This window comes from Embleya hyalina (assembly GCF_003967355.1).
Taxonomy (GTDB): Bacteria; Actinomycetota; Actinomycetes; order Streptomycetales; family Streptomycetaceae; genus Embleya; species Embleya hyalina.
This window is the reverse complement of the sequence record NZ_BIFH01000023.1, coordinates 1-114,725: the sequence shown is the minus strand read 5'-3', so window position 1 is coordinate 114,725 and position 114,725 is coordinate 1. Positions and strand designations below refer to the sequence as shown.

Below are 114,725 nucleotides of genomic sequence, written 5' to 3'. Positions count from 1 at the left end.
TTCTCTCTCCATCGTCGTCGGCTGCGACCGTGCCCGATCGGGCAGGGCCGTACTGCGGGATTCGTATTCACATTGCGGTCGACCTGTGGCGGAGCGTGACCGGTGGTCGGCCCCGCGTGTCAAACCGGCGCTGCTCGGCTTGCGTCGCGGAGTCGTCCCGGCGCGGCTGTCCGTCCGGACGGTCCCCCCGGATCCGGCGATTACTCCGACGGCCGGGTCCCACGCCCCTCGAACGGTAACGCGCGCATCGCGGTTCCCGCCTCCCGACCCCGTTGGTTCGCGGCCGAGCGTGGTTCGCGGCCGAGTCGGGAGCCGCCGCCTCCATACAACACATTTTCTTGGCAACGGCAAGGAGCATCCGGTGGGGACAACACCTGCGACTGTACAGGCGTGTCGGCCCGGATCACGGTGCACCGGGCCAAGCCGCGCTCAGTCGGCGGTGCGCGACTGCGCCGACGGAGCGTCGCCGGCCTCGGGAAACAGCAGGAATCCGTCGGCCACCAGACCGCGCAGTTCACCGGGCACCGCGTCGCGCAGGGCGACCGGGTCCTCCTCCAGCAACTGGGCGATCGCGTCCACGATGACGCCGGCCGGAAGCCGCCCGTCGCTGGCCCCGGCGAGGGCCGCGCCGACCGTATCCACCCGATCCGCCCGGCACATCCCGCGCCGCTGACGCAGCACCACGCTCTCCGGGTCCTCCGCGCCGGGCGCGCCGGTCTGCTCCTGGACCACGTGGTCCGCGAGCCGGAAGGCGACGTCGAGCAGCCCGTCGTCGTCCGTCCGGGCGAGCCGGTCCTGCCGGTCGAACCAGGCGTGCACCTCCGCGCCGAGCGGTTGTTCGATCGCGTGCGGCCAGTCCTCGATGTGCACCGTCGGCGTGTCGGCGCCCGACGCGCGCAGTGTGATCCAGCCGAAGCCGATCCCCTCCACGCCGTCGCGCTCGAACGCCGCCAGCCACGCGTCGTAACGCTGCGCGTACGCCTCGCCGCGGTGGTCGCCCGAGTCGCGCAACCACAGCTCGGCGTACTGCGCCGGGTCCTGGACGTCGCGCTGGACCACCCACGCGTCGCACCCGGTCGGCGCCAGCCAGGCGGCCAGCCGGTCCCGCCAGTCCTGTCCGCGCAGGTGCTGCCAGTTGGCCAGCAGCTGGCAGTAGCCGCCGTCGGCGAGGTGGCGGGGCGCCTGCGCGACCAGCAGCCGGCACACCTCGTCGCCGGGCAGGCCCGCGTCGCGGTAGGTGTACCGCTCACCCACCGGAGTGATCACGAACGGCGGGTTGGACACGATCAGGTCGAACCGCTCGCCCTCGACCGGCTCGAACAGGCTGCCCTCGGCGAGGCCGACATTGCCCACCCCGGACAGCGCCATGGTCAGCCGGGTCAGGTCGAGCGCCCGCTTGTTCACGTCGGTGGCCAGCACCGACTCGGCGTGGCGCGACGCGTGCAGGGCCTGGACGCCGCACCCGGTGCCCAGGTCGAGCGCGCGGCCCACCGGCTCGCGCACGGTGATCCCGGCGAGCGTGGTGGAGGCGCCGCCGATGCCGAGCACGTGGTCGGCGCGTACCGGACCGTTGACCCCGCCGATGCCCGCGCCGAGGTCCGAGACGACCCACCAGTCGGTGTCCGCCTCGCCGTAGGGCCGGATGTCCACCAGCGGCCGCACCGCGTCACCGTCCCGCGCCAAAAGGCCGCCGGCGAGTGCCTCCTCGAGCGGCAGGGCGCGCCGCACGTGTGCCTCGGGCGCCGAGGTCTGGAGCAGGAACAGCCGGATCAGCACCGCGAGCGGGCTCGCCGCGTCGGCCCGCAGCGCGCGCAGCGCCGGCACGGTCTCACCGCGCGACAGCGCCGCGTACGCCTGCGGGCCGAGCGCGTCGAGGCAGCCGTCGACGGTGTAGCCGGCCGCGATCAGGGCCTCGCGGAGGCGGGCCACCTGTGAGGTGTCGTTCATGGTCACGCGCACCATCCTGCCCGCTGCCGGTCGGCCCGAACGTCAGCCCGTCGCCGGCGGGGCGCTCGTGGTGCCGCTCGGCGGCGGCGACGAGGAGTCCGCGCCGGCACTCGACGGCGGCGGGCCGCTCGGCGCGGTGGATCCGGACGGGGCGGGCGAACTCGGCGCCGTGGACCCCTTCGGCGTGCTGCTCGGGGACGCGCCGGTCGTGGGCGCCGAGGTCGCCGGCGCGGTCGGGATCACGTCGGCCTTGCCCGCCGCGCAACCCGGCACCGACGCGAGCGCCTTGCCCGCCTCGCCGCGGTGCAGCTTGTTCAGCGCGGTGTTCGAGGACGCCCGCAGCGCGTCGATCTCCGGTCCCAGCGAGCGCAGCCCGTCGGCGAACACGTTCTGCTGCTCGGCCGCCAGGCCCTCGATCCGGTGCTGGATCCCGGCCCAGCCCTTGGCCGCGTTGCGCAGTTCGTCGACCACGGACATGCGCAGCGTGGCGCCGTCGGGCACCGCCGGTATGGACGCCTTGTCGATCGCGTCGGCCAGCGCGTTGTCCGCGTCCGCGAGCCGGGACACGTCCACCGCGAGCCGGGTGCGCAGGGTCGTGGGCGACTCGTTGGGGACCACCTTGTCCACGTCGGCAAGCGCCGCCCGGGCCTCGTCGATCCGCGCCGTGACCTCCGTCGCGCAGACCTTGGCGGCCCACGCCTTCAGGTCGGCCTGCTTCTTCTTGTCCTCGTCGCTCTTGCCGTCGCCGCCGCCGCACGCGGTCAGGGCCGACGCCAGGACCAGCGCGGAGACCACCAGGAACTTCCTCGACACGCTTCCACCTTCGTTCGGACTTCCCTCGGAGCCGGACGCAGACTCGCACAGCGTGAAGGTGTCCGGTCAAACCGCGGGCCCGAACGCGGCACGGGCGCGGTCCCGGTTTCTCCGGTTCCGCGCCCGTACGTACCTCGGATCGTCGGGGATCAGGCCGCCGCCTTGGTCGGCTGCTCCTCGCGGTCCTGATCGCCGTCGCCGACGACCACCGACTTGCGTTTGCTGTACCAGACCGCGCCCACGATCACCACGACCGAGAAGGCCGCCGCGAGGGCCCGCAGGGCGCCGTTCTCGTCCGCGCCGATGCTCAGTTTGACCACCGCCGGGGCGATCAGCAGGGACACCAGGTTCATCACCTTGAGCAGCGGGTTGATCGCCGGTCCGGCGGTGTCCTTGAACGGGTCGCCGACCGTGTCGCCGATGATGGTGGCCTCGTGCGCGGCCGAGCCCTTGCCGCCGTAGTCGCCGTCCTCGACCATCTTCTTGGCGTTGTCCCAGGCCCCGCCGGAGTTGGCCAGGAAGACCGCCATCAGGGTGCCGGTGCCGATCGCCCCGGCGAGGAACGCGGCCAGCGGGCCGATGCCCAGGGTGAAGCCGACCGCGATCGGAGCCATCACCGCGAGCAGTCCGGGCGTGGCCAACTCGCGCAGCGAGTCGCGGGTGCAGATGTCCACCACCCGGCCGTACTCGGGCAACTCGCTGCCGTCCATGATCCCGGGTCGGGTGCGGAACTGGTTGCGCACCTCGAAGACCACCGCGCCCGCCGCGCGCGAGACCGCGTTGATCGCCAGGCCGCTGAACAGGAACACCACGGCCGCGCCGAGGATCAGCCCGACCAGGTTGTTCGGCTGGGTGATGTCGGTGGCGAACGAGAGCGAGGTGAGCTTGGACGCCGCGTCCAGTCCGCCCGCCTCGTCCACGGCGGTGCGCACCGCGTCCCGGTAGGACCCGTACAGCGCGGTCGCCGCGAGCACGGCGGTCGCGATGGCGATGCCCTTGGTGATCGCCTTGGTGGTGTTGCCGACCGCGTCGAGCTCGGTGAGCACCCGCGCGCCCTCGCCCTCGACGTCGCCGGACATCTCCGCGATGCCCTGCGCGTTGTCGGAGACCGGCCCGAAGGTGTCCATGGCCACGATCACCCCGACCGTGGTCAACAGACCGGTGCCCGCCAGCGCGACGGCGAACAGCGCGAGCATGACGATGCCGGCGCCGAGCAGATACGCGCCGAGCACCGCGACCGAGATCAGCACCGCCGCGTACACCGCCGACTCCAGACCGAGCGCGATGCCGGAGAGGATCACCGTCGCCGGACCGGTCAGCGAGGTCTTGGTGACGTCGCGCACCGGTCGCCTGCTGGTCTCGGTGAAGTAGCCGGTCAGCTGCTGGATGACCGCGGCGAGCACGATCCCGATCAGCACCGCCACCAGCGCGAACACGCGCGGGTCGGCGTCGTGCGCCAGGATCTCCTGGTCGGTCAGCCCGTCCAGGTCCGAGAACTTGCTCGGCAGGTACAGGAACGCGGCGCCCGCGACCAGGACGAGCGAGATGACCGCCGAGACGAAGAAGCCCCGGTTGATCGCGCTCATCCCGCTGCGGTCGCCCGCGCGGGGGGCGACCGTGTAGATGCCCACCACCGCGGTCAGCACCCCGATCGCGGGCACGATCAGCGGGAAGACCAGGCCCGCGTCGCCGAACGCCGCCTTGCCCAGGATCAGCGCGGCGACCAGGGTGACCGCGTACGACTCGAACAGGTCGGCGGCCATGCCCGCGCAGTCGCCCACGTTGTCCCCGACGTTGTCGGCGATCGTCGCGGCGTTGCGCGGGTCGTCCTCGGGGATGCCCTGCTCGACCTTGCCGACCAGGTCGGCGCCGACGTCGGCGGCCTTGGTGAAGATGCCGCCGCCGACACGCATGAACATCGCGAGCAGCGCGGCGCCGAAGCCGAAGCCCTCCAGCACCTTGGGAGCGTTCTCCCGGTACAGGATCACCACGAGCGCGGCGCCGAACAGGCCCAGACCGACGGTGAACATGCCGGCGACCCCGCCGGTGCGGAAGGCGATCCGCATCGCGGTGTCCCGGCTGCCGGCGCCGGCTCGGGCGGCCGCGGCCACGCGCACGTTGCTGCGCACCGCGAGCCACATGCCGACGTACCCGGTGACCGCCGAGAAGACCGCGCCCACCAGGAAGAACAGCGAGCGGCCGATCCGCTGGTTCCAGTCGTCGGCCGGCAACAGCATGAGCAGGAAGAAGACACCCGCCGCGAACACGGCCAGGGTGCGGAACTGCCGGGTGAGGTAGGCCGCCGCGCCTTCCTGGATCGCGACGGCGATCCGGCGCATCGAATCGGTGCCCTCGTCGGCGCCGAGCACTTGACGCACGAGTCCGGCGGCGACGCCCAGGGCACCGAGGGCGATCACCGCGACGATCACGACATAGGTGATATTGCCGCCGGACACGGACACGTCCGAGGCGAGTTGGAGTTCGGAGGGGTGGATCCCGGACATTCGTCCTCCTTGGCTAGGAGCACTTTCAGATCGGGACTTCTCAATGCGAAAGGAGTGTATGCAAATGATCAAGATCAGACCATGGGAATCGCCATGATCGGATCAAATTACCGATGAAATCCGGGCGCGATTCCCAAAATCGGCGTATCGATCCGGAATCAGGTTTTACGACCCGGAAATCGGGATACACGGGAACGCCGAAAATCGCCCCCGGGTGTCCCGGAGGCGATGCGGTGGAGCGTGATGGCGTGGTGGAGCGGGGTGGGGCCGGACGGACCCCGGGTCAGCCCACGGTCTCGGCGGACTTGGCGCCGGAGGGCCACGACATGCGGATCACGCCGCCCTCGGCGCCGGCCCGCACGTCGAGATCGTCGACGAGGCCGAGAATCACGGCCAGACCCATCTCGTTCTCGATCAGGTCGAGGCCGGAGCCGTTCGCGGACAGGTCGGGCACCAGCCCGGCCCCCTCCGCGACGCCCGCCTCGGTCAACGCCGGCTGCGGCACGCCGTCGTTGACCTCGATACAGAAGCGGCCGTTGCCGTCGTCCAGGGTGACCGTGACCGGGCGGTCGTCGTCCGCCCGGCTCCGGTGCATCCCGACGGCTCGGGAACACGCCTCGCCGACGGCGAGGCGCACCTCGTCGAGCACCGTCTCAGCAACCCCCGCTCGCCGCGCCACGGCGGCGGCGACGAGCCGCGCCGTGCGGACGTGTTCGGGCAGCGCGCTGAAGCGCAGCTCGACGATGGCCATGGTTCGTTCCCCCAGCCGTGCGTGCACCCGCCCGGATCCGCGCGGGTGCGATGTGCGTCCGGTCAGGACGTACGGTCGGTCAGTCGGACGCCTCGATGGCCGTGGCCACCGACGGATGAATCGGGAAGACCTTGGTCAGGCCGGTGATGCGGAAGATCTTCAGGATGCGCTCCTGAGTGCACACCAACTGCAACGACCCTTCGTGGGCACGCACCCGCTTCAGGCCGCCCACCAGCACACCGAGCCCGGTCGAGTCCAGGAAGTCGACTGCTTCCATGTCGACGATCAGGTGGAACTGGCCTTCGTTGACGAGTTCCACCAGTTGCTCGCGCAGCTTGGGTGCGGTGTATACATCGATCTCGCCGCCCACCTCGACGATCGTACGACCGCCCTCGGTTCGGGTCGACAGGGACAAGTCCACGGATCCTCCAGCACCTTGCTCTTGAGCGGTCGCCCCCCATGGATCGGCAGCCGCCAAGGCATTCAACCACTTATGGGCACTAGGGGACGATGAATCCCGCGACATTGGATGTAACACTGGTGCCCGATGCAGCCCAGTACACGCCCCCCGGAAGGTCTTCTCGGCCGCCTTATGGCGGGTCGGGATCGACCCGAACGAGTGACGCACGTCCGGCGCATACCCGCTCGCGAAGGCATCACCTCGGCCTGGCCCGACTGGGTTCGGCCGGAGGTGGGCGACGCGTTTCGCGGCGCGGGTATCGAACTGCCTTGGGAACATCAGGCCCGCGCCGCCTCTGTTGCGGCATCGGGCCGCTCGGTCGTGATCGCCACCGGCACCGCCTCGGGCAAGTCCCTCGCCTATCTGTTGCCGGTTCTCACGACCCTGGTCGAGGGCGCGGGCGCGCCCAGCGGGCGCGGTGCGACCGCACTCTACCTCTCTCCGACGAAGGCGCTGGCCTCGGATCAGGCGCGCGCCGTCGAGGAGTTGCGCGCCGCGCACCCCGCGCTCGGGTGTGTCCGCACCGCCACGTACGACGGTGACACCCCGGTCGAGATCCGCCAATGGGTGCGCGCGCACGCGTCGTACGTCCTGACGAATCCCGACATGGCGCACCGCGCGCTGCTGCCCGGACACCGCTCGTGGGGCGCGTTCCTGCGCACGCTGCGCTACGTGGTGATCGACGAATGCCACACCTATCGCGGCGTTTTCGGCTCCCATGTGGCCCAGTTGATCCGTCGGTTGCGTCGGGTGTGTCGCCGGTACGGATCGGACCCGGTGTTCATCCTGGCGTCGGCCACGGTGTCCGATCCGGCCGTCGCGGCCGAGCGGCTGATCGGCGCGCCGGTGGTCGCGGTGACCGAGGACGCCTCGCCGCACGGCGAACTGGTGTTCGCCCTCTGGGAGCCGCCGCTGACCGGCCACGAGGGTGAACACGGTGCGCCCGTACGGCGTACCGCGACGGCCGAGACCGCCGATCTGCTCACCGACCTGGTGCTCGACGGGGTGCGTACGGTGGCGTTCGTGCGCTCGCGGCGTGGCGCGGAGGTGGTCCGGGTGATCGCCCGGGACCACCTGGCCCGGGTGGACGAGGGGTTGGCCGACCGGGTGGCCACCTATCGCGCGGGCTATCTGCCCCAGGAGCGGCGGGCGATCGAGCGGGCGCTGCACGACGGCAGCCTGCTGGGGGTGGCCGCGACCACCGCGCTCGAGTTGGGCGTGGACATCTCCGGGCTGGACGCGGTGCTGATCGCGGGCTATCCCGGCACCCGGGCCTCGCTGTGGCAGCAGGCCGGACGCGCGGGACGGGCCGGGCGGGAGGCGCTGGCCGTGCTGGTGGCGCGGGACGATCCGCTGGACACGTTTCTGGTGCATCATCCCGAGGCGCTGTTCGATCGGCCGGTCGAGGCGACGGTGCTCGATCCGGACAACCCGTACGTGCTGGCCCCGCACCTGTGCGCGGCCGCGGCCGAGTTCGCGCTGACCGACGAGGACCTGGAGCTGTTCGGACCGGTTGCCGCCGAGTTGTTGCCGGGTCTGGAACGGCGCGGGCTGCTGCGCAGGCGGTCCACCGGCTGGTACTGGACCAGCCGGGAGCGGGCCACCGACCTGACCGACATCCGCGGCGCGGGCGGGCCGGCGGTGCGGGTGGTGGAGCAGGACACCGGCCGCATCCTGGGCACGGTCGACGCGCCCGCCGCGCACTCGGCGGTGCACCCCGGGGCGGTACACCTGCACCAGGGCGACACCTACCTGGTCCGCGAGCTCGACCTCGGCGAGGGTGTGGCGCTGGTGCGGCCGGCGAATCCGGACTGGACCACCAGCGCGCGCGAGGTCACCGAGATCCGGATCCTGGAGACGGTGCGCAGCCGGGAGTGGGGCGCGGCCCGCCTGCACTTCGGCTCGGTCGAGGTCACCGGCCGGGTGGTCTCCTTCCAGCGCAAGCGGATCGCCACCGGCGAGGTGCTGGGCGAGCACAAGCTGGACCTGCCCGAGCGCAGCCTGCGCACGCGGGCCGTGTGGTGGACGGTGACGCCCGAACAGGTCGCCGAGGCGGGCATCGACCCGACCGACCTGCCCGGCGCCGCACACGCCGCCGAGCACGCCTCGATCGGCCTGCTGCCGCTGTTCGCCACCTGCGACCGCTGGGACATCGGCGGGGTGTCCACCTCGCTGCACCCGGACACCCGCCTGCCGACCGTGTTCGTCTACGACGGCCACCCGGGCGGCGCCGGCTTCGCGGAACGCGCATACGTCACCGCCGACACCTGGCTGACCGCGACCAGGGAGGCCATCGCCTCCTGCGAATGCGACCACGGCTGCCCGAGCTGCATCCAGTCCCCCAAATGCGGCAACGGCAACCAGCCCCTGAACAAGCCGGCAGCAATCGCCCTGCTGGACGCACTCCTCCAGGAAGCACGAAAGCCGGCCGAGCAGCAGGACTGAACCACCGAGCCCGAAACCTGAGCCGGGGCCGGGCCGAGGCCGGCCAAGGCCGTGAGCCGAGTAGCGGGGATGGACGGCCGAGGCCGGGCGGGGCCGGGGCGGGCGGGGCCAGGGCGTGAGCCGAGGCCCGAGGTCGGGGCGGTGAGCTGGAGCCCATGACCGGGAGCCGCAGAGCGAGGCCAAGGTTGGGTGCGGGGCCGTGACCGGTGGGCGGCCCTCCGAACCGCAACCCGCGACAGGCTCGCAGCCCGTGCCCCTGCCCCGACCACCGCACCCCGGGACCGACCAGCCAACCAAGAGCCGGGACCGGCGGACCGAGCCCGAGGCCGGACCTGGGGCCGAGGCCGGGCCTGTGAACCGCGACCCGAGACCCGCCGGCCAAGAACCGGGGCCGGGTGGTGTGGCCGGGGCCGGAGGCGGGGGCGGGGGCGGAGCGGGCCCGTGAACCGCAACCCGAGACCCGCCCGCCGGCCAAGAACCGGGACCGGCGGACCGAGCCCGAGGCCGGACCTGGGGCCGAAGCCGGGCCTGTGAACCGCGACCCGAGACCCGCCGGCCAAGAACCGGGGCCGGGTGGCGTGGCCAGGGCCGGAGGCGGGGGCAGAGCGGGCCCTGTGAACCGCAACCCGGGATCCGCCCGCCGGCCGAGAACCGGGACCGGCGGACCGGGCCCGAGGCCGGGCCTGGAGCCGAAGCCGGGTCTGTGAACCGCAACCCGAGACCCGCCCGCCGGCCAAGAGCCGGGGCCGGGTGGCGTGGCCAGGGCCGGAGGCGGGGGCAGAGCGGGCCCTGTGAACCGCAACCCGAGATCCGCCCGCCGGCCGAGAGCCGGGACCGGTGGACCGGGCCGGAGGCCGGGACCGTGAACCGCAATCCGAGACCCGCACGCCGGCCAAGAGCCGGGGGTGGTGGACCCAGGTCGGGGGCCGCAGTTGTGAATCGCGGCCCGGGGACGGCGTGACGGTCGGGGCGGGTGGACTGGGGTTCGGGGGTTGTGGGCCGGGGGTGTGGGCCGAGAGGTGGAGTGGGGGTCGGGCTCTATCGGGTGGTGGCCGCCGGCTTGGAGCCGGCGGCGGGTCGGCGGAGGCTTTCGGGTGGGCGGAGTCCGGTGTGGTTGGGCCGGACGGGGTTGCCCGGGTTGGTGGCCGGGGTGGGGTCTACGGGGGGCGGGGGTCGGGTGGCAGGTCGGGGGTCGCCGGGCCGGCTCGGGCGGTGGCCCGGGCCGTGCCCGTCGGGGCGGGCGCCGATACCCGGACCTCGGCGAAGCCGTCGGTGAGGTGGCAGCTCGTCAGGTCCACGTGCTGGGCTCGGGCCACTCGGCGGGCCAGGGCACAGGCCTCGTCGGGGCCGGATCCGGCGGCGAATCGGGCCGCCGCGGCCAGCGCGGCCAGGTCGGCGGCGGCGCCCGCGCGGTGGCGGGCCGCGACCGCTCCGGCGAAGGCGAAGACGAACGCCGCCGCGCACATCGGGATCAACGCGAACGCGAGCACCCACAGGGTGGCCGAGCCATCCTGACCCGAGCGGCCTCCCCTCACGGCGGCGCCTCCGCCTCGACGGCCGCCACCGCCGTATGTTCCACGTGGAACGTGACCCCGGCCCAGGCCGCACCCGGCACGCCGACCTCGGCGGACACCCGGAAGCGCACCAGACCGTCCCCACCGGACACCCCCGTCCGCGCACCGACCGGCCCCGCGGCGGAGGCCCGCGCCACCGCGACCTCGGTCGGCTCGCCCCGCGCCAGCGCCCGCGCCCCCGCCTGCGCCGCGTCCACACAGCGGATCTGCGCTGCGGCGGCCCCGATCCCGGCCGTCAGCACGGCGGTCAACACCACCAGTACCGGCAACACCACGGCGGTCTCCGCGGTCACGAATCCGTCCGCCCCACGAAGCCCCCGCACCGCCGCGCGGCCCGCACCCGCACCCGCCTCGTCACGGGCCTCAGAACGAGACATCGAGCGCCTTGGTGATCACCTTGGTGAGCGCCGCAGCGACTCCCGGACTCGTCACGATCTTGAACAACACCGCGCCGAACGCCACCGCGGCGACCGTGCCGACCGCGTATTCCGCGGTGGTCATCCCGGTGTCGACACGCAACCACGACCACACTCGACGTGCGCTCGGAATCGAGATGCGCATGAGTCTCCCCCTCATCGATACAAAACCGCATGAAACATTCATGAACATGTGCATTCCGCACCCGACCCCGCCGACTCACCTCGACCTCAGCAGCGCCGTGCCCAGCCCGATCACGATCGGGACCACCCCGACCAGCAGGAAAGCAGGCAGGAAGCACAACCCGAGCGGGACCGTGGCGCGCACCCCCACCCGGCGGGCGGCCGAGGTCGCGGCCCGGCGCTGCTCGGCCCGTTGCTCGTCGGCCATCCCGGCGACCAGGACCGCCGCCGGCACGCCACCGGTCGCCGCCCGGGCCAACACCCGCCCCAGGGGCGCAAGCACGGGATCGTCGGTCAGCCCGAGCCAGCACCGCCCGGGGTCGCCGCCGAGCCGCAACGAGGCCACGATCGGCCGCAGTCGGCCCGCCAGCGGCCCGCCGACCGCGTGCGCCACCGCCTCGGCCGCGTCCGCCGGCGTGCTGCCCGCCACCAGGCACGCCGCGAACAGGTCGGCCGCGGGCGGCAGATCGGCCCGCAGCCGATCCCGCAGAGCCCGCCCCGACCGCGACTCCAGGCCGGTCAGCCGTCGATCCAAAACGACCGCCACCACGAGCCCGGCCGCACCCCCGAGCCAGCCGCCGAACAGCGCGAACACCGCCACCCCGCCGAGCCCCGCCGCAGCCCGCCGACCGAGCGCCGGATCCCGCCCCCTCGCCGACCGTGGGCGGAGCTCCGGGCCCCGCCCCCGCACCGCACCGGCCGCGGCGCCCGCCGCCGCGACGACCGTCACCAGCACCGCCGCCGCGCTCATCCCGGCACCGGCCCGGCTCGGGCAACCAGGCGATCGGTCCACTCCAGACCGACCGCCACCAGGGTCAGCCCCGCGCACAGACACCCGATCCCGGCCGGCGTACGCAACAGCACCTCCACCGGCCGAGCCCCCAGCGCGCCGCCCAGGAACAGACCGAACACCGGCAGCCCGGCCAGGACCTGCGCGGTCGAGCGGGCCCCGGCGAGTTCGGCGATCACCTCCTCGTGCGCGTCCTCCTCGGCCCGCAGACCCGCCGCGATCCGCTCCAGGGCCGGCGCGAACCCGGCGCCGCGCCCGGTCGCGATCCGCCAGCAGGCGGCGATCCGACGCAGCCCGGCCGCCCCGGGCACGGCCGCCGCGCGATCCAGCGCGTCCGGCACGTCGCCACCCACCCGGGCGGTCCCGATCGCCTCGCCCACCACCGCGGCGATCGGTCCGTCCACCGCGTGCGCCGCGGCGGCCAACGCCTGTGCCGGCGTGCGCCCGGCCCGCGACTCCCCCGCCAGCGCCGCACACAGCCGCACCACGCCGCGACGCACCGCTCCGGCATCCCGCTCCGCCCGGACCCGATCCCGCCGCCGCCGCACCACCCAGGCTCCCGGCAAAGCCACGAGCACAGGCACCACCGACCCCGACACCAAGGCCGCCAAGCCCCCGGCGGCCAACACCGCCGCGACCACCCGGCGCCGCCGAACCACCCCCACCCAGGCCGACCGCCCACCCCACCCGCCGCCCGAAACCCCCAACACCCCGGGCAACCGCCCAGGCCCCACCCGAGCCATCGACCACCAAACCAGCCCACCAACCCCAAACGCCCCCACCATCACCGAAATCACCCACACCACCCCCACCCAACCGCCACAACCACCCGGGAACCCGCCGCCCACCCGAGCCTCCGAGAACGCGCACCGCGGAAACCCGGAAGCCCCCACCCGAATCCGGCCCGTCCGGCGCGTGAGGACAACCACCGCAGGCACCCGAGAACCGCCACCCGAACCCGCGAGCACAACCCCACCCGGCCCGTCCGGCGCGTGATGTCAACCACCGCAAGCTCCCGCGAACCGCCACCCGAACCGGCCGGCACAACCCGACCCGGCCCATCCGTCGCTCGAGGACACCCGAGCCGAGCCGACCCGCCGGCCCCCGACGCCGTCGTCATCCGCGCCACCACCCGGCCAGCAGCGCGGCCAACCTGCCGTGGCCCGGGCCCGGCCGACAGCCACCGGCACGTTCGAAGCTCACCGCCGGGACCGGTCGCACCCAGCCCGCCGTGTCCCGTTCCAGGACATGGACCTCGGCCGCCCGCCGCAACCCGTCGCGCTCGCGCACCACATGCACGACCAGATCGAGCGCGGCCGCCACCTGGCTGTGCACCGCGCCCCGGCCGAGCCCGGCCAGCGCCCCCAACGCCTCCAACCGCGCAGGCACATCGGCCGCCGAGTTCGCGTGCACCGTGCCGCAACCGCCCTCGTGCCCGGTGTTCAGGGCCGCGAGCAACTCCACCACCTCGGCGCCCCGCACCTCGCCGACCACGAGCCGGTCCGGCCGCATCCGCAGGGCCTGGCGGACCAGGTCGCGCAGGGTGACCTCGCCCGCGCCCTCGACATTGGCCGGCCGCGACTCCAGCCGCACCACATGCGGGTGACGCGGCGTCAATTCGGCCGAATCCTCGGCGAGCAGCAACCGTTCGGCCGGATGCGCACAACCCAGCAGCGCCCCCAACAGCGTGGTCTTGCCCGAACCCGTGCCGCCCGAGACCAGGAACGCGGCCCGCGCCGAGACCACCGCACACAGCAGTTCGGCCGCGGCCGGCGACAACGAGCCGGCCCGCACCAGGTCGGCCACCCCGAGCGAGGTACGCCGAGGCACCCGCAACGACAGGCACGTACCCCGCACCGCGACCGGCCGCAACACCGCGTGCAGCCGCACACCGTCGGCGAGCGTGGCGTCCACATACGGCGAGGCGTCGTCCAACCGCCGCCCGACCCCGCTCGCCAACCGCTGGGCCAACCGCCGCACCGCCGCGTCGTCGGCGAAGGTCACCGCCGTGCGCTGCGGACCCGCGCCCCGATCGATCCACACCTCGTCGGGCGCGTTGACCAGCACGTCGGTCACCTCCGGGTCGCGCAGCAGCACGTCCAACGGCCCGGCCCCGGCAATCTCCGACCGCAGCGCCCGGACCAGGTCCGGCAACGCCGCCTCGCCGAGCACCCGCCCCTCGGCCCGCAACGCCGCGGCCACCGCCGCGGGCGTCGGCTCGTGCCCCCCGGCGGCCAACCGCGCCCGCACCGCCTCGACCAACGCCGGATCCGGCGGCGGAGCGATCACCGGACCGGCCGACACGACCGGCACCGCGACCGGCACCGCGACGGGTCGCGGCTGCGGCGCGGAGAAGACCCCGGTGCCCCCGACCGGCGGCGCCGGCACCGGCCACGGCGGCGGCTGCGGCACCCGGTCCGACCGCACGCCCCTCGACGGCAGCGGCGGCGCACCAGGCGGCGGGAACGGCGGCATCGGTGGCACCTCGCGCGCGCTCACGCCGCCTCCCGCGCCACGCCGGCCGGATTGCCCGCGAGGTAGTCCCGACAGAACCGGGCCAACGGCCCCCGCGTGCGCAGCCCCGGCGGATCACCCCGTTCGGTGGCCGCCGCCAACCCCGCCTCCGGCCGCAACTCCCCCGCGAGCGCCAGCCCCAGGCCCCGCGCGACCGCCTCGGAGGTCAGCCCCGACGAACTCGGCTGCCGCACCACCGCCCGCAGATCGCGCACCATCGACCCCACCCGGCCCGCCACCTGCGCCGCCGCGGCCAGCGCCCGCACCTCGGCCGGCACCACCAACAGCCCCGTATCGCACAGCCGCAGCGCCTCCGCCGCGACCGGGTCGGTATGCCGGGGCACGTCGAGCACCGCCACGTCGTGGCGCCTGCGCACCGCCCGCACCACCGAGCGGACCGTCTCCGGCGGGATCGCGGGCGGCCGGTCCCGGTCCCAGGACAACACGGTCAACCCGTGCAGGTGCGGCAGCGCATCGGAGAGTGCGCCTCCGTCGATCCGCCCGCGCGCGCTCGCCAGATCGGACCAGCGCAGCCCGCTCTCGTCCTCGCCGCCGAGCAGCACGTCGAGGCCGCCGCCCAGCGGGTCCACGTCCACCAGCGCGGTGGCCAGTCCGGTCCGCACCGCCGCCACCCCGAGCGCACAGGCCAGCGTGCTGGCCCCGCTGCCGCCGCACCCACCGAGCACCGCGATGGTGTGCGCGTCGGGCCCGGTGCCCTCGGCGACATCGCCCAACCGATCGACGATCCAGTGCTCCGCGTCGGGCAGGAACACCACGTGATCCGCGCCGACGTCCACCGCCCGCCGCCACACGTCGCCGTCGTCCAGGTCGTCGCCGATCAGCACCACGTCCTCGCGACGCGGCAGCCCGCACCGGGCCAACCCCGGGGTCACGTCGTCGCCGACGATCACCAGCGGCGCCCCCGGCCAGGCGGCCCGCGCCGCGCCCGCGTCCGGTTGCACCTCGGGCTCGATCCCGGCCACCGCGCACAGCCGCAGGAGTTCGTCGAGCAGGGCCGGATCGCCGGTCACCAGGAGCGGACGAGCCGGCCGAGGTGGGGAAAGCGCTGCCACGGAACCTCCAGGGGTCGGGGAGGTCCGGCCGAACCGGCCCTCCCGGGAACTGACCCCAACCGTCGCGGCAATCGCGCGTTCCGCCGAGCGGGTGGTTCCCACCTGTGGACAAGCCCGCGACTGTGGATTACGGATTCACTCGCGCGAGGTACAAACCGGGCCGTTCCGACGCCGCCACTGCCCCGACCTCCACCCCCGAACGCAAGGCCCACACCCCCGCGGGCCCTCGCTCCCCACCCACCTCCGCGACCCCGCTCACCCGCAACTCCGAAATCCCCACCCGATTCCCCACGACAAGCGCAACGCCGACAACCGCCGACAACCGCCGACAACCGCCGACAACCGCCGACAACCGCCGACAACCGCCGACAATCACGAGGGAACCGACCCGCATCGGGGATTACCACCCCGGCGATCACCCGAACAAAACCCCGCGCCCACCCGCATCGGGACGCAAAAAAGCCCCCCGGACAAGCGACGACCCCCGCCGGGGGGGAGAGCGGGGGTCGTCTCCGCGGCCGACTCGGGGGGGGGAGGAGTCGGACCGGGTTAGCACGGTCGCGAACGATCCGTGACTTCCAGGATGTACCCGAGGGGGTTCTCTAGCAAACCCACGACGCGGAGTTTACGCCGAATGGCTGCCCTTATCCTCGTGAACTGTGGAAACCCAGGCGCCGAAGCGGACAGCAGCCTTCTTCGACCTCGACAAGACCATCATCGCCAGGTCCAGTGCGCTGGCGTTCAGCAGATCCTTCTACCACGGCGGACTCATCAATCGCCGCTCCGTCCTCAAGAGCGCCTACGCCCAGTTCGTCTTCCTCGTCGGCGGCGCGGATCACGACCAGATGGAGCGCATGCGCGAATACCTGTCCGCGCTGTGCCGCGGCTGGGACGTGCAGCAGGTGCGCGAGATCGTCGCGGAGACCCTGCACGACATGATCGACCCGATCATCTACGACGAGGCCGCGTCCCTGATCGAGGAACACCACGCGGCCGGCCGAGACGTGGTCATCGTCAGCTCCTCCGGGGCCGAAGTGGTCGAGCCCATCGGTGACATGCTCGGCGCGGACCGCGTGGTGGCCACCCGGATGGTGGTCGAGGACGGCCGCTACTCCGGCGAGATCGACTTCTACGCGTACGGGCCCAACAAGGCCGCGGCGGTCAAGGAGTTGGCCCGCACCGAGGGCTACGACCTCACCTCCTGCTACGCGTACAGCGATTCGATCACCGACCTGCCGATGCTCCTGGAGGTCGGCCACCCGTACGCGGTCAACCCGGATCGCGGCCTGCGTCGCGAGGCGACCGCCCGCGGGTGGCCCGTACTGGTCTTCAGCCGCCCCGTGGCGCTGCGCCAGCGGGTGCCCACCCTCTCGGTACCCTCGCGCCCCGTGCTCGCCGCGACCGCGATCGGCGCGGGCGCCACCGCGGCCGGCTTCGTCTGGTACCTCGCCAGGAAGCGCCGCTGAGCGGGAAGCACCGGGAGGCACCGGGAAACACCGCGACCCGCCACCCCGGCCGGAGAGCCCGTGTCGGGGCATCGCGGTCGACCGCGGCGACGCCCGACGATCATCGACGGCGGAGCAAATCCGACAAAGGCCGAAAGTAAAGATCTTGGGCCAGGGGTTCCCCTCCTCTCGGCAACCCACTAGAAAAGGGACCAACGGCCCGTACGGCCCCCGCTCACCCGGGTGGCCGGGACGGATCGAGCACGACCGCCGGGAACCCACGTGCGACCGACCCTCGTAGGGGCCGAACGCGTCGGACAACCTGCATGTTCTTCCCCCCGTGGATGCGCATGCCGGGGCCGATCGTCATAACGGGTACACGCCTGATACCTCGGCGGGAGTGACAAAGCGGCGGCGTCCTCAGGGGCGCCGCCGTCTCGTACGTCCGGACCCGAAGCAACCTGCGGCGAACCGCGCCGAGCCCGGCCGCGCCCACCCGAGACGCCTCCAGCCGAAGCGCCCCGCCACCCCGCCGGGCGTCAGATCCCGCGCATCACCGCTTCGCACACCGCGACGCTCTCGCGCGCACCCAGAGTCATCGCCTCCGCGCAGTGCCGGATCCAGGTCGCCACACCCTCGGCGGTGCCGCTCTCGTACGCCCGCAGCGCCTCGGCGTAGGCGTCCACGCCCAGTTCCAGGTGGCCGACCTCCGGCACCGCCGCGCCCTTCGGGTCCAGGCCCCGGGTGATCAGCACGATCCGCTGCGCGGCGCGGGCGATCAGCCCGTTGCCCCAGCCGAACGGGGCCAGGCTCAGGATCTCCCCGTGGGTGACCGCGGCGACCACGATCGCGGGCGCGGCGGACGGCGCGAGCAACAGCCGGGACAACCCGTCGAGGCGAGCCGCCACCTCGTCCGCCGGGAGCTGCCCGGCCGACGACTCGTCGTCCCGGCGCGGCCGGCCCAGCGCCTCGGCGGGCACCGCGTCGGCCGCGGCGACCACGTGCAATCTGGCCAGCACCTGGAGCGGACTGTGCCCCCAGGTGCCGAGGAGCGTGCCGATCTCGGCGGACAGCCGCAACGCGCCCGCGACCACCGCACCGCCGTCGTCGAGCGAGGACGAGTAGTCGGTCCGCCGGCGAATCTCCTCCAGCGACCAGTCGACGCCCTCCAGCGCGGCACTGGCCCGCGCGCCGCGGAGCGCGGATTCGGCACTGATGTCCATGCTGCGGCGGCGCATCGTGCGGTGGCCGAGCAGCCGGTCCACCGCCGTGCGGGTGTCCTCGACGGACTCCGGCACGCCGGGCAGGAGCGCGAGGGCGGCGAGGGGATCGGTTGCGGTGCTCACCCGAGCGACCCTACGCCGGGCCGCGAATCACCCGCGACACGGGCCCGCGCCGAGCCCGACCGTGCCCGCGCGCGGTCGACGTCCCCCCGACCGACGGTTCGACTACTTTCCGACTTGACGTGATCACGGTCCGCAACGGATGATCCTATCGAAAACGATTGTCAAACTCATATATCAAGGGAGGGGCCGTGAAAATCGCCTTCGTCGGCAAGGGCGGCAGCGGCAAGACCACGCTCTCGTCGTTGTTCATCCGGCATCTGGTGGCCACCGGCCGGCCGGTGGTCGCCGTGGACGCGGACATCAACCAACACCTCGGCGCCGCGCTCGGCCTCGACGAGCAGGCCGCGGCGGCGATGCCCGCGATGGGCGCCCGACTGCCCACGATCAAGGACTGGTTGCGCGGCGACAACCCGCGGATCGGCTCGACCGAGCAGATGGTCAAGACCACCCCGCCGGGCCGGGGGTCGCGGCTGATCCGACTCACCGAGGACAACCCGATCCACGCGGCGTGCGCGCGCGAGGTTCCCGGCCTGCCCGGGCTGCGGCTGATGGCGACGGGGCCGTTCGCCGAGTCCGATCTCGGCGTCGCGTGCTACCACTCGAAGGTCGGCGCGGTGGAGTTGTACCTCAACCACCTCGTCGACGGCGCGGGCGAATATCTGGTGGTCGACATGACCGCCGGCTCGGACTCGTTCGCCTCCGGGCTGTTCACCCGGTTCGACCTGACCTTCCTGGTCGCCGAGCCGACCCGCAAGGGCGTCGGCGTCTACCGGCAATACCGCGACTACGCCCGCGACTGGGGCGTCTCGCTCGCGGTGGTCGGCAACAAGGTCCAGGGCCCCGACGACGTCGAGTTCCTGCGCGAGCACGTCGGCGACGACCTGCTCACCTGGACCGTGCAGTCCGACTACGTACGGGCCCTGGAGAAGGGCCACTCCCCCGACTTCGACAGCCTGGAGCCGGTCAACCGGGCCGCGCTGGAGGAGTTGACGCTCGCCGCCGACGCCGGTTTCGAGCGCCGCGACTGGGGGCGGTACACCGCGCAGATGGTCGAGTTCCACCTGCGGAACGCACGCGGCTGGGCCAACGCGAAGACCGGCGTCGACCTGGCCGAGCAGGTCGACTCGACGTTCGTGCTCGGCCCGCAGGCAATCTCCGCGCCGGTCTAGACGCCGACCCGGGACACCCGCCCGAAGCGCCGGTCGAAATCGTCCACCCGCGACGCCCGTCCGAACAAGCGCCGGTTCGAAACGCCCCGTCCGAAGCGCGACCCGAAGCCCGGGACGAGAGCCCCGATCACGACGACGCGGGGCGGCCCGCTCACCAGAGCCGGACCGCCCCGCGTCCACTCCGTCCCGCTCAGTCCTCCGTCGGGGCCGACGGCAGCTGCGACGAGATCAGGTCCATCACCGACGAGTCGGTCAGCGTGGTGACGTCGCCGAGCGTGCGGTTCTCCGCCACGTCGCGCAACAGCCGGCGCATGATCTTGCCGGAGCGGGTCTTGGGCAGCTCGGCCACCGGCAGGATCCGCTTGGGCTTGGCGATCGGGCCGAGCACCTTGCCGACGTGCTCGCGCAGTTCGGCGACCAGTTCGGCCGACTCGGAGGCGCTGCCGCGCAGGATCACGAACGCCACGATCGCCTGGCCGGTGGTCGCGTCGCTCGCGCCGACCACCGCCGACTCGGCGACCTTGGGGTGCGACACCAGGGCCGACTCGACCTCGGTGGTGGAGATGTTGTGGCCCGACACGAGCATCACGTCGTCGACCCGGCCGAGCAGCCAGATGTCGCCGTCGTCGTCCTTCTTCGCACCGTCGCCGGCGAAGTACAGGCCCTCGAAGCGCGACCAGTAGGTGTCCTCGAACCGCTGGTCGTCGCCCCAGATGGTGCGCAGCATCGACGGCCACGGCCGGTCCAGGACCAGGTAGCCACCGCCGCCGTTGCCGACCTCGGTCGCGGTGTCGTCGACGACCTTGGCCGAGATGCCCGGCAGCGCGCGCTGCGCGGAGCCCGGCTTGGTCGAGGTGACGCCCGGCAGCGGGCTGATCATGATCGCGCCGGTCTCGGTCTGCCACCAGGTGTCCACGATCGGGGTCTTCCCGGCGCCGATGTGCTCGCGGTACCAGATCCACGCCTCGGGGTTGATCGGCTCGCCGACGCTGCCCAGGATGCGCAGCGAGGACAGGTCGAACTTGGCGGGGATGTCGTCGCCCCACTTCATGCAGGTGCGGATCGCGGTGGGCGCGGTGTACAGGATGGTGACCCCGTACTTCGCCACGATCTCCCACCAGCGGCCCTGGTGCGGGGTGTCGGGCGTGCCCTCGTACATGACCTGGGTGGCGCCGTTGGAGAGCGGGCCGTAGGTGATGTAGGAGTGCCCGGTGACCCAGCCGATGTCGGCGGTGCACCAGTACACGTCGGTCTCGGGCTTGAGGTCGAAGACCGCGTGGTGGGTGTAGCTCGCCTGGGTCAGGTAGCCGCCGGAGGTGTGCAGGATGCCCTTCGGCTTACCGGTGGTGCCCGACGTGTACAGGATGAACAGCGGGTGCTCGGCGTCGAACGGCTGCGGCTCGTGCTCCTCCGACTGCGCGTCGACCAGGTCGTGCCACCAGACGTCGCGACCCTCGGTCCACGCGACGTCGCCGCCGGTGCGCCGCACGACCAGCACGTTGCGCACGTCCGGACAGGACGTCAGCGCCTCGTCGATGGCGGGCTTGAGCGCCGACGGCTTGCCGCGCCGGTAGCCGCCGTCGGCGGTGATCACGATCCGCGCGTCGTTGTCGGTGACACGTGACGAGACCGCGTCCGCGGAGAAGCCGCCGAAGACCACCGAGTGCGGGGCGCCGATGCGCGCGCACGCGAGCATCGAGATCACCGCCTCCGGGATCATCGGCAGGTAGATGGCCACCCGGTCGCCCGCCTCGACGCCCAGCGAGGTCAGCGCGTTGGCCGCCTTGGAGACCTCGCGCTTGAGGTCGGCGTAGGTGAGCGTGCGGGTGTCGCCCGGCTCGCCCTCGAAGTGGATCGCGACCCGATCGCCGTGGCCCGCCTCGACGTGCCGGTCGACACAGTTGTAGGCCACGTTCAGCTTGCCGTCGGCGAACCACTTCGCGAACGGCGGCGTCGACCAGTCCAGCGTCTCCTGCGGCTCGACCGCCCAGTCGAGCCGCCGGGCCTGCTCGGCCCAGAAGCCGAGCCGATCGGCCTCCGCCCGCTCGTACGCGTCGGCCTTGACGTTGGCGTCGGCCGCGAGCGCGGGCGGAGGTGCGAAGCGGCGCTCCTCGCGCAGCAGGTTCGACAGTGCCTCGCCGGCCTTGTCTCCCGTGTTCCGGTCTGCGTTGCTCACGCGTACTCCTCCGTGCGGCTGCGGTCTCTTCTCTGCCGTAGCTCATCAGGGACCGGCCCGAGCCGGCAAGAGGAGCGTGGAGATTGGTTTAGACCACTTCGAGGCACAGTGCGCATCGTGGCCGACCGCGCGAGGGTGCGGGCCGGCTATCCGGGATTGAGCGCCGGAAAAGTGTGATCTTCGGCGCTCGGCGGGACGACCTGCGGGAGGGCCCCGGACTCGGCCCGCTCCGCGTCCACCGGACCGAAGTCGCCGCGCACCGCGTCGTAGAGGTACATCTGCGCGGACGCGAGGTCGAAGTAGAGCCCGAACAACCGCAGTCGACCCGCCGCCACCGCCTGCGCGACCACCGTGTGGTCGAGCAGGTTGTGCAATTGCTGGACCACGTTGGTCAGGCACAACTGCTCCACCGGCGGCACGGCGTGACCGGTCACGGTCGGCGCGGGGTCGGCCGTGAAGCGGGCCAGCGACGCGTCGCCGTGGCGCAGCCAACGATCCAGGTGCGGCGTGGCGCCGGGCCCCGATCCGGCGTCGGGCTCCGTGCCGACCTTGTCGAGCAGCGCCTTCATCGCCCCGCACCCGGAGTGCCCGCACACGGTGATGCTGCGCACCCCGAGCACCGACACCGCGTACTCGATCGCCGCGCCCACCGACGCGTCGCCCGTGCCCGGGTCGACCCGGGCGGTGTCGCCGGGTGGCACCAGGTTGCCGACGTTGCGCACGGTGAACAGGTCGCCGGGACCGCTCGCGGTGATCAGGTTCGGCACGATGCGCGAGTCGGCGCAGGTGATGAACAGTTGCGCCGGCTTCTGCCCCTCCAGCGCGAGTCGTTCCAGGAACGGCTGGACCAGGGGCGCGGTGCGCTGCCGGAACTCGCGGGCACCGGCCACCAGGGCCTGGGACGCGGTGCCGTCCTCGCGCGGGCACGCGCGCTGCCAGTGCCACCACGGCGCGAACCAGCGCGGCGACGGGGTCAGTCGGGACCGCCGGGGCCCCGGGGTGCCGCCTGCGGCCCGCTCGTAACAACCGTCGTGGATCTCCTCGATGTCCACCCGGCCGCCGCTCGCGAGGTAGCCGGCGCGCCACGAGTGCACGGTCTCGAACGCGGCCTGGTCGAGGTAGTCCACCGTCATGTCCACCACCACGTGCTCCCCGGGCGGCAACTTGGCGAGCACGCGCGACAGTCGCGGCACCGACAGGAAGGTGAGCGAGCCGTGCACCTCCACGTGCAGCACCCCGTCGCCGGGGTAGACCCGCACGGTGCTGCGGCTGAGCCGGTACAGCGCGGTGCACACCGCGACCACCACGCCGAGCAGCACGCCCTGGAGCACCCCGGCCAGGATCACCCCCGCGATCGTCGCGGCGTAGGCCGGGAATTCGCGGTGGCGGTGTACGTGCCGGATGTGCGCGAGACTGACCATCTGGAGGCCGACCGCCATCACCAGGGCGGCCAGCACCGCGAGCGGGATGCGCTCGACGAGCGCGCCGCACAGGGCCACGAACACCATCACCCAGACCCCGTGCAGGATCGTCGCGGCCCGGGTGGCCGCGCCGGCCCGCACGTTGGTCACCGAGCGGATCGCCACGCCGGTGACGGGGTAGCCGCCGATCGCGCCGGAGACCACGTTGCCCACGCCCTGGCCGATCAGTTCGCGATCGAGTGCGGCGCGCGGCCCGTCGTGCAGCCGATCGACCGCGGCGGCCGACAGCAGCGACTCCATCCCGGAGACCAGCGCCACGCTGACCACACCGACCAGGATCGCGCCCCACACGTTCGACGGGGGCAGCACCGGGGTGGTGAACACGACCGAGGACAGGTCCACCCGCGCCACGTCCAGGTGCAGCACGCCCGCGCACGCGGTGGCCAGGGAGACCGCGACCAGCGGTGCCGGCACCCGGTGCAACGCCGCGCCGCGACCGGGCAGTCGGCCGAGCAGCGGCCAACCGAGCAGCAGGGCCAGGGTGATCACCCCGACGGCGACCGCGGAGGTGTGCAGACCGGCGATCTGACGGGGCAGTTCGCGCAGGTTCTCCCAGGCCGAACGTTGCGGCGCGCCGCCCAGGACCACGTGCAACTGGGCCAGCGCGATCACCACGCCGATACCGGCCACGACGCCGTGTACGACGGCCGGCGACAGGGCGAGGGTGGCCCGGGCCACCTTGGCCACGCCGAGCAGGATCTGCAGCAGGCCGGCGCCGACGGTGACCAGGCAGGTCACCCGCCAGCCGTAGTTCTGTACGAGACCGGCCACGATCACCGTCAGACCCGCGGTGGGGCCGCTCACCTGGAGTGGCGCGCCGCCGAGCAGGCCGACCACGATGCCGCCGACCACGGCCGAGATGATGCCGGCGCCGAGCGGGGCGCCGGCCGCGAGCGCGATGCCGAGGGAGAGCGGCACGGCGACCAGGAAAACCACCAGTGAGGCGCCGAAATCGGCCCGCGCGGACGCGGCCCTGGAAACCGGCGCGGGCGTGGTGACAGGGGCAACGGGCATGTCCGTGTCCTCCGGGGTCAGTCATGTCAGTCATGTCATGGCGGGCATGGCTGCCGCAGGGGTGGCGGCGCGCGGTCGTAACCAGAGTGTTCGGGCCGGATAGGCCAACTTAACTCTACGTATTTATCTCATCACAGTAAGGCTATCCTTTTCAGAACGTAAAATGTGCACCCATATGGGTGAAACACATGTTTCACACCAGACACCTTCCACACTGTGTGTGATGGCCCGTAATCTCCCCGGAGTGGGGGTGGTGCCGTGCAGGTGCTCACGCTGTTCGCGACCGGGCTCGGCGCGGGGTTCGCCGCGGGTGGCGCGTCCTGCGCGGCGGTCCAGGGCGGCCTTCTGGTCGGCGCGGTCCGCCCGTGCGGGCCGGCCTCGGCCGCCGGGCCCACCGATCGCGCCGACACCGCCGAGGCCGCCGACTGCGCCGGGTCCCCCGTGCGCCGCCCGCTCCCCCGCGCGCTGGCCGCCTTCCTGGGCGCGAAGCTCGTCGCCCACGCCGTCCTGGGCGCGCTGCTCGGCCTGGTCGGCGGCGCGCTGCAACCGGCGCCGAGCACGCGAGCGGTCCTGATGCTCCTCGCCGCCGCGCTGATGGTGCTGTTCGGGCTGGCCATGCTCGGTGTGCCCGGCGTGGGTCGGCTGTTGCCGCGCGGCTCGGTCCGCGGCGCCGGGCGCGGACCGCTGCTCCTGGGCGCGGCCACCGTGTTCGTCCCGTGCGGGGTGACGCTGGGCGCCGAACTGGTCGCCGTCACCTCGCGGAACGCGCTCGGCGGGGCGGCGGTGCTGACCGGTTTCGTACTCGGCACCATCCCGCTGTTCACGGTCCTGGGTCTGCTGGTCGGCGCCTCGGGTCGGGTCCTGCGCGGCCGACTGACCGCCGCCCTGGGCGTGTTGGTGCTGGCGGTGGCCGTGTGGACGGTCGGCTCGGGGCTGCGTCTGGCCGGCTGGTGGACCCCGACGGCCCGCGGCGCGGTCGACCACGCGGCGGCGAGCACGGGGCCCGACGGCGTGCAGCGGGTCACCGTCCGGGTGGCCGACAAGGGTTACCACCCGGCCCGCGCGCTGGCCCGGGCCGGCGTACCCACCGTCCTGGTGTTGCGCACCGACCACACCACCGGCTGCACCCGCGGCTTCGTGCTGCCCGCGCGCGACCGGCAACAGGTGCTGCCGGTGTCCGGCGAGACCACGATCGACCTGGGCGTACCGCGCCCCGGGACGGTCGACTGGACCTGTGCGATGGGCATGTACGGCGGGCGGATCGAGTTCCGCGCCGACCCGTGACGGGAGGGTGACGCCGGATCGCTTCCGAGGCCGACGCCCCGTACGGTGATGTGTCCGCGCTCACGCGCTCCGGACGATCCGATGGATCCCGGCCCGGGTACGCGGGGAAGCGGACCGGCGACGCACGCAACCGGGTGACCCCGGCGTGCGTATGTATCGATAGGGAATACAGCCCGGTCCGGCATGTCCATGGGAAGAGGTGAACTGTGCGAACTGTCCGCGGCGCTGCGGTGCTCGTCGTTGTCGCAGTCCTGGCCGCTATCGGTTTCGTGGTTTTCGCAAAGGACGGGAAAGATTCCGGCAACTCCTCTGCAAAGAACCCTGGCAGCGGAAATCCGAGCGATCCGGGTAAGGAATCGGACAAACCGAGGGGTCCGGTCAAACCGATCGGTGACGGCTCGACCGCCGACACCGGTCCCCAGCCGAACCAGCCCAAGGTGGAGAAGCTCAAGCCGGGGGAGAAACCGCCGCAGTTCGTCGTGTTCTCGTGGGATGGCGCGGCCGAGGACGGCAACAAGCTGGTTTCGCAATTCCTGAAGCTGTCCGAGGCGAACAAGGCCCAGATGACGTACTTCCTGAGCGGTATCTACATGCTCCCGAAGACGAAGAAGGCCATGTACACCGGGCCGAAGCACACGGCGGGCGCGTCCGACATCCCCTACATGTCCGACGAAACCGTGCGCAACACGATCATCCAGATGCGCGAGGTCTGGCTCAAGGGCAACGAGGTCGGCACGCACTTCAACGGCCACTTCTGCAACACCGCCACGAGCGGCAAGAGTTGGAGTCCGGCCGACTGGAAGAACGAAACCGAGCAGGCGGTGAAATTCGTCCAGAACTGGAAGACCAACACCGGCTACGCCGACCTCCCGCCGCTGCCCTTCGACTACTCGATGGGCAAGGAGCTCATCGGTGGTCGCGCGCCGTGCCTGGAGGGTCAGGCGAACCTGATGCGGGCGGCCAAGGAGATGGGATTCCGCTACGACGCGAGTTCGCCCGGCGGTCTTCAGGTGTGGCCCAAGCGCGGCAAGGAGACCGGAATCTGGGACTTCCCGCTGCAGTCGCTGCCGTGGCCGGGTGACCCGAACAAGTCGCAGCTCTCCATGGACTACAACATCATGTTCGAGCAGGAGCAGCGGCACGGTAAATACGACCCGTCCAAGAAGGACGCGTGGGAGAAAGAGGCCCACGAGTTCTACATGAACGGATTCCAGCGCGCCTACACCACCAACCGCGCTCCACTGTTCATCGGGAATCACTTCGAGGACTGGAGCGGCGGCATCTACATGAACGCCGTCCGGGACACGGTGACCTCGGTCTGCACCAAGGCCGACGTGCGCTGCGTGACCTTCCGTCAGATGACCGACTGGCTCGAGGGGCAGGACCCCGCGGTGATCACCAAGCTCCAGGGACTGGGCGTCGGCCAGGCCCCGTCGGACTGGAACTCGATCGTTTCCGCCGGAGGCCCGAACAAGCCCGCCGCGAACCGGGCACTGTCCGTCGAGGAGAACGCGCTGCCGACGCGCCGACAGGACTGACCGACCGGCGACCCACCGCTCCACCAGGGCCCCGTACCGAGCGCAACCTCGGTGCGGGGCCCTCGTGTTGCCGTTCGCGGCGGGCCATGATGCGCGCCGTGTCCCGGATCGGGTCGGCGGAATCGAAAATCTTGTCGATACACTGACGGGGACCGGGTCCGGGTCGGACCGCTCCCGCGTCGTGGGTCTCCCCCGTCGGGAGACATGCCGGGAAGTCTGGTCGGCGCTGTTTTGTCGTTTTCGCAGGGCGGTATACGCCCGCGAACCGCCGCCGACCTGGAGGTCCCGTGGGTGCCGAGTCCGCGCCACGCAACAAGTTCTTTCGGCGTCCGTCCACCCTGGCCGAGCGGAATTTCATCGCCGACGCGCTGCGCACCGAAACGGTCGGCGGCGCGCTGCTGCTGATCGCGGCGGTGGTCGCGGTGGTCTGGGCGAACACCGGATGGAGCGACGCCTACCAGGACCTGCGCGACGTCCGGTTCGGCCCGGCGGCGCTGCACCTCGACCTGTCGCTGAGCACCTGGGCCGCCGACGGGCTGCTCGCGATCTTCTTCTTCGTCGCCGGCATCGAACTCAAGCGCGAGCTGGTGGTCGGCGACCTGCGCAATCCGGCCCAGGCGATCCTGCCGGTGGTCGCGGCCGGGTGCGGAATGCTCACCCCCGCGCTGTTCTATTTCGCGGTGAACACCGGCGGCGGCTCGCCGGACGGCTGGGCCATCCCCACCGCGACCGACATCGCGTTCGCGCTGGCCGTGCTGGCGGTGATCGGCACCAGCCTGCCGTCCGCGCTGCGCTCGTTCCTGCTCACCCTGGCCGTGGTGGACGACCTGGGCGCGATCCTGATCATCGCGATCTTCTTCACCGATTCGGTGAACTTCCTCGCCCTGGCCGGAGCGTTCGCGCTGCTCGCGGTCTTTTGGCTGCTCCAGCGCCGGCGGGTGCGCGGCTGGTGGTTCTACGTACCGCTCGCGCTGGTGATCTGGGCGCTGATGCACGAGAGCGGGGTGCACGCGACGGTCGCCGGCGTGGCGATGGGCCTGCTGATGCGGGTGGTCCCGGACCGGGGCGAGCGCACCTCGCCGGCCGAGCACGTCGAGCACCTGGTCCGGCCGGTCTCCGCCGGTCTGGCGGTGCCGATCTTCGCGCTGCTGTCCGCGGGTGTCGCGATCTCCGGGCCGGTGCTCGGCGACGTGTTCACCCACCGGCCCACGCTCGGCGTCCTGCTCGGCCTGATCGCGGGCAAGGTGGTCGGCATCTTCGTCGGCACCTGGCTGGTCGCCCGGTTCACCCGGGCCCAACTCAGCGACGACCTGGCCTGGCCGGACGTGTTCGGCATGTCCATGCTGGCCGGCATCGGCTTCACGGTGTCGCTGCTGATCAGCGAACTCGCCTTCACCGACGACCCGGTGCTGACCGAACAGGCGAAGGCCGCGGTCCTGGTCGGCTCGGTGCTCTCCGCCGCGGCGGCCACGGTCGTGTTGCGGATACGGAACAACACCTACGCCCGGCTGTGCGCCGAGGAGAACCGCGACGACGACGGCGACGGTATCCCCGACGTGTATCGCACGGACGCCGATCGGCTGCGCCGGGACAAGCTCGCGTAGTCCGGATTGCTTCGTTTCCCATCCGAAACACTCGTACGACGTGCCCCGGTGGATACGTATCGCCGCAGCAGGGCATGATCGGGGTTCGGATTATCCACACCGGTACGAGGAGTGACCATGGCAGGCACCGACAGGTCCCCGGCCCAGGACGTGCCCGTCGACGCACAACGATCCCTGGGCGAGCTGTTCTCGTCCGCCAGCAAGGACATGTCCACCCTGGTCCGCAGCGAGATCGCGCTCGCCAAGAGCGAGGTCAAGGTCAGCGTGGTCAACGTCGCGAAGGGCGGCGGCGCGTTCGGCGCGGCGGCCTTCGTCGGCGTGTTCGCGTTCGTCTTCCTGAGCTTCGCGGTCGTGTACGGAATCCACGCCCTCGGTCTCGGTGTGGCGTGGAGCTTCCTGATCGTCGGCGGCTTCTACCTGCTGCTCGCGGGCGCGCTCGGCTACTACGGGATCGCGTCGTTCAAGAAGGTGCGGCCGCCGGAGCGCACGATCACCACCACCCAGGACACGATCACCACGCTCAAGAACGTCGGCTGACCCCGCGGCGCGCCCGGGCCGGGGAAACCGGGCGCGGAAACAGGAGTGCGATCGCGAGTGTGCAACCCTGCTCGGCATGACGGTTCCCGAGAGCACCGTGGTCAACGTGGCCGGGCCCTGGACGCACCGCGACATCGCCGCCAACGGCGCGCGGTTCCACATCGCCGAGACGGGCGAGGGACCGGTCGTGCTGCTGCTGCACGGATTCCCGCAGTTCTGGTGGACCTGGCGGTACCAGATGCAGGCGTTGGCCCGGGCGGGTTACCGCGCGGTGGCGATGGACCTGCGCGGCTACGGCGGCAGTGACCGCACCCCGCGCGGCTACGACCCGATCACCCTGGCCCTGGACGTGACCGGGGTGATCCGCTCGCTCGGCGAGCCGGACGCGATCGTGGTCGGCCACGACCTGGGCGCCTATCTGGGGTGGACCGCCGCGGTGTTGCGGCCCAAGGTGGTCCGCCGACTGGTCGCGGTGTCGATGCCGCACCCCCGGCAACTGCGCGGCGCGCTGCTGACGGACCGTCATCAGATGGCGGCGAGTTCGCACATCTTCGGCTTCCAGCGGCCGTGGGTGCCCGAGCGGCAGCTGATCCGCGACGACGCGGCGATGGTGGGCGACATGCTGCGCGCGTGGTCGGCGCCGGGCCGGCCGGTCGACGAGTCGTTCACCCGCTACCGCCAGGCGATGCTGGTGCCGGGCACCGCGCACTGCGCGGCCGAGCACTACCGGTGGCTGATCCGCTCCATCCCGCGCCCGGACGGCATCCAGTACTCGGCCCGGATGAAGGCACCCGTCGAGGTGCCCACGCTGCATCTGCACGGCGCCCTCGACCCGGTGATCCTGCCGCGCACCGCGGCCGGTTCCGGGCGCTACGTGGAGGCGCCGTACCGCTGGCGACTGCTGGACGGCGTCGGGCACTTCCCGCACGAGGAACAACCCGCGATGTTCACCGAGGAACTGCTGGGCTGGCTGAAGGATCCGGAACCCGAGCGTTGAAGTTCGACAGCGCTTCCGGGCTTTCGTTGTGTGATCTCGATGGGTATATCCGACACTTCCGTACAGATCGCCCCGAGTGGGCTCGGGAATCGTTTCCGGCCCGGCGGGCGGCGCGATTACGCCGTCGGTGGCCCGGGTAGGCGCCCCCGTATGAGCCGGACGTACAACGCTCCGAGCATGGCGGCGGGGGCCGGGGACACCCGGTCGGAGACGGCAGAGACCCTCATGGTTGAGATCCACACCACCGGTACCCAAGGGTTCGAGCACGAGCGAGGGGCGCCGGCCGGCGCGGTTGCCGACCGGGGGGATCATTTCCCGGGGCTGATGGGGATATTGCGCCGGCGAGCGCGCTGGTTGACGTTGCGCCTGCGCTTCCCGCGCTGACCCGTCACGGGCCGTCGCGCACCGGCGGCCCGTCGGTTCGACGTCACATCGCGCAACTCTGGGTGTCCACGGGGCGGTCGGCGACCGCGCCCGCCTCGGCGTCCGCGCGGACCTCCTCGACGGTGAGCGCGTATCCGGTGGACTCGTCGTCGAGCGACTTGGCGAAGATCACCCCGGCGACCTTGCCGTTCGGCGAGATCAGCGGTCCGCCGGAGTTGCCCTGGCGGACCTTCGCGTAGAGCGAGTAGACGTCGCGACTGACCGTGCCGCGCTTGTAGATGTCCGGACCGCCGGCCTGGATCCGGGCCCGCACGCGCGCGGCCTCGACGTGGAAGGCGCCGTTCTCCGGGAAGCCCGCCACGATCGCGTCCGCGCCGCTCTCCACCTTGGGCTCGAACAGCAGTGGGGTGGCCTTGAGCCCGGGCACCTTGAGCACCGCGATGTCGCGCTTCCAGTCGTAGAGCACGACCTCCGCCTGGTACTCCCGGCCCTCGCCGCCGATCTGCACGGTCGGCTTGCGCACGCCGCCGACCACGTGGGCGTTGGTCATCACCCGCTGCGGCGCGTAGACGAAGCCGGAGCCCTCGATCACCTTGCCGCAACTCTTCGCGGTGCCGACGATCTTGACGATCTTGTCCTGGCTGTCCCGGACCGCGGGCATCGACAACAACTTGGGGTCCGGCGGCGGCACCTGCGGGATGTCCTCGCGCACGAACGGACTGAACACCTGCGGGAAGCCGTTGCGGTCGAGCAGGTTGCCGAACGAGGAGAACCAGGTGTCCGCCCCCCGGGGCAGCACCTTCTGCACGCCGCCGAGCACCTGGGACGAGCGCACCTCGCGCGAGACGGTGGGCATCGACGCGCCCGCGACGGAGGAGCCGATCAGCCACACCACGATCAACAGCGCGCACACGCTCACGATCGCGCCGCCCGCCGCGTCCACCAGGCGCGCCGGTCGCCAGGTGAGGTGGCGGCGCAGCCGGTTGCCGGCCGCGGTGGTCAACGCCTGGAGCGCGGTGGCCAGCACGAGCACGACGCAGATCGCCGCGATCGAGGGCCCGAGCCCGGGCTCGAACCGGTTCAGCAGCGAGGGCACCAGCCACATGCCGAACACGCCGCCGCCGATGAAGCCCAGGAACGAGAGCACGCCGACGATGAAGCCCTGCCGGTATCCGGAGATGGCGAAGGCCACCGCGGCGGCGAGCAGCAACAGGTCCAGGACATTCACGCGCTCACGTTCTCACGTGCGAGCCCGCGCTGTCCGCAGCCGTGCCGGTTCGTCGAACACCGGTGACACAGCCGTACACGGCCCTGTCGACGCATCGCCGGCGCGGTCTCGCGCCCGGGCCGGCGACGCGTCGGCGCGGTGCCGCCGCAGCCTCGCCGGGATCCGTCGGACGAAGTCCGGATCAGTCCCGGACCTCGGGTTCGGAGGCGGTCTCCTCGTAGGGGTCGAAGCCGCGCCGGGCCAGTCGGGCCTCGGTGTCGGACAGGGTGATCTCCCGCCGGGGATCCCACGGCCGCTCCCAGCCGGTGTGGTGCAGCACCCGGTCGATCAGCCCCGCGGTGAAGCCCCAGACCACCAGGTCCTGCACCTCGAACGCCGGTCCCAGGTGGCCGCCGGGATGCCGCAGCCGGACCCGGTTGGCCGGGTCGGCGAGTTCGGCGATGGACACCCGCAACACCCGCGCGACCTCCTCCGGCGCGCCCGGGGCCACCTCGCTCTCCCGGTGCCACCAGGCGAGCACGGGCGTGACCACGAAGTCGCTGACCGGGATGTACAGGTCGGGCAGTCGGCCGAAGACCCGCACCCCGGCGGGGTCGAGCCCGACCTCCTCCTGCGCCTCGCGCAGCGCGGTGCCCTCCGGCCCGTCGTCGCCGGGATCCACCGAGCCGCCGGGAAAGGCGGCCTGGCCCGCGTGCGAGCGCAGCGTCGCGGCACGCTGGAGCAGCAGCAGGTCGGGGCCCTCGGGGCCCTCGCCGAACAACACCAGTACGGCGGAGCGCCGGCCGCCCTCCGCGGGCGGCAGGAAGCGGCTGAGTTGTTCGGGGCGGACCGACCGGGCGGCGCGCGCCACCGGGCGCAGCCACTCCGGCAGGTCGGCCTCGGCCCACGTCTGGATCCCGGTTCCGGTCTGCGTCACCCGGCGTCCCCCTCGTCTTTCGGTGCTTTCGGTGCGTCCCGCGTCGGCTCGGCCGGCCGGCCCAGCACCGGTTCGGCCGGCGGCTTGAGCCGTTGGCCGGGTTGTCCGGCCATCTCGTACTTGAGCAGGGCCCGGGCCTTGATCGGGTCCGTCTCGCCCTCGCCGTAGGCCGGGCACAGCGGCGCGATCGCGCACGCCCCGCAGGCGGGACGGCGGGCGTGGCACACCCGGCGGCCGTGGAAGATCACCCGGTGCGAGAGCAGGGTCAGGTCGCGGCGCGGGAAGAGCGCGCCGACCTCCTTCTCGATCCGGACCGGATCGTCGTCGGTGGTCCACCCGAAGCGGCGGGCCAGTCGACCGAAGTGGGTGTCGACGGTGATCCCGGGGACGTCGAAGACCTCGCCGAGCACCACGTTGGCGGTCTTGCGGCCGACCCCCGGCAGGGTGACGAGGTCGGCGAGCCGGCCCGGCACCTCGCCGGCGTAGCGGTCCAGGATCGCCTGGGCCAGGCCCTGTACCGAGCGGGTCTTGGCCCGGAAGAACCCGGTCGGCTGAATGATCGACTCCAGCTCGGCCGATTCCGCGGCGGCGATCGCGGCGGCGTCGGGGAAGCGGGCGAACAGCGCCGGGGTGACCGTGTTGACCCGGCGGTCGGTGGTCTGCGCGGACAGCACCACGGCGACCAGCAACTGGAACGCGTCGCCGTAGTCGAGTTCGCAGTGCGCGCCGGGGTATATCTCGCCCAGTTCGCGGTTGATCCGGCGCGCACGGCGCACCAGCGCCAGGCGGGACTCGCCCTTCCCGGCTTTCGCGGCTTTCACGACCTTCGCGGTACCCCGCGACCTGCGCGGTGCGGGCTCCGTCACGTTGCTCGACACCCGGCCAGAGTACGCAGATGCGCGGGCACTACGGTCGAGCAGTCCGCACACGCTCGATCACAGGAGCGACATGTCCGGTTACTGTGGATCCGCCCGTTCGTGATCCAGGCCACCCCGCGTGATGATTGCGGGTACCGGTGCGTCAGACTGTGACCGATCGCACTGTTTGACCGTCCGGCTTCATTGGTGTCGACCAGGCCGGCCTAGGAGGAACCTCGTGGACGACGTTTTGCAGCGGGCTCCGCTGTTCGCGGCGCTCGAAGATGAGGACGCCGCCGAGCTGCGGGCCTCCATGACGGAGGTCGGGCTCGAGCGTGGGGACTCGCTCTTCCACGAAGGTGACCCGGGCGACCGGCTTTACGTGGTGATCGAGGGCAAGATCAAGCTGCACCGCAGCTCCAACGACGGCCGGGAGAACATGCTCGCGGTGCTCGGCCCGGGCGAGATGTTCGGCGAGTTGTCGCTGTTCGACCCCGGACCGCGGACGGCGACCGCGACCGCGCTGACCGACGTGCGGCTGCTCGGCCTGGGCCACTCCGACCTGCAGCCGTGGCTGACCGGTCGGCCCAAGGTCGCCGCGGCACTGCTGCGCGCGATAGCCCGTCGGCTCCGGCGGACCAACGAGAGCCTGGGCGACCTGGTCTTCTCCGACGTGCCCGGCCGGGTGGCCAAGGCGCTGCTCGACCTGTCCCGCCGGTTCGGCGTGCCGGCCGACGAGGGCATCCACGTGGCGCACGACCTCACCCAGGAGGAGCTGGCCCAGCTGGTCGGCGCCTCGCGGGAGACGGTCAACAAGGCGCTGGCCGACTTCGCGAGCCGGGGTTGGCTGCGGCTGGAGGCGCGTGCGGTGGTCCTGATGGACGTCGAGCGGTTGTCGCGCCGCTCGCGGTAGCGCTTCGACGCATCGAACCGTGGGCCCGCCATCGGCGGGCCCACGGGCGTGTTCGGACGGCGGTGCGCTCAGGCGTCGGCGCGCTCGGCCAGATACTCCAGTTGGGCGCGGACCGACAGCTCGGCGGCCCACCACACGTCCCGGTCCACGTCGGCGTAGACCCGCCGGACGACCTCCTCGGCGGTGGTGTCGCCCGCGGCGACCGCGGCCTCGACCTGGGCCAGCCGGGCCGCCCGGTGCGCCAGGTAGAAGTCGAGCACGCCGGCCGCGTCGTCCAGGATCGGCCCGTGCGCGGGCAGTACGGCGGTGATCTCGCCGGATTCGACCAGCGCGCGCAGGCGGCGCAGCGAGTCCAGGTAGTCGCCCAGGCGGCCGTCGGGATGCGCGACCACCGTGGTGCCGCGGCCGAGCACGGTGTCGCCGGTGATCACGAAGCGGTCCTCGGCCACCACGAAGCACACCGAGTCACCCGAATGGCCGGGGGTGACCAGCACCTGCAGATCGAGCCCGCCGTCGTCGATCACCTGCCCGTCGGTCAGGCCCTCGCCGCCGAGGCGCCACTGTGGGTCGACCGAGTGCACCACCGCGTTGGTGAGCGCCTTCAGGCCCGCCACGCCCGCCGAGTGGTCGAGGTGACCGTGGGTGAGCAGGATCCGGCCCACCCGGCGGCCCTCCGCCTCGACCGCGGCGACGATCGCGCGCAGATGGCCCTCGTCGTCGGGGCCCGGATCGATCACCACGGCGGTGTCCGCGCCGGGCTCGGCCACGATCCAGGTGTTGGTGCCGTCGAGCGACATCACGCTCGGGTTGGGCGCGAGTAGACAGGTCACGCGCGCGCTCGCGGGTCCGCCGATGCCGGCGCGGGGGTTTCCGGGCAGGGGCTGTGCGTTCATGGTCGCCATCCTGTACCTCGGGTGCCCGGGACCGAACGGTGGATCGTTGCGTATCGGCCCCCGGGGCGCCGACGCGGGGTCAGCGCAGACCGAACGGGTCCGCGATGCCGGGCCATTCGAGCACGAGGCGGTCCCCGTCGAAGCGGCCTTGGGCCATGATCGGGCTGATCTCGCGTTCCGCGGCGGCGGCCAGCGCCGCGGCGGGGTCGGCGAGTTCGGCCAGGTGGCGCAGCGTGTCGATGGTCGGCGGCAACATCGCCATCTCCTGCGCGCGATGTTGGGCCAGCGCGTCGGCGGGGCGGGCCCAGGTGACCCGGTCCGCCTCGCCCGAGACGTCGCGGGTGCGCTGGCCGGCGGGCAGCGCCGCGACGAAGAACCACGTGTCGTAGCGTCGGTCCTCGAATTCCGGGGTGATCCAGCGTGCCCACGCGCCGAGCAGGTCGGAGCGCAGCACCAGGTCGCGACCGGCCAGGAACTCGGTGAAGGTGCGCTCGCGGGCCACCAGCGCGGCGCGGTCGGCCTCCCAGTCCGCGCCGGTGGTGTCCGAGACGACGGTGGTCGGATCGGGCCCGGCGAGCAGCACGCCGGATTCCTCGAAGGTCTCCCGGACCGCCGCGCAGACGATCGCGCGGGCCTCGGCGACCGTGGTGCCCAGCCGTTCGGCCCACTCGGCGGGTTCGGGTCCGGCCCAGGCCACGGAGTGGTCCGCGTCGCGGGGGTCGACCCCGCCGCCGGGGAAGGCGTACATCCCGGCCGCGAACTTCATCGTGGTGTGCCGCCGCAGCAGGTACGCCTCGGCCCCTCGGGGGCGCTCGCGCAGCAGCACCACGGTCGCCGCGCGGCGCGGGGGCACCGGTTCGGCCTCGCCGGCGATGATCGCGCGGGCCCGCTCGGCCCAGGACGCGGGCATGCCCGCCCGGGCGTTTCCGGCTTGCGTACTCCCCGTTTCGGCCATGCGCCGGATCGTACGCCTGACCGAGTCAAGTTCCATCCCTGACCCCCCGAAACCGAGCGGACCCGCCCCTTTCGGGTGCGGGTCCGCTCGGCGCGTACCTCGACGTGGACGAGCGCCGTCGGGGTCAGACCACCTCGACGAGGATCTCCACCTCGACCGGGGCGTCGAGCGGCAGCACCGCCACGCCGACCGCGCTGCGCGCGTGCCGACCGGCCTCGCCGAAGACCTCGCCGAGCAGTTCGCTGGCGCCGTTGATCACGCCGGGCTGGCCGGTGAAGTCGGGCGCGCTGGCCACGAAGCCGACCACCTTGACCACCCGGCGCACCAGCGCGAGGTCGCCGAGTTCGGCCTTGACCGCCGCGAGCGCGTTGAGCGCGCACCGGCGCGCGAGCTCCTTCGCCTCCTCGGCGGTGACCTCGGCACCGACCTTGCCGGTCGCGGGCAGCTTGCCCTCGATCATCGGCAGCTGGCCGGAGGTGTGGATGTGGTTGCCGGTGCGGATCGCGGGCACGTAGGCCGCGACCGGGGGCACCACGCCGGGCAGGGTCAGACCCAGCTCGGCGATGCGCTGTTCGGGGTGTACCTCGCTCACGCCGCCACCTGCTTCGCCCGCTTCATGTAGGCCACCAGGCTCTCCGGGTTCGGACCCGGCACCACCTGGACGAGTTCCCAGCCGTCGTCGCCCCAGTTGTCCAGAATCTGCTTGGTCGCGTGCACCAGCAGGGGGACGGTCACGTATTCCCACTTCGTCATGGGTCCAGACTTTAGACCGACGCGTCCGGCGGTTCGACGGGGCGCCACGCCACCGGCGAGGACAACACCATCGTGCTGGAGGGTTTGCCGTGCTCGGCGAGCCGGTCGATGAGCACCTGGAAGTCGGCCATGGTGGCGACCGCGACCATCAGCAGGCAACACGCGTCGCCGGTGACCCGGTGCACCTGGAGCACCTCGGGCCATTCGCGCACCGTGTCCGCGTCGCGGCGCAGCAGACAGCCCGGGCCGTAGCAGTTCATCCGGACCAGGGCGACCACGCCGCGGCCGGCCGCGGCCGGGTCCACGTGCGCGTGGTAGCCGGTGATCACGCCGCTGTGTTCGAGCCGACGCACCCGGGTGGCCACCGCCGGCGCGGAGAGGTTGATCCGCCGGGACAGTTCGTTGAGCGAGGTCCGGGCGTCGCGTTGCAGTTCGGCGAGCAGTCTGCGGTCGATCGCGTCCATGTTCGCCCTCCGTTCACGATCGTGAGGGTATGTCGTCCGACACGTTGCGAGCGTAAACCGAACCGGCCGTTCCGAGGTTCGACGCCCATTCCCAACCGATCCGTCGCACGATTGCATGTGGGCACTCCCCGACCGGCCCCCGGCGGGCCCGGCGCGAGAGGCGGACGCGATGACGGTCGGCACACCGACGCCCCGGAGCGAACCGACGCACGGCGTGCGCCCGCCGGACCCGCGGCCGGCCGGCGCGGTGCCCTACGCGGACTACGTGCGGCTCGACACCCTGCTGTCCCTCCAGCGCACCCGCACCGACGTGCCCGCCGAGATGTCGTTCCTGATCGCGTCCCAGGTGATGGAGTTGTTGTTCGCGCTGCTCCGGCACGAGTGGACGATCGCGGGCGAGCGGCTCGACGCCGACGACGTGGTGGGCGCGACCGACACGCTGCGGCGCAGCGTGCGCGAGTTGGACGTGCTGGTGTCCGCGTGGGACCTGCTCGCCACGCTCACCCCCGGCGAGTTCGGCGCGTTCCGCGAGGAGTTGGGCGAGGCCTCCGGCTTCCAGTCGCACCTGTACCGGCACCTGGAGTTCCTGCTCGGGATCAAGCGCGCGGGAGTGCTGCGGGGCTACGTGGGCGCCCCGGACGTGCACGCGGAGTTGGAGCGGGCGTTGCGGGCACCGAGCCTGTACGACCGCGCGCTCGACCTGCTCGCCCGACGAGGCCTGCGCGAGACGGAGAGCGGGCGGCCCGACCCGAGCCGGCCCTACGAGCCGACGGAGGACGTCGAGCGCGCGTGGGCGGGCACCTACACCGACGGGACGCACGACCTGGTCGCCCTCGGCGAGGTGTTGACCGACATCTCCGAGCGCTGGACCCGCTGGCGCGAGCGACACCTGGCCGCCACACTGCGAGCGCTGGGGAACCGACCGGGAACGGGCGGTTCCGCCGGTGCTTCTTGGTTGGAACAGACCGTACGTGTGCGCGTTTTTCCCGAGTTGTGGACCATGCGCACCTTGGTCGAACCATCGAAGTCCTGATTCATCGAAAGCTGGTGGAGCATGTCGGATTCCTCGTTGAACACGGTCGCCGACGATTCGTCGGACCCACGCTCGACCGCCGGCCTCGCGGCCGGGCGGAGCACCACCGCGGCCGCGCTCGACGCCGCCGATCCGCTGGCGCACGTGCGCGAGCGGTTCCTGCTGCCGGACGGCGTGATCTACCTCGACGGCAACTCGCTCGGCGCACTGCCCGCCGGCGTACCCGAGGCGCTGCGGGACGCGGTGCACCGGCAGTGGGGCACGGACCTGATCCGTTCCTGGAACGCCAACGACTGGTGGGGCGCGCCCGCGCGGATCGGCGACCGGATCGGCGCGCTGATCGGCGCCGCGCCCGGCCGGGTGGTGTGCGGCGACTCGACGTCGATACAGATCTTCAACGCGATCGCGGGCGCGTTGCGGCTGCGCCCGGGACGCGGCGTGGTGCTGGCCGACCCGGACAGCTTCCCGACCGACCTCTACCTGGCCGACTCGATCGCCGGGCTGCTCGGTGCCGAGGTGCGCCGGGTGCCGGTCGGCGAGGCGGCCGAGGTGCTGCGCGCGGACGGCGACTCGATCGCGGTGATCGCGTACAACCACGTCGACTACCGCAGCGGCGAACTGCGCGATCTGCCCGGCCTGACCGCCGCCGCGCACGCCGCCGGCGCGTTGGCCCTGTGGGACCTGTGCCACTCCGCGGGCGCCTTCCCGATCGACCTGGACGCGCACGACGTGGACCTCGCGGTGGGCTGCGGCTACAAGTACCTGTCCGGCGGGCCCGGCGCGCCGGCGTTCGTCTACGTCGCCGAGCGGCACATCGCCGCGTTCGAGCCCGCGCTGACCGGCTGGCACGGGCACGCGAACCCGTTCGGCATGGAGGCCGGCTACACCCCGGCGCCCGGCATCGAGCGGGCCCGGATCGGCACGCCCCCGCTGCTGTCCATGCTCGCCCTGGAGGCCGCCCTCGACGCCTACGACGGGGTGTCCATGGCCGAGGTGCGGGCCAAGGGCCTGGCGCTGACCGACCTGTTCATCGCGTGCGTGGGCGACCTGGGCCTGGAGACGCTGACCCCGATCGAGCACGCCCGGCGCGGCAGCCAGGTCGCGGTGCGCCACCCCGAGGCGCACGCGGTGATGGCGGCGCTGATCGACCGGGGGGTGATCGGCGACGTGCGACCGCCGGACGTGCTGCGCTTCGGCTTCAACCCGCTCTACATCGGACACGCCGACGTGGTCGAGGCCGCGCGGGTGCTCGGGGACATCCTGGAGACGGGGGCGTACAAGGAAGCGCGCTACGCCGTTCGGTCGACGGTGACGTGACGCGGGTCACCCCGGGGGGATCACCTCCGACCCGGCGGGGAGCGGGTGGTTAGGCTCGACTCGTGAGTTTGGGTGCGAGGTCACACGGGTCCGGTGGTCGTACGTGTGCGGCCGAATGGCGCAAGCCTTCGAGGGCAGGGATCCGGGCATGCCGCCGCCCCGAGCCGAGCGCGCCGCCCCGTCCCGCCGGGCGGCTGCCGTGACGACGTGGCCGGCGGGCGCACGCACGACCGACGGCGACGCCGATTGGGAGGGTGTGCGCCTGCACGTGGTCAGCGGCAAGGGCGGCACGGGCAAGACCACCGTGGCCGCCGCCCTCGCCCTGGCGCTGGCCACCGGTGGGCGGCGCACGCTGCTGGTCGAGGTCGAGGGACGGCAGGGCATCGCGCAGCTCTTCGACTGTCCGCATCTGCCCTACGAGGACCGCAGGATCGCGGTCGCCCCGGGTGGTGGCGAGGTGTACGCGCTCGCGATCGACCCGGAGGAGGCGTTGCTCGAATACCTCGACATGTTCTACCACCTGGGCCGGGCCGGTAAGGGCCTGAAGAAGCTGGGCGCGATCGACTTCGCCACCACCATCGCGCCGGGTCTGCGCGACGTGTTGCTGACCGGCAAGGCGTGCGAGTCGGCCCGGCGGCGGGTGCAGGGGGCGTTCGCCTACGACGCGGTGGTGATGGACGCGCCGCCGACCGGGCGGATAGCGCGATTCCTCAACGTCAACACCGAGGTGGCCGGGCTGGCCCGGTTCGGTCCGATCCACACCCAGGCCGAGGCGGTGATGGGGGTGATCCGCTCGGCGCAGACCGCGGTGCACCTGGTCACCCTGCTCGAGGAGATGCCGGTCCAGGAGACCGTGGACGGTGTCGCCGAACTGCGCGCGTCGGGCCTGCCCACCGGCGGTGTGGTGATCAATATGGCCCGTCCGCCGCTCCAGGCCGAGGACGAGAGCGACACCGGCCGGCGGCTGACGCCCGAGCTGCTGGAGGCCGGGCTGCTCGCCGGCGGGATCAAGCCCACCCGGCCGCTGGTCGCCGCGCTGCTCGGCGAGGCCGACGAGCACGCGAGCCGGATCGAGTTGGAGAGCACCGGCCGGGCCCTGGTCCGCGGGCTGGATCTGCCGGTCTACGAACTGCCGCTGCTGGCCGACGGGATGGATCTGGGCGGTCTGTACCGCCTCGCCGAAGCGCTGCGCGAGCAGGGGATGGCATGAACAGGCTGGAGATCGACGCGCTGCTCGACGACCCGGGCACCCGCATCCTGGTGTGCTGCGGCTCCGGCGGCGTGGGCAAGACCACCACGGCCGCGGCGCTCGGGCTGCGCGCGGCCGAACGTGGTCGCGACGTGGTGGTGTTGACCATCGACCCGGCGCGCCGACTCGCCCAGTCGATGGGGCTGACCGAGTTGGACAACACGCCCCGCCGGGTCGTCGACGTCGACGAGACCAAGGGCGGCAGCCTGCACGCGATGATGCTCGACATGAAGCGCACGTTCGACGAGATCGTCGAACAACACGCCGATCCCGAGCGCGCGCAGCAGATCCTCGACAACCCCTTCTACCAGTCGTTGTCCGCCGGCTTCGCCGGCACGCAGGAATACATGGCGATGGAGAAGCTGGGCCAGTTGCACGCGACCGGCGAGTGGGACCTGATCGTGGTGGACACCCCGCCGAGTCGTTCCGCCCTCGACTTCCTGGACGCCCCCCAGCGGCTGGGCTCGTTCCTGGACGGCCGGCTGATCCGGATACTGTCCGCCCCCGCCAAGGTCGGCGGACGCGGCGCGCTCAAGTTCCTGTCGGCGGGCATGGGGATGATGACCGGCGCGCTGAGCAAGGTGGTCGGCACCCACCTGCTGACCGACATCCAGACCTTCGTGGCCGCCCTCGACACCACCTTCGGCGGCTTCCGCAAGCGGGCCGACGCGACGTACAAGCTGCTCCAGGCCCGGGGCACCTCGTTCCTGGTGGTCGCCGCGCCGGAGAAGGACGCGCTGCGCGAGGCCGCGTACTTCGTCGACCGGCTCGGCACCGAGCGCATGCCGCTGGCCGGCCTGGTGCTCAACCGGGTGCACGCGACGAGCGCGGGGCGGCTGTCCGCGGAGCGGAGCCTGGCGGCGGCCGAGTCGCTGACCGAGCGGGCCGACGATCTCGACGACCCCGGCGACGGGGAATCGGCCGACGACGCGCCGCGGCCCGCCGATCTGCGGCTGGTCGCGGGACTGCTCACGCTGCACGCCGAGCGGCTGCGGATGATCGATCGCGAGGAGCGCACGCGGACCCGCTTCACGTCGATCCACCCCGAGGTACGGGTGACCGAGGTCCCGGCGCTGCCCGGGGACGTGCACGACCTGGCGGGCCTGCGCGTCATCGGCGAGAGCCTGGGCTCCGGCTGACCTCGCGGCCGGGCCGGGCCCGCCGGCCCGGGCGATCCGGACCGCGGTGACCCACCGCCCGACGTCTCGTCACCACCGCGCCGGGACCCGGGCCTGACTCCCGGCCCCGGCGGGCGGTGACGTTCGCGCGCGATGGCGTTGCGGATGCGGCGGTGTTCGAAGGTGCCGGCCTCGGGTCGTCCACACGTGTTGCGCCACGTGTGCCGACACGTGTTCAGCCGGCGACCCGGAACTCCTCGTCTCCGTGGATGTCGCGCTCGTACTCCTCGCGCGCGGTCTCGAGGAGCCGACGCCACGAGGTGATCATCGGCCGGCGGCGCAGCAGCGCGCGCCGCTCCCGCTCGGTCATGCCGCCCCAGACGCCGAACTCCACCCGGTTGTCCAGCGCGTCGGCCAGGCACTCGGTGCGGACCGGGCATCCGGTGCACACTGCCTTGGCGCGGTTCTGCGCCGCCCCCTGCACGAACAGCTCATCCGGATCGGTACTCCGGCAGGCGGCCTGCGTGCTCCAGTCGGTAACCCAGCTCATGCTGGTGCCGTCCTCTCCCGATTTTCGAGGCTCCCCCAACGGCGGCGCCGGGAATTCCCGATGCCAAGCAGGACGGTACGAAACCCTGGGCACGCGCAACAGCCCCTGCGCGGGCAGTCATCGATGGCCCGGAAGGACTATGCGCAAATATGGACCCACCCGTCCGGGTGAATGCTCTTGCGCTTTGGGTCCGGGCTTCACTCAGAAGAGGGCACGTCGGAGGCACGAGAGACGGCAGCAGGACCCGACATCCGGCCTCTTTCACTCCAAAGAGTGAAATGCGTGATGACACGAATCCCCCGGCTGCTCCGCCAGCTTAGGCGAAGTACCTTCGCCGCGTAGGGTGTTTCGGCACGTAGGCTGTCGCCCATGGCCCGAACTTCCTCCGGCTCGGCCCGCCCGAAACGCGGTTCGTACCGTCCACGATCCCCGCTGGGCTTCGTGGGACGGTTCGCCGCGTTCGTGGGCGCGAGCATCCTCGCCGGCGCCCTGGTCGCGGGAGTCGCGCTGCCGTTCGTGGGCGGCCTCGGCCTGTCCGCGAAGGCGGCGTCGGAAAACTTCGACGACCTGCCCGGCGATCTGGATCAGCCGTTCCTCTCGCAGCCGTCGTACATCCTCGACTCCGAGGGCAACCAGCTCGCGATGGTCTACGACCGGTATCGCATCCTGGTGAACTTCGACCAGATCTCGCCGATCATGCGTCAGGCGATCGTGGCGATCGAGGACTCGCGTTACTACGAGCACGGTCCGATCGACCTCAAGGGCACCCTGCGTGCCCTGATGCGCAACCAGCAGTCGGGTGGCACGGGATCCAAGCAGGGCGGATCCAGTCTCACCCAGCAGTACGTGAAGAACATCTTCGTGGAGGAGGCCGGCAACGACCCGGCCAAGGTGGCCAAGGCCCAGGCCCAGGAGGTCTCCCGCAAGATCAAGGAGCTGAAGTACGCGATCGGCCTGGAGCAACGGCTGTCGAAGGACGAGATCCTCAACCGGTATCTCAACATCACCTTCTTCGGCCGCCAGGCGTACGGCGTCGAGGCCGCGTCGCAGCGCTACTTCAGCAAGCACGCCGCCGACCTGACCCTGACCGAGGCGGCCACCCTGGCCGGCGTGGTGCAGGCGCCGTCGGCGTACGACCCGATCGGCTATCCGAACGCCGCGCGGGACCGGCGCAACATCGTGTTGCAGCGCATGGCCGAGGTGAAGGTCATCACCCAGGCCGAGGCCGACACCGCCAAGGCGACCGAACTCAACCTGAAGACCCAGCCGCTGCCCAACGGCTGCATCACCGCCGACCAGATCGACGGTGCCGCGTTCTTCTGCGACTACGTCGAACGGGTGGTCAAGAACGACCCGGCGTTCGGTGCGAACAAGGGCGAACGCGACAAGATGTGGCGCGAGGGCGGCCTGCGGATCACCACCACGTTGGACCGAAAGGCCCAGAAGGCGGCCTACACCGCCGCAACCAAGGGCGTACTCCAAAAGGACCCGGTCGCCGACGCGGTCGTCATGGTCGAACCGGGCACCGGGAAGATCAAGGCGATGGCGCAGAGTCGGCCGTACGGGTTCGGCGACTACGAGACCACGCTCAACTACTCGGTCGACCACTCCATGGGCGGCTCGACGTACGGCTTCCAGACCGGGTCGACGTTCAAGCCGATCACCGCCGCGGCGGCGCTGGAGAACGGGATGAAGGTCGACCAGGAATACTCCACCGGCTACGACATCGACATGCGGAAGGAGAAGTTCCGCACCTGCGGCGAGCCGGCCCGCGACGCCAAGTACCAACCGCAGAACGAGAGCCGCAGCGAGACCGGCACCTGGAACATGCAGACCGCGCTGGAGAAGTCGATCAACACCTACTTCGTCCTGTTGTCCAAGGACGTGGGGCTGTGTCCGATCGCGACGCTGGCCGATCAGATGGGTGTGCACCAGGGCAACGGCGAGGCACTGAAGCAGGTGCCCAGCATGACGCTCGGCGCCAACACCATCGCGCCGATGAACATGGCGGCGGCGTACGCGGCGTTCGCCAGCCGCGGGGTCTACTGCACGCCGATCGCGGTCACCGAGGTGGCCAAGCTCGACGGCACCAAGTTGTCCGTCCCCCAGGCGGGCTGCAAGCAGGTGATGAAGCAGTCCACTGCGGACACCATCAACACCCTGCTCAAGGGTGTGGTCGAGGACGGCACCGGCACCCAGGCCGGCCTCAAGGACCGCGACAACGCGGGCAAGACCGGCACCACCAACGAGCGCAAGGCGGCCTGGTTCGTCGGCTACACGCCGAACCTGTCCACCGCGGTGTGGATCGGTGGCGCCAAGAACGATGTCGAGATGGTCGACATCAAGATCGCCGGGACCACGTACGAGAAGGTCTACGGCGGACAGGTCCCCGGACCGATCTGGAAGAGCGCGATGTCGGGCGCGCTCAAGGGTGTGGACGCGCCGGACTTCGCCGCCCCGCCCCCGGGCGCGATCCCGCCGAAGCCCGATCCCAACAAGAAGCCGGACGACGGCAAGCCCAACCCGCGCGACCAGAACCGGCCGCCGGGCGGCGGGAACACCCGGCCGCCGTGGACGCCGTGGACTCCGCCGGTGACGCTGCCGACCTCGCCGACCACCGGCGGGGGCGGTGCCACCAAGCCTCCGGAGACGCAGCGGCCGCCGGGGCACACTCGGCCGCCGAGCACGGGCGATGTCGGGGGTGGGGACTTCGGGGGGTTCTGAGCGGGGGTGATCGCGGCAGTCGTCCGTGATCGCTCGTGGAAATGTCGATGGTGGTGCTCCCGATGTGTTCGGGGGCACCACCATCGGCGTGTGGAGCGGGGTCGGGCGGGTGTGCCGGGGGCGGCCGCGCGGCGACCGGCCTGGTGGGGTCGGCCCTGTCGGGTCGGCTCCGTGGGGTCGGCTCCGTGGGGTCGGCCCTGTGGGGTCGGCCCTGTGGGGTCGGCCCTGTGGGGTCAGCCGGCCAGCTGGCTCTTGATCTCGGCGGCGATCCGGCCGCCCTCCGCCCGGTCGCCGACCTTGGGGCGGACCACCTTCATGACCTGACCCATCGCCTGCGGGCCGGCGGCGCCGCTCTGCGCGATGGCGTCGGCGACGATCGCGCGGAGGTCGTCGTCCGACAGCTGCGCCGGCAGGTAGGCCGCCAGGACCTCGCCCTCGGCACGCTCGCGGGCGGCGGACTCGGTACGGCCGCCGTTCGCGAAGGCCTCGGCGGCCTCGCGGCGCTTCTTGGCCTCGCGCACGATGACCTTCAGCACCTCGTCGTCGGACAGCTCGCGGGCGGTCTTGCCCGCGACCTCCTCGTTGGTGATCGCGGTCAGGGTGAGGCGCAGCGTCGAGGAGACCAGTTCGTCACGGGACCGGATGGCCGCGGTCAGGTCGCTCTGCAAACGGCTCTTGAGGGTGCTCATGGGGTCAAGTGTCGCAGCCGTGGCCGGTGTGGCCGTACCGAATTACCGCGCCCGGAGTGCGTCCCGACCACTCTCACCCGGGCCCGGCCCGCCGTCCCACGACGTCGGGTGCGCCGCCGAGACTGCCGAGCAAGGGCCGGCTCTGCCAGCATGGAGGGATGCGACCGCGTTCAGCCTTCCCCCTAGCCGTAGCCGCCACCGGGGCCGCCTGCCTCACCTACGCGGCGGCCTACGAGGCCCGTTCGTTCCGTCTGCGCCGGGTCGAGGTGCCCGTGTTGCCGCGCGGCGCCCGGCCGGTACGGATCCTGCAGGTGTCCGACATCCACATGGTGTCCGGGCAGCGCCGCAAGCAGGAGTGGCTGCGCCGGCTCGACGCGCTGCACCCCGACATGGTGCTGAACACCGGCGACAACCTGTCCGACCCGGAGGCGGTGCCGGAGACGCTGGACGCGCTGGGCCCGCTGCTCGGTCGGCCCGGGGCGTACGTGTTCGGGTCCAACGACTACTACGGCCCGCGCCCCAAGGACCCCACGGGCTACCTGCGTCGCGACGACGGCACCCGGCGGCTCGGCCGCGAGAACCCGTGGACCGACCTGCGCGACGGCTTCGACGCGGCGGGCTGGGCGAACCTCAACAACGCGCGCGGCCGGCTCAAGGTGGACGGCCTGGACATCGAATTGGTCGGCCTGGACGACCCGCACATCGACCGGGACCGCTACGAGCAGGTGGCCGGCGGCCCCGACGGGAGCGCCGACATCTCGCTGGCCGTGGTGCACGCGCCGTACCTGCGCGCCCTCGACGCCTTCACCGCCGAGGGCTACCCGCTGGTGATCGCCGGCCACACCCACGGCGGCCAGGTCTGCGTCCCCTTCTACGGCGCCCTGACCACCAACTGCGACCTCGACCGCAAACGCGCCAAGGGCCTCTCGAAGCACCTCTCCGCCGACCGCGAGGCGTACCTCCACGTCTCGGCCGGCTGCGGCACCTCCCGCTACGCCCGCTTCCGCTTCGCCTGCCCCCCGGAGGCCACCCTCCTCACCCTGACCCCCCGTCAGTCCACCGCCGGCACCCCCTCCGCGCCCCCGCGCTAAACCGGATTTCGCCTCAGCCCCCCGACCCGCTAAGCTGAACGCGCAACATCGGGGTGTGGCGCAGCTTGGTAGCGCGCTTCGTTCGGGACGAAGAGGCCGTGGGTTCAAATCCCGCCACCCCGACTTCGTAGTAGCAGGTCAGGGCCGGTTTTCCTTCAAGGAGACCGGCCCTGACGGCGTTTCAGGGGGCGTTGGGTGTCGCCTGGGTGTGATCTTGAACGGTCGGTCACACTTCGGCGGCACTCTCCTGCAAAAGTCGGTCGAGGACCGGCACCGGCCGCCGACCCAGGCTGCGCTCAAGTGGCTCGTGGACCATCTGTGGCCCCACTGGGCACCTGCCAAGCGGCTGCGCAGGTCCGCGACAAGGTCGGATCCCAGCGCCGACCGGTGACATCGAACGTATGGCGAAGCGGACGGGTCTCAGTGGCCGACCGCCCCCAATCCACGACTCGGCGGGCCCGGCATGCGTGTGGCCCGAGGAGGGACGTACGTATAGACCACCATGCGGCGAACAACCCGACCTCCTCAGGAGTCCTCGGGTGGTGCGGCGTTTCCCGGGCCCAGCGCCGTGGCCGTGTCATGGCCCTCCCATCCGGATGGTGTTCGCCACAGGAGGTGGACACCGAAGGCGCCCTTGATGGTGTCGGCGGCCCAGTCCTGGGCGGGGGGTTCGGAGAGGACCAGGTAGAGGCGGTCGGCCCTGCGCGGCAGCGAGTAGTCGATCTCCAGGAGCCGCGTGGCGCCGGCTCGAAGGTCGGCGTACGCGCAAAGCCCGGCGCCGAGGACCTCGTACACGAAGTGTCCGTCGCCACCGACCCGACTGACATCGACCGTGGGCGAATCGGATGGCTTCAGTCCCGCCCACAGCAGAGCCGCCTTCAACTCGTGGCGCACTGCCTCGTGCGTATTGCAGTTGCGGTCGGAATCGGACGCGGCTGCCAGTCCAAAAGGGTGGTGTTCACCGGCGCCTGCCGAGGGTGAGGGATGTGCTGATCATGGTCGGTTTCGACGCCCTTCGGTGCGATCTCGGCTTGTGGTTCGGCTGTCGGTGTCCCCGCGTCGGGTGACATACCGTCTCGGGTCTCGTCGGCGCCGCGCTCACGCAAGGTGATGTCGAGCCTGCCGTTCCCGGCCTCGTCGTACAGGTCGGTGATCTCGTCCGCGTCGACGACCGACGCCGCGGGCCTCCGCCCGGTAGAGCCGCGGTCGACGTCCGAGCCGTGCACGGATCCGGTGGGCGGGAATCAAACGGCCCGTGTCGATGGTTTGGTCGATTGGTCCGCTCCGCCGGGGTCGGTGCGCGCAGCCACTGTCATCTTGAGAACGAGGTAGTACAGCGATGCCGTCAGCCCGTGCGAAGGAGCGTCCTGATCTCGTCACCGAGTCGGTGCCGAGTGAGCGGGCCGAGCGGGCGCCCGGGGCCGTGCTGACGTTGGTCGCGCTGTTCCTGGTGGCGATCAATCTGCGTGGGGCGATCACGAATGTGCCGCCGCTGCTTACCTCGATTCGGGAGGATCTCGGGCTGTCGGGGGCCGCGGCCGGGGTGTTGACGGCTATTCCGGTCGTGTCGATGGGGGTGTTCGCGCCGCTCGCGCATCGGGGGGCGGCTCGGTACGGGTACGAGCGGACCGTGGCGGCGTCGGTGGTTGTGCTGCTGCTGGGGGTGCTGATCCGACTGGGCGGGGCCTCCGTCGTACTGCTCTTTCTGGGCACGCTGGTCGCCGGCGGCGGGATCGCGGTTCTGGGTGCGGCGCTGCCGGGTGTGGTCAAGACGCACTTCGCCGAGCACGCGGGGGCGGTTACCGGGTTGTACAGCGCGGCGGTCGGAGTCGGCGCGGCGGGTGCGAGCGCGCTCGCGGTACCGCTGTCCGACGGCTTCGGGTCCTGGCAGCTCTCACTCGGCGTAGTCGCCGTCCCCGCTGTGCTGGGGCTGTTCGCCTGGCTTCCGGTGATCCGACGCACGAAGCCGGTACGGATCGACCCGAGCCGCACCGGCACCGACGAGACCGCGGCCCGGCCCACCAGGCCCGCAGCCGCCCTCGGCACCGCAGCGCCCGACCGCTCCCCTTGGCGACGCCCCGTGGCCTGGATCCTCGCCGTCTTCCTGGTCATGCAGACCACCGCCTACTACGGCGTGGTCGGTTGGGTACCCGCCGCCTACGAGGAGCAGGGCTGGAGTGCCGAGCGCGCGGGGCTGCTGCTGTCCGTGTTCGGCCTCACCGGAATCGTCTCCGGCCTGGTGATCCCGGTGCTCGCGGACCGCTTCACCGACCCCCGGCCGCTGTTCGCGGTCACCGTCGCGGGAGCCGTGGCCGGCATGGGCCTGCTCGCATTCGCGCCGAATCTGGCACCGTGGCCCACCATCGCGCTGCTCGGCCTGACGCTCGGCGGCGCGTTCCCGTTGATGCTGGTGATGCTCGTCCGCTTCGCGCCCAACCCGGCGGCGGCCGGCCGGCTGTCCGCGATGACGTTCCTGATCGGCTACCCGATCGCCGCCGCGCTTCAGATCGTGTTCGGCACCATTCACGATCTGACCGGCGACTACACCGCGGTGTTCGCGGTGCTGTTCGCGATGACGCTGGTGGAACTCGCGGTCTCGCTCGGGTTGGATCCCAAGCATGCCCGACACCCCTGACCGTTCGTCACCAGCCGTCCCCCTGTCACTGTCCGCCCTCCCGCCCCGCTTTCGGGACGTGCCGTACGTCTACGCCCGACACCCGCAGACCGTCGCCGACGGTGACCTGAGCGCCGGCGCCAATTGCCAGCTGTACGCGTACGCCTTCCTCGCCCACCACGGCCTGCGCGTCCCGCCGCTGCGCTCGTCCGAGTTGTGGGCCGACGACACCGCGACCGTGCGGGTCACCGAACCCGCGCCGCTGGACCTGCTCCTGTTCGACGCCGGCCCGCGCCCGGGTCGGGATCCCGGCTACGCCGCGCACGTTGGGGTGTATCTGGGCCCGGATCGGGTGCTGCACCTGTGTCGGGAGGTCGGAAGGCCGGCCATCTGGTCGTACACCGAGTTTGCCGCACGCCCCGAATACGCACGTCTGTTCGGAGTCAAACGGTGCCTGTCGGTGACGGAACACAACCGGGCCCGCTCGTAGTTGAATTGCCACATGCCCGCTCCCGAGAACACCGCCGCCGACACCGTCGAGACCACACCGTCCATCGCCGAGCCCGCGCCGACCGTCCCCGCCTGGGAACGTCGCTACCGGGCGGCTCGGATCAGCCTGCCGCGCTGGGCCGACCACGCGCCCGCGAAGTCCGTCTTCGTCTCCAACGCCTCCGGCACCTTCGAGGTGTACGCGTGGGACCGCGTCACCGGCGAACAGCGCCGGGTGACCGACCGGCCCAACGGCACCGCGTCGGCCCGGATCAGCCCCGACGGGCGCTGGATCTGGTGGTTCGCGGACACCGACGGCGACGAGTTCGGGATCTGGATGCGCCAGCCGTTCGACGGCGGTGCGGACGAGCCGGCCGTGCCCGGCCTGGCGCCGTCCTACCCGGGCGGGCTCGGGCTCGCCATGGACGGCACCGTGGTGGTCGGCCGGATGAGCGACGACGAGGGCTCCTCGATCCACGTCGTACGCCCCGGCGCCGAGCCGGTGACCGTATACCGGCACGCCGAGTCGGCCTGGTTGTCGGGGCTGTCCGAGGACGGCACGCACCTGGTCGTCGCCCACAACGAGCACGGCGACGCGATGCGCTCGTCGCTGCGCGTGTTGCGTCTGGACGGCACGCCGGTGGCCGACCTGCACGACGGCCCCGAGGGGGGCCGGCCGGACTTCGACCTGTCCTCGATGGGCTTCTCCCCCGTCGCCGGCGACCAGCGCCTGCTGGTCGTGCACCAGCGGCGCGGCCGGGACGAGGTGCTGCTGTGGGAGCCGCTGACCGGTACCGAGACCGAACTCGACCTCGGGCTGCCCGGCGACCTGTCCGCCGACTGGTATCCCGACGGCCGCGCGCTGCTGGTCGACCACGAGCAACACGGGCGTTCCGAGTTGTACCGCTACGACCTCGAAAGCGGCGAACTCGCCCGGATCGACACCCCGCCCGGCACCATCGGCGGCTCCGGCGCGCGGCCCGACGGCAGCGTCGAGTACCACTGGTCCAGCGGCTCGACCCCCGCCGAACTGCGCTCGACCGCGGGCGGCGCGCTGCTCACCCCGCCCGGCGAACGCCCGCCCGGGTCGGTCCCGGTCACCGACGCGTGGGTCGAGGGCCCCGGCGGCCGTGTGCACGCGCTGGTGTCCAAGCCGGTGGGCGAGGGTCCGTTCCCGACCGTGTTCAACATCCACGGCGGGCCCACCGCGCACGACGGCGACCACTTCGCCGCCGACGTCGCGGCCTGGGTCGACCACGGCTTCGCGGTGGTCCGGGTCAACTACCGGGGCTCGACCGGCTACGGCAAGGACTGGACCGACGCGCTGCGGGTGCGGATCGGCCTGATCGAGCTGGAGGACATCGGCGCGGTCCGCGCGTGGGCCGTCGAGTCGGGCCTGGCCGACCCGGAGCGGATCGTGCTCTCCGGCGGTTCGTGGGGCGGCTACCTGACCCTGCTCGGCCTGGGTGTGCAGCCCGAGGCGTGGGCCCTGGGCCTGGCCGCGGTGCCGGTCGCGGACTATGTCACCGCCTACCACGACGAGATGGACGTGCTGAAGGCGATGGACCGCACGCTGCTCGGCGGCTCGCCCGAGGAGGTCCCGGAGCGCTGGGCCGCCTCCTCGCCGCTGACCTACGTCGAGCAGGTCCGGGTGCCGGTGTACATCAGCGCCGGCGAGAACGACCCGCGCTGCCCGATCAAGCAGATCGAGAACTACGTCGAGCGGCTGGCCCAGTTGGGCAAGCCGCACGAGGTATACCGCTACGACGCGGGCCACGGCTCGCTGGTCGTCGAGGAGCGAATCCGGCAGATGCGCCAGGAGTTCGCCTTCGTCGACGGGGTCATCGGCCTGCCGGTGCGCAACCCCGCGTAGGTCGCCGCGAGCGGGCCGAACCGGTCGGCCCGCTCGCGCGGTCTTCCGGTCGGGCCGGGCGGGGCCGGCGACCGACGTGCCGGGTCGCTCGGCTCCGTGCGGCGCACCCGCCCACCTGGTCTGTCACCCGGCGCGGGCCCGGCGCCCGGTGAAGCACCGGACCCCGAGGGCCCGGCTGCTCGGCGTGCACCGGGACACCCGCTCGCCGGGGCTCCGCGGCTGCTCCGGCGACTCCGCTCGCCCACCCCCGGTCGCTCGGGCTCGCTCGTCCCGCCCCACCCCGATCGCCCGGCCTCGGCTCGCGCCGCGCCCGGACCTCAGGTCTCGACGCCCAGCTCCGCGAGCAGCTTCGCCTCCTGCTCCTCCGCGCGCTCGTCCGCCTCCCGGCGCACCACGCGCCACCACACGAACACCGCGGCACCGGCGAACACGAACCACTGCGCGGTGTATCCGAGGTTCTGCCACGCCCGCCCCGAGATGCCGCCGCCCCCGGACGCCTTGGCCCGCGGCATCGGCACCAGCGCGGCCGAGTCGGCGGCCGGGGTCTGCGCGGTCAGCGCGACGAAGCCGTCGGTGAGCGGATAGGGCAGCACGTTGACCAGTTCTGGCGTGCTGATCATGGACAGCTGACCCGGCTTCAGGTCGGTGGCCCGATCCACGTCGGAGGTGTGCTCGGCCTCCGACCACTCCAGTCGACCGGTGACGGTGACCGTGCCGGCGGGCGGGGCGGGCACGGTCGCGCCCTCGACCCAGCCCCGGTTGACCACCACCGCGGGCGCGCCGGCCACAAGCAGCGGGGTGACCACGTACGACCCGGTCCGCCCGTCGTGGCGCCGCCCCGGCACCACCAGTTGGTGCGCCGGGTCATAGCTCCCGGTCACCGTGACCGAGCGGCCGCGGTCGCCGCCCTCGACCCGGCCCCCCGGGGGCAGCAGTTCGGCGAGCGGCACCGCGGGCGCCACCGACACCTTCTCGCCGCCGTCCCCGCTCCGCTTGTGTTCGCCGTAGCGGTGGAACTGCCACAATCCCAGCGCCGCGCACACCGGGACCGCGACGAGCACGATCACATGGAAGACCAGCCAGCGCGGCTGGAGCAGGAACCGGTACACCCCCCAACGGTAACCGTCCGCCGACGGGGGCCGATCCCGGGTGTCACCCCACGCGCGCGTACTCCCCGGTCCGGTAGATGTCGGTGCGGTACACGGTGCCGCCACACGTCGGCGTGAGGGTCACCTTGGCCACGTTGAAGTCGTCGGCGGCGAGCGCGTAGCCGAGCGCGGGCACCGGCGCCTTGGGCGCGTCGGCGGCACACGTGCCGTCCGCGCCCGGGGGTTGCGGCTTCCACGCGAACTGGAACTCGTACGCCTGCCCCGGTCGCAGCGTGATGCCCTGGGCGGACGAGGACGGCACCGGCAGCGCGGTCGCGGCGTCGGGGCTCGGCGCCTGGACCACCGTCACCTGCACTATCGGATTGCCGGGCGGGGAGACCACGACGACCACGCCGGGGCCGGTCACCACGCAGTCCTTGGCCGCGTTGCTGCGCACCTGGAGCACGCCGTACGCGAGCCCGTCGGCGCGGACCGGGCCCAGGCGCGCGTCCTCCCCGGACATGTCGACGGTCCGACACGCGGGCGGCGGCTTGACCGGCGGCGCCGTCTCGCTCGGCGACACGCTCGAGGACGGCGGCACGCTCTGTCCCGTGCCGGTGCCCGCGGTCTGCCCGCCGGTGGGCGCGGTCGAGGAACCGGACCCGCTGGTGGGACTGCTGCCCCGGGAGGCGGGACGGGTCTGCCCGGCGCCCGGCAGGCCCGCGCTGACCCCGTCGCTAGGCCCCGGCAGCGGCTCGGTCGCGTTGACCACCGACGAGGACGGGTGGACGCCGCCGACATTCGACCTGGAGTCTTCGCCACCGGTCACCGCGGTGCGCAGGACGGGCGTACCGACCAGGATCGCCGCGGCCAGCCCGGCGGCGCCGAGCGTGGCCATCCGACGCTGTCTGCGGCGGGCGGGCACGGCGGCGCGCAGCCGGTCGAGGGCGTCCGGCGCGGGCTGCACGTCGGACACGGCCTGGTGCAGCCGTCGGCGTACCTCTGCCGCGAGGTCGTCGGGGTCGGGACCGAGGGTCCCCGGGTCGTTCTTCACGGCGTCTCCATCCGGGCCCGGAGGGCTTCCAGTCCGCGTGAGGCGTACGCCTTCACCGAGCCGACCGACAGCCCGAGCAGATCGGCCACCTGAGCCTCTGTCAGATCAGCGTAATAGCGCAGCACGATCACTTCCCGCTGCCGCCGTTGCAATTCGCGCAACGCCCTTACCAGCACGTCGCGTTCCAGTACGTGTCGCGAACCGTCCTCGGTACTCGTCGAGTCCGGCTCCGGTTTGGAGAGTAGCCGCATGCCCATGATCCGCCGCCGCAGCGTCGACCGGGACAGGTTCACCACGGTCTGCCGCAGGTAGGCCAGCGTCTTGTCGGCCTCGCGCAACCGGTGTCGGGCGGTGTGCACCCGGACGAACGACTCCTGCACCACGTCCTCACACGAATCGGTGTCGTCGAGCAACAGGGAAGCCAAGCGCAACAACGAACCATAGTGCGCGCGGTAGGTCTCGGTGAGGACGTCGATGGAGACGCCCGCGTCAGAGGACACGGAAGCTCCCGAAACGTCCGGTTCCAGCGCGCCGACCACGGGCATGCGAACCGGGCGCAGCACCGATTCCGCCCTCACGACCATTTCTGCCACGACTGTTGGACACCCGACCCCCCGGGAAGGTTGTATACGCCTGCGATCCGGGGACGGTCGTCGGCTTCAGCCACACGTCCGCCCACCGTAGTGGGCCGGATGAGATGCAGTCAGCTACTCGGGGCGGGGAAGGTCCGCGACGGGACGGTCCGTTGCGGAAAGATTCGTGACGGAAACGTCCGCTACGGAGTGGTTCGTGGCGGAAAGGCGCGTGGCGGCAAGACGCTTGGCGGCAAGACGCTCGGCGCGACCGCAATCGCGGCCGGCGGCCCGCACGCACGGCAGCCGGCGTCCCCACCCGGGGGGCGCCGGCTGCCGCGTCGGTTCGCGGACAGGCCCTAGTCGCGCTCGGTCAGCTCGGCGGCGACGACCTCGGCGATCTGGGCGGTGTTCAGCGCCGCGCCCTTGCGCAGGTTGTCCCCGCACATGAACATGTCCAGCGCGAACGGGTCGTCGATCGAACGACGCACCCGGCCGACCCAGGTCGGGTCGGTGCCGACCACGTCGGCCGGCGTCGGGAACTCGCCGTTCTCCGGGTCGTCGCACAGCACGACGCCGGGGGCGCCGTCCAGGATCTCGTGCGCCCGGGCCACCGACACCTCGTTCTCGAACACGGCGTGCACCGCGAGCGAGTGCGTGGTGATCACCGGGACGCGCACGCAGGTCGTGTGCACCTTCAGGTCGGGCAGCCCCAGGATCTTGCGCGACTCGTTGCGGACCTTCAGCTCCTCGGACGACCAGCCGTCGTCCTTGAGCGAGCCGGCCCACGGCACCACGTTGAGCGCGAGCGGCGCCGGGAACGGGCCGAAGTCGCCCACCGCGCGGCGCACATCGCCGGGCTGCGTGCCCAGCGTACGGCTGTCCGCGACCTTGCCGATCTGCTCACGCAGCGCGTCGACACCGGGCTGACCGGCGCCGGACGCGGCCTGGTACGAGGCGACCACCAGCTCCTTGAGGCCCAGTTCGGCGTGCAGCGCGCCCAGTGCGACGACCATGGTCAGCGTCGTGCAGTTCGGGTTGGAGATGATGCCGCGCGGCCGTACGCGCGCCGCGGCGGCGTTGACCTCGGGCACCACGAGCGGGACCTCGGGGTCCATCCGGAACGCACCGGAGTTGTCCACCGCGACCGCGCCCTTGCTCGCGGCGATCGGCGCCCAGTGCGCGGAGACCTCGTCGGGCACGTCGAACATCGCGACGTCGACGCCGTCGAAGCACTCCTCGCTCAGCGCGATCACCTCGACCTCCTCGCCGCGCACGACGAGCTTCTTGCCCGCGCTGCGCGCCGACGCGATCAGGCGGATCTCCCCCCACACGTCCTGGCGGGTGGAGAGCAGTTCGAGCATCACCGTGCCGACCGCGCCGGTGGCGCCGACGACGGCCAGGGTGGGCTTGTCCTTGCGGGTCATCGGCCGGTACCTCCGTAGACGACGGCTTCGCCGGACTGGTCGTCCAGGCCGAACGCGGTGTGCACGGCCTGCACGGCGGCCGGAACGCCGTCGGCACGGCAGACCACCGAGATCCGGATCTCGGAGGTCGAGATCAGCTCGATGTTCACCCCCGCGCCGGTGAGCGATTCGAAGAACTTGGCGGTCACGCCCGGGTGCGAGCGCATACCGGCGCCGACCAGCGAGATCTTGCCGATCTGGTCGTCGTAGCGCAGCGACTCGAAGCCGATCTCGGCCTGGGCCTTGGTCAGCGCGGTCATCGCGTTCTGCCCGTCGGACATCGGCAGCGTGAAGGAGATGTCGGTGCGGCCGGTGGAGGCCGCGGAGACGTTCTGCACGATCATGTCGATGTTGATCTCGTTGTCCGCCACCAGGCGGAAGATCTTGGCCGCCTCGCCCGGCTTGTCCGGGACCCCGACCACCGTGATCTTCGCTTCGCTGGTGTCGTGGGCGACCCCGGAGATGATCGCGTGCTCCATGTCGTCCCCTTCGGGTTCATCCGTCACCCAAGTGCCGACGAGTCCCGAGAAGGACGACCGCACGTGCACGGGCATGTCGTAGCGGCGGGCGTATTCCACACACCGCAGGTGCAGCACCTTGGATCCGCTCGCGGCCAGCTCCAGCATCTCCTGGTAGCTGATCCGGGAGATCTTCCGGGCCTTCTTCACCACGCGGGGGTCGGCGGTGAAGATGCCGTCCACGTCCGTGTAGATCTCGCAGACCTCGGCGTCGAGCGCGGCGGCCAGCGCGACGGCGGTGGTGTCCGAGCCGCCGCGGCCGAGTGTGGTGATGTCCTTGGTGTCCTGGGACACGCCCTGGAATCCGGCCACGATCGCGATCGCGCCCTCGTCGAGCGCGGAGCGGATCCGACCCGGCGTCACATCGATGATGCGCGCTTTGTTGTGGACCGCGTCGGTGATCACACCGGCTTGGCTGCCGGTGAACGACCGTGCGTCGACGCCCAGGTTTTTGATCGCCATCGCCAGCAGCGCCATCGACATCCGCTCACCCGCGGTGAGCAGCATGTCGAGCTCGCGCCCGGAAGGGATGGGGCTCACCTGCTGCGCCAGATCGATCAGCTCGTCCGTCGTGTCGCCCATCGCGGACACCACCACGACCACTTCGTGGCCCTGCTTCTTGGTGTCGACGATTCGCTTGGCCACGCGCTTGATGCCCTCGGCATCGGCGACGGAGGAGCCGCCGTACTTCTGCACGACAAGGCCCACGTGCGCTCCTCGCTTGATATCTGTGCGGTCGGCACAGTCTAACTAGGCCGCACAGTGGTCAAAGCTTTATTCACATTGTGAGACGTACGTATCACTAAGCGGGCAGTCGGAACCGAACGCCCATGTCGGGACGCCGGATGCGGCGACACCCGCCGTACACCGGGCCCGGGGTGGGACTCCCCCCGTGCGCGGGTGTGTTGCGGCTGTGCGCGTGTGCGCGTGTTCAGGTGTGCGGGCCGCCGAGGACCACGGCCTCGTCGAGTTGTTCGGCGAGTTCGTCGACCAATTCGTCGGCCAGCGCCTGTCCGGCCGGGTCCAGACTCTCCATGATCGGATCGTCCAGCCGCGCGTGCGAGACCACCGACTGCAGCGCGCGCAGCACGGCGCTCGCGGTGGCGCCCCAGTTGGACAGGTACGAGAACTGCCACCACCACAGCGCTTCCCGATTGCGCCCGGCCCGGTGATGGGCCAGCCCGTGCGCGAGGTCGGCGACCACGTCGGCGACGTCGTCGGACAGACGCGCGGCGACCGGCTTGGACTTGGGCACGTACGGGTCGAAGACCTCGTAGTAGACGTCGATCGGCTCCAGCAGCCGGGACAACGCCGAGCGCAGCGCGTCGACGTCGGGGTCCGGGCCCGAGTCGGGTTCGAATCGGTCGTCGGGCACCACGTCGGCGATCGCGCCGAGCCGGCCGCCCGCGAGCATCAGCTGCGAGACCTCCAGGAGCAGCATCGACACCGCCTGCTCCGGCTCCTCGCCCTTGGCCACCTCTGCGACGGCCAGGACGAAGCTGTCGATCTGGTCGGCGATCTCACTGGTGAATTCGTTCAGGTCGTCAGACATCGAGCAGTCGTCTCCCCTCGAAGGCACGCCCGAGCGTGACCTCGTCGGCGTACTCCAGGTCGCCCCCCACCGGCAGCCCGCTGGCCAACCGGGTCACCCGCAGACCCATCGGCTTGCACAGGCGAGCCAGATACGTCGCGGTCGCCTCTCCTTCCAGGTTCGGGTCGGTGGCCAGGATCAACTCGGTCACCGTGCCGTCCGCGAGCCGGGTCATCAGCTCACGGATCCGCAGGTCGTCGGGGCCCACACCCTCGATCGGGCTGATCGCGCCGCCGAGCACGTGGTAGCGGCCCCGGAACTCGCGGGTCTTCTCGATCGCCACGACATCCTTGGACTCCTCGACCACGCAGATCACCGCGGCGTCGCGTCGCGGATCGCGGCAGATTCGGCACTGCTCCGATTCCGCCACGTTGCCGCATGTGACGCAGAACCGCACCTTGTCCTTGACCTCGGTGAGCGCGTGCACGAGGCGCCGGACGTCGGCCGGGTCGGCCGCCAGGAGGTGGAAGGCGATGCGTTGCGCGCTCTTCGGCCCTACACCGGGCAGTCGGCCCAGCTCGTCGATGAGGTCCTGTACGACGCCTTCGTACACCTACCGTCTCCCTGCTCGCTCTGGTTGTGGGTGGGTCCGTTGTCGACGGGTTCTTGTCGGTGGGTTCTCGGTCGGTGGTTCTTGATCGGTGGGTTCTTGATCGGTGGGGGTTCTTGATCGGTGGGTTCGGCTTACGGTCGGGCGGATCCGGCTCACATGCCGGGCAGGCCCAGCGGGCCGCCGGCACCCATGCCCTGGGCGAGCGGGCCCATCAGCTGGGACTGCATCTCCAGGGCGGCACGGTTCGCGTCGCGCACCGCGGCGACGATCAGGTCGCCGAGGGTCTCCGTGTCCTCAGGATCCACCGCTGACGGCGAGATCTCCAGAGCCAGCAGCTCGCCGGCCCCGGATACGGTCGCGGTCACCAGGCCGCCACCGGCGCTCCCGGTCACCTGGGTACGGGCGAGTTCGTCCTGCGCCGCCATCAGGTCCTGCTGCATCTTCTGCGCCTGCTGCAGCAACTGCTGCATGTCGGGCTGGCCACCACCGGGAAACACCTGGACACCCTTCGTCGCTCGCACGCGGCCTCGCACCGCCTCGGGCGGCCCGCTTCAGCGTGCCCGTCCTGCGGTCGAGCCTACGGCTCCGGGCGGGGCCGACGCGCGGCGACGGCACGGTTCGCCGGGTCAGGTGGTCGGCGACTCGTCGATGATGGTCGCGCCCAGCTCACGGGCGAGCAGTTCGTGGGTGGACTGGCCGCCGTCGTCGGCGAGGTCCTCGTCGTCGTAGCGGCCGAAGTCCTCGGGGATGTCGAAGTCCGGCTCGGGGGGCGGCGGGGGCGGGGCCTGCTGGGGCTGCGGGCGCGTGGGCGGTGCCTGGGGCGGCGGGGCTGCCGCGGGGGGACGGGGCGGGGGCGCGGCCTGGGTCGGGGCCTGCGGCGGGGCGGGGGTGGCCGCGGGGGCCGGCGGCGGGGTGCCGGGCCAGGCGCCGGGCGGGGGGGCGGCCGGGGCGGCGGGCTGCCGGTCGGCCTGGGGCATCGGGGCCGGGGCCGGGGTCGGTGCGGGGGCCGGGCGGTGGGTGGGGGCGGCGGCGCCCTCGCCGGCGACGACGCAGTCGATCCGCCAGTCGAGGCCGAACGCGTCCAGGACGGACTGGCGCACGATCTCGTCGCGTCCGCTGCTGCGGAAGCCCTCGCGGGTGCCGGCCTGTTCGAACGCGAGGGTGAGCGTGGTGCCGTCGAATCCGGCGACGGTGACGGTCTGGAGCATCATCCAGGCGACCCGGTTGCGGGCTCGGACGGCGTCGAGGATCTGCGGCCACATCTCGTGGACGCGGGTCAGGTCGCCGGCGGGGGCGGGGGGCGCCTGGGGCGTGGGCTGTTGGGCCTGGGGTTGCCGGGGCTGCGGTTGCTGGGGCTGCTGGGGAGCCTGCGGGTGGCCCTGGGCGGGGGGCAGGCCGGAGCCGGCGGCGCGGGCCTGGGGCCAAGCGCCGGGTTGTTGGGGCTGCTGGGGCTGAGGTTGTGGGGGCTGCGGCTGGGGCTGTTGTACGGCGGGCGGCGGGGCCTGGTACGGGGCCGGGGCGGCGGCCTGCTGTCGGGCGGCGGGCGCGGGCGGCGGCGCGTCGGCGCGCGGGGGCTCCGAGCCGGCGGGCGCGGCGGGGAGGCCGCCGACGGAGACCCGGCGCTCGAGGCGTTCCAGGCGCGTCTGCAGACCCTGCTCACCGGAGTCCACGGCGGGCAGCAGGACGCGGGCGCAGATCAGCTCCAACTGCAGCCGCGGCGCGGTGGCGCCGCGCATCTCGGTGAGGCCGGTGTTGACGATGTCCGCGGCCCGGGTGAGCCCGGCCCGACCGAACTCGGCGGCGTGCCGGACCATCCGCGCCAACTGATCGGCAGGTACGTCGATCAGGCCCTTGTCGGCCGCGTCGGGCACCGCGGCCAGAATCACCAGGTCGCGCAGCCGCTCCAGCAGGTCGGCCACGAACCGGCGCGGGTCGTAGCCCCCCTCGATCACCCGGTCGACCAACTCGAACGCGGCCCCGCCGTCCTGCGCGACGAACGCCTCGACCACGTCGTCCAGCAACGACCGGTCGGTGAATCCGAGCAGGGAGGTGGCCATCGCATAGGTGACCCCGTCGTCGGCGGCCCCCGCGAGCAACTGGTCCATCACCGACATCGAGTCCCGAACCGACCCGGCCCCCGCCCGCACGACCAGCGGCAGCACGGCCGGCTCGACCTTGATCCCCTCGGCCTCGCACACCGACGCCAGGTGATCGCGCAGCACGCCGGGCGGCACCAGCCGGAACGGATAGTGGTGCGTCCTGGACCGGATGGTCCCGATGACCTTCTCCGGCTCGGTGGTGGCGAAAATGAACTTCAGGTGCTCCGGCGGCTCCTCGACCACCTTGAGCAGCGCGTTGAAGCCCGCCGACGTGACCATGTGCGCCTCGTCGATGATGTAGATCTTGTAGCGCGAACTCACCGGCGAGAAGTGCGCCTTCTCGCGCAGGTCGCGCGCGTCGTCCACACCACCGTGCGACGCCGCGTCGATCTCGATCACGTCGATGCTGCCGGGCCCGCCGAGCCCGAGATCCCGACACGACCGACACTCGCCACAGGGCGTCGGCGTGGGCCCCTGCTCACAGTTGAGACACCGGGCGAGAATGCGCGCACTGGTGGTCTTGCCACACCCTCGCGGCCCACTGAAGAGGTAGGCGTGATTGACGCGATTGTTGCGCAGGGCCTGCATCAGGGGTTCCGTCACGTGCTCCTGCCCGATGACCTCTGCGTAGGTCTCGGGTCGATAGCGACGGTAGAGGGCGAGCGACACGCCCCCGACGATAGCCGGGCCGAACGACAGACGCGGAACACCGAACCACCCCCGCGGCCACCCGTGCCCGAACCGGGACCCGAGTCGGGTACTGTAGGCCCCGGACCCCCCGTGCGGCGGTATCCTCCTGAACCTCCCCAGGGCCGGAAGGCAGCAAGGATAGGGAGGCTCTGCCGGGTGCACGGGGGGTTCACTGCATCCCGGACCCGCACTCGAATAGGGGTGCGCGAGCACCCACGGACCTCCTGTAAGCTTCCGCACGGAGGATTCGCCTAGTGGCCTAGGGCGCACGCTTGGAAAGCGTGTTGGGTTCACCCCCTCACGAGTTCGAATCTCGTATCCTCCGCCAGCCTGAACAGGCAAAACGTTGCCCCCGGTCGCCATGCGGCCGGGGGCGACGTCGTTGTCGGTCTCAGTTTCGGTCTCGGTTGCAGCGCATGTGCCCCTCGCTCCCGTTCCCGGCCTTCGCACGCCGCGTCGGTGTCGGGCGTACCGGCGGCGCCGCGGGTTGCGGCGTTATGCCGCGTGTAGGAGCCGGGCGAGCCAGTCGGTGCGGGTGCGGCGGGCCGTGGCCGAGATGTGCGCCTGCGGGTACAGGGCGTCGAAGCCGTGGAAACCGCCTGCCCAGACGTGGAGCTCGGCCTGTCCGCCGGCCGCCCAGATCCGGGTGGCGTAGTCGGTGTCCTCGTCGCGGAAGACTTCGGCGGAGCCGGTGTCGATGTAGGTGGTCGGCAGGTTCGAGAGATCGTCGGCCAGCGAGGGTGAGACGTACGCGGGCACGTCGTCATCGGTGAGGTCGCCGAGAACGCAGCGCCAGCCGAAGTCGTTCATCTCGCGGGTCCAGACGCCGGGGCCGCCGGAGTACTGGAGGCTGGAGGTGCTGGTGTTGCGGTGGTCGAGCATGGGGCAGTTCAGTATCTGCGCGGCGATCGCCGGAGTGCCGAGGTCGCGGGCCAGCAGGGTGACACCGGCCGCCAGGCCGCCGCCCGCGCTGGCTCCCGCGACGATGATCCGGGCGGGATCGACGCCCAGTTCCTCGGCGTGTTCGGCGACCCAGAGCAGTCCCTGGTAGCAGTCGTCGACGGGGACGGTGCCGGTGGCCTCGGGCGCCAGCCGGTAGTCCACGGACACCACGACCGCGCCGAACTCGTCGAGCCACTCCAGGGGGATGTCGATCTGCGAGAAACGGTCGCCCATCACCATGCCGCCGCCGTGGATCCAGTACACGCAGGGCGCGGCGGTGGTGCGGTCGGCGCTCCCGGGGGTGAAGACCGACAGGGGTATCGCGGTGCCGTCCTTGGCGGGCACGGTGACCTCGCGCCGGTCGACCCGCCGGTCGGCGAGCAGGGACTCGACCGGCGTCGAGGGGTACTGCCGCAGTTGTGCGAGCAATTCCGGGTCGAGCTCGGACATCAGCGGCATGTCGGAGAGGAGGACGCGAAGTTCGGGGTCCAGGGCGGGGCGCGCTGTGGTCATGGTCGTCGGCCTTTCGCGGGGTGGTGCGGGGGCGTTCGGGCGGGATTCCGGGTGGAGCGAGGGCCGCCTCGGCAGGCGCCGGGGCGGCCTCCCCATGGCCTAGAAGGCGGCCTTGCCGCAGATCGGGACGTAGTCGGTGTTCTCCGGCTCCTTGGCCAGCAGTTCGCCGATCCGCGCCACGATCGCCTGGGCGGCCTCGCCGGCGAACGTCCGGTGGTGGTCCTCCTCGCTGTTCCATCCCTCGGTGACGTGTACGACGTCGGGGTCGGAGGCGGAACGCGAGACCAGGTAGACGACGCAGTGCTCGCTCGCGCCGGGGCTGCCCTCGTCCAGGCCGGTCGACAGCAGATCGACCAGCCGGCCGCCCATCCCGGGAGCGGCGGTCAGCGTGGCGTTGAATCCGTAGTTGGCAATCATGGGGAGCCTTCTTCGTTTCGGTGGAGTGGACTTCCTCCATTCAATGCCCCTGACCTGCGGAAACGTTAGAATGATCCTCTCCCGCTCTTGCACGATCCTCGCGAACCCGGGAGTGCTTTCGCGCATTGCTGCTGAAATGGGCGCATGTCCCTCGATGAGTTCCGCGACCTCCTGGCCCGGCACGCCCGCCCCGACTGGACCACCGCCGTCGACGGCGTCCTGATCTCGAAGGTCGACCGGCCCGACCCGCCCGCGCCCTCCATGTCCGGCACGGTCCTGGCGGTCATCGCCCAGGGCGCCAAACGGCTCGCGCTGGGCGATCGGGTCTACGAGTACGGGCCGGGGCAGTACCTGGTCGCCTCCGTCGACCTGCCGGTCACCGGACAGTTCACCCAGGCCGACCCGGGCCGCCCCGCGCTGGGCTTCGGACTCGTTCTCGAACCGTCCGCCGTTGCCGAGCTCCTGCTGCAGGCTGGCCCCGGAGACATGCCCCGCACCGGCGGCGGCCCGCCATCGGGGATCGCCGTCAGCAACGCCCCGCCCGCCCTCCTGGACGCGGTGGTCCGGCTGCTGCGCCTGCTCGACGAACCCCGCGACCGCGCCGTACTGGCCCCGCTGGTCAAACGCGAGATCCTGTGGCGCGTGATCACCGGCGAGCAGGGTGCGACGGTGCGCCAACTGGGCATCGCCGACAGCGGTCTCAGTCATGTCTCACGTGCCGCACGCTGGATCCGTGAGCATTACGCCGAGCCCTTCCGGGTCGAGGACGTGGCCCGCCTCTCCGGCATGAGCGCCTCCGCGTTCTACCGCAACTTCCAGGCGGTGACCGCGATGAGCCCCATCCAGTTCCAGAAGCAGATCCGGCTCCAGGAGGCACGACTGCTGCTGGCCACCCACCCGGGCGACGTCGCCGGGGTCGGCCGGCGCGTCGGCTACGACAACCCGTCGCAGTTCAGCCGCGAGTACCGCCGCCGGTTCGGCGCGCCCCCGGGCCGGGACGCGGTCCGCCTGCGGGACGCCGCCCGCACCCCGGCAAGCATCATGCTGTAAGCACGGTTGGGCAGAACGGGAGAATCGTGCAAGTACGGGCGAGGATAGTTCTACTGTTTTCCCAGTTCAGAGCGATTCAATGGGATCACCGAAACCACCGCCGAGCAGGAATGAACATTCCAGTCCGCGGATCCCACCACATCGCAAGGGGCACAGCATGAACACCGTTCTGATCACCGGGACCTCGTCCGGCTACGGCCGCGCGACCGCCCTCCACTTCCACGCACAGGGGTGGAACGTCATCGCGACGATGCGCAGCCGGCGCCCGGACGTCCTGCCCGAGTCGGACCGGCTGCGCATCGTCGAACTGGACGTGACCAAGCCCGACACGATCACCGCCGCGCTCGAGCTCGCCGGGCCGATCGACGCCCTGGTCAACAACGCGGGTGTCCCCTCGATCAGCGTGTTCGAGGGCACCCCGATGGCCCGCGTGCGGGAGGTCTTCGAGACCAATACGTTCGGCGTGATGGCCACGACGCAGGCGGTGCTGCCCCAGTTCCGCGAGCGCGGATCCGGCGTGGTGGTCAACGTGACCTCCAGCGTGGTGCTGGGCGACATGCCCCTCTCGGCCGTCTACAAGGCGAGCAAGGCGGCCGTCGAGGGGTTCACCTCGTCCCTCGCGCTCGAACTCGCACCCTTCGGCGTACGGGCCAAGACGGTCCAGCCGGGCGCCTGTCTGACGACGAACTTCGCGGGCAAGGCCATGAACGGCGGGCCGCTGGACGAACTGGTCCCGCCGCCCTACGCGCCGTTCGCGAGGAAGGCCATGGCCGACTTCACCGGCCAGGATCTGTTCACCCAGGAGAGCGACGTCGCCGAGACGGTCTGGCGCGCCGCCCACGACACGACCGGCCGACTGCGCTTCCCAGCCGGCCCCGACGCCGTCCGACTCGCCCAGGCGACGTGACCGAACCGGATGCGCTCTCACGTGTACCGGCGTGGGATTGTCCGCAACGGGCATGGGGAGACTCGACCCGCTGGGCACGGCGGCCGCCTTCACCCGCCGGCAGTGGCGCTGTACGCCCCTCCATCCCAAAGCTGCCACAGACCGCCCGCAGCACCACCGAGTCGTAAGGCGCGGGCCCGAGAACCCCAAGGGTGCAGGGGAGGTTGTCAGCCTGATCAACGCAATCAAGAGTCATCACCCTGGTTGCAGTTCTGGTTGCATTCACCGGCGTACACCGCTGTTCGCAAGGCTGACGGCCGCGTACTCCACCGCATGTCAGGACGTTGGCGAGCGTCGCCGGATCAGCGGATGACCCCTTGGAAAGCGTGTTGGGTTCACCCTCCTCACGAGTTCGAATCTCGTATCCTCCGCCAGCCTGAACAGGCAAAACGTTGCCCCCGGTCGCGATGCGGCTGGGGCGACGTCGTTGTCGGTTCTTGCGTGTCGCGCGGCCGGTCCGGCGGGCTCGGGGGTGAGTGGATCCCTCGCTTGGGCCAGCTCGCGCCTACCGTTTCGGCTGTGACCGAAATGTGCGGGGGGCCGTACCGACCACCCTCCTCCATCAGACTGCGCCATTCCTGCCGACGTCGGTCGAAGTGATGACGATGACGGTCGGATTGCCGCCGGGCGACGCGGGCACGCCGCCGCACAGGCGCTCGGGCCCGGTCTTCGGCTACATGGTCGAAGGCGAGCCCGCACGGATCATTCGCGCCGGTGAGGCGTTCCGGGAGCCGGGCGGCGACGTCATCCACTATCGGGCGGGCAACAACCTCGCGGACGCGTGGAGCCGGTTCGTGGTGGTCATGGTCGGGGTCCCCGGCGAGCCCATGCTCACGCTCGTCGAGGAGGGCGGGTTGCGCGAGCGGCGAGGTCGCCGAGCGGCGCGAGCGGTTTCGTGAGCTTCGGGCCGGTCGGCCACACCGGCGCCGTACGCCTGGGGACAGGCCCTGGACCTGCTCGGCGAAGTGTTGGTGGCAGAGGGATTGCGGGTGGGGTCGAGGGGCACTCGACCTTGGCCTCGCACTTCTCCCACCCTGTGCGGGGACCGGCTCGCCGACGTCGCACCCGTGGTCAGGATCGGGTGAGTCTCAGCAGAGCCACGTGGTAGGCCCACGCGTGGGTGGCGACCTTCCGCTCGACACCGAAGTGCCGCCCGGTCGCGCGGTCCAGCACGTGGTGATACTCCTCGAGAAACGCCCAGGACACCTTGGTGAAGTCCTCGTCGGACCAGTTGTAGAGGTGGCGAAGTTCGAACGCCACGGCGGCCAGGAAGGCCGTCTCCTCACGGTCCACGGGTTCGATCCGGCCGCCGCCGGCCTCCACCCATCGTTTTACTTCCTCGGGTGCTCGCTGCCACTTGCTGCCCGAATCACGCAACTCGGCATAGTCGACCCAGGCCCAGAATGCCTCGGCGTCGGCAATGTCCGGGGCCTGTCGATGGTGCTCCACGCAGAGCAGGGCAAAGTTCCGCACGTCCATCGAGCCGCCCAGGGAAGCGGGAACGACGTGCGCCCGTTCGACCGGTGAGCCCCAGCAGATCAGGCACTCGTCGGCGATCCCCAGGTACTCCATGATCGACTGCTTGGACGGGGAGCTTCTGCGACTGCTCTGCTCGGTCTCCCGCGGGCGCAAGGGCAGAGAGTCGATGTCGTACCAGAACGACTTCTCCTCCCCTTCCGGGTAGCCCACGAACACTTGCTCCGGGACCAGGTCGTCCTGCCCACGCTGATTCTTCATCACATACTGCGGAGTGCTGAGCTCGGTCAGATAAGGGAGGACCTTCCTGGGCAGAAAATCCTTGAGCATCTCCCAGGCATCGCGGTCATAGTCGCCCTCGTTGTTCCGATGGCCTTGCACATCGAAGAACAACACCCGGGGCGCCCCTGGCGCACCCTGCTGTGCTTTGTGGAGCATCTCGAATATGCGTGGTGCGCAGCGCTCGAAATTCTCGTATACGGCCATGTCGTGGTAGAGCGCCACCGGTTTCACCTCGCGTGAGGTATTCCGCCCGGCCTTCCGCCCCACCTTCTTGCGAACCCTGCTCTTCGGCAACGCGCGCTCCCTCCCCGCCGCCGCTCAGGATCCCACGGCACGCCGACACCGATCGTGTGGTTGCCGGAGCGATGCCGGGCTTCGGTGCGCGACGGTTGGTCGTGTGTCGGGGGTGGGGAATCCCTCTGGCGACTGAGGTTCGGTGGGGGTTCGGGGCACATACTGACTGGATGTCAGATTGGTTCGGCGGCGTTGTCGTGCGGTTGCGGGCTGTGCGTGGGGACAGTCGGCTCTTGGATGTGCTGGTCGCGGGGGCGGTCGCCGCGGCGGTGTTCGTGCCGTTCTCGACCGCGGCCGATGTGACGGTGCTCGGCTTCGTGGTCAACCTCGGGACGGTCGTGCCGTTGATCTGGCGTCGCCGGGCGCCGTTCGCGGTCACGTTGATCGTCGCCTTCTTCGCCACGGCCGTGTCGTTGCACGACCGGCCCGGGCAGACGTTGCAGTACGGCGCGTTGGTGGCGATCTACACGCTGGCCGACCGCGGGCGGCACCGGTGGCAGCGCTGGGGGTTCATCGGCACGCTCACGGCCACCACCCCGTTCGGCGCGCTGCTGGTCAAGGACAACAACGCGGGGCAGTTCATGTTCACGCTGCTCCTGCCCGTCACGGCGTTCCTCATGGGCATGCTCGCCCGCGCCGCTCGAGAGAGGTCGAATGCGTTGATGGAACGTTCCGCCCAGCTGGAACGTGAACGTGAGGCCGAGGCCGCGCGGGCGGCGGCCGAGGAGCGCGCGAGCATCGCCCGCGACATGCACGACATACTCGCGCACGCGGTCAGCATCATGATCGTCCAGGCGGAGGCCGGACCCGTGGTGGTGCGAACCGACCCCGACCGGGCCGAACGCTCCTTCGACGCGATCGCGGAGGCCGGACGCGACGCGATGGAGCAACTGCGCCGCATGCTGGGCGTCCTCAAGGACGACCAGGAGCAGGACGTCGGTGCCCGCGCACCCCAACCGACCGTCGACACGATCACCCAGCTCATCGAACACGTCGACCGCACGCACGTCCGGGTGCGACTCGTCGTCGAAGGGGACCGCCGCGACCTGCCCGCCGACGCGGACCTGGCCGCGTACCGCATCGTCCAGGAAGCCCTCACCAATACGGTCAAGCACGCCGGCGCCTCCACGGCGGAGGTACGGCTGAGCTGGACCGGCGACGAACTGGAGATCACTGTGACCGACGACGGCAGGGGCGGCGGCGAAGCGAATCCCGCGGGCTGGCGGCGCGGCGGGGACGGCCTGATCGGCATCCGCGAACGTGCTCTCGCCTGCGGCGGAACGGCCGAGGCCGGTCCGCTGCCCGAAGGCGGGTTCCGCGTACACGCGCGTCTGCCCTACACCCCGGCCGCGGCGGTGGCCTCGTGATCCGAGTGGTGCTCGCCGACGACCAGGAACTGGTGCGCAGCGGCTTCGCGATGATCCTGGACGCGCAGCCCGACATCGAGGTCGTGGGCGAGGCGGCGGACGGTACCGCCGCCGTCACCGCCGTCCGCGAGCACGTCCCCGATGTGGTCCTGCTCGACATCCGCATGCCGGGCCTGGACGGCATCGAGGCCGCGAAGATCGTGTGTGCCGAGACCCCGGCCCGCGCGATCATGCTCACCACCTTCGGCCGGGACGACTACGTCTACGACGCCCTCTACGCGGGGGCGAGCGGCTTCCTGCTCAAGGACGTGCGGCGGGACGATCTCGTGCACGCGGTCCGGGTGGTCGCGGCGGGGGAGTCGCTGCTCGCGCCCGCCGTCACCCGACGGCTGATCTCGGACATCGCCCGCAACCGGCCGCGCGCCGGCGCGACCGAGTCCCAACGCCTGGCCGTGCTCACCGCGCGCGAACGCGAGACCCTGCGCATGCTCGGCCGCGGTCTGTCGAACGCGGAGATCGCCACCGCCATGGTCGTCAGCGAGCACACGGTCAAGACGCACGTGAGCAACGTGCTGTCCAAGCTCGGCCTCCGCGACCGGGTGCAGGCCGTCATCGCCGCGTACGAAACCCGGCTGATCGAGCCGGCCTGACCGACCTTCGGCAGGGCGCGCACCGGGTGTACCGGGCGCACCGGGTGCATCGGGCGCCCGGGCGCACCGGACCGATGGACCGACGGACCGACGGACCGACGGACCGACGGACCCACGGCCATCGGTCGCGCGGGGGAGCAGGGCGGCCCCTTCTCCCCCGCGCCGGCCATACCCGGAGATCACCGCCGGCGGCGATCTCCGGAACCGTCGTTCTCCACAGGATTGAGGACATGGGAAACACCCCGTTCCGAATCCCGGGAGAACCGCTCATGACCAGGACCGCCTTCCACCTCGCCCCCGCCCTCATGGGCGCCTACGGTGTCGTCCGCCTCATCGACGGCATCGACGGGCAGCACGGTCCCGGCCCCGCCTGGACCGTCGGCCACCTGCTCTTCCTCGGGTCGCTGCTCCTGTACGGCGTGGTGATCGCGGGACTGCGACGCCGGATCCTCGACACCGAAGGCGGCGGTCGGGCCCGCCGGATCACCGCCGGCGCCCTCACCACCGTGGCCGCCGTCGGGCTGGCCGCCTTCGTCCGCGTCGCCGTCGTCGACATCGTCGTCGGGCTGAAGGCGGCCGACGCGGCCGAGAAGAGCGCGCTGTCCGACCGGTACGCCGACGTCCCCGCCGTGATCCCGCAGGCGTTCTACGAGATCGGCCCGGTGTTCTTCATGCTGGGCCTGCTCGCGCTCTTCGTCCAGTACGCGGTCGTCGGCCCCCGGCGCGGCCTCGCCTCGGCGGCCGCCCCGGTGCTGGTCCTCGTGGGCTTCGTGGCCATCATGGCCGACCTGAACCTCCTCCCGATCGGCGCCGCCCTGATCTGGGTCGCCCTCGTCCCCCTCACCCGCGCCGACACCGTGACGCGGGTCCGCCGGGACGCCCCGGTCACCGCCGCGGCCTGAAGCGCGCGGTGGCGCGGAGCATACGACGCAGCCGGTGCCTCCCCGGGTCACGGCCGTGACGTTAACCGTCAGGTTAACGCGCCTTGCGGAAACGGCCGTTGCCGACGATCCACCCGAGATCGGATGGTTGACCTGCGGCGACGCCCTCGTGGCCGCGTCGTCGAGGTGACTCGCAACCAGGAGGACGCACCATGGAACACCTGCAGACCGGCGTGCTGCTCACCGCCCTCGTCACCGCCGGGCTGATGGCCGGACTGTTCGCCGCCTTCTCCTACTCGGTCATGCCGGGTCTCGGCCGGTCGTCCGACCACACGTTCGTCGAGGCGATGCGGGACATCAACAAGGCCATCCTCAACCCGGTCTTCATGCTTCCGTTCATGGGCACGATCCCCCTCCTCGGTCTGGCCGCCGTCCAGGCCTGGCGCGACCAGGGTCGGCCCGTGCTGCCCTGGGTGCTCGCGGCGCTCGCGCTGTACCTGGTGGGCTTCGTGGTCACCGCCGGCGTCAACGTGCCCCTCAACAACCGACTCGCGGACGCCGGTGATCCCGACCGGACCGGGCGATCGGCGGCGATCCGCGCGGACTTCGAGGGCAAGTGGGTCACCTGGAACATCGTCCGCGCGTTCCTGCACACGGCGGCGTTCGCCTGCCTGGCCTGGGCGCTGATCGTGCACGGCGCGCACCGGTAGCACGGACGCGCGGACGCCGACGCGTCCGCACGGACCGTCGCCCACACCGATCGCCCCGGCGGTATGCCTAGGGATACCCGGGATCCGCCTGCCTCCCGGAGTGCCCCCGACCGCCCGTGTTGATGGACTTCGGGTACCGCCCGAACCGTGGCGGCGAGCGGGGGCCGGGAGGGCGACGTGGGTGGCATGAGCGGCAAAGTGGAGTACGCGCCGAGGGACGCGGAGCCGGTACGGCCCGCTCCGGCGCGGCCCGATGTACCGGTCCTGGAGATGCGGCAGGCGGTGCGCGGGTACGGCGGCGGCGACGCGCGGGTGCGGGCGCTGGACGGTGTGGACCTGTCACTCGACGCCGGTGCCTGGGTCGCGGTGATGGGGCCGTCCGGATCGGGCAAGTCGACGCTGCTGCACTGCGCCGCCGGGCTCGACACGGTGGACTCGGGCCGCGTCACCCTCCTCGGTGAGGACCTGACCGGCGCGGACGACCGGCGGCTGACCCGACTGCGGCGCGGCACGGTCGGGTTCGTGTTCCAGAACTTCAACCTGGTCGCGTCGCTGACCGCCGAACAGAACGTGGCGCTGCCGCTGCGGCTGGCGGGACGCAGGGCCCGGCGCGAGGACGTGCGGTCCGCGCTCGCCGACGTCGGGCTCGCGGACCGGGCGCGGCATCGCCCCCGCGAATTGTCGGGTGGGCAACAGCAGCGCGTGGCGCTGGCGCGGGCGATGGTCACCCGGCCCAGGGTGCTGTTCGCGGACGAGCCGACCGGCGCGCTCGATTCGGCGTCCGCCCGTACGGTGTTGGGGCTCTTGCGGGGCATGTGCGACGACGCGGGGCAGACGATCGTCATGGTCACGCACGATCCGGTCGCCGCCGCGGCCGCCGACACCGTGGTGTTCCTCGCGGACGGGCGGGTGGTCGATCGCATCGAGCGGCCGTCCGCGCGGCGCATCGCCGATCGCCTCGTGTCGCTGGAGGTGTGAGCCGATGTTCACGCTCTCCTGGAGCACACTGCGCGACCGCAAGCAGTTGTTCGCGGGTGCGCTGGTCGCCATCGCGCTGGGCGTCGCGCTCGTCCAGGCGTCGCTGCTGGTGTTGATGTCGGTGTCCGATCCGGTCATCCCGTCCGACCTGCCGCGGGCCGAACGCAACGAGATGCGCGAAGGCTTCGTCGGTGCGGCGATGCTGATGGGGCTTCAGGTCCCGCTCGTGGTGTTCCTCGCGGTCTTCGTCGTCGGCTCGACCTGCGCGTTCGCGGTCGCCCAGCGCCGCCGGGACCTCGCCCTGCTGCGCGTGCTCGGTGGCGGCCGCGGCCAGGTGCGGCGGTTGCTCGCGGCCGAATCGCTGCTGTTGGGTGTCGTCGGCGCGCTGTGCGGCGCTCCGCTGGGGCTGGTCGCCACGTGGGGCCAGGCGCGACTGCTGGAACACGTCGGCTTCGTACCGGCCGGGTTCCGCCCGACGTACTGGGACTGGAAGGCCGTGCTCGTCGCGGGTGCCACCGGAACCGGCATCGCCCTGCTCGGCTCGTGGAACGCGGCTCGGCGCGCGGGGCGCATCCGTCCCCTGGAGGCCATGCACGACACCGGCGCGGCGGCCCGCGTGATGACGCCGGGCCGGTGGTGCGTCGGCCTGTCGTGCCTCGCCCTGTCGATCCTGCTCGCCGTCGGCGCGCAGGCCGCCGACATGATCGGCGCGGTCACCATCGCGATGGTGCTCGCGGTCGTCGGGGCGGTGGCGCTGTCGGCGCTCGCTCCGCTGGTCGTGCCGCTCGTGGCAAGGGTGTTCGGGCTGATGTTGCGGCGCAGCGCGCTGGGTGCGCTGGCCGAGGCGAACATCCGTGACGGCGCGCGTCGCAACGCGGCCGTCGCGGCGCCGCTGATCACCCTCGTCTCGCTGGTCCTCGGATTGTCGGGCGCGCTGGGGGTATTGGCGCGGTCGATCGGTGTCGAGCAGGAACACCTGACCCGTGGCGACCTCGTCGTCACGTCGGCGGACGGCGCACGGGCCGCGCGGCTGGCGGGGATCCCCGGCGTCGCGGACGTGTCGACCCGGCTGACCGTACCGGTGCCGGTGACCGCCGAGGTTCGCCGGGACGGCCCCGGGGCCGCTCGGCCGCACGTCTTCGACGAGCGGGTGATCGCCGTCGACCCGGCCGCCTACGCACGGGCCCGTACGCTCGTGCCGGTGTCCGGCTCGCTGGCCGACCTTCGCGGCGACACCGTGGCCGTCGGCTCCGCGGTGCCCGCCGAGGGCTACCGCGCCCCGCGCGTCGGCGACACGGTGAGCGTCGACGTCGCGGGCCGAGAGCGCACCTTGCGGGTGGTCGCGGTACTTCCGGAAACCCTGGACATCGGCGACGAGTTCCTGATTCCGCGCGAGGCACTGCCCGCCGATCTCCTCGCCGCCGCGCCGGCGGAATCCGTGCTGACGGTCGCGCCGGGCACCTCCGTCGCCGAGGTCGCGAAGCGCGTCCGCGCGGCGGGCCTCGGCGAGTCGACCACGGTGGCGCGCTGGGCACAGGGCCGAGCCGACGCGCAGCAGGACGGCAACGACAAGATCTTCGCGGTACTGCTCGGGCTCGCGGGCGTCTACGCCCTGATCGGCGTGGTCAACGCGCTGGTCATCGCCACGGCCGAACGCCGCGCCGAGTTCGCGGTCGTGCGGCTCAGCGGCCTCGAACGCCCGCAGGTGGTACGGATGGCCCTCGTCGAAGCCTGTGCCGTGACCACGATCGGCCTCCTGCTCGGCGGTCTCGTCGCGGCGGCCGGGATGGCCGGCACGGCCCGGAGCACGGCGGCCGCGACGGGGACGCCGATCGTGGTGGTGCCGTGGGGCATGTTGGCGACCACCGTGCTGGGGGCGTTCGCCGTGACGGTGGTGGCCGCCGTGGTGACCACGCGCGAGGCGACGCGGGAGCGGCCGGCGCGACTCGCCGGGGCGCGTACCTGACGGTCGCCACGCGTCGGTGCGGCCCGAGCGCGCCGGTCGTTCGGGCCGCGCCATCCGCGCCATCCGCGCCGACGACCGTCGGGCCCGCGACCGGAGGGCCGGGCAGGGGGCCGACGGAACCGGTCGGTCGGCTCCGGCGGCTCGGTGGGTACGGTGTGCGCACCGCCGCCGACGATCACGAGAGGACCGCCGTGCCGTCGTACGCCCTGCTTCGCCGCCGGCGGTCCGGAAGCCGCGCGACCGCCGACCACGCGACCGCCGACCGCACGGCCGACCACACGGCCGGCGCGGGCCCGCGGCGGCGGCTGCGCGGGCTCGCGTACCTCGCCCTCGGCCTGCCGGTCGGCCTCCTCGCCCTGGTCGTCCTCGGCGCGCTCACGGCGCCGGTGTTGATGGCGTGCGCCCGGCCGGCCGACATCTCCTCGTGGGCGGACGCCGCCCGCCGTGCCGCGCTCCTGACCTTCGGAATCCTCCTGACCGTCGGCGTCGCGCCCCTGGCCGCGGCTCCGCTGGCCGCCCTGGAACGCCACCGGCTGCGCGTACTCGCATCCGCGCCGACCGAGCCGACCGCGCCCGAGCCGCGCCCCCATGCCGTTCGATTCCGCGCGAGGTACACCACGGCCCGCGCCTGGCGGGAGGTCGCCGCCGGGTACCTGGTCGCCGTCGCCGGACCCGGGCTGGTGCTGCTCGCGGCGACCTGGGCCGTCCTGTGCCCGATATGGCTCGCCGCGCCGCTCGTGGTCGCGCGCAGCAGCGGCGGCCCGGTGGCGCTCGGCATCGGCCACGCGCGCAGCGTCCCCGACGCCCTCCCGTACTGCGCCGCCGGGCTCGCCGCGGGCGTCCTCGGCATCGTGGTCCTCATCACCCTCGTCCGCGCGCAGGCCGCCCTGTCCCGGACCCTGGTCGAGCCCCGCCCCGACCCGCTGGCCACCCGCCTCGTCGAGGTCACCCGCTCCCGGTCGCGCCTCGCGGACGGCTTCGCCGCGGAGCGCCGCCGCATCGAGCGCGACCTGCACGACGGCGCCCAACAACAACTCCTCGGCCTGACCCTGCAATTGGGCCTCGCCCGGATGGACCTGCCCGCCGACTCCGCCGCGGGACAGGCCGTCGCCAGGGCGCACGACCAGGCCAAGACCCTGATGGCCGACCTGCGCGAACTGATCCGCGGCATCCACCCCCAGGTGCTGACCGACCGGGGGCTGGGCGCGGCCCTGTACGAACTCGCCGAGTTCTGCCCGCTGCCCGTCGCCGCCGACATCGACCTGCCGCACCGCCCGCCGCAGGCGGTCGAGACCGCCGCGTACTTCGCCGCCGCCGAGGCACTGGCCAACGCGCTCCGGCACAGCGCCGCCGACAACATCCGGCTCACCGCCCGAGTGCGGCACGACCGGCTGACGGTCGACGTCGAGGACGACGGACGCGGCGGCGCCCGCCTCGCCGACGGCACCGGGCTGACCGGGCTCGCCGACCGGGTCGCGGTCGTCGACGGCACGATCCGGGTGTCCAGCCCACCGGGCGGGCCGACCCTCGTGCGGGTGACGATCCCGTGCCCGCCCCATCCACAGGAGGACGACCGGTGAACCCGATGCGCCTGATCCTGGCCGAGGACACCGTCCTGCTCCGGGCAAGCCTCACCGGGCTGCTGGAGCGCCTCGGCTTCGAGGTGACCGCGGTCCCGGACGGCGCGGCGCTGACCGCCGCCGTCCACGAGCGAGTCCCCGACCTCGTGCTGACCGACGTCCGCATGCCCCCGGCGTTCGCCGACGAGGGCCTGCGCGCCGCACTCGCGCTGCGCGCCTCGTTCCCGGCCCTGCCGATCGTCGTCCTCAGCCAGTACATCGAGCCCGACGGCGCCGCCGAACTGCTCGCCGGCGGTGGCGGACGCGCGATCGGCTACCTCCTCAAGGACCGCATCGTCGACGTCGAGGACTTCGCCGCCACCCTGCGCCGCGTCGCCGCGGGCGGCACCGCCGTCGACCCCCAGGTCGTCACCCGCCTCCTGCGCCGCCGCGCCGAACCCGTCGCCGTACTCACCCCGCGCGAACACCAGGTCCTCGCCCTGATCGCCGAAGGCCTGTCCAACGCCGCGATCATGCGCGCCCTGGACATCTCCGAACCGGCCGTCGGCAAACACGTCCGCAACATCCTCACCAAGCTCGGCCTGCCGCCCGACGACGACACCAACCGCCGCGTCCTCGCCGTCCTGGCCTATCTCGGCTCGCGCTGAACCCCCTCGATGCGGAGCGGTTCGGCTTCCCGGGGCCGAGGGCACACGCACCGCGAACCTCGTGCCGTGCCCTCGGCGATCCGGCGGGCGACGCCGCGCCGCGGCGGGTCAGGGGTTGGTGCGGAGCCAGGTGAGGACCGCGAGGACTCGGCGGTGGTCGTCGTCGGACGGGGGGAGGGCGAGTTTGTCGAAGATGGCGGAGATGTGTTTCTCGATGGTGCCCTGGGTCAGGGACAGGGTGCGGCCGATGGCGGTGTTGCGGCGGCCCTCCGCCATCAGGGCGAGGACTTCGCGTTCGCGTGGGGTGAGGGCGGCCAGCGGGTCGTCGCGGCGGCGGGTGAACAGGGCGGAGACGACCTCCGAGTCCAGGACGGTGCCGCCGCCCGCGACGCGGGTCAGCGCGTCGGAGAGTTCGTCCAGGCGGGATACGCGGTCCTTGAGCAGGTAGCCGACGCCGCCGCCGTCGGCCAGCAGGTCGCCGGCGTAGCTCTCCTCGACGTACTGGGACAACACCAGGATCGCCGTCCCCGGCACCTCGCGGCGAATCCGCAGCGCCGCCCGCAGCCCCTCGTCGGTGAAGGTCGGCGGCATCCGGACGTCGACCACCGCCACGTCCGGCCGGTGTGCGGTCACCGCCTCCACCAGGGACGGGCCGTCGCCGACCGCCGCGACCACCTCCGCGCCGGTCTCCTCCAGCAGGCGGACCAGGCCCTCCCGCAGCAGCAGCGAATCCTCCGCCAAAACCACCCGCATCAACGCTCCCCCACCCCGCTCAACGGAACCTCCGCGGTCAGCGTGGTCGGCCCACCGGCCGGGCTCACCACGTCGAGCCGGCCCTCCACCGCGGCCAACCGGTCGACGAGTCCGGCCAGGCCGTGTCCCTTGCCGGGATGCGCCCCGCCGCGCCCGTCGTCGCGCACCTCCACCGACAACGCCCGCTCGTCCACCCGCACCCGCACCCAACACCGCTCGGCCCCGGCGTGCTTGGCGACGTTCGTCAGCGCCTCGGTCACCACGAAGTACGCCGTATTCTCCACCGCCGGGGCGAACCGCCGCCCCTCCGGCAACTCGGCCGTCAGCGCCACCGGGACCGGACACCGCGCCGCCGCCGCGGTCAGCGCCGGCACCAGGCCCCGGTCGGCCAGGATCGGCGGCGCGATCCCCCGGGACAACGCCCGCAGTTCGGTCAGCGCCTCGTGGCTCTGCGAGATCATGTCGGCGACCAGCGGCCGGGCCCGCTCGGGGTCGTCGTCGAGCCGACGGGCCACCGTCTCCAGGTCCATCGTGAGCCGCACCAGCCGCTGCTGCGGGCCGTCGTGCAGGTCCCGTTCGAGCCGGCGCAGCGTATTCGCCTCGGCCGCCACCGCGCTGCGCCGACCCTGTGCCAGCTGTTCGGTGCGCAGCTGCAACGCCGCCGTCTCGTTGGTCAGCAACACCCGGGCCAGTGCGGCCTGGATCGCGACCAGCGCCCGCACCATCGGCGCCGCCGTGGCGAGCACCACCACACCGATCCCGGTGTTGAACGCGATGTCGGCGGCCCGCGACGAGATGCCGAACATCAGGTCGAGCAGACCCCGCTTGCCCTCGTCGCGCGGGATCGGCCACGACCACGCGACGTACAGCACCTCCCCCAGCCCGCCCACGGTCCAGGTCAGCGCGAGGCAAAAGCCCACCACCCGCAGCGGGAAGGACACCACCATGTGCGTCAGGTCGCGCCAGGACTGCGGCTCCCGCAGCGCGCGCAGCCACGCCTTGAAGCCCGTGCCCGTCGACGCCCGGTAGCCGTGCGGCGGCAACGCCCGACCGGTCACCGCCTCCACCCGCCGCCGCTCCACCGAGGCGAACCACCCGGCCGCGGCCAACACCCCGACCAGGACCGGGATCCCGAACACCAGGACCGAGCCCACCGAGCCGATCACCAACCCGCCGAGCCCGACGACGAACGCGGCGACGCCCAGCGGCAACCCGCCCAGCAGGAAACCGAGTCGGCGCGAGAACATCCGAAACGCGCCTGCCCCCCGCGGGAGTTCACGCGGCGAGGCCGCCACCGGGGATGATGTGGTCGTCTGGGTCATGACCACATCCTCGCCGCCGGAAACGACCGTGCCCAGCGGGTACTCCGGGCCCTCGGGGTAGGGCACACCCCCAGACGCCCCCTCGGCCCGAACCCGACGACGCCGGCCCTATCGCGCGGGCACGATGTTCTGATTCGCGTGGAAGAGGTTCCCCGGGTCGTACTTCCGCTTGATCTCGGCGAGCCGGTCGTAGTGCCCGCGATACGTCGCCTCGACCCGATCGTGGCCCTCCCCCTCACCGATGAAGTTGACGTACGCGCCACCCATCGAGTGCGGATGCAGGTCCTGCCAGTAGTCCACGCACCACCGCCGAATCGTCCCGGCGTTGGCCGGGTCCGGATCGACACCGCCGATGATCCCGGACCACACCGCGTCCCGGTAGTCCCACGCGGTGTCGTCGCGATCCACCCGACGCGCCGCCCCGTCGATCGGATACAGGTGCATCGTGGACAACGCCGTCGGCAGGTTCTCGGCGTACTCGGCGTGCACGTCGATCGCGTCGTCCGTGACGCGATCGAAGAAATCCCCGCGCCAGTACCACTGGAGGCCGGCGGGGATCAGCTCGTCGAACATCGACTGGAGCGCCGGATACGGCATCGGCGCCGCGAAGTGGAAGGCCGGCGCGCCGGGTTCGCGCACCACGGCGAGCACGCGCTCCGCCGCGTCCGGATCACCGCTCCAGCACCACACCACGCCGCACATCGCGCGCCCGTGGATCTCCTCCGGGAACGGCGGCCCCGGAGGCACCGTCAGCAGCGCGAAGAAGCCGTACAGGTCCTCCGGCGCCTGCGGCAGGAACTCGCGGTACCACCGCAGCACCTCGCGCGTGTGCTCGACCGGCCACACGGTGACACCGGCGGTCACCATGTTCACCGCGTGCAGCCGGAAGCGGAACGAGGTGACCACCCCGAAGTTGCCCCCGCCACCGCGCAACGCCCAGAACAGATCCGGGTGTTCGCTTTCGCTCGCGGTCACGAGGCGGCCGTCGGCGAGCACCACGTCCGCGGCCACCAGGTTGTCCACGGTCAGCCCGTACCGGCGGGTCAGATAGCCGTGTCCACCACCCAGGGTGAGCCCGCCGACACCCGTCGTCGACATGATCCCGGCGGGAGTGCCCAGGCCGAACGCGTGCGTGGCGTGGTCGAGGTCGCCGAGCAGGCTGCCGCCGCCGACCCGGGCGGTGCGCGCGGTGGGATCGACTCGCACCCAGCGCATCGGCCGCAGGTCCACGGTCACCGCGTCGTCGACCACACACAGCCCGCCACCGCTGTGGCCGCCGCCGCGAACCGCGAGTTCGAGGTCGTGGTCGCGGATGAAGTCCACCGCGGCCATCACGTCCGCCGCGTCCGTGCAGCGCACGACGGCCGCCGGACGCCGATCGATCATCGCGTTGTAGATACCGCGCGCCGCGTCGTACTCGGCGTCCCGCGGCCCGATCACCGGCCCGCGCAGCGCGGTACGCATGTCTTCGAGCGTTGTGCCGTCCATGACCATCTCCCTGACGGGACGCGGACCGCGAACCCGCCCGGTCGCGTGCCGACCGGCCCTCGGGAAGCAATCATGCGCCCATCCCCCGGCGCCGCCGTGGCCTGCAGGACTCGCCGAACGCCGCAGGGCTTACCCGTCCAGCGTCCCGCCGAGCCCGGCGACGCGCAATTCCGGGCGGCCCCGCTCCGCCCCGCCGATCACCGCGCGACGCGACCGCGCCCCGCCGATCACCGCGCGACCCGGCACCGGTTGCCGCAGATCGCCAGACTGCACCAGCGACGCCGTCCGCTCGCGTCCAGGAACAGCCAGCCGCACGCCTCGTCCGGACACCTGCGGACGAGGAACCGGCGCGGATCCGCCAGGAGCTCGGCCGCGCTGCGGGCCACCGCGTACAGCGGCAGCGCCAACCCCGCCGCCGGCGACAACCGCCACCGCCCCAGCCCATCCTCGCCGCGCCGGAACACCGCCACCCCGGCCGCCTCCCGGGCCGTCTCGGCCACCGCGTTGAACGCGCGCACGTCCTGCGGATCGATCAGGCAGGCGTACAGATCGGCCCGGAACTCCCGCGCCCGCGCCAGTGCCGCAGCGGCCTCGTCCGGCCGCTCCCGCGCCCGCCGAAGCAGCCACCCGACCAGCCGCTCGTCGGCCAGGTCCAGATGCCCCGTCCACACCGCGAGGGTGGCGTAGCCGCGCAACCAGTCCGCGCCCGGGCGCTCGGGGCCGCCCCAGCCCGCGTACGTGTTGCAGAACTCCGGCGCCGGATGCCCACTCGTGTTCCAGGGCAGCCACTCCTCCCCGACCCGCACCGCGTACACCGGCGCCGAGGGCCGATCCAGGCGCGGGTCGCCGCGCAGGATGCGCTCGTGCAGGCCGGTCAGCGTCGATCCCGGCTCGATGCCCAGTTCGCTCACCAGCACCTTGTGGGTACGCCGGTACGCCTCCAGCGCCTCGGCCCGCCGACCGGCGCGACACAGCGCGGTCATCCGGGCCGCCACCAGTCGCTCGCGAGCCGGGAACTCGTCGGCCACCGGCGCCAGATCGGCCAGGACCCGATCGTGCAACCCCATCGCGAGCCGGGCCTCGGCACGCTGTTCCAGGGCGGACACGCGCAGTTCGTCGAGCCGCCCGGCCAGCCGACCGCGCAGCCGGTCGTCGATCACGTCCGCGAGCAGCGGACCCCGCCACAGCGCCAGTGCCCGATCCTGACACCGCACGCGCTCCGCCGGATCCGCCGCGCCGACCGACCGCCCGACCAGGTCCAGGAACTCCCGTACGTCCACGGCATGCGCGTCGGCGTCCACCGTGTAACCGCCGTGCCGGGTCCGCACCCGCAGCCCGTACGGCGCGAGCCGGGCCCGCAGCCGACCGATGTAGGTGTGCACCGTGCCGCGCGCCGAAGCGGGCGAACCCCCTTGCCACATCAGGTCGATCAACCGCTCCGTGGTGACCACCCGCCCGGCGTCGAGCAGCAGCAGGGCCAGCAGACACCGTTCCTGACGCCGGGTGCCCACCAGCACGCTCCGCCCCTCGTGGCACGCCTCGAAGGCGCCGAGCAACCGAAACTCCATGACCACCTCCACCGGGCCCGCGTGGTGAGAATCCGGTCAGCGCGGGGAGCGAGGCTGGGCGGCGCCACCCGGATCGGTGCCACCCGAATCGGGCGTGCCGACCGCACCCGACCCCACCTCGCGAAGGAACCCCATGCGCCGAACCTTCGTCACCCTGACCGTACTTGCCGCCCTCCTCGGCACCGCCGCCGCGACCCCCGCAGCGGCCGCCGACCCCACCCCGACCGCGTCCGAGACCACGACCACCCAAACGACCGAGGCCCCCTCCACCTGGGAACCCGCCCCGCCCACACCGCCGTTCGACTACCCGGCCGGTGCCCGCTGCGACTTCCCCGTACACGCCGAGGCGATCCTCGACGAGGTGGTGCAACGTGTCCTCGAAACCCACCCCGACGGCAGCCCGAAGCGGGTCGCGTACAAGGGCCCCTTGGTCATGCGGGTGACCGATACCGCCGGCGGCGCCCACTTCGACGCCGACGCCGGCGGCAGCGCCGTCGTCGAGTATCGCCTCGACGGGTCCCAACGCTGGCTGGTACTCGGCCCCGTCCTCACCACCTTCCGCGCGAACGGCGGCACCCTGCCGCGCGGCGTCTACACCATCGACGGCGCGTACATCCTGGACATCACCGCCGACCGCACCAAGACCCTGACCATGCTGCACGGCGGCACCGACGACATCTGCGCCCGCGTGGCCCGATAGGCACCCCGCCGCCCAAGGGGGATGCCGGCGGAAAACCGCCGGCCGCGACCCGGTCGGGATGGTGGAGTGGGACCATGACGAGCCCGCGTGACACCGCCCTGACCTTCCGCGCCCTGCACACGAATTCCGCGCCCCTCGCCCTGGCCAACGTCTGGGACGCCGCCGGCGCCCGCCTGGTCGTCGAGGCCGGCGCCCGCGCGGTGGCCACCACCAGCGCGGGCGTCGCCTGGGGCCTGGGCGCCGCCGACGGCGACCTCCTCGGCCGCGACCGGGCCCTCGAACTGATCGCCCGGGTGGTCGCCGCGGTCGAGGTGCCGGTCACCGCCGACATCGAAAGCGGATTCGGCGTCGACCCGGACGGCGTCGCCGAGACCGTGCGCGGCGTGCTCGCCGCCGGCGCCGTCGGGATCAACCTGGAGGACGCCTCGCACGGCGGCCCGACACCGCTGCGCCCGATCGCCGACCAGGCCGAGCGCATCGCCGCCGCGCGGGCCGCCGCCGACGCCGCCGACATCCCGCTCTACCTCAACGCCCGGGTGGACACCTACCTCCGAGGCACCGGCGAGCCCGCCGACCGCCTGCGCGAGACGCTCGACCGGGCGACCGCCTATCTCGCCGCCGGCGCCGACGGCATCTTCGTGCCCGGCGTGATCGACCCGCCCACCATCGCCGCGCTCACCGCGTCCCTGACCGCCCCGCTCAACATCCTGGTCGGCCCCGGCGCCCCCGACGTCGCCGAACTCGGCCGGCTCGGCGTGGCCCGGGTCAGCCTGGGCTCCGCCGTCGCCGAGGCCGCCTACGCGGTGGTCCGCCGCGCGGCGCGGGAGCTGTACGACAGCGGCACCTACACCGGCCTCGCGGACGCGATCCCGTACGGCGACCTGAACGCGCTGCTCGCCCGCTGACCCGAGCTTCGGCGCCGGCCCGGTCCACGCCGGGCCGGCCGCCGCCGACTCAGCCGAACGCCGGGGTGTCGTCGCCCGCCGGTCGGCGCAGCAGAGCCAGCCGATCGGCCAGGTCACCGCCCGGAGGCGGGGTGTACAGCACCACCCGGCGGTTGTCCTCGGGGGTGATCAGGACCTGGCAGTCCACCTCCACCAAACCCAGCACCGGGTGCAGCACCCGCATCCGGCTGTGCCGCCGCACCGCCACCTCGTGCCGATCCCACAACTCGGCGAACTCGTCACTGGCCTCGCGCAACCGGCTCACCAGCCGAGTCACCGCCGCGTCGTGCGGCCGGTGCGCGGCGGCGGCCCGCAGGTCGGCCACGTGCAGCCGGCTGTAGTACTCGTGCTCCTCGGCCGGATACGCGGCCCGCTGCCGGTCGTCGCCGAACCACCGCCACACCACGTTGCGGCCGTGCTCCGAGACCGTACACACCCCGCCGAGCAGGGCCCGCGCCATCGCGTTCTGGGCCAACACGTCACCAAGGTCGTCGAGCACCTGCGCGGGCGTGGCGTCCAACCGGTCCAGCAGATGCAGCAGCGCCGGCGCCACCTCGTCGCCGGCGGTCCGCGCCGCGGGCGGGCGATGCCCGGCCAGCAGGTACAGGTGATCCCGCTCGTCGTCGCTCAACCGCAACGCCCGGGCCAGCGCGCCGAGCATCTGCGTGGACGGCTGCGGCCCGCGGGCCTGCTCCAGGCGGATGTAGTAGTCGGCCGACATCCCGGCGAGCTGCGCCACCTCCTCCCGCCGCAGGCCGGGCGTACGCCGCCGAGGCCCGGCGGGCAGCCCCGCCTCCCGGGGCGAGACCCGCTCCCGGGAGCGCCGCAGGAAGTCGGCGAGCTGGTCCCGAACAATCTTCATGCGCCCATCGTCGCGCATCGCCGCGTCCGCAGACTGGGACCGCCGATCCCAGGGTCGGCGATGCTCTCCCGGGTCCGAGGCCCCGGCGGCAGAGTTCGAGGGGTCGGAGCCGATGCCCGACGTCGCTCGACACCCCGCCGTTTCGTGAAGGAGCTCGCCATGCCCGTCGTCAAGGTCGCCGACGCCCAGGTCCACTACGCCGTCTCCGGTTCCGGCACCGGCCCCGCGCTGCTGCTCGTCCACGGGGTCGGGTCCGTGGGGGCGCCGGTGACCTGGGGCTCCACCGCCCCCCTGCTGGACGGGGACCGGGTGGTCATCGCGGTGGACCTGTCCGGGACCGACGCCACCGTCGACGACGGCGGGGAACTGACCGTCGAGATCCTGACCGGCCAGGTGATCGCGGTGATCGAGGACGCCGACCTCGGCCCCGTGGACCTGCTCGGCTTCTCGATGGGCGCGGCCGTGGTCGCCGCGGTCGCCGCGCTGCGGCCGGACCTGGTGCACCGGCTGATCCTGGTCGCCGGGTGGGCGTACACCGAGGGCGACGAATACCTGCGCAACACCTTCGCGCTGTGGCGGCGGCTCGGGGACACCGACGCCGAGTCGTTCTCCCGGTTCGTGACGATGACCGGCTTCGCCCGGGGCTTCCTGAACTCGATCGGTCGCGACGCGGTCGAGGCGATGACGCACAACATGACGCCGACCCCGGGCACGCTGCGGCACGTGGACTTCGCCGTGGCCCTCGACATCCGCCCGCTGCTGCCGCTGATCCGGACCCGGACGCTGGTCGTCGGCTGCGCGCGGGACGCCACCATCCCGGTGGAGCACAGCCGGGCCCTGCACGATGCGATCGCGGGCGGCTCGTACGTCGAGATCGACGCCGGACACGTGGTGATGTTCGAGAAGCAGGACGAGTTCGTCGCGAGGGTCCGCGAGTTCATCGCCGCCGGGTGAGGCGCGAACGCGGGAAAACCCGCTGACCCTCGCCCCCGGTCCGGCCCACAATGTGGAACCGACGGCGGTGTCCGGACCACCCGAGCGGGTGTCGGTCGGCACTGGGATCATCGAGGGACACCGAGGGGAGGTGACGGACGTGGCGTACGGCGAACGTGCCCCGCAGGCACCGATCGTGAGCCTGACCGACCGTCGGGCGCTGGAGGCGTGGCGACCGGCCGACGACGAGGTGATCGCGCGGGCCCGCAAGCTCAAGGAAGAGGCGCTGCTCGACTTCGGCATGGAACTGTCGGTCATCGCCTCGTGGTTGTACACCAAGTGCCACCACCACATCCCGACCACCGCGATCGACACGGCCGCCGTGATGGCCTCCGGCGACGGCACCTGCCTGCTGCTCTACAACCCGCGGTTCTTCTGCGACCTGGGCCTGGACGGCGTCAAGTTCGTGCTCTTCCACGAGGCCCGACACCTGATCCAGCGGCACCTGTTCGCCGAGGCCGACCTGCGCGCCGACCCGGTGTTCACGCTCGCCGCCGAGGTGACCATCAACCACGTCGCGATGACCCGCCTGGGCCGCACGTCGCTGCCGATCGTGCGGCGCACCGACCCGGACACCGGCGCGCAGATCGGCGAGCCGACCGGCATCGACCCGCGCGAGATCCACCGCGCCTACGTCGAGGACCTCCGGGACCAGGGCCTGGAGTCGCTGCCCTACGACGACTTCGTGGACACCGACGCGACGGTCTACGCCGAACTCAAGCGGATGAAGCACCCGCCGGTCCCGCCGCCGCTGTGCGTACACGTGATCCTGGGCGAGGGCACCGGACTCCACGACGGCATGGACGGCGAGACGGTCGACCGGGTGGCCTCGGAGGTGCTGCGCAGCGTGCTGCTGGCGGCGCGGCGGGGCGAGCGGCTGGCCCGGCGGGAGTTGCTCGACCTGCTCTCCCGCACCGACGGCGCCACCGACCGCACCTCCAAGCTCTGGGGCGATCTGGGGGCCGGCTTCCTGCGCGGCGAGACCCAGCGCACCCGTCGGGTCGAGTGGTGGCAGCAGTGGCTGGTCGACGTGCTCGCCTCCAAGCTGCGCGAGGGCGAGCGGCTGGTCTATCCGAAAAAGCGCGGCGCGCTGCTCGCCGCGCTCGGCCACGACCCGATGCTCGCCCGACGCGGTCTGGAGCGCACCAAGGTCGTGGTGATCGCCTACGACACCTCGGGCTCGATGCCCGACCAGGTGGTGGCCTGGTTGACCGAACTGGTCGGCAAGGCCGAGGGCGTGGAGACGCACTGGCTCAGCTTCGACGGCACGGTGATGCCGTTCAAGCCGGGCGAGCGGGTGCTGGGCGGCGGGGGCACCAACTTCCAAAACGTCGCCGACTACGTCGAGGGCCGACTGACGATCGAGGGATCGGGCCGGTTCGAGGAATCGGTGGACGCGGTGGTGATGCTCACCGACGGCTACGCGCCGCCGATCACCCCCGCCGACCCCGACAAGTGGATCTGGCTGATCACCGAGGGCGGCGACGACTGGCCCGAGCGGCACGACCCGCCCATGGACTGCCACCGCGTCCTCACCGGCGACCACTGATCGGGGCCGCCGATGCCGACCCGCCTCGCCGACCGATGCCCGCGCCGGCCGACACCCCCGGCCGAAAAGCCCTCCGCGACAGCACGCCGTGCGGCCGCCCCCGGAAGGAACCATGACGATCACCGCTGACACCACGCGCGCCGGCCGACCCGCGTCCGAGCCCAAGTGGAAGGTCACCGCCACCTTTCCCGAGCGCCCCAAGGGGTGGAAGGGCGTGTCCAAGCTCGAGGAGTTCATCGACGCGATGATCGACCTCGGCCAGACCGGGCAGATCTTCGGCGAACACGGCATCGGCAAGACCGCCACGTTCTTCAGCCACATCCCGGACCGGCACGAGGACACGGTCCTGGTCTTCGTCCCGGCCGCCAACCTGACCCCCGACGACCTGCTGATCAACGCGCCGGTCCGGGACACGCGCACCGGCGAACTGGTGCTGCGTCAGCTGATCATGCGTCAACTGCGGCCCGGCAAACGCTTCGTGCTGCTGATCGACGACGCGTTGCAGGCGGGCGAGACGATCCAGTCCCAACTCATGCAGATCGCCTGCAACTGGACGCTCGGCGAACACGACCTGCGCGAACTCGGCTGCGTGGGCGTCTTCCTCACCGACAACGAGTCGCTGGCCGAGACCGCGACCCGGCGTACCGACCTGGCCATCCTGGACCGCATGGTCACGGTCAAGATCACCGCGACCGACACCGCGTGGCGCTACAAGCTCGCCGAGCGCTTCGCCGGCACCGACCTGACCCAGGTCTTCCAGGTGTGGACCAGCCTGTCCCCGGCGCTGCGCCAACTGATGTCCCCGCGCACGCTGGAGCACGTGATCGACTGCGCGCTGGCCGGCTTCCCGCCGGTGTGGGGGCTGCCGCTGGTCAACGGCGAGCGGCTGGCGCTGACCGAGACCAAGAAGGACGGCTCCCCCGGCCCGGACCGCACCGACGAGGTGCTGGACCGGATCGCCTCCGGCCTGGGCGTGCGCAACCCCGACCAGACCCCCGACGCGGTGCGCCGGATCGTCCGCGAGGCGATCCACCGCCGCTGGTCGGTGCTGATCCAGGGTCCGCCCGGCTGCGGCAAGACCGAGGTGGTGCGCGAGGTGGTGCGCGCCGAACTCGGCCACGACCCGCTCTACTTCTCGCTGCCGGTCACCAACGTCGAGGACCTGTGCGCGCCCGTGCCCACCCCCGACGGCTCGCTGGAGAACCTGCTGGCGGCCAAGTTCACCGATCCCGGCGCCAAGGTGATCGTCTGGGACGAATACAACCGGCCCAAGGACAAGTCCACCTTCGCCAAGCTGATGGAGGTCACCCAGGAGTGGTCCATAGCGGGCCGCCCGATCCCCGGCCTGCGCGCCCAGATAGCGCTGCAGAACCCGCCGTACCACCTCGGCCGCAAGATGCTCGTCTCGCGCAACAACATCGCGCAGGCCACCCGCTTCACCGCGTCGCTGACCATCCGTCCCGAGGACATCCCGGCCAACGAGTGGCTGATCGCCACCTATGGCCCGGTCGCCGAGACGGTGCTGGAGTGGTGGAAGAACGACATCGACGACGAGGGCCGCGACTGGATCACCAAGCGCACCCTGGAGCGGCTGATCAAGCTGCACCAGCGCGACCTGCCGCTGGAGATGGCCAAGGTCTACCTCGGCGACGGCGAATACGCGCCCGTGGCGCTGAACGCCCTCGAGGCCAGGTTCGCGGAGAACCCGGCCACCGGCCTCGGCGACATCTCGGCCAACCTCGACGAATGGGTGCGCCGACTCGACGCGGCCAACGAGGAGTCCGGCGAGGGCACCGACGACACCGACATCGTGCACCAGGTGCTGGCCAACGCCGAGTTGTCCCAGCTGCGCGAACACATGGACACCGTCGCGCAGTTGCTCGCCGGCCTGCCGCCCAAGCTGCGCTCCAGCTATCTGGTCGGCCAGTCGGTGGACAAACAGCGCTTCTGGATCGAGGCGTTCGCGAAGATGCCGCGCCGCTGAGCCCGGCCCCGGTCGGCCCGTCCGTCAGCGTTTGCGGCGGGCGGTGCCGAACAGGCTGCGGGTGATCTCCCGGCCGATCTGGGTGCCCATCGAGCGCAACATCGACTTCACTGCGGAGTTGCCCATCATCTGCTCGACCATCCCGGGCTTCGGCTTCTCCTCCCGGGCCCGCCCGCGCGCGGGTTCGTCGGCCGCGGGCGTCGTCCCCGGTTCCGCGGGCGGCTGGGCCTGGACCTGGGCCGCCGTCAACTTCTCGAACGCCGACTCGCGGTCGACGGCGACGCCGTACGTGGGGAACAACGGCGAGTTCGCCGCGGCCGTGCGCATCGCCTCCTCCGGGATCGGCGCCATCAGCGACCGCGGCGCCCGCAGCCGGGTCCAGGCCACCGGCGTCGGCGCGCCCTTGTCGCCGAGCACGGTCACCACCGCCTCGCCGGTGCCCGCCTGGGTGAGCACCTGGTCCAGGTCGTAGGACGAGCGCGGGAACGTGGACACGGTGGCCTTGAGCGCCTTCGCGTCCTCCGGGGTGAAGGCGCGCAGCGCGTGCTGGACCCGATTGCCCAACTGGGAGAGCACGTCGGCGGGCACGTCGCGCGGCGTCTGCGTGACGAAGAAGATTCCCACGCCCTTCGACCGGATCAGCCGCACGGTCCGGGTGATGGCGGTCGAGAACGCCTTCGACGCGCCCGTGAACAGCAGGTGCGCCTCGTCGAAGAAGAACACCAGGCGCGGTCGATCCGGGTCGCCGACCTCGGGCAGATCGTGGAACAGGTCGGCGAGCAGCCACATCAGGAAGGTGGAGAACAACTGCGGCTTGTCCTGGACCGCCGCGAGTTCGAGCAGCGAGACCACGCCGTGCCCGTCGGAGGTGGTGCGCAGCAGGTCGGCGGTGTCGAAGGCCGGTTCGCCGAAGAACGCCGCGCCGCCGTTGTTCTCCAGCGTGATCAGCGCGCGCAGGATCACCCCGGCGGTGGCCGCGGAAAGGCCGCCGATCCGCTTGAGCTCCGCCTTGCCCTGATCGTCCGTCAGGTACTGGATCACCGCGCGCAGGTCCTTCAGATCCACCAGTTCCAGACCGCGTTGATCGGCGAAGTGGAAGATCAGCCCGAGCGAGGACTCCTGCGTCTCGTTCAGGTCCAGCACCTTGGCGAGCAGCGTCGGCCCGAAGTCGGTGACCGTGGCCCGGATCGGCACCCCGGTACCGATCCCGCCGAGCGCGTAGAACTCGGCCGGACATCCGGCCGGTTGCCAGTCCTGGCCGACCTCGGCCGCCCGCGCGGCGACCCGCTCCCCGGGCTCCCCCGGCGCGGAGATGCCGGAGAGGTCGCCCTTGACGTCGGCGAGGAAGACCGGGACGCCCTGCGCCGACAACTGCTCCGCGATCAGTTGCAGCGTCTTGGTCTTGCCGGTGCCGGTCGCGCCCGCGACCAGCCCGTGCCGGTTGAGCACCCCGAGCGGGACACGCACCTGCGCCCGCGGGTGCGCGGTGCCCGCGACGACGGCGGCGCCCAACTCCACCGCGGGTCCGGTGAAGGTGTACCCGGCCGTGATGGTCGCGATGGTGTCGTCCTGCTCGGTCATGCGCTCCTCCGCTCGCCGGCATCCGGGAAGCGAATACACCGATAGCGCAAGAAATATCCCGATTGCCCCGGCGGATCGGCCATCCGAGCCGCCCCGATCCGCGACGCCGCTCCCTCGCTTCGGCACGGGGTGGGGGTTAGGGGACCACGATCCCGGTAGGCTGAGCCTGTGATCTTCAAGCGGATCGGTGACGGCAAACCGTACCCGGACCACGGGAGGTCGGGTGCCCGGCAATGGGCCGACATCGCCCCGCGGCCCGTGCGTCTGGACCAACTCATCACGACGAAGCGGCAACTCGACCTCGACACGCTGCTCGCCGAGGACTCGACCTTCTACGGCGATCTCTTCGCGCACGTCGTGAAATGGCAGGGCGACCTGTATCTGGAGGACGGCCTGCATCGCGCGGTCCGAGCCGCCCTCCAACAACGCCAGGTGCTGCACGCGCGCGTGCTCGAACTCGGCTGAACACGCAACCTCGGCGGCCCGATCAGGTGGTCGTCACGAGTACGGCCGTGCCCGGATACGCAAGGTGCCAGGTCGGCGCTAACCTCGACTCCATGGCGACCGGGACCACGGCCATGCCGTGCAGGAGGAGGACGGGGGCACACCGATGAGCATGCTCACTCCCCGCGGCATGGGAGGCCAGTACAAGATCACTGGCAAGCTGTATCCGCGGATGACGCGGCGCAGGCGACGCATGCCCGTGGTGATCGCGATCGTGGTCGGCCTGGTGGTCCTGGCGACCGCCGGCTGGGGTGTGTACCACTTCACGTCCGACGACGGCGGCACCGCCGCGGCCTGCCCCTCGCCGACCGCCTCGGCCCCGCCGCCCACCCAGGCCGCGCCGCTGCCCGAGCCCAAGGCGATCACGGTGAACGTCTACAACGCCACCAAGCGCACCGGCCTGGCCAAGACCGTCGCCGAAGCGCTCAAAACGCGCGGGTTCACCATCGGCAAGGTCACCAACGACCCGCTGAACGCGCCGATCGCGGCCACCGCCGAGATCCGCCACGGCTTCCCCGGCGCCACCCCCGCGAAGGTGGTCGCCGCCCAGGTCGCCGGCGCCACCGACAAGGAGGACCAGCGCACCGACGGCTCGGTGGACCTGGCCATCGGCGACGCGTGGACCGACCTGGCCACCCCGGAGGCAGCCGCCGCCATCCTGGCCCCGCCGCCCCCGCCCCCGCCCAGCCAAACCCCCGGCTGCTGACCGAAGGCCCCGCTGCCGCCCACGCCCGAGGGGGCGGCAGCTCCCGCCCACGGCCCGCCAAGCCCCGAAAACGCCGAAGGCGCCACCCGAAACCCGGATGGCGCCTTCGTCCTGCAAGAGCGGTAGCGGTGGGATTTGAACCCACGGATAGCTTGCACCATCACACGCTTTCGAGGTCTGCGTGTGGCCGTTCACCGCAGGCCAGAGCGCTCCCCACCTGCCCGGAGCCGCCCCGAGCGGGCCACGCTGAACGCCTCTGAACCCCCACGAATGAGACCGCAACTGAGACCGGTGCGGGTCCACGCTCAGCTCGCAACGGCGCACCATGGTCGGAGATACGTCATCGCCGACGCGAAGGCTGCGATACCGGATGCCCAGCCAATAGCGCATAGACGAACACTGCGGTACTTGGACTCTCACGGCGCGATAGAACCATGGCTTCATACGGCGATAGCCACCGCGATAGAAGAACGCATAGAGGTAAGCAATAGAAGTGGTAGTGTTTAAACGGCATCTAAGACGCACGAAGGCCCCGCCCTATGGCAAGCCAACCAGAGACGGGGCCAACGCGCTGCACGGTGCACAGTGACCCTGGTAACCGACTTATGTCAGTTACCGGGGTCGCTGCCGTCATAGAGGTCCCACAGTCCACGCGTGAGCGCGTAAGCCATTGGACCCCACTTACGGACCGCAAGAACGGCCCGAGCGGCATGTCTGCGCACGTTTCGTCGCCGTGGCCACTTTGGCATCGCCAACGAAGTCACCTCCTCCCGAGACCGGGGCTCGTAAGCCCCATGGGTGGTCACGAACACCCGGCAGGAGAAGGGTTGTGCTGGAGAAGAGAGTACAGCTAAAACCCGGGACTTTCAGTCGTGACGACACAGACCGGAAATCGAGCAAGGGCACAATCGTGGAACGTTCCGGAACGTTCGAGAACGTTCGATGCCCATCATGGCCTTTAGGGCTTCGAGTTACGCACTTCTACCATGTTCTACTATGACGGACATCACATCGACCTCTCCGGTGCGTCAAAGCGCATTGCGAGATTCGAGGGTCACGCTCTCCCCATCGTGGGATCGAATCGCGGGGGAACTGGCACTTCTCAGCGCATCAGTCACTCTGACTGCGAAGGCTTCGACCATCAGTTCGTCGACGGCGCTCGGATCCACCCAACGAAACTCGGCTACCTCATCGTTGGTCGACAGCTCACCGCCCACAAGCCGGCAGCGGAAGACCAGCGCAACGACACCAAGCGGCATGTTCTTGTAGACCCCGGTCAGAGCCAGCGGCTCGACTTCGAGACCAGTCTCTTCACGCACCTCACGGCGCAGCCCATCGGGGATGGACTCAGCCAGCTCAAGCACACCACCGGGTGCCTGCCACTGGCCGTTGTCCTGTCGCTTCGTTAGCAAGCAGCGCCCCGCATCGTCCACGATGACGCCAGCAACGCTAACGGAGTGCCTTGCGGGATGAACCATGACTTAATCCCCGAAGTGAGCACAGAGGGCAACGGTGGCATCGTCGTGCGCCTTGCCTCTGAACTTCCCAGGTGGGGTCTGCCGCTCGGCGTCCCGAACCGCCTCCACCAGCGCCGCAGGGCCGGTGGATACGAGGCTGTCGAGCAGACGACTCAGCTCCCAGTCGTACCGCTCGAAGAGACGTGAGACTCCGTCGGTCATCACTGCCGCGCGCCGAACATCGCTCGCCGGAATCGAACCGATGACCGCGTGCTTGGCAGCTTCGGGCTTCGTGCTCGCGACCCAGAAGCCGCCCGGCTGGTTGCGAACCTCTTGCAGAACCTCGCGGGTGTAGCCGGGGAGATGGGCGGTCGCATCGTCATTGATCAACTGGATGTCGCCGGACGTCGTCTCGATGACGATGGGCGAGTCGCACAGCACCAGGTATTCGACCAAGCCGCCCTGGTTGCGGAGCAGGGCGACGGTGGTCGACGGGCTGTTCGGGTTGGTCAGGTCGCACGTACCTGCGTGAAGGTCGCAGACAGCGGCGATGCCGTCCGCCAGGATCTCGCTGAGCGGCGCACCGTCGTCCGTGATGAGCCGGGCCGAAAGTTGGGCGGCTAGCCGGCTCACCACCCATGGGACGTCGTGGATGCAACCGGTGTCCAGGCCGTTCGCGGTCGCGCCGTCGAGCACGATGACGAATCGTTCGCTGGCCACGATGTAGTCATCGTTGATGCCGCCGGGCGACGGCTCACTGATGTGGCTGACCTGCAAGGTTCTTCCCGTCTACTCGGGTGCGGCGAATTCGTAGCAGAACACGTGGCTGTCTCCGGACACCACGGACTCAAGCACTTCGAGCGGCCCGCTCGCCCCGAAGGCGATGCGCCGCAGCTCGGCGACGGGCGTCCCGGGAGTGAGCCGCAGCCCCTGCACCTCGGTAGGCGTTGGCATCCGGATCCGGATCTCTTCCCGGAAGCGCTCAAGGGTGAGCCCCTTCTCTTCGAGCCGGGCGTAGCTGCCGCCCGGTCCGGTGTCCGGCGTCCGGATCGCCGTGTCCTCGACGGTGTCGAGACGGTAGTAGCTGTCGGCAAGCTGAGTGGGCGTGTCGCCAACCAGGTTGCGGCGACGGCGCACGAAGACCGTGGCCCCCGCATCCACGCCAAGCCACTCGGCGACCCACTCGGGTGCAGGCACTTCGGCAAGTTCAAGAACCTCTTGCCCCCATTCCAGCCCCTGCCGCTCTATCTCAGCCTCGAAGGCCGACTTGCCTTCGGCGCGGGTCTGGCGCGAGAACCGGTGGGACCCGAGCCGGATGGTGGGCGGCTGCCGCTTCACGTAGACGCCCTTCCCCCTCTCGGCGACCACAAGGCCCTCTTCCTTCAGGAGCCGCACGGCCTGCCGCGCCGTGGCCGGAGCCGTCCCGAAGCGTCCTACCAGCATCTTTTCCGAGGGAAGCGCGTCACCGGGTGCCAGACGCCCGCTCGTGATCTCTTCCCTGAGTTCATCAGCAATCTGCCGCGACGGAGAGCGCGGGTCGGTCGGATCAATGGCCATGCACGCCATCCTAGGCGACTTCACTAGTGAGGTATTGCGGTCTCGCGCTCCGTGGCGCTACTGTCACACCACTGCCTCACTAGTGAAGCAGTGAGCCACAGAACTATGCACGTCAGAACCACGCGACCTGCCAGGGAAGACGGCTTCGGCCGTACGCCTGTAAGCGCCGGGACAGCTCGGTCCTTGAGAACTCAACAGAGTGACGAACGAGATCGAAACGAGTGTTTTTGGTCCTCGGCGCGCGGCATCACGCGTGCGTCGGGGGTCACGGCCACTCGTCTCTGAAGACGGGGCACACCGATGTGTGCCGGGGCGCCCGACGACTTGGCGGAAGGCGGGCGCCCCGTGGGTCGCAACTCCGACGCTGGGAGTACGACCGTGAGAAGCATTGTCGCTGGTCGCCACGCGGCCACGATTGCCGAGTTCGCCGAGTTGGCGCTCGGCATCGACTGGGCTCTGTTCGACGGGGAGCCCGGGGAGAGCGAGCAGGAGCGTGCGGCGCGGTTGGATGCGGCGCGGGACATCCTCGCCGACCTGTGGGCAACGGATCGCGAACTCGCCCGGCACGTCGAGGACATGTTCGCGTCGTTGTGGGCGGTGGATTCGGGCACGGCGGTGTGCGCCGCGCTGCTGCTCGACTCGGCCGCCGTGCGGGCCCGGGAGACCTTCGACGGTTTCGAGGGGGTGCGGGCGGCATGACGTGCAAGGCGTTGATGTCGTTTCGCGAGGGGCGTTGGCGGGTGTTCGTGGCGATGCCGGGGCGGGTGTCCCTGTGGCCGGAGCACCGGTTCCCCCGGGGTGCCGTGGTGCCGACCATCGCGCAGCGTTCACGGGTGGTGAACGCGCTCGGGTTCGTGTTCACGGACGGGGCCGAGTGGGAGTGGTCCGAGGACGCCGAGGTGCCCGGTGACGACACGTCGCGGGTGCGGTTGCTCGCCGCGATCCGGGTCCGTCGGGTGGACGGGGGCGGTCGATGAACACCGCTCAAGTGCGTTCGGCGGAGCAGGCGTTGAGCGTGGGGACGTGGGCGATCGTCGCCGGGGCGATGCTCTATTCGGTGCTGACGGTCACCCCGTTGGCCGCCGCGCACACCCCGCCCGAGTGGGCGTGGACCGCGCCGATCCTGCCGTTGGTGGTCGATGCCGCCGTGGTGATCGTGGTGCGCCTGGACGCCACCTTGGCCCGGCTGGGCGAGGGTGGCGGCGCGTGGCCGATCGTGCTCCGGTGGATGACCGGCGCGATGACCCTCGCCCTGAACGTCGCCGAGAGCGCGTTGCGCAAGGACATGGTGGGGGCTGCGGTTCACGCGGTCGCGCCGCTGCTGCTGATCGTCACCGCCGAGACGGGACTCGCCTACCGGCGCGCGATCACGGCGGCGCAGGTCGCGTTGAACGAACGTGAACGGGCCGAGCGCGCAGAGCGAGAGCGGGCCGAGGTCGAGCGTCGCGAGGCGGCTGAGCGCGCACGTCGTGAGGAGCGCGAGTACGAGGCTCGGGTAGCTCGTGAACAGCGTGAGCACGACGCGGCGATCGAGCGTGAACGCGCCGAGGTCGCCGAGCGCGCGCGCCGTGAGGAGCGCGATGCGGAGCGGGCCCGGGAGCGGGCCGAATCGGCCGAGCGTGAGCGGCGCGAACGCGAGGATGAACAACGGCGGGCCGAGCATGAACACCGTGAACGACAGGCCGCCGAGCGTGAACGGCGAGAGCGGCTGGAGCTGTTGTCGGCCGATCCAGCCGAAGGCAAGTTGCCCGAGGACCGCGCCCGGCTGATCGTGCGGGCCGCGTTCGAGGAAGGCCACCCAGTGCGGGCCGCCGCCGAGTTGTGCGGCTGGTCGGTCGGTTGGGTCTCCACGCGCTATCAGGAGTTCCGTGAGGAACCCCCCGCCGGACGGTTGAGCCTGGTGGAGGGTGCACGGTGACCCGGCCCCCGATCATCGGTGGTCGCCTGTGGCAATCAGTCGTGGATCGTGAGTGCGGCACCTGCGGGTGCGCCGGGGAGTGCGGACGGCGCCACAAGGAGACCGGCGGCCGGTGCACCCGGCACGACGGGTTGATCGTGGCGCCGCGTGATCTCGCGACGACGCTCGCCGTCGCGGTCGGGCTGGACCCGGCGGCGCTGACGACGTGGTGCGAGCGCTGCCACGCCCCGGCCGCTGCCGCCGCGCGCAAGGCCGCCGCTGTTCTGCGCGCGGCTCGTTCCGAGACCACAGCACTGTTCTGACCGGTTCCCCTCGCGCCCGGATCGCAGGTCGCGGCCGGGCGCGGGGGAAGCGGGGTCAGCCCTGCTCGAACCATTCACACCACATACGAGGGAGGGGCCCGATGGCCCAGCAGCGGCGCAGGAGCACGGCCCAGGACGTCCTGGGTGATCCGGAGTTCATGACGAACAAGAGCATTCGCGACTACTGCAACGGCGGGCGCCTGTTCTGCCGGGACGGCTCCCTCGAACTGGCCATGGCCGCTGAGGAGTTGTACGCGGTCCTGTCGCAGATCGCCCCGGTCGACGCCCTGCTCGCCGGGCGAGCCGGGCGCAAGCGGGCGAAGGACACATCGAAGCACCTGATCATCGCGGCGGAGGCGCTGAAGTACGCGGCCGGGTCGATGGCCAAGGCGTACGCGAGCTTCCAGAAGAACTACGCGGCCGAGTTGCAGGCCGCCGGGGTCAAGTCCAAGCCCGTCAAGCCCGCGTTCAAGTTCGAGGCGTGAGGAGACGCATCGTGGCAAGGAAATCCAGGCGTTCGCGGGCGACGGCGGTGGCCACCGCCCCGCTCGACCAGGCCGCCAAACACCTGACCAGCCGCGCGGCACCGTTGTTGCCGCCGTGGATGGTCGCGGCGGGTCTGACGATTCCGGCGGCGCTGGCGCACGACACGATCGGCACCAACCCGGCCGCCACCGCCCTGATCGGCGCCGCCGGTGCCGGGATCACGGTCGCGGCCTGGTCGGAGGCGTCGAAGCGCTCCCCGCGGCTTCGCGCAATGGCCACGGTGTCCACCGGCGCGGCCAGTGCCTATCTGACGGCCGCGACCGTGGCCGGGCCGACATCGCCGAACGTGGCCCTGTTGCAGGCACTCGGCGGGGGCACCCTCGCGCTGTGGTGGAATCTTCGCCACGCCCTGCGCAACAGCGGCGCCGAGAGCGTGAGCGACGGCCTGTTCGAGATGGTCGGCCTCGCCCGGACGCAGGTCGTCAAGGGCGAGGTGGTCGCCGGTGAGGTGAGCGCGGAACTCCAGCTCCCCCGGGGCGAGATGGTGCCGGACGACGTGCAGAACCGGATCCCGCAGATGGCGTCCGCGCTGGGCACCTCGCCTGCGGCGATCCGCGTCACGCCCAACCGCGACGACCACTCCCGGGTGACGCTGTCGGTGACTCCTGTGGATCACCTGCGCAAGTCCGTGCTCTACCCCGGACCGTCGCTGCCGGGCCAGTCGATCGCCCGCCCGATCCGCCTGGGCATCTACCAGGACGCGCAACCGTTGGAGTTCTGGTTGCCCGGCACCGAGGACCGCGACCACCCCCGCCCGCTCTCCCACCTGCTGACCACCGGCATGAGCGGATCCGGCAAGTCCGGAAGCCTCAAAGTGCTGCTGACCGAGGCGATGACCCGCTCCGACGCGGTGGTGTGGTTCGCCGACCCGTCCAAGGGCAGCCAGAGCATCGGCGCCATCCAGGGCGGCCTGGACTGGTGCGAGACCACACCCCAGGGCGTGAGCGCGATGCTCGACGTGCTCCCGATCGTCGTCAAGACCCGCGCGGACCTACTCGGACGCCTGGGCTACGCCCAGTGGGAACCGGAGTGCTGGACCAAACACGGGATCCCGCTCCTCCTGATCCACTTCGAGGAGTCCGCCGACGACGCGGTCGCCGATCACCCGAACGTCGTCCCGGTCGCCCAACAGGCCCGCTCCACCGGAACAGTCCTGTCGTTCTCCCTCCAACGCGCCTCGTTCACGGGCATCTCGACGGAGGTGCGGGCCCAGTTCGGGACATCCCTGATCTTCGGCGTCAAGGACGACGGCGACGCGTTCACCCTGGACGGCGCGGCCAAGGACGCCGGGGCATCGCCCGAACAGTGGGCCGCCGAACGCCCGGGGATGCTCTACCTCCAGGCCCCGGGCGTGGACCGCGAACGCTGGCCCGTGCCCGCCCGAGCGTTCCGCCTGCCCGAGGACGAACAGGTACGGAGCCTGATCGCCGCCTACGACGCGGTCCGCCCCAAGGGCGTGGACGCGACCACGGCGAAGGCCGCCGGGCCTCGCTACGCGGCCTACAAGACTCGCGCTATCCGCCGTGCGTGTGGGGAAGAAGAGGCCACCGGCCCGGGGCCGTTGCGGACCGCCCTCGCCGAACGTCCGCGTGTGCCCGCGAGCCTGGAGGAAGCGGAGATCGTGGAGAGCGAACCCATCGACGGCGAGACCGAGTTCGAGCCCACACGGCGCCCGTACGAGAGCGATCACGAGAGCGACCTCGACGCGCAGGCGGACCCCGACGCGGAGCTTGAGGAACCCTCGCGCGTGGTGCAGGTGGGCGAGCCGGAGTTCAGGGTCAAGCGTCCCGCCGACCAGGCCCGCGCCGAGATGCTGACGATCCTCGAAGAACTGCGGGCCGAGGACCGGGCCGTGTGCGCGCCGCGCGACTTCCCGGAAGCCCGGGTCGGCCGCTCCCGGAGCTGGGTCTCGCGCCGCCTGGCCGAGTTCGCCGACGGCGGCCGAGAGGTCGCCGAGAACCCCGGCGGACAGCTCGGATCCTGGCTCATCATCCCCCGCGACGACGCGTTCGAGGACTACGCCGCGTAGCCGTGCGGCGAGGTGTGCGCACGCGTGCGGCAGCCGTGCGCACGCCTGTTGCCCTCGCGCGCACGCGCGCGCGTTGACCTGCACTTTCGCCCGTGCGCACACCCGCACGCGTGCGCACACCCATACCCGCACACCACTACACAGCGTAATCAAGGAGATGGCCGATGAGCGACCACGACAACACGGGCGACTTCACCGTGACGATCATCCTGCCCGGCTCGCCCCGGCAGCCCGACTGCCCGACGCGGGGGTGCCTGCTGCCCGCCGGGCACAACGCCCGCTGCATGATCCCCAACCGCTGAATCCGCCCCAGGACGACCGACGACTTGCCGGAAGGCGGTCGTCCTGGGCCCAACCCGCTCCTTCAGGACCCGGAAGGGACCACCAGCATGACAAACAACCACGGGCGGATCATCCGCATCGTGTCCTTCGGCTACGGCCACAACCCCGCGCCCGAAGCGGAGATCACGCTCGACCTGCGGCGCCGCTTCCGCAACCCGCACGCCGACCCGACGATGCGGCAGCGGACGGGCCTGGACGAGGACGTGTACGCGCACGTCCTGGAGACCCCCGGCGTGCGCGACCTCGCCGCCGCAACGGCGCTCGCCGCGCACGACCTCGCCCACTCCGTCTCCGGGCGGATCACGATCGCCTGCGGGTGCGTGGGTGGCAGGCACCGCAGCGTCGCCGTCGCGCGCCACATCGCCGAGATCCTCGCCGACGGTTGCGCGGCGATCTCGATCGCGCACCGCGACGTCGACAGGCCCGTCCTTCCGTCCGGCATCCACACCACCGCCGAGGGCGGGGAGGGCCAGTGACCGGCGAACCGACGCTGCGCGTGCTCTCACTCGGCGCGGGTGTGCAGTCCACGGTCCTGCTGCTCATGTCGGCCCGGGGCGAGCTGCCGCGTGTGGACGCGGCGGTGTTCGCCGACACCGGATGGGAGCCCCGGATCGGGGCGCACCTGGACCGGCTGGAGGCGGAGGTGGCTGCCCCGGCGGGTATCGCGATCCACCGGGTGTCGAACGGGAATCTGCGTGATGACGCGCTGGATCCCGATCAGATGCGGAGCATTCCCGCCTACACCCTCGGCCCCGATGGCGAGAAGGGCATGCAGAAGCGGGCCTGCACTCAGCAGTACAAGCTGCGGCCGATCCTGGCCCAGACCAGGCGCCTTCTCGGCGCGTCCACCCGCAGCACCCCGTGCCGTCACTGCGAGGGCACCGGGCAGCGGATCGCGCCGTGGCGGGCCAAGCGGGGCGAGCACGAGGTCGGGCCCTGCTCGGTGTGCCGGGGCGAGGGCGTGATCCATCGCGTCGGCAACGCGCCGCGCGGGACCTGGGCGGAGCAGTGGGTGGGCTTCTCCACCGACGAGATCGAGCGGGTGTCCCCGCGCGGGGACACCGGTTACAGCCGCTCCCGCCATCCCCTGCTCGAACTGGGGATGTCGCGGACGCAGTGCACGGCCTACCTCGACCACCACGGGTGGACCGCCGTGGAGAAAAGCGCCTGCGTCGGCTGCCCGTACCGCAGCGCGGCCGAGTGGCGGCGGATGCGCGACACCGACCCCGAAGCGTGGGCCGACGCGGTCGCGTTCGACGAGGCGTACCGGGTGGGCGCGGGCATGCGGCACCGCCGCTACCTGCACATCTCCTGCACGCCCCTCGCGCAGGCCCCGATCGACCGTATCCGCCCGTCGGATCACCACCAGATCGATCTGTTCGACGTGGCGTTCGAGGAAGCCCTCGACAGCGGGGACCGGGGCGGTTGTTCGCCCTGGGGCTGCGACAACGAGACCCGGGAGGCCGCGTGACCGGCCGTCGTCCGCGCCTGCTGGACCTGTGCTGCGGCGCGGGTGGCGCCGCCCACGGTTATCGCCTCGCCGGGTGGCACGTCACCGGCGTGGACCTGGTCGCGCAGCCGAACTACTGCGGCGACGCGTTCGTGCAGGCCGACGCCTTGGAGTACCTGGCCGAGCACGGTCGTTCCTTCGACGCCATCCACGCGTCGTGGCCGTGCGAGACGTTCGCCAACGTCACCGGCGCCACCGGCGACCGCACCGCCCACCCCGACCTGGTCACCCCCGGACGACCGCTGCTCGTCGCGTCCGGTCGGCCGTGGGTGATCGAGAACGTCCCCGAGGCGCCGATCCGTGCCGACTACCTGTTGTGCGGCTCCATGTTCGGCCTCAACGTCCGCAGGCACAGGGCGTTCGAGACCTCGTGGACCGGACCGCAACTGACCCCGCCCTGCTGGCACCACCGCGACCTGGTCCCCTTCGACCACAGCCGCGAACGCGCCTACGCCGACGCCATGGGCTGCACCTGGATGACCAACAAGGAAGCTCGCAAGGCCATCCCACCCGCCTACACCCACCACATCGGCACCGACCTCATCGACGCGCTCACCACCCGCACCCGAGAGGAGACGGCCGCATGAACCCGCCCCTCACGTCCGACGACGAAGACGTCAACGACGAGATCACCCGTTTGATCGCAGAAGCCCGCGAACACGTGTTCACGGCCACCGCCCTGATGTTCGTTCGGCCCGACGACACGGACAAGGCCCTGGCCATCATCCACAGCGAGTTCGGCCCGTTCCCGCCCGACACGGCATTGACGGAGCGCATCGAACGGACCGCGCGCCAGTGGGGCGTCTCGTGAGCGAGCGGATGCGGACCGCGCTCGAACTGGCCCGGGCCGGTGTCCCGGTGCTGCCGCTGCGGGCCGGGAAGGTCCCGTTCGGGAACTGCCCGGCCTGCGCGGGCTCGGCCTGCGGTGGCCGACCCAACATGCTCGCCGCCGGGCCCTGCCGGTGCGAGCGGGTGTGCCACGCGTGGGCCGCTGCGACCACCGACCCGACCGTCATCGCCTCCCCGTCCTGGGCGTGGGCTTGGGCGCGGGCGGTCGCCGTCGCCTACCACCCCGGCGGCGCCGGGTACACCGTCGTGGACCTCGACGACCGCGACGCGATCGAGTGGGCCCGCGCAACCCTGCCGCCCACGCGGGTGGTGGCGACCACGCGCGGCGAGCACTGGATCTACCGGGGCGCCACCCGCTCCGCGAACCACGTCCGCCCGGGCGTCGACATCAAATCCCGCATGGCCTACGCCCGTTGGCTCGGCCCCGGCACCGGCCACACAGCTCCGGTTCCCTCGGCCGTCCGCGCGCTGCTCGACCGGGAGAAGCAAGAGACCACCCGGCCGCCGGGAGGCGTGGACTCTTCCTCCGGACCGCAGAACACATGGACGCGCGCGGTCGCCACCGGATGCCGCCACACCGAGCGATACGTTCAAACCGGCCTCGAACGCGGACTCGACATCGTCCGCAGCCACACCAAAACCGGCGCCGGATCCAGCGCGTACGGCGTAGCGGCCTTCCTCGCCAAGCAGCACACCCGATGCCCCGGCCCGTGCGGACTCGACGCCCTGGGCGAGGACATCGTCTCGGCCGCCGTCACGGTCGGCGTGCCCGAGCCCTACGCGCGCCGCGCCGTCCGTAACGGGCTGCACGCAAGCGCCTGAACCATCCCACCTGCACACCAGCCACCCGAGGAGGGTCGCTCCGCCATGGCCGAGTTCCACATCGAGTTCAAAGACGCCGCAGGCAACAAACGCGGCAGCCAGTACTACAGCGAACCGACCGACACCCACGCCCTGACCACCGGACGCAACCTGCTCACCTCCGCGCACCGCACCGACAAGCGCATCGTGCTCGGCACCGTGTCCCGCCGCGTGCTCTTCCCCAACCGGGCCAAGGAGATCGCCGACCTGAAGGTCTGACACCACGTCGGGGCGGCCGACGAGTCACCGAACCCGCCGACCGCCCCGGCCCCCGTCCGACTCGCCGTCAGCCAACGCCTCACCAGCGACAGGAGAACAACCGCATGACCGACACCCCGCCCACGATCGACGGGGCCAAACTGCTCGACGAGATCGAGCGGTTCCACCGCAGGTTCAACGTGTTCCCCACCGAGGCCGCCTACGTCGCCGTCGCCCTGTGGGACGCGCACGCGCACCTGATCGACGCGTTCGACGGCACCGCCCGCCTGGCGTTCCTGTCCCCGGAGCCGGGATCGGGCAAGTCCCGCGCGCTGGAGATTGTGGAGACGCTGACCCCGAACGCGGCGATGACCGTCAACGCGTCCGCCAACGCCCTCTTCCGGCTCGTGGAGGCTTCTCACGGCATGCCGACCCTGCTCTTCGACGAAATCGACACCGTCTTCGGACCCAAGGCCGGAGACAACGAACCGGTCCGAGGATTCCTCAACTCCGGCTACCGGCGCGGCGGAGCGGCCCTGCGCTGCGTCGGGGACGGCTCGAACCAGGTCGCGGGCTGGTTCTCCTCGTACTGCGCCGTCGCCATGGCGGGCCTGGGCTCGTTGCCGGACACGATCCTCACCCGCTCGGTCATCATCCGCATGCGCAAGCGCGCCCCGAACGAGAAGGTCTCGCCCTACCGGCGCCGCCTCCACGAGAAGGAGGGACACGTCCTGCGGGACCGCCTCGCCGAGTGGGCCGACACCGTACGGGACGCGGTCGCCGACGCCTGGCCGGAGATGCCCGACGGCGTCACCGACAGGCCCGCCGACGTGTGGGAACCCCTGCTCGCCGTCGCCGACGCGGCCGGAGGACACTGGCCCACCCGGGCCCGCGCCGCGTGCGTCGACCTGGTCAACGCCGCCCGCGATGACGACGAGGCATCCGTCGGAATCCGGCTGCTGACCGACCTGCGCGACCGGGTCTTCTGCGGCGCCGACCGCATGCCCACCACCGCCATCCTCGAAATCCTGCTCGCCCTGGACGACGGACAGTGGGCCGACGTGGACGACAAGCCCCTCACCTCCCGCATGCTGGCCCGACTGCTCGGCCGGTACGTCACCCCCGCGAACAAGCCCATCAAGCCCCGCGTCATCCGAACCGCCTCCGGAACCCCCAGGGGCTACTACGCGGAAGACCTCACGGACGCGTGGACGCGGTACTGCCCTCCCCCACCCCCGGAGATGCGCAACATGCGCAACGCCGCAACACCGCAGGTCAACAGGGGCGAATTCGTTGCGGATGGCCCGTAGACGTCCGCAACACGGCCCGCGAAAGCGCCACACTCGCGCGCCGAGCGCCGGGCCGAAGCACCGCCGGATAGGTGCCGCCGCGCCCCGCGTGGAGCGGCACCTATCCGCAACACAACCGCTATCCGCAACAAATCCGAGCCTGTGACCTGCGGTGTTGCGGTGTTGCGCATGTTGCGGATCTGAGAGGGAGGGGGACGGCACCCTGCCCCTTCCGCGAATTCACCTTTTTCCTGCTCGTCGCTGGCCCTGGAGTCGCCATGTCGAATCACGCTCCCCCGCCCACGAACTTCGTTTTCACGGTCGAAGAGGCTGCTCTCTTCCTGAAGCTCGGCCGCACGACGGTGTACCGGCTCATCGGTACCGGCGAACTCAAGTCCGTGACCATCGGTCGCTCGCGACGCGTGCCCCTCGAAGCGCTGACCGCCTACGTCCACGACCTCATGAACCCGGCCGACCACTCGGCCGCAGCCTGACCGGGGGATACATGACTGCCAAGAAGCGGCGCCCGAACGGCGCTTCGACCATCTACCAGGACAAGGAAGGTACGTGGCACGGTCGCGTGACCGTGGGTACGAAGGACGACGGGTCGCCCGATCGCAGGCACGTGCGTGGGCAGACGCAAGGTGTCGTCATCGACAAGGTGCGCAAGCTGGAGAACCTGCGGGACGCGGGGAACGTGCCCAAGCCCGGGAAGCCCTGGACCGTGAAGCTCTGGCTGACGCACTGGGTGGAGCACATCTCGGCGCCGTCGGTCGGGGTGAACACGATCGCCGGGTACCGGGTCGCTGTCTACCACCACCTGATTCCGGGGCTTGGCGCTCACCGGCTCGACAAGCTCACCCCGGAACACCTTGAGCGCTTCTACGCCAAGATGGAGAAGAACGGCAGTGCGCCCGCGACCGCGCACCAGGCTCACCGGACCATCCGAACCGCGCTCAACGTTGCCGTGCGGCGCGGGCATCTCGCGCGCAACCCCGCCTCTCTGGCCAACGCGCCACGGCTCAACGACGACGAAGACACCGAGGTTGAGCCGTACTCCGTCGAAGAGATCGGCCGCATCCTCCACATCGCCGAGCAGCAACGCAACGGCGCGCGGTGGGCCATCGCGCTCGCCTTGGGCCTGCGCCAAGGGGAAGCGCTCGGCTTGCAGTGGGCACACGTCGACCTCGACAACGGCCTGATGCGGGTGCGCCGGAACAGGCTCCGTCCGAAGTACCGGCACGGCTGCGCGGAGGTGGAGCCCTGCGGACGGAAGCATGCCGGCTACTGCCCGGAGCGCGTTCCGATCCGGCCCGACACGAAGGGCACGAAGTCGCGGGCGGGTAGGCGCGTGATCGCGATCCCGGATGCGCTGCTCGCCATCCTGAAGCAGCACAAGGAGGAGCAGGACCGGGAGCGGGACAAGGCCGCCCAGCTCTGGCACGACGGCGGTTGGGTGTTCGCGACCGAGATCGGGCAGCCCACCAACCCGCGCACCGACTACACCCACTGGAAGCGGCTGCTGACGACGGCCGGCGTCCGGGACGGTCGCCTCCACGACGCTCGACACACAGCAGCAACTGTTCTGTTGCTACTGCGGGTGCCCGGTCGTGTGGTGATGGCCATCATGGGCTGGTCGAGCGCAGCGATGCTCCGCCGGTACCAGCACGCGATCGAGCCGATCCTGAAGGACGCGGCCCGGCAGGTGGATGGCCTGCTCTGGGCACCGCCCGACGGCGACGAGGAAGGCCCCGACAAGGCCAACTGAGACCGAAACTGAGACCACAACGCAAAGGACCACCTACTAGGCACTAGTAGGTGGTCCTTTGCTGTCCTGCTCAAGAGCGGTAGCGGTGGGATTTGAACCCACGGATAGCTTGCACCATCACACGCTTTCGAGGCGTGCTCCTTAGGCCACTCGGACACGCTACCGAGAGAGAGCTTACCGGATGCCGGGGTGTGCTTCGTAACCGGATTCGTCGGTGCGGTTGAGGGCGAAGAAGTCGCGCAGGATGGCGGTGCACTCCGCCGCCGCGACGCCGGCCACGACCTCCGGGCGGTGGTTGAGGCCGCGGTCGCGGAGTACGTCCCACAGGGAGCCGGCGGCGCCGGCCTTGGGGTCCCAGGCGCCGAAGACCACCCGGTCGACCCGGGCCAGGACGATCGCGCCCGCGCACATCGTGCACGGCTCCAGGGTGACCACCAGGGTGCACCCGGACAGGCGCCACTCCCCGACGGCCTTGGCGGCCTCGCGCAGCGCGACGATCTCCGCGTGCGCCGTCGGGTCGCCGTGCGCCTCGCGTTCGTTGCGGCCGCGGCCGAGCACCGCGCCGTCCGGGCCGAGCACCACGCACCCCACCGGCACGTCTCCCGTGTCCACCGCGAGCGCCGCCTCGGCCAGGGCCAGCCGCATGGCCGGCTCGTACCGCCGCAGCGCGGGGTCGAAACGGGGCTCGGGCACCGGTGGGGGCATCGTGCTCAGCGGACCGTCTCCAACTCGTCCGCGCAGCCCAGACGTTCCGCTATCACCGCGATGGCGTCCGCGGGCAGCCCCGCCTCGCCCGCGAGGTCGGCCAGCAGTTGGGCCGACACCCCCAGGTCCACCAGGACGGTCTCGTCGCCGGCCGGGCCGGCCGGCAGCACGGCCTCGTCGTCCTCCTCCAGGCCGTCGAGCACGTCGGCCGTCAGCAACGCGTCCGCGTAGGCGCTGCGGGACACCGCGGCCACGTCGGAGACGTAGATGCGCGGGTCCTCCTCACCGTCCACCCGGACGACCGCGAACCAGGTGTCCTCCTGTTCGACGAACAGCAGTACCGGTTCGTCGTCCACCGCCGCCGACCGTGCCAGGGCGGTCATCCCCACCGAGTCCTCGACATCGTCGAGGTCGGCTTCACGGGCCTCCCACTGCTCGTCTGTACGTACGAGCACTGCGGCGAAGTACGCCACGGGACTCTCCAAGATCGTTCGCTTCGGCGTTGTCTCTCGCATCGTGGCAGATACCGGACCACCACGACGGGAATTGGCGCACGTTGACGGACAAGGTCGCCGCGACGATCGCACGCGGATCGTTTTCAGTAACGGAACGTACGCATCCGCATCATCTGCCGTAGCCGCTCGTTGCGCGCGCGCCGCGGTTGGATCCGGGCCCGCAGCTCGCGCGCCTCGGCGAGTTCGCGCAGGAAGAGGGTGCGCCGGCGCCGACGTGCGGCCTCCGCCTCGCGGCGCTCGGCCGCCGTCGTTCGAGGTTCCCGACTCTCCATCACCACGCCCCTGGACTCGAAAATCCACCGAAACCGACGTGGCAGTAGTTCCCGGGACACGCCGGCTCAGTCATCGCACCGCCGGACCGGGCCGGCTGTGCGCTCACAAACCGGTTCAATGACCCCAATTTACCCGGGATTCCCATAAACGCCCGGCCCGGGCCGCCCGCCGAGCCCGCCACACGACCGCCGAATGCCACCGAACACACCCCGAAACCGACAACCCCGCAGGGTCGCGGGAGGGGCCGGCGGGCTACTGTCGCTCCATGCGGATTCACGTCGTCGACCATCCTCTGGTGGCCCACAAACTCTCCACGCTGCGCGACCGGCGCACCGACTCGCCCACCTTCCGGAGGCTCGCCGACGAACTCGTCACGCTGCTCGCCTACGAGGCGACCCGGGGGGTGCGCGTCGACCCGGTCGCGATCAGCACCCCGGTCAGCGAGACCACGGGCGTCAAGCTCTCCTACCCCCGGCCACTGGTGGTGCCGATCCTGCGCGCCGGTCTGGGCATGCTGGACGGCATGGTGCGCCTGCTGCCGACGGCCGAGGTCGGCTTCCTCGGCATGATCCGCAACGAGGACACCCTCGAGCCGTCGACCTACGCCACCCGCATGCCCGACGACCTCGGCGGTCGGCAGGCGTACGTGCTCGACCCGATGCTCGCCACCGGCGGCACCCTGATCGCGGCCACCAAGCTGCTCCTGGAGCGCGGCGCGCTGGACGTGACCGCGATCTGCCTGCTCGCCGCCCCCGAGGGGGTCAAGATCATGCAGGAGGCGTTCGCGGACACCGAGGCCAACGTCACCGTGGTCACCGCCTCGATCGACGAGCGGCTCAACGAGCACGGCTACATCGTCCCGGGCCTCGGCGACGCCGGCGACCGGCTGTACGGCACCGCGGGCTGACCCGGGCCGCGCCCCGGGCGAAGACCCCGCCCCGGGTACGGCCGTTCGGGGCCGATCCCGCGGCCCGTATCCCGCGCGGGACCAAGGCCCTGCCCCGACAGGCCGAACGCCGGATGCGCACGGCCACGCGTCGGCGCATGCTGGAGATGTGCCCGGGGCTGGGCAGGAGCCCCGCAGGCACCCCGGGACTGTTTGCCGATGCTGCGAAGGTACGACCCACCTTTGCTCCGGCGGGGGTCCCACAGGGGAGAGAGAGTGGCCGGTCCCCCCGCGGCCGCTCCCTCTCCCCTATTGTTTCTCCCCGACACCTCATAGGGGAGGCGGGGACATGGCGGGGCAGACCAAACGGATCCTGACGCTGCTCCTGATCGTTTTCGTCATCTACACGATCATCGCCACGCCCGAGAAGGCCTCCGACCTCGTCGCGCAGTGGTTCCAGGCGATGTCCTCCGCCGCCAAGTGGTGCGGCGACCAGATCAGCAGGCTCACGGGCTGAGGTCGTGCGCCGAGCGGCGAGCGCGGCGTCGGGGCCGGAGCCGGCACCGGTCGACGGCTCCACCACCGAGACCCACGCGATACGCCGCTATCTGCTGCCGAGCGAGACCTGTGCGATAGCCGTACGCCGACACTGGGCGATCATCATCGGCCCGCTGGCGATCACCGTGTCCGGGATCGCCTTCCTGGCGCTGCTGCTGTGGTATTTCACGTCCGCGAACCTGATCGTGCGCTACGGCGTGTGGCCGGTCGGCACGGGACTGCTGCTGTGGTGCTCGGGTCACATACTGACCTGGCGCAACGACTACTTCATCGTCACCGACAAGCGCATCATCCTGGCCACCGGGCTGATCGGTCGGCGGGTCAACATGCTGCCGCTGACCCAGGTGACCGACATGAGCTACCGACGCAGCCCGGGCGGCCGATTGCTCGGACACGGGACGTTCGTGATGGAGTCCGCGGGGCAGGATCAACCGCTCAAGGAGGTCGAGTTCGTCCCTCGACCCGACGCCGTCTACCTGAAGGTGTGCGATCAGCTGTTCGGCCCGAATGTCGACTGATCGCCAAAGACCGACGAGTAATGCGAAACGGCTGGTAAAACCTCGAATTTTCTTTGCGGTGATACGCGGCTTTCGTACTGTCGACATGCCGCTAGATACACCCGCATCACCTGACAAATCGGGGATGTCGCAAGGGGTTTGGGGCGGTGACCCGCACCGGTAAGGGGGTACCGAACGACGGGCTGCCGTTCCACCATGGCCGGCAGCGGACAGGTTCCGCTCCAGGACCGACGAGGAGGTGGGCTCTCCAGTGCTGCTGCGAGATGCTTCCCACGAGGGCACAGCCGGCTCGACCGCCGACCGCGCCGCGCCCGCGCGCCTTCCCCGTACCGGCATCCCCCGCGCCCACGCGCTCCGGGGTTCCGGCACCGACACCCCCCAGGACACGCGCACGCTGTCCCGAACCCTCCTGCTCCGCCTCACCGACGTCGTCGAGGGATCGGCCGAGCACGCGTACGTGCGCAGCACCCTGGTCGAGCTGAACCTGCCCCTGGTGCGCTTCGCCGCCAACCGCTTCCGCAGCCGCACCGACCAGTACGAGGACGTGCTCCAGGTGGGCACGATCGGGCTGATCAAGGCGATCGACCGCTTCGACCCGCATCGCGGCGTCGAGTTCCCGACCTACGCCGTGCCGACGATCATCGGCGAGATCAAGCGCTTCTTCCGGGACACCTCGTGGAGCGTGCGGGTGCCCCGCCGGCTCCAGGAGTTGCGGCTCGCGCTCGCCGAGGCCACCGAGCAGTTCAACCACAAGTACGACCGGGCACCGACCGTGGTCGAACTCGCCAAGCACCTGAACCTGACGGTCGAGGAGATCCTCGAGGGCATGGAGGCGGCCAACGCCTACTCGCCCGCGTCGCTGGACGCGCACGACCTCGACGACGATCGCGACAACGCGCTGATCGCCCGTCTCGGCCAGGAGGACGAGGCGCTCGACGGGGTCGAGTATCGCGAGGCGCTGCGGCCGCTGCTGGCCCGGATGAGTCCCCGCGACCGGCAGATCATCATGCTGCGCTTCTTCGGCAACATGACGCAGTCCCAGATCGGCGAACGCCTGGGCATCTCCCAGATGCACGTCTCACGCCTGCTCGCCCGCGCGCTGGCACGGCTGCGCGCCGATCTGTCCGCCTGAGCGGCCACGACGCGACCCGCGACCTCGGCCGCTGTCCGGTGGGGCCCTGACGGATCATCAGGGCCCCAGCGGGCGGCCGATCGAGGTTGTCCGCACCCGGCGGGCCGGGTGCGGACGGCGGCTCAGAAGGTGAGCAGCCGGGCCCGGAGCCGCAGTTCGGTGATCGGGTCGATGTCCAGACCCTCGCGCAGATACGCGTCGAACGAGCCGTACCTGCTCCGCACCTCGGCGAACGCCGTGTCCAAATACGACTTCTGCACGTACAGCAGCGGGTCCATCAGACTCGGGTCCTGCATCAGCCCGGCGGCCTTCAGGCCCGCCTTCGTGGCCTCGTTGCGCGCTCGCAGGTTGTCGTTGCTGGCCAGGAAGTCGGCCTGCACGGTGGCGTCGTCGACGCCCAGTGCCTTGAGCACGATCGCACTCATCCACCCGGTGCGGTCCTTGCCCGCCGTGCAGTTGTAGATCACCGTCCTGCCGTCCGCCAGGTCGCGCAGCACGGTGGCGAACTGTGCGCGCTGGGCCGGGTCGTCGACGAAGCCCCGGTAGACGTTCTCGAGCGCGGCGGCGGCCTTGCCGTCGCCGAGCAGCTCCTTCTGCCTGATCGGATCCCGGCTGCCCACCGCGGCGTTGGTGATGGCGGTGAGGTTGCCGTCCGCGATCGGCAGGTTCTCGACCGGGATGCCGGCGGGCAGCCGGTTGACGCCGTTGCCGGTGATCTCGATGTCGGTACGGAAGTCGGCCGACACGTCGAGGCCCAGACCGCCCAGGCGGGCCACGTCGGCGTCGGTGAGCTTGCCGAGCGCGTCGGTGCGGAAGACCTGGCCGTACTTGACGGTCCGGCCCGAATCCGCGCGATAGCCGCCCAGGTCCCGGGCGTTGGGCGCACCCTGCAGGCCGAGCGAGCGCGGCGCGGTGACCACCCCGGCGCGCGGGCCGGCCGGGGTGATGTCGAAGTACCAGCGCTTGGCCGGGTCCAGGCCGGACACGGTCAGCGAGGTGCCCTCGGTCGTGCCGACGAGCCGGGTGAAGCGGTCCGCGTCGGTGGACGCGTACACGCGCATCGGACCGGGCCAACGGTCGGTCCAGGTGATCGTGTACGTGCCGTCCGGGCCGACCGTGGCCGAGGCCCCGGTGATCGAGCCGAGGCCCGCGCGGGCCGAGACGTCGGAGTCGCCGCCGCCCGTGGCGGCCGAGGCCGGGGACGCGGCGACCGCGACGGTGCCGCCGAGCGTGAGCGCCGCCGTCACGGCGAGGGTCGCGAGGCGGGTGGTGCGTATGCGCATGCGGTTGTGCTCCCGAGGAGGAAGTGTTCGTGACCGCCCGGGAACGACCTGGGAAAACAACCGGTCGTCGCTGCCGAGCGACGGACACACTGTAGTGACGACCGGGCACCGACTCCAGACGGTGCCGTATGGAGGGATGGTGCGATGGGTCACCGTACGAGCCGGTTGCCCGGATCCGCCGATCACCGGGCGGGCCGATCATCCGACGCCGACGCGCTCGTCGCCCGAATCCACCGCGTCCACAGGTCACTTCGGCGCAAAGCACACCGAACACACCACCGAGAGCGCCCGATCGCCGACATCCGCCCCCTCGACGGGGAACGCCGGCACCCGGTTCGGGAGTTTCCCTGATACGCCGTCAAATAGGTACCGAGCGACGGGATTCCGGGTAGAAGCCCGCCATCCGCCCGGCCGCCGGGCGGACCCGGTGCAAAGTGGGGACCAACGCGCGCGTGCGCACACGGGCACGGGCCGTGCACGCTATACCTGTTGATACCGGTCGCACGGGTGGGAGGACGTCCACTCACCGGCGACCCGAAGGGACCGGCTCGCCGGCCGGCCCGACGCGAAGGAGGAAGCCGTGCCGGACGGTACCAGCAAGCGCCACACCCCCGGCGATGGTTCGCCGGGCCGGCCCGTCCCGCGAGCCCAGGGTCCCCGGCGCTCCGGTCCGGGCGATCGCGAACGCCCCGAACCCGATTGGGATCGTCGGCCCGACCCCGACTACGACCGTCGGGCGGACCCGGACTACGACCGTCGGCCGGAGCCGGGCTATGACCGTCGGCCGGAGCCGCTGTACGACCGCGAGGTCGAGGCGCCTTCCGGACCGCCGGGCTTCCCCGACTCGGCGCCGCCGGACCAGGGCGGGCGCCGCTCCGGGCGGGCCCGCCGCGTGGCCAACTGGTTCGGGTTCGGTGCGCCGGCCGAGGAGGACGAACCGGATCAGTACGATCGCCGGCCCGGCTTCGGCCGCCGCGATCCGTACGAGGCCGACGCCGGGGTGTACGACTACGGGCGCGACCAGGGCCAGGAATACGACGACGACTACGATCCGGCTCCGCCCGTGTCGGGCCGCACTCGGCGACGCACCGGCTCCTCGCACTGGGAGGACGTGATGCTCGGCTCGTCGCCGCCTCCGGGCACGCCGATGTCGGACAGCATCCCCGGCGACACGATGCCGCCCGACCGGTTGCACCGCGACGCGCAGGGCGTACTCCCGCCGTCGCGCGGCGCCACCCGACCGGGACGCCGCGAGGATCCGTCGCAGTGGCGGCCGGAGCCCGACGACGACATCGAGCCCGCCGACCCCATGGATCCGGTCGACCCGCTCGACCCGGGTCCCGGCCCGTCCGCCGAACGCCGTCCGAACTACCCGCCGATCCCCAAGCACCGACCCGCGCCGGCCGTGGAGTCGGACAACTACTCGTCGATCGACGCGAGCCCCGGACTCGGCGACGAACCGGCGGAACGACGGCGCGACGTGGGTGGCGAGCCCGCCCCCGACGACGATGCCGGCGAGCCGGGCACCTCGTTCCTCAAGGTGCCCCCGCCCCAGCGCACGCCCCACCGCTCCGCGCCCGCGGACAACCCCGCCGACGAGGTCCCGCGAAGGATGTTGCGCATGCTCCCACCTCCCGCCCTCGCCGACGGCGGCGGCATGGTCGTCGACGGCGGCCGGCTGGGCCGGTTGAATGTGCGCGCCGCCGGAGTCCGGGGCGAACTGCACCAGCAACAGGGCCTGCCCAGGCAGAACTGCTTCGCGGTCGGCCCGGACCCGAGCGCCCGCTGGACCATCGCCATCGTCTGCGACGGCGTCGACAACGCGCACGCCTCCGAACTCGCCGCCCAGATCGCGGTCCGCAGCGCCTATCGCACCGTCGCACGGATGGTCGCGCGCGAGCGGCACGAGAACTGGGATTGGGCGGGCGTGCAGACCGAGGTCGAGGAGGACCTTCGCTCCCGCCTGACCGGTACCGCCGACCGCGCACACGAGCTGGGCCGCTCGGAACCCGCCACCCGTCTGGCGATATTGGTCACCGCCGCGGATCCGCTGGAGGACGACCGGGTCGACATGGCCGTACTCGGCGACAGCACCGTGCTCCGCCTGGCCCAAGGCGGCTGGCGCGCACCCCTGGGCATCCGGGACACCTCGCTGGAGACCGCGCCGGCGGCGATTCCCGACCAGGCCGGCGACGACCAGCTCCGCATCTGCCGGACCACGTGGCGGCCCACCGACGTACTGGTCATGATGACCGGCGGCTTCGCCGAGGCACTCGGCCAGCCGACCGCCGGTCTCGCTCCACGTCTCGCGGAGGACTGGCGGACCCCGCCGTCCCTGTTCGACTACCTGCGCGATGTGGACGAGGGCCTGCGACTGCGTGAGGAAGACGGCTGCGTCGTCGCGCTGTGGCCGTCGACCTGACCGAAGGGATCGAGCAGCGAACCGTGAATACCGAATACCGGAGTATTCGCGGAATGCATATCGCGGGCGGGACCCGGAGGGATGGGTCCCGCCCGCGGTATGTCGGCCCGTTGGTATGGCAGTCGGTATATCGACCGATGGGTGGGTCAGTTGACGGCAATGAGCACGACCGCCGCGACCACGATGATCGCGATCACGACTCCGGCGATCAGCAGGACCGGCGGGGCGCCGCGCCGGGCCGGTTCGCCGGGAGCCGCAGGGCGGTCCTCGGCGACAAAAGCCCGGAACATCTGAGTACTGGCTGCAGGATCCATCTCGTTGTCAGGCATGCGCAGACCATACCGCACCCCGG

109 protein-coding genes, 4 tRNA genes, 1 other RNA gene and 1 pseudogene are annotated in these 114,725 nt (G+C 71.6%); 60 read left to right on the top strand and 55 right to left on the bottom strand.

Annotation, left to right across the window (positions count from 1 at the left end; translation table 11 throughout):
* Window positions 1–429: 429 nt before the first annotated feature.
* From EMA17_RS24135 to EMA17_RS24115, 5 genes are all read right to left on the bottom strand, one after another.
* Window positions 430–1,962, bottom strand: coding sequence for a DUF7059 domain-containing protein (locus EMA17_RS24135; protein ID WP_126639201.1), 1,533 nt, complete (start codon window positions 1,960–1,962; stop codon window positions 430–432).
* 27 nt (window positions 1,963–1,989) lie between these two features.
* Window positions 1,990–2,760: a hypothetical protein gene (locus tag EMA17_RS24130; RefSeq protein ID WP_126639200.1), complete on the bottom strand. Its 771-nt coding sequence runs from the start codon at window positions 2,758–2,760 to the stop codon at window positions 1,990–1,992.
* Between the two features lie 149 nt (window positions 2,761–2,909).
* Window positions 2,910–5,264 carry a sodium-translocating pyrophosphatase gene (locus EMA17_RS24125; protein ID WP_126639199.1) on the bottom strand — a complete coding sequence of 785 codons (2,355 nt, stop codon included), beginning with the start codon at window positions 5,262–5,264 and terminating at the stop codon, window positions 2,910–2,912.
* A 283-nt stretch (window positions 5,265–5,547) separates the two neighbouring features.
* Complete coding sequence (locus EMA17_RS24120; RefSeq protein WP_126639198.1) at window positions 5,548–6,015, bottom strand: ATP-binding protein; 468 nt, start codon at window positions 6,013–6,015, stop codon at window positions 5,548–5,550.
* A gap of 79 nt (window positions 6,016–6,094) precedes the next feature.
* On the bottom strand, window positions 6,095–6,436 hold the full coding sequence (locus tag EMA17_RS24115; protein ID WP_078976516.1) for an STAS domain-containing protein: 342 nt from the start codon (window positions 6,434–6,436) through the stop codon (window positions 6,095–6,097).
* 198 nt (window positions 6,437–6,634) lie between these two features.
* Between EMA17_RS24115 and EMA17_RS24110 the strand changes: the two genes are divergently transcribed.
* Entirely contained in the window at window positions 6,635–8,920 is a 2,286-nt protein-coding gene (locus EMA17_RS24110) for a DEAD/DEAH box helicase (protein ID WP_371863037.1), read from the top strand.
* Between the two features lie 1,157 nt (window positions 8,921–10,077).
* Here the strand turns inward: EMA17_RS24110 and EMA17_RS24105 are convergent.
* The 7 genes from EMA17_RS24105 to ssd form a co-directional block, all read right to left on the bottom strand.
* Window positions 10,078–10,455, bottom strand: a complete 378-nt coding sequence (locus EMA17_RS24105) for an Rv3654c family TadE-like protein (protein ID WP_246126860.1) — start codon at window positions 10,453–10,455, stop codon at window positions 10,078–10,080.
* The gene (locus EMA17_RS55415) at window positions 10,452–10,787 is read right to left on the bottom strand and encodes a TadE family type IV pilus minor pilin (protein ID WP_170222222.1); all 336 of its coding nucleotides are present in this window, start codon (window positions 10,785–10,787) and stop codon (window positions 10,452–10,454) included. Before EMA17_RS55415 ends, EMA17_RS24105 begins: the two co-directional genes overlap by 4 nt.
* A gap of 70 nt (window positions 10,788–10,857) precedes the next feature.
* Window positions 10,858–11,055, bottom strand: coding sequence for a DUF4244 domain-containing protein (locus EMA17_RS24095; RefSeq protein ID WP_246126859.1), 198 nt, complete (start codon window positions 11,053–11,055; stop codon window positions 10,858–10,860).
* 75 nt (window positions 11,056–11,130) lie between these two features.
* A complete protein-coding gene (locus EMA17_RS24090) occupies window positions 11,131–11,844 on the bottom strand; it encodes a type II secretion system F family protein (protein ID WP_126639196.1) in 714 nt (237 codons plus the stop codon).
* Window positions 11,841–12,455, bottom strand: coding sequence for a type II secretion system F family protein (locus tag EMA17_RS24085; protein ID WP_160161532.1), 615 nt, complete (start codon window positions 12,453–12,455; stop codon window positions 11,841–11,843). The genes EMA17_RS24090 and EMA17_RS24085 overlap by 4 nt, the downstream gene beginning before the upstream one ends.
* 544 nt (window positions 12,456–12,999) lie before the next feature.
* Window positions 13,000–14,382: a TadA family conjugal transfer-associated ATPase gene (locus tag EMA17_RS24080; RefSeq protein ID WP_246126858.1), complete on the bottom strand. Its 1,383-nt coding sequence runs from the start codon at window positions 14,380–14,382 to the stop codon at window positions 13,000–13,002.
* Window positions 14,379–15,470: a septum site-determining protein Ssd gene (ssd, locus tag EMA17_RS24075; RefSeq protein WP_170222227.1), complete on the bottom strand. Its 1,092-nt coding sequence runs from the start codon at window positions 15,468–15,470 to the stop codon at window positions 14,379–14,381. The genes EMA17_RS24080 and ssd overlap by 4 nt, the downstream gene beginning before the upstream one ends.
* 659 nt (window positions 15,471–16,129) lie before the next feature.
* Between ssd and EMA17_RS24070 the strand changes: the two genes are divergently transcribed.
* Entirely contained in the window at window positions 16,130–16,936 is an 807-nt protein-coding gene (locus EMA17_RS24070; protein ID WP_126639194.1) for an HAD family hydrolase, read from the top strand.
* 518 nt (window positions 16,937–17,454) lie between these two features.
* On the opposite strand, the gene EMA17_RS24065 is transcribed toward EMA17_RS24070, so the two are convergent.
* Window positions 17,455–18,261: a Fic family protein gene (locus EMA17_RS24065; protein WP_126639193.1), complete on the bottom strand. Its 807-nt coding sequence runs from the start codon at window positions 18,259–18,261 to the stop codon at window positions 17,455–17,457.
* A gap of 188 nt (window positions 18,262–18,449) precedes the next feature.
* On the opposite strand from EMA17_RS24065, the gene EMA17_RS24060 reads away from it, so the two are divergent.
* Window positions 18,450–19,430, top strand: coding sequence for an ATP-binding protein (locus EMA17_RS24060; RefSeq protein ID WP_126639192.1), 981 nt, complete (start codon window positions 18,450–18,452; stop codon window positions 19,428–19,430).
* A gap of 190 nt (window positions 19,431–19,620) precedes the next feature.
* Here the strand turns inward: EMA17_RS24060 and acs are convergent, their stop codons facing one another.
* Window positions 19,621–21,606, bottom strand: coding sequence for an acetate--CoA ligase (gene acs, locus EMA17_RS24055; protein ID WP_126639191.1), 1,986 nt, complete (start codon window positions 21,604–21,606; stop codon window positions 19,621–19,623).
* Window positions 21,607–21,752: 146 nt separating this feature from the next.
* Window positions 21,753–24,101, bottom strand: coding sequence for a SulP family inorganic anion transporter (locus tag EMA17_RS24050; RefSeq protein ID WP_126639190.1), 2,349 nt, complete (start codon window positions 24,099–24,101; stop codon window positions 21,753–21,755).
* Between the two features lie 258 nt (window positions 24,102–24,359).
* On the opposite strand from EMA17_RS24050, the gene EMA17_RS24045 reads away from it, so the two are divergent.
* From EMA17_RS24045 to EMA17_RS24025, 5 genes are all read left to right on the top strand, one after another.
* On the top strand, window positions 24,360–25,385 hold the full coding sequence (locus tag EMA17_RS24045) for a sulfite exporter TauE/SafE family protein (RefSeq protein WP_126639189.1): 1,026 nt from the start codon (window positions 24,360–24,362) through the stop codon (window positions 25,383–25,385).
* Window positions 25,386–25,822: 437 nt separating this feature from the next.
* The gene (locus EMA17_RS24040; RefSeq protein WP_126639188.1) at window positions 25,823–26,923 is read left to right on the top strand and encodes a polysaccharide deacetylase family protein; all 1,101 of its coding nucleotides are present in this window, start codon (window positions 25,823–25,825) and stop codon (window positions 26,921–26,923) included.
* Window positions 26,924–27,210: 287 nt separating this feature from the next.
* Window positions 27,211–28,527, top strand: coding sequence for a Na+/H+ antiporter NhaA (nhaA, locus tag EMA17_RS24035; RefSeq protein WP_126639187.1), 1,317 nt, complete (start codon window positions 27,211–27,213; stop codon window positions 28,525–28,527).
* A 117-nt stretch (window positions 28,528–28,644) separates the two neighbouring features.
* On the top strand, window positions 28,645–29,064 hold the full coding sequence (locus EMA17_RS24030) for a phage holin family protein (RefSeq protein WP_078976502.1): 420 nt from the start codon (window positions 28,645–28,647) through the stop codon (window positions 29,062–29,064).
* Window positions 29,065–29,140: 76 nt separating this feature from the next.
* A complete protein-coding gene (locus EMA17_RS24025) occupies window positions 29,141–30,061 on the top strand; it encodes an alpha/beta fold hydrolase (RefSeq protein WP_126639186.1) in 921 nt (306 codons plus the stop codon).
* Between the two features lie 427 nt (window positions 30,062–30,488).
* Here EMA17_RS24025 and EMA17_RS24020 read toward each other — a convergent pair whose 3' ends face one another.
* The 3 genes from EMA17_RS24020 to nth form a co-directional block, all read right to left on the bottom strand.
* A complete protein-coding gene (locus EMA17_RS24020; protein ID WP_126639185.1) occupies window positions 30,489–31,673 on the bottom strand; it encodes a MarP family serine protease in 1,185 nt (394 codons plus the stop codon).
* Window positions 31,674–31,854: 181 nt separating this feature from the next.
* On the bottom strand, window positions 31,855–32,589 hold the full coding sequence (locus EMA17_RS24015) for an NUDIX hydrolase (protein ID WP_126639184.1): 735 nt from the start codon (window positions 32,587–32,589) through the stop codon (window positions 31,855–31,857).
* Entirely contained in the window at window positions 32,586–33,467 is an 882-nt protein-coding gene (gene nth / locus EMA17_RS24010) for an endonuclease III (RefSeq protein ID WP_371863036.1), read from the bottom strand. The genes EMA17_RS24015 and nth overlap by 4 nt, the downstream gene beginning before the upstream one ends.
* Before the next feature lie 217 nt (window positions 33,468–33,684).
* On the opposite strand from nth, the gene EMA17_RS24005 reads away from it, so the two are divergent.
* A complete protein-coding gene (locus EMA17_RS24005; protein WP_078976497.1) occupies window positions 33,685–34,359 on the top strand; it encodes a Crp/Fnr family transcriptional regulator in 675 nt (224 codons plus the stop codon).
* 68 nt (window positions 34,360–34,427) lie between these two features.
* Here the strand turns inward: EMA17_RS24005 and EMA17_RS24000 are convergent, their stop codons facing one another.
* The 5 genes from EMA17_RS24000 to EMA17_RS23985 all read right to left on the bottom strand — a co-directional run bounded on the left by EMA17_RS24000 (window position 34,428) and on the right by EMA17_RS23985 (window position 37,424).
* Entirely contained in the window at window positions 34,428–35,252 is an 825-nt protein-coding gene (locus tag EMA17_RS24000; protein ID WP_126639182.1) for an MBL fold metallo-hydrolase, read from the bottom strand.
* Between the two features lie 79 nt (window positions 35,253–35,331).
* Entirely contained in the window at window positions 35,332–36,207 is an 876-nt protein-coding gene (locus EMA17_RS23995) for an NUDIX hydrolase (RefSeq protein ID WP_246126857.1), read from the bottom strand.
* Window positions 36,208–36,331: 124 nt separating this feature from the next.
* A complete protein-coding gene (locus tag EMA17_RS23990) occupies window positions 36,332–36,799 on the bottom strand; it encodes a RidA family protein (RefSeq protein ID WP_126639181.1) in 468 nt (155 codons plus the stop codon).
* The gene (sp36, locus tag EMA17_RS52610) at window positions 36,796–36,960 is read right to left on the bottom strand and encodes a Sp36 family protein (RefSeq protein WP_170222226.1); all 165 of its coding nucleotides are present in this window, start codon (window positions 36,958–36,960) and stop codon (window positions 36,796–36,798) included. Before sp36 ends, EMA17_RS23990 begins: the two co-directional genes overlap by 4 nt.
* 11 nt (window positions 36,961–36,971) lie before the next feature.
* Window positions 36,972–37,424: an Lrp/AsnC family transcriptional regulator gene (locus tag EMA17_RS23985; RefSeq protein ID WP_126639180.1), complete on the bottom strand. Its 453-nt coding sequence runs from the start codon at window positions 37,422–37,424 to the stop codon at window positions 36,972–36,974.
* A gap of 169 nt (window positions 37,425–37,593) precedes the next feature.
* On the opposite strand from EMA17_RS23985, the gene EMA17_RS23980 reads away from it, so the two are divergent.
* The 4 genes from EMA17_RS23980 to bagB all read left to right on the top strand — a co-directional run bounded on the left by EMA17_RS23980 (window position 37,594) and on the right by bagB (window position 42,162).
* Window positions 37,594–38,457: a tryptophan 2,3-dioxygenase gene (locus EMA17_RS23980; RefSeq protein ID WP_126639179.1), complete on the top strand. Its 864-nt coding sequence runs from the start codon at window positions 37,594–37,596 to the stop codon at window positions 38,455–38,457.
* A gap of 21 nt (window positions 38,458–38,478) precedes the next feature.
* On the top strand, window positions 38,479–39,774 hold the full coding sequence (kynU, locus tag EMA17_RS23975; protein ID WP_126639178.1) for a kynureninase: 1,296 nt from the start codon (window positions 38,479–38,481) through the stop codon (window positions 39,772–39,774).
* 148 nt (window positions 39,775–39,922) lie between these two features.
* Complete coding sequence (gene bagA, locus EMA17_RS23970) at window positions 39,923–40,984, top strand: ATPase BagA (protein WP_246126856.1); 1,062 nt, start codon at window positions 39,923–39,925, stop codon at window positions 40,982–40,984.
* Window positions 40,981–42,162 carry an ATPase BagB gene (gene bagB / locus EMA17_RS23965; RefSeq protein WP_126639177.1) on the top strand — a complete coding sequence of 394 codons (1,182 nt, stop codon included), beginning with the start codon at window positions 40,981–40,983 and terminating at the stop codon, window positions 42,160–42,162. Before bagA ends, bagB begins: the two co-directional genes overlap by 4 nt.
* A gap of 214 nt (window positions 42,163–42,376) precedes the next feature.
* Here the strand turns inward: bagB and EMA17_RS23960 are convergent, their stop codons facing one another.
* A complete protein-coding gene (locus EMA17_RS23960; RefSeq protein ID WP_020554910.1) occupies window positions 42,377–42,691 on the bottom strand; it encodes a WhiB family transcriptional regulator in 315 nt (104 codons plus the stop codon).
* 369 nt (window positions 42,692–43,060) lie between these two features.
* On the opposite strand from EMA17_RS23960, the gene EMA17_RS23955 reads away from it, so the two are divergent.
* On the top strand, window positions 43,061–45,415 hold the full coding sequence (locus EMA17_RS23955) for a transglycosylase domain-containing protein (protein ID WP_246126855.1): 2,355 nt from the start codon (window positions 43,061–43,063) through the stop codon (window positions 45,413–45,415).
* A gap of 233 nt (window positions 45,416–45,648) precedes the next feature.
* Here EMA17_RS23955 and EMA17_RS23950 read toward each other — a convergent pair whose 3' ends face one another.
* Window positions 45,649–46,104 (bottom strand): GatB/YqeY domain-containing protein, encoded by a 456-nt coding sequence (locus EMA17_RS23950; RefSeq protein WP_126639176.1) that lies wholly within the window; start codon window positions 46,102–46,104, stop codon window positions 45,649–45,651.
* A 158-nt stretch (window positions 46,105–46,262) separates the two neighbouring features.
* On the opposite strand from EMA17_RS23950, the gene EMA17_RS23945 reads away from it, so the two are divergent.
* Both EMA17_RS23945 and EMA17_RS23940 read left to right on the top strand, forming a co-directional pair.
* Window positions 46,263–47,195, top strand: coding sequence for a metallophosphoesterase (locus EMA17_RS23945; protein WP_126639175.1), 933 nt, complete (start codon window positions 46,263–46,265; stop codon window positions 47,193–47,195).
* 49 nt (window positions 47,196–47,244) lie between these two features.
* A tRNA-Pro gene (locus EMA17_RS23940) sits at window positions 47,245–47,318 on the top strand.
* A 402-nt stretch (window positions 47,319–47,720) separates the two neighbouring features.
* Here the strand turns inward: EMA17_RS23940 and EMA17_RS23935 are convergent.
* Together EMA17_RS23935 and EMA17_RS23930 are read right to left on the bottom strand one after the other, a co-directional pair.
* Window positions 47,721–48,089: a hypothetical protein gene (locus EMA17_RS23935; protein WP_126639174.1), complete on the bottom strand. Its 369-nt coding sequence runs from the start codon at window positions 48,087–48,089 to the stop codon at window positions 47,721–47,723.
* A complete protein-coding gene (locus EMA17_RS23930) occupies window positions 48,074–48,421 on the bottom strand; it encodes a hypothetical protein (protein ID WP_126639173.1) in 348 nt (115 codons plus the stop codon). Before EMA17_RS23930 ends, EMA17_RS23935 begins: the two co-directional genes overlap by 16 nt.
* A 113-nt stretch (window positions 48,422–48,534) precedes the next feature.
* Here EMA17_RS23930 and EMA17_RS23925 point away from each other — a divergent pair, with 113 nt between their 5' ends.
* Genes EMA17_RS23925 through EMA17_RS23915 form a run of 3 tightly spaced genes read left to right on the top strand, consistent with a single transcriptional unit; the run spans window position 48,535 to window position 52,171 of the window.
* Window positions 48,535–49,830 (top strand): MFS transporter, encoded by a 1,296-nt coding sequence (locus tag EMA17_RS23925; RefSeq protein ID WP_126639172.1) that lies wholly within the window; start codon window positions 48,535–48,537, stop codon window positions 49,828–49,830.
* Window positions 49,814–50,299, top strand: coding sequence for an NlpC/P60 family protein (locus EMA17_RS23920; RefSeq protein WP_126639171.1), 486 nt, complete (start codon window positions 49,814–49,816; stop codon window positions 50,297–50,299). The genes EMA17_RS23925 and EMA17_RS23920 overlap by 17 nt, the downstream gene beginning before the upstream one ends.
* Before the next feature lie 12 nt (window positions 50,300–50,311).
* Window positions 50,312–52,171 (top strand): S9 family peptidase, encoded by a 1,860-nt coding sequence (locus EMA17_RS23915; RefSeq protein ID WP_126639170.1) that lies wholly within the window; start codon window positions 50,312–50,314, stop codon window positions 52,169–52,171.
* Between the two features lie 317 nt (window positions 52,172–52,488).
* Here the strand turns inward: EMA17_RS23915 and EMA17_RS23910 are convergent, their stop codons facing one another.
* The 9 genes from EMA17_RS23910 to EMA17_RS23870 form a co-directional block, all read right to left on the bottom strand.
* Complete coding sequence (locus EMA17_RS23910) at window positions 52,489–53,280, bottom strand: SURF1 family protein (protein ID WP_126639169.1); 792 nt, start codon at window positions 53,278–53,280, stop codon at window positions 52,489–52,491.
* Window positions 53,281–53,323: 43 nt separating this feature from the next.
* Window positions 53,324–54,313 (bottom strand): hypothetical protein, encoded by a 990-nt coding sequence (locus tag EMA17_RS23905; protein ID WP_126639168.1) that lies wholly within the window; start codon window positions 54,311–54,313, stop codon window positions 53,324–53,326.
* Window positions 54,310–54,897: a SigE family RNA polymerase sigma factor gene (locus EMA17_RS23900; RefSeq protein WP_126639167.1), complete on the bottom strand. Its 588-nt coding sequence runs from the start codon at window positions 54,895–54,897 to the stop codon at window positions 54,310–54,312. Before EMA17_RS23900 ends, EMA17_RS23905 begins: the two co-directional genes overlap by 4 nt.
* Before the next feature lie 347 nt (window positions 54,898–55,244).
* Window positions 55,245–56,312, bottom strand: coding sequence for an aspartate-semialdehyde dehydrogenase (locus EMA17_RS23895; RefSeq protein ID WP_126639166.1), 1,068 nt, complete (start codon window positions 56,310–56,312; stop codon window positions 55,245–55,247).
* Entirely contained in the window at window positions 56,309–57,577 is a 1,269-nt protein-coding gene (locus tag EMA17_RS23890; protein ID WP_126639165.1) for an aspartate kinase, read from the bottom strand. The genes EMA17_RS23895 and EMA17_RS23890 overlap by 4 nt, the downstream gene beginning before the upstream one ends.
* Before the next feature lie 223 nt (window positions 57,578–57,800).
* On the bottom strand, window positions 57,801–58,421 hold the full coding sequence (locus tag EMA17_RS23885; RefSeq protein ID WP_126639164.1) for a DUF5063 domain-containing protein: 621 nt from the start codon (window positions 58,419–58,421) through the stop codon (window positions 57,801–57,803).
* A complete protein-coding gene (recR, locus tag EMA17_RS23880; RefSeq protein WP_078976478.1) occupies window positions 58,414–59,013 on the bottom strand; it encodes a recombination mediator RecR in 600 nt (199 codons plus the stop codon). Before recR ends, EMA17_RS23885 begins: the two co-directional genes overlap by 8 nt.
* A gap of 152 nt (window positions 59,014–59,165) precedes the next feature.
* Window positions 59,166–59,510, bottom strand: coding sequence for a YbaB/EbfC family nucleoid-associated protein (locus EMA17_RS23875; protein WP_078976477.1), 345 nt, complete (start codon window positions 59,508–59,510; stop codon window positions 59,166–59,168).
* A 129-nt stretch (window positions 59,511–59,639) separates the two neighbouring features.
* Window positions 59,640–61,781 carry a DNA polymerase III subunit gamma and tau gene (locus tag EMA17_RS23870; RefSeq protein ID WP_126639163.1) on the bottom strand — a complete coding sequence of 714 codons (2,142 nt, stop codon included), beginning with the start codon at window positions 61,779–61,781 and terminating at the stop codon, window positions 59,640–59,642.
* Between the two features lie 99 nt (window positions 61,782–61,880).
* Here EMA17_RS23870 and ffs point away from each other — a divergent pair.
* Together ffs and EMA17_RS23860 are read left to right on the top strand one after the other, a co-directional pair.
* An RNA gene (gene ffs / locus EMA17_RS23865) (signal recognition particle sRNA small type) lies at window positions 61,881–61,979 on the top strand.
* Window positions 61,980–62,042: 63 nt separating this feature from the next.
* A tRNA-Ser gene (locus EMA17_RS23860) sits at window positions 62,043–62,130 on the top strand.
* Window positions 62,131–62,297: 167 nt separating this feature from the next.
* Here the strand turns inward: EMA17_RS23860 and EMA17_RS23855 are convergent.
* Window positions 62,298–63,257 (bottom strand): alpha/beta hydrolase, encoded by a 960-nt coding sequence (locus EMA17_RS23855; protein ID WP_126639162.1) that lies wholly within the window; start codon window positions 63,255–63,257, stop codon window positions 62,298–62,300.
* 99 nt (window positions 63,258–63,356) lie between these two features.
* Window positions 63,357–63,674, bottom strand: coding sequence for a putative quinol monooxygenase (locus EMA17_RS23850; RefSeq protein WP_126639161.1), 318 nt, complete (start codon window positions 63,672–63,674; stop codon window positions 63,357–63,359).
* Window positions 63,675–63,818: 144 nt separating this feature from the next.
* Between EMA17_RS23850 and EMA17_RS23845 the strand changes: the two genes are divergently transcribed.
* The 3 genes from EMA17_RS23845 (at window position 63,819) to EMA17_RS23835 (ending at window position 66,569) form a co-directional block, all read left to right on the top strand.
* Entirely contained in the window at window positions 63,819–64,724 is a 906-nt protein-coding gene (locus EMA17_RS23845; protein ID WP_126639160.1) for an AraC family transcriptional regulator, read from the top strand.
* Window positions 64,725–64,881: 157 nt separating this feature from the next.
* Window positions 64,882–65,631 (top strand): SDR family oxidoreductase, encoded by a 750-nt coding sequence (locus EMA17_RS23840; RefSeq protein ID WP_126639159.1) that lies wholly within the window; start codon window positions 64,882–64,884, stop codon window positions 65,629–65,631.
* Between the two features lie 644 nt (window positions 65,632–66,275).
* Complete coding sequence (locus EMA17_RS23835; RefSeq protein ID WP_307721560.1) at window positions 66,276–66,569, top strand: cupin domain-containing protein; 294 nt, start codon at window positions 66,276–66,278, stop codon at window positions 66,567–66,569.
* 172 nt (window positions 66,570–66,741) lie between these two features.
* Here the strand turns inward: EMA17_RS23835 and EMA17_RS54255 are convergent, their stop codons facing one another.
* Entirely contained in the window at window positions 66,742–67,650 is a 909-nt protein-coding gene (locus tag EMA17_RS54255) for an HNH endonuclease signature motif containing protein (RefSeq protein ID WP_246126854.1), read from the bottom strand.
* Window positions 67,651–67,892: 242 nt separating this feature from the next.
* Between EMA17_RS54255 and EMA17_RS23825 the strand changes: the two genes are divergently transcribed.
* From EMA17_RS23825 to EMA17_RS23790, 8 genes are all read left to right on the top strand, one after another.
* On the top strand, window positions 67,893–69,089 hold the full coding sequence (locus tag EMA17_RS23825) for a sensor histidine kinase (protein WP_126639158.1): 1,197 nt from the start codon (window positions 67,893–67,895) through the stop codon (window positions 69,087–69,089).
* A gap of 50 nt (window positions 69,090–69,139) precedes the next feature.
* Window positions 69,140–69,739 (top strand): response regulator, encoded by a 600-nt coding sequence (locus EMA17_RS23820; protein WP_176605554.1) that lies wholly within the window; start codon window positions 69,140–69,142, stop codon window positions 69,737–69,739.
* 269 nt (window positions 69,740–70,008) lie between these two features.
* The gene (locus EMA17_RS23815) at window positions 70,009–70,641 is read left to right on the top strand and encodes a hypothetical protein (protein WP_126639156.1); all 633 of its coding nucleotides are present in this window, start codon (window positions 70,009–70,011) and stop codon (window positions 70,639–70,641) included.
* A 191-nt stretch (window positions 70,642–70,832) separates the two neighbouring features.
* The gene (locus tag EMA17_RS23810; RefSeq protein WP_126639155.1) at window positions 70,833–71,330 is read left to right on the top strand and encodes an anthrone oxygenase family protein; all 498 of its coding nucleotides are present in this window, start codon (window positions 70,833–70,835) and stop codon (window positions 71,328–71,330) included.
* 270 nt (window positions 71,331–71,600) lie between these two features.
* Window positions 71,601–72,308: an ABC transporter ATP-binding protein gene (locus EMA17_RS23805; protein ID WP_126639361.1), complete on the top strand. Its 708-nt coding sequence runs from the start codon at window positions 71,601–71,603 to the stop codon at window positions 72,306–72,308.
* 4 nt (window positions 72,309–72,312) lie between these two features.
* Complete coding sequence (locus EMA17_RS23800; protein ID WP_126639154.1) at window positions 72,313–74,274, top strand: FtsX-like permease family protein; 1,962 nt, start codon at window positions 72,313–72,315, stop codon at window positions 74,272–74,274.
* Window positions 74,275–74,465: 191 nt separating this feature from the next.
* Window positions 74,466–75,854 (top strand): sensor histidine kinase, encoded by a 1,389-nt coding sequence (locus EMA17_RS23795; RefSeq protein WP_246126853.1) that lies wholly within the window; start codon window positions 74,466–74,468, stop codon window positions 75,852–75,854.
* A gap of 5 nt (window positions 75,855–75,859) precedes the next feature.
* Window positions 75,860–76,501 carry a response regulator transcription factor gene (locus EMA17_RS23790; RefSeq protein ID WP_126639360.1) on the top strand — a complete coding sequence of 214 codons (642 nt, stop codon included), beginning with the start codon at window positions 75,860–75,862 and terminating at the stop codon, window positions 76,499–76,501.
* A 108-nt stretch (window positions 76,502–76,609) separates the two neighbouring features.
* Here EMA17_RS23790 and EMA17_RS23785 read toward each other — a convergent pair whose 3' ends face one another.
* The 4 genes from EMA17_RS23785 to EMA17_RS23770 all read right to left on the bottom strand — a co-directional run bounded on the left by EMA17_RS23785 (window position 76,610) and on the right by EMA17_RS23770 (window position 81,632).
* Window positions 76,610–77,254, bottom strand: coding sequence for a response regulator transcription factor (locus tag EMA17_RS23785; protein ID WP_078976457.1), 645 nt, complete (start codon window positions 77,252–77,254; stop codon window positions 76,610–76,612).
* Window positions 77,254–78,576, bottom strand: coding sequence for a sensor histidine kinase (locus tag EMA17_RS55410; protein WP_126639153.1), 1,323 nt, complete (start codon window positions 78,574–78,576; stop codon window positions 77,254–77,256). The genes EMA17_RS23785 and EMA17_RS55410 overlap by 1 nt, the downstream gene beginning before the upstream one ends.
* Before the next feature lie 108 nt (window positions 78,577–78,684).
* Entirely contained in the window at window positions 78,685–80,064 is a 1,380-nt protein-coding gene (locus EMA17_RS23775) for an FAD-binding oxidoreductase (protein WP_126639152.1), read from the bottom strand.
* A 227-nt stretch (window positions 80,065–80,291) separates the two neighbouring features.
* Complete coding sequence (locus tag EMA17_RS23770) at window positions 80,292–81,632, bottom strand: BTAD domain-containing putative transcriptional regulator (protein WP_126639151.1); 1,341 nt, start codon at window positions 81,630–81,632, stop codon at window positions 80,292–80,294.
* Between the two features lie 133 nt (window positions 81,633–81,765).
* Between EMA17_RS23770 and EMA17_RS23765 the strand changes: the two genes are divergently transcribed.
* Window positions 81,766–82,332 carry a hypothetical protein gene (locus tag EMA17_RS23765; RefSeq protein WP_126639150.1) on the top strand — a complete coding sequence of 189 codons (567 nt, stop codon included), beginning with the start codon at window positions 81,766–81,768 and terminating at the stop codon, window positions 82,330–82,332.
* A 74-nt stretch (window positions 82,333–82,406) separates the two neighbouring features.
* Complete coding sequence (locus EMA17_RS23760; protein ID WP_126639149.1) at window positions 82,407–83,237, top strand: isocitrate lyase/PEP mutase family protein; 831 nt, start codon at window positions 82,407–82,409, stop codon at window positions 83,235–83,237.
* 49 nt (window positions 83,238–83,286) lie between these two features.
* On the opposite strand, the gene EMA17_RS23755 is transcribed toward EMA17_RS23760, so the two are convergent.
* Complete coding sequence (locus EMA17_RS23755) at window positions 83,287–84,138, bottom strand: helix-turn-helix transcriptional regulator (protein ID WP_126639148.1); 852 nt, start codon at window positions 84,136–84,138, stop codon at window positions 83,287–83,289.
* Between the two features lie 159 nt (window positions 84,139–84,297).
* Between EMA17_RS23755 and EMA17_RS23750 the strand changes: the two genes are divergently transcribed.
* From EMA17_RS23750 to EMA17_RS23740, 3 genes are all read left to right on the top strand, one after another.
* The gene (locus EMA17_RS23750; RefSeq protein ID WP_126639147.1) at window positions 84,298–85,092 is read left to right on the top strand and encodes an alpha/beta fold hydrolase; all 795 of its coding nucleotides are present in this window, start codon (window positions 84,298–84,300) and stop codon (window positions 85,090–85,092) included.
* Window positions 85,093–85,231: 139 nt separating this feature from the next.
* Complete coding sequence (locus EMA17_RS23745; RefSeq protein ID WP_246126852.1) at window positions 85,232–86,680, top strand: DUF2201 family putative metallopeptidase; 1,449 nt, start codon at window positions 85,232–85,234, stop codon at window positions 86,678–86,680.
* A 112-nt stretch (window positions 86,681–86,792) separates the two neighbouring features.
* Window positions 86,793–88,664: an AAA family ATPase gene (locus EMA17_RS23740; protein ID WP_126639145.1), complete on the top strand. Its 1,872-nt coding sequence runs from the start codon at window positions 86,793–86,795 to the stop codon at window positions 88,662–88,664.
* A 24-nt stretch (window positions 88,665–88,688) separates the two neighbouring features.
* Here the strand turns inward: EMA17_RS23740 and EMA17_RS23735 are convergent, their stop codons facing one another.
* On the bottom strand, window positions 88,689–90,245 hold the full coding sequence (locus tag EMA17_RS23735; protein ID WP_126639144.1) for a helicase HerA-like domain-containing protein: 1,557 nt from the start codon (window positions 90,243–90,245) through the stop codon (window positions 88,689–88,691).
* Window positions 90,246–90,413: 168 nt separating this feature from the next.
* Between EMA17_RS23735 and EMA17_RS23730 the strand changes: the two genes are divergently transcribed.
* The gene (locus tag EMA17_RS23730) at window positions 90,414–90,710 is read left to right on the top strand and encodes a type II toxin-antitoxin system VapB family antitoxin (protein ID WP_020556786.1); all 297 of its coding nucleotides are present in this window, start codon (window positions 90,414–90,416) and stop codon (window positions 90,708–90,710) included.
* A 151-nt stretch (window positions 90,711–90,861) separates the two neighbouring features.
* Window positions 90,862–91,455, top strand: a complete 594-nt coding sequence (locus tag EMA17_RS23725; RefSeq protein WP_307721559.1) for a LytR C-terminal domain-containing protein — start codon at window positions 90,862–90,864, stop codon at window positions 91,453–91,455.
* Between the two features lie 120 nt (window positions 91,456–91,575).
* On the opposite strand, the gene EMA17_RS51940 is transcribed toward EMA17_RS23725, so the two are convergent.
* The 4 genes from EMA17_RS51940 to EMA17_RS23710 form a co-directional block, all read right to left on the bottom strand.
* Window positions 91,576–91,668: transfer RNA gene (locus EMA17_RS51940), tRNA-OTHER, on the bottom strand.
* An 815-nt stretch (window positions 91,669–92,483) separates the two neighbouring features.
* The gene (locus tag EMA17_RS23720) at window positions 92,484–92,933 is read right to left on the bottom strand and encodes an NUDIX hydrolase (RefSeq protein WP_126639142.1); all 450 of its coding nucleotides are present in this window, start codon (window positions 92,931–92,933) and stop codon (window positions 92,484–92,486) included.
* Between the two features lie 3 nt (window positions 92,934–92,936).
* Window positions 92,937–93,689: a protein phosphatase 2C domain-containing protein gene (locus tag EMA17_RS23715; protein WP_126639141.1), complete on the bottom strand. Its 753-nt coding sequence runs from the start codon at window positions 93,687–93,689 to the stop codon at window positions 92,937–92,939.
* Between the two features lie 12 nt (window positions 93,690–93,701).
* Window positions 93,702–94,469, bottom strand: coding sequence for a GntR family transcriptional regulator (locus EMA17_RS23710; RefSeq protein WP_160161531.1), 768 nt, complete (start codon window positions 94,467–94,469; stop codon window positions 93,702–93,704).
* Window positions 94,470–94,847: 378 nt separating this feature from the next.
* On the opposite strand from EMA17_RS23710, the gene EMA17_RS23705 reads away from it, so the two are divergent.
* The 16 genes and pseudogenes from EMA17_RS23705 to EMA17_RS23635 all read left to right on the top strand — a co-directional run bounded on the left by EMA17_RS23705 (window position 94,848) and on the right by EMA17_RS23635 (window position 106,081).
* Complete coding sequence (locus EMA17_RS23705; RefSeq protein ID WP_126639139.1) at window positions 94,848–95,168, top strand: hypothetical protein; 321 nt, start codon at window positions 94,848–94,850, stop codon at window positions 95,166–95,168.
* On the top strand, window positions 95,165–95,446 hold the full coding sequence (locus tag EMA17_RS23700; protein ID WP_126639138.1) for a DUF6303 family protein: 282 nt from the start codon (window positions 95,165–95,167) through the stop codon (window positions 95,444–95,446). Before EMA17_RS23705 ends, EMA17_RS23700 begins: the two co-directional genes overlap by 4 nt.
* The gene (locus EMA17_RS23695; protein ID WP_126639137.1) at window positions 95,443–96,387 is read left to right on the top strand and encodes a DUF2637 domain-containing protein; all 945 of its coding nucleotides are present in this window, start codon (window positions 95,443–95,445) and stop codon (window positions 96,385–96,387) included. The genes EMA17_RS23700 and EMA17_RS23695 overlap by 4 nt, the downstream gene beginning before the upstream one ends.
* Window positions 96,384–96,689 (top strand): hypothetical protein, encoded by a 306-nt coding sequence (locus tag EMA17_RS23690; RefSeq protein WP_126639136.1) that lies wholly within the window; start codon window positions 96,384–96,386, stop codon window positions 96,687–96,689. The genes EMA17_RS23695 and EMA17_RS23690 overlap by 4 nt, the downstream gene beginning before the upstream one ends.
* Window positions 96,593–97,174 (top strand): plasmid transfer protein TraA, encoded by a 582-nt coding sequence (traA, locus tag EMA17_RS23685; RefSeq protein WP_307721558.1) that lies wholly within the window; start codon window positions 96,593–96,595, stop codon window positions 97,172–97,174. The genes EMA17_RS23690 and traA overlap by 97 nt, the downstream gene beginning before the upstream one ends.
* Before the next feature lie 11 nt (window positions 97,175–97,185).
* Complete coding sequence (locus EMA17_RS23680; RefSeq protein WP_126639134.1) at window positions 97,186–99,264, top strand: hypothetical protein; 2,079 nt, start codon at window positions 97,186–97,188, stop codon at window positions 99,262–99,264.
* Between the two features lie 164 nt (window positions 99,265–99,428).
* Window positions 99,429–99,566 (top strand): hypothetical protein, encoded by a 138-nt coding sequence (locus EMA17_RS51935; protein WP_160161530.1) that lies wholly within the window; start codon window positions 99,429–99,431, stop codon window positions 99,564–99,566.
* 87 nt (window positions 99,567–99,653) lie between these two features.
* Window positions 99,654–100,082 carry a RapZ C-terminal domain-containing protein gene (locus EMA17_RS23675; protein ID WP_246126851.1) on the top strand — a complete coding sequence of 143 codons (429 nt, stop codon included), beginning with the start codon at window positions 99,654–99,656 and terminating at the stop codon, window positions 100,080–100,082.
* Entirely contained in the window at window positions 100,079–101,077 is a 999-nt protein-coding gene (locus EMA17_RS23670) for a hypothetical protein (protein ID WP_174861423.1), read from the top strand. The genes EMA17_RS23675 and EMA17_RS23670 overlap by 4 nt, the downstream gene beginning before the upstream one ends.
* Complete coding sequence (locus EMA17_RS23665; RefSeq protein WP_126639133.1) at window positions 101,074–101,703, top strand: class I SAM-dependent methyltransferase; 630 nt, start codon at window positions 101,074–101,076, stop codon at window positions 101,701–101,703. The genes EMA17_RS23670 and EMA17_RS23665 overlap by 4 nt, the downstream gene beginning before the upstream one ends.
* Window positions 101,700–101,927, top strand: a complete 228-nt coding sequence (locus EMA17_RS23660) for a hypothetical protein (protein ID WP_126639132.1) — start codon at window positions 101,700–101,702, stop codon at window positions 101,925–101,927. The genes EMA17_RS23665 and EMA17_RS23660 overlap by 4 nt, the downstream gene beginning before the upstream one ends.
* 8 nt (window positions 101,928–101,935) lie before the next feature.
* The gene (locus tag EMA17_RS23655) at window positions 101,936–102,787 is read left to right on the top strand and encodes a bifunctional DNA primase/polymerase (RefSeq protein ID WP_126639358.1); all 852 of its coding nucleotides are present in this window, start codon (window positions 101,936–101,938) and stop codon (window positions 102,785–102,787) included.
* 45 nt (window positions 102,788–102,832) lie between these two features.
* Window positions 102,833–103,045 (top strand): hypothetical protein, encoded by a 213-nt coding sequence (locus EMA17_RS23650; RefSeq protein ID WP_126639131.1) that lies wholly within the window; start codon window positions 102,833–102,835, stop codon window positions 103,043–103,045.
* 104 nt (window positions 103,046–103,149) lie between these two features.
* Window positions 103,150–104,405 (top strand): annotated as a pseudogene (locus EMA17_RS23645) (DUF3631 domain-containing protein).
* Window positions 104,406–104,591: 186 nt separating this feature from the next.
* Window positions 104,592–104,807 (top strand): helix-turn-helix domain-containing protein, encoded by a 216-nt coding sequence (locus EMA17_RS23640; RefSeq protein ID WP_126639129.1) that lies wholly within the window; start codon window positions 104,592–104,594, stop codon window positions 104,805–104,807.
* Window positions 104,808–104,818: 11 nt separating this feature from the next.
* The gene (locus tag EMA17_RS23635) at window positions 104,819–106,081 is read left to right on the top strand and encodes a tyrosine-type recombinase/integrase (protein WP_126639128.1); all 1,263 of its coding nucleotides are present in this window, start codon (window positions 104,819–104,821) and stop codon (window positions 106,079–106,081) included.
* 77 nt (window positions 106,082–106,158) lie between these two features.
* Here EMA17_RS23635 and EMA17_RS23630 read toward each other — a convergent pair.
* The 4 genes from EMA17_RS23630 to EMA17_RS23615 form a co-directional block, all read right to left on the bottom strand.
* Window positions 106,159–106,245, bottom strand: a tRNA-Ser gene (locus EMA17_RS23630).
* Between the two features lie 10 nt (window positions 106,246–106,255).
* A complete protein-coding gene (gene tadA / locus EMA17_RS23625) occupies window positions 106,256–106,786 on the bottom strand; it encodes a tRNA adenosine(34) deaminase TadA (protein WP_246126850.1) in 531 nt (176 codons plus the stop codon).
* A 5-nt stretch (window positions 106,787–106,791) separates the two neighbouring features.
* Window positions 106,792–107,301: a tRNA adenosine deaminase-associated protein gene (locus tag EMA17_RS23620; protein WP_170222224.1), complete on the bottom strand. Its 510-nt coding sequence runs from the start codon at window positions 107,299–107,301 to the stop codon at window positions 106,792–106,794.
* Between the two features lie 83 nt (window positions 107,302–107,384).
* Window positions 107,385–107,573 (bottom strand): hypothetical protein, encoded by a 189-nt coding sequence (locus EMA17_RS23615; RefSeq protein WP_078979378.1) that lies wholly within the window; start codon window positions 107,571–107,573, stop codon window positions 107,385–107,387.
* Between the two features lie 266 nt (window positions 107,574–107,839).
* Between EMA17_RS23615 and upp the strand changes: the two genes are divergently transcribed.
* From upp to EMA17_RS23600, 4 genes are all read left to right on the top strand, one after another.
* Window positions 107,840–108,481, top strand: coding sequence for a uracil phosphoribosyltransferase (gene upp, locus EMA17_RS23610; RefSeq protein WP_126639126.1), 642 nt, complete (start codon window positions 107,840–107,842; stop codon window positions 108,479–108,481).
* A 328-nt stretch (window positions 108,482–108,809) separates the two neighbouring features.
* On the top strand, window positions 108,810–108,977 hold the full coding sequence (locus EMA17_RS52605; protein WP_170222223.1) for a hypothetical protein: 168 nt from the start codon (window positions 108,810–108,812) through the stop codon (window positions 108,975–108,977).
* A 4-nt stretch (window positions 108,978–108,981) separates the two neighbouring features.
* Window positions 108,982–109,536 carry a PH domain-containing protein gene (locus EMA17_RS23605; RefSeq protein ID WP_126639125.1) on the top strand — a complete coding sequence of 185 codons (555 nt, stop codon included), beginning with the start codon at window positions 108,982–108,984 and terminating at the stop codon, window positions 109,534–109,536.
* Window positions 109,537–109,786: 250 nt separating this feature from the next.
* Window positions 109,787–110,668: a SigB/SigF/SigG family RNA polymerase sigma factor gene (locus EMA17_RS23600; protein ID WP_126639124.1), complete on the top strand. Its 882-nt coding sequence runs from the start codon at window positions 109,787–109,789 to the stop codon at window positions 110,666–110,668.
* Window positions 110,669–110,790: 122 nt separating this feature from the next.
* Here the strand turns inward: EMA17_RS23600 and EMA17_RS23595 are convergent, their stop codons facing one another.
* The gene (locus EMA17_RS23595; RefSeq protein WP_126639123.1) at window positions 110,791–111,951 is read right to left on the bottom strand and encodes a tyrosine-protein phosphatase; all 1,161 of its coding nucleotides are present in this window, start codon (window positions 111,949–111,951) and stop codon (window positions 110,791–110,793) included.
* A gap of 580 nt (window positions 111,952–112,531) precedes the next feature.
* Between EMA17_RS23595 and EMA17_RS23590 the strand changes: the two genes are divergently transcribed.
* Window positions 112,532–114,373 (top strand): protein phosphatase 2C domain-containing protein, encoded by a 1,842-nt coding sequence (locus tag EMA17_RS23590; protein WP_126639122.1) that lies wholly within the window; start codon window positions 112,532–112,534, stop codon window positions 114,371–114,373.
* Between the two features lie 146 nt (window positions 114,374–114,519).
* Here EMA17_RS23590 and EMA17_RS23585 read toward each other — a convergent pair.
* Window positions 114,520–114,725 (bottom strand): hypothetical protein (locus EMA17_RS23585; RefSeq protein ID WP_246126849.1); only part of this gene is annotated, 206 nt, incomplete at its 5' end.

Coding starts and splice junctions, on each gene's coding strand:
- EMA17_RS23595 (WP_126639123.1), bottom strand. CDS start 111,951: ATGCGCATACGCACCACCCGCCTCGCGACCCTCGCCGTGACGGCGGCG.
- EMA17_RS24120 (WP_126639198.1), bottom strand. CDS start 6,015: ATGGCCATCGTCGAGCTGCGCTTCAGCGCGCTGCCCGAACACGTCCGC.
- EMA17_RS23840 (WP_126639159.1), top strand. CDS start 64,882: ATGAACACCGTTCTGATCACCGGGACCTCGTCCGGCTACGGCCGCGCG.
- EMA17_RS23750 (WP_126639147.1), top strand. CDS start 84,298: ATGCCCGTCGTCAAGGTCGCCGACGCCCAGGTCCACTACGCCGTCTCC.
- EMA17_RS23710 (WP_160161531.1), bottom strand. CDS start 94,469: ATGGCCATTGATCCGACCGACCCGCGCTCTCCGTCGCGGCAGATTGCT.
- EMA17_RS23800 (WP_126639154.1), top strand. CDS start 72,313: ATGTTCACGCTCTCCTGGAGCACACTGCGCGACCGCAAGCAGTTGTTC.
- EMA17_RS23775 (WP_126639152.1), bottom strand. CDS start 80,064: ATGGACGGCACAACGCTCGAAGACATGCGTACCGCGCTGCGCGGGCCG.
- tadA (WP_246126850.1), bottom strand. CDS start 106,786: ATGCCCCCACCGGTGCCCGAGCCCCGTTTCGACCCCGCGCTGCGGCGG.
- EMA17_RS23620 (WP_170222224.1), bottom strand. CDS start 107,301: ATGCGAGAGACAACGCCGAAGCGAACGATCTTGGAGAGTCCCGTGGCG.
- EMA17_RS23725 (WP_307721559.1), top strand. CDS start 90,862: ATGCTCACTCCCCGCGGCATGGGAGGCCAGTACAAGATCACTGGCAAG.
- EMA17_RS23735 (WP_126639144.1), bottom strand. CDS start 90,245: ATGACCGAGCAGGACGACACCATCGCGACCATCACGGCCGGGTACACC.
- EMA17_RS51935 (WP_160161530.1), top strand. CDS start 99,429: ATGAGCGACCACGACAACACGGGCGACTTCACCGTGACGATCATCCTG.
- EMA17_RS23985 (WP_126639180.1), bottom strand. CDS start 37,424: ATGGACGCGATCGACCGCAGACTGCTCGCCGAACTGCAACGCGACGCC.
- EMA17_RS23805 (WP_126639361.1), top strand. CDS start 71,601: ATGCGGCAGGCGGTGCGCGGGTACGGCGGCGGCGACGCGCGGGTGCGG.
- EMA17_RS23845 (WP_126639160.1), top strand. CDS start 63,819: ATGTCCCTCGATGAGTTCCGCGACCTCCTGGCCCGGCACGCCCGCCCC.
- EMA17_RS24125 (WP_126639199.1), bottom strand. CDS start 5,264: ATGTCCGGGATCCACCCCTCCGAACTCCAACTCGCCTCGGACGTGTCC.
- EMA17_RS24135 (WP_126639201.1), bottom strand. CDS start 1,962: ATGGTGCGCGTGACCATGAACGACACCTCACAGGTGGCCCGCCTCCGC.
- EMA17_RS23740 (WP_126639145.1), top strand. CDS start 86,793: ATGACGATCACCGCTGACACCACGCGCGCCGGCCGACCCGCGTCCGAG.
- EMA17_RS23950 (WP_126639176.1), bottom strand. CDS start 46,104: ATGAGCACCCTCAAGAGCCGTTTGCAGAGCGACCTGACCGCGGCCATC.
- bagA (WP_246126856.1), top strand. CDS start 39,923: ATGCCGCCGCCCCGAGCCGAGCGCGCCGCCCCGTCCCGCCGGGCGGCT.
- EMA17_RS23785 (WP_078976457.1), bottom strand. CDS start 77,254: ATGCGGGTGGTTTTGGCGGAGGATTCGCTGCTGCTGCGGGAGGGCCTG.
- EMA17_RS23820 (WP_176605554.1), top strand. CDS start 69,140: ATGATCCTGGACGCGCAGCCCGACATCGAGGTCGTGGGCGAGGCGGCG.
- EMA17_RS23660 (WP_126639132.1), top strand. CDS start 101,700: ATGAACCCGCCCCTCACGTCCGACGACGAAGACGTCAACGACGAGATC.
- EMA17_RS23925 (WP_126639172.1), top strand. CDS start 48,535: ATGCCGTCAGCCCGTGCGAAGGAGCGTCCTGATCTCGTCACCGAGTCG.
- EMA17_RS23675 (WP_246126851.1), top strand. CDS start 99,654: ATGACAAACAACCACGGGCGGATCATCCGCATCGTGTCCTTCGGCTAC.
- EMA17_RS23720 (WP_126639142.1), bottom strand. CDS start 92,933: ATGGTTCATCCCGCAAGGCACTCCGTTAGCGTTGCTGGCGTCATCGTG.
- EMA17_RS23815 (WP_126639156.1), top strand. CDS start 70,009: ATGACCAGGACCGCCTTCCACCTCGCCCCCGCCCTCATGGGCGCCTAC.
- EMA17_RS23700 (WP_126639138.1), top strand. CDS start 95,165: ATGACGTGCAAGGCGTTGATGTCGTTTCGCGAGGGGCGTTGGCGGGTG.
- EMA17_RS24025 (WP_126639186.1), top strand. CDS start 29,141: ATGACGGTTCCCGAGAGCACCGTGGTCAACGTGGCCGGGCCCTGGACG.
- EMA17_RS23980 (WP_126639179.1), top strand. CDS start 37,594: ATGACGGTCGGCACACCGACGCCCCGGAGCGAACCGACGCACGGCGTG.
- EMA17_RS24095 (WP_246126859.1), bottom strand. CDS start 11,055: ATGCGCATCTCGATTCCGAGCGCACGTCGAGTGTGGTCGTGGTTGCGT.
- EMA17_RS23960 (WP_020554910.1), bottom strand. CDS start 42,691: ATGAGCTGGGTTACCGACTGGAGCACGCAGGCCGCCTGCCGGAGTACC.
- EMA17_RS23885 (WP_126639164.1), bottom strand. CDS start 58,421: ATGTCTGACGACCTGAACGAATTCACCAGTGAGATCGCCGACCAGATC.
- EMA17_RS23850 (WP_126639161.1), bottom strand. CDS start 63,674: ATGATTGCCAACTACGGATTCAACGCCACGCTGACCGCCGCTCCCGGG.
- EMA17_RS23955 (WP_246126855.1), top strand. CDS start 43,061: ATGGCCCGAACTTCCTCCGGCTCGGCCCGCCCGAAACGCGGTTCGTAC.
- EMA17_RS23640 (WP_126639129.1), top strand. CDS start 104,592: ATGTCGAATCACGCTCCCCCGCCCACGAACTTCGTTTTCACGGTCGAA.
- EMA17_RS23650 (WP_126639131.1), top strand. CDS start 102,833: ATGGCCGAGTTCCACATCGAGTTCAAAGACGCCGCAGGCAACAAACGC.
- EMA17_RS23765 (WP_126639150.1), top strand. CDS start 81,766: ATGCGCCGAACCTTCGTCACCCTGACCGTACTTGCCGCCCTCCTCGGC.
- EMA17_RS52605 (WP_170222223.1), top strand. CDS start 108,810: ATGGCGGGGCAGACCAAACGGATCCTGACGCTGCTCCTGATCGTTTTC.
- bagB (WP_126639177.1), top strand. CDS start 40,981: ATGAACAGGCTGGAGATCGACGCGCTGCTCGACGACCCGGGCACCCGC.
- EMA17_RS23755 (WP_126639148.1), bottom strand. CDS start 84,138: ATGAAGATTGTTCGGGACCAGCTCGCCGACTTCCTGCGGCGCTCCCGG.
- EMA17_RS23695 (WP_126639137.1), top strand. CDS start 95,443: ATGAACACCGCTCAAGTGCGTTCGGCGGAGCAGGCGTTGAGCGTGGGG.
- EMA17_RS23770 (WP_126639151.1), bottom strand. CDS start 81,632: ATGGAGTTTCGGTTGCTCGGCGCCTTCGAGGCGTGCCACGAGGGGCGG.
- sp36 (WP_170222226.1), bottom strand. CDS start 36,960: ATGACGAAGTGGGAATACGTGACCGTCCCCCTGCTGGTGCACGCGACC.
- EMA17_RS24000 (WP_126639182.1), bottom strand. CDS start 35,252: ATGAACGCACAGCCCCTGCCCGGAAACCCCCGCGCCGGCATCGGCGGA.
- EMA17_RS24030 (WP_078976502.1), top strand. CDS start 28,645: ATGGCAGGCACCGACAGGTCCCCGGCCCAGGACGTGCCCGTCGACGCA.
- EMA17_RS23900 (WP_126639167.1), bottom strand. CDS start 54,897: ATGGTCGTGAGGGCGGAATCGGTGCTGCGCCCGGTTCGCATGCCCGTG.
- EMA17_RS23615 (WP_078979378.1), bottom strand. CDS start 107,573: ATGGAGAGTCGGGAACCTCGAACGACGGCGGCCGAGCGCCGCGAGGCG.
- EMA17_RS24050 (WP_126639190.1), bottom strand. CDS start 24,101: ATGCCCGTTGCCCCTGTCACCACGCCCGCGCCGGTTTCCAGGGCCGCG.
- EMA17_RS23895 (WP_126639166.1), bottom strand. CDS start 56,312: ATGACCCGCAAGGACAAGCCCACCCTGGCCGTCGTCGGCGCCACCGGC.
- EMA17_RS23995 (WP_246126857.1), bottom strand. CDS start 36,207: ATGGCCGAAACGGGGAGTACGCAAGCCGGAAACGCCCGGGCGGGCATG.
- EMA17_RS23835 (WP_307721560.1), top strand. CDS start 66,276: ATGACGGTCGGATTGCCGCCGGGCGACGCGGGCACGCCGCCGCACAGG.
- upp (WP_126639126.1), top strand. CDS start 107,840: ATGCGGATTCACGTCGTCGACCATCCTCTGGTGGCCCACAAACTCTCC.
- EMA17_RS23790 (WP_126639360.1), top strand. CDS start 75,860: ATGCGCCTGATCCTGGCCGAGGACACCGTCCTGCTCCGGGCAAGCCTC.
- EMA17_RS24090 (WP_126639196.1), bottom strand. CDS start 11,844: ATGAGCGCGGCGGCGGTGCTGGTGACGGTCGTCGCGGCGGCGGGCGCC.
- EMA17_RS23810 (WP_126639155.1), top strand. CDS start 70,833: ATGGAACACCTGCAGACCGGCGTGCTGCTCACCGCCCTCGTCACCGCC.
- EMA17_RS23655 (WP_126639358.1), top strand. CDS start 101,936: ATGCGGACCGCGCTCGAACTGGCCCGGGCCGGTGTCCCGGTGCTGCCG.
- EMA17_RS23915 (WP_126639170.1), top strand. CDS start 50,312: ATGCCCGCTCCCGAGAACACCGCCGCCGACACCGTCGAGACCACACCG.
- EMA17_RS23920 (WP_126639171.1), top strand. CDS start 49,814: ATGCCCGACACCCCTGACCGTTCGTCACCAGCCGTCCCCCTGTCACTG.
- EMA17_RS23760 (WP_126639149.1), top strand. CDS start 82,407: ATGACGAGCCCGCGTGACACCGCCCTGACCTTCCGCGCCCTGCACACG.
- EMA17_RS23945 (WP_126639175.1), top strand. CDS start 46,263: ATGCGACCGCGTTCAGCCTTCCCCCTAGCCGTAGCCGCCACCGGGGCC.
- EMA17_RS23635 (WP_126639128.1), top strand. CDS start 104,819: ATGACTGCCAAGAAGCGGCGCCCGAACGGCGCTTCGACCATCTACCAG.
- EMA17_RS23825 (WP_126639158.1), top strand. CDS start 67,893: ATGTCAGATTGGTTCGGCGGCGTTGTCGTGCGGTTGCGGGCTGTGCGT.
- kynU (WP_126639178.1), top strand. CDS start 38,479: ATGTCGGATTCCTCGTTGAACACGGTCGCCGACGATTCGTCGGACCCA.
- EMA17_RS23855 (WP_126639162.1), bottom strand. CDS start 63,257: ATGACCACAGCGCGCCCCGCCCTGGACCCCGAACTTCGCGTCCTCCTC.
- EMA17_RS55410 (WP_126639153.1), bottom strand. CDS start 78,576: ATGACCCAGACGACCACATCATCCCCGGTGGCGGCCTCGCCGCGTGAA.